We start from the raw sequence: 112964 nt of genomic DNA, 5'->3' as shown, positions 1-112964 counted from the left end.
GCGCGCGGAGCGTGCTCGACGCAGACGGTTGGTTCCCCACCCGCGACCTCGGACGCCTCGACGCCGACGGCTACCTGTTCGTCGAGGGCCGCGCCGACGACACCATCATCCGGGGCGGCGAGAACATCGCGCCCGCCGAGATCGAGGACGTCCTGCTGCGACACCCGGCCGTCGTGGAGGCGGCCGTCATCGGTGTCGCCGACGCCGAGTGGGGCCAGCGCATCGTCGCGGTCCTCGTCGGGGATGCCGATCCCACCGAACTCACGTCGTGGGTCAGGGAACGCCTGCGGTCCTCGAAGACCCCCGACACCATCGTGTTCCGCAACGAGCTCCCGAAGACGGAGACCGGAAAACTTCTGCGCCGCACTCTCATCGCCGAACTGGAGAACACCAATGCCTGACGCCGTCATCGTTTCCGCCCTGCGCACGCCCATCGGCACCGCAGGCAAGGGATCCCTCCGCGACACCAGCGCCTTCGACCTCGCCCATCACATCGTCACCTCGACGGTCGAGAGCCTCGACCGAATCGACCCGGCGCGGATCGACGACCTGATCCTCGCCGAGGGCCTGCACGGCGGTGGAGTGATCGCCCGCCACGCCGCGATCACCGCCGGGCTGCAGAACGTACCCGGCCTTGCGCTCAACCGGCACTGCGCAGCGGGACAGAGCGCGGTCCAGACCGCGGCCGCGAGCATCCGGGCCGGCATGGACACGATCGTCATCGCGGGCGGCGTCAACTCCGCGTCCACGGCGCCGCGCGCCCTCATGCGGGTCGGTGACGAGTTCGTGCCGTGGATGTCGCCGACGCACCCCGACCGCCCCGACGCGCCGAACCGGGACATGTCGATCACCGTCGGCTGGAACGCCGCCGTCGAAGCGGGCGTCACCCGCGAGGAGATGGATGCCTGGGCGCTGCGGTCGCATCGCAACGCCATCGCGGCCATCGACGAGGGCCGGTTCAAGGAGGAGATCGTCCCCGTCGACACCCCGCACGGCCTCTTCTCCGTCGACGAGCACCCCCGCCGGGAGACCACCCTGGAGAAGTTGGCGTCGCTCAAGCCGCTGCACCCGCAGATCGAGGGGTTCAGCATCACCGCGGGCAACGCGTGCGGTGCCAACGACGCCGCCGCCGCGTTGACCGTCGCCAGCTCCGACCTGGGACTGCCGGCCCTGGCCACGGTCAAGTCCTGGGCATCCGTCGCGGTCGACCCGTCCCGCACCGGCCTGGCCCCGGTCGAGGCGATCCCCAAGGCCCTCGCCCGCGTGGGAATGACCTTCTGCGATGTCGACCTGTTCGAGATCAACGAGGCCTTCGCCGCGATGTGTGTGGCCACGGTGAAGCTGCTCGACATCGACCCGGACAAGGTCAACGTCAGTGGCAGCGGCTGCTCGCTCGGACATCCCGTCGCGGCGTCCGGGGCCCGCATGCTGGTGACGCTGATCCACGAACTGCGGCGCCGCGGAGGCGGAATCGGCGTCGCCGCCATGTGCGCGGGCGGCGGCATGGGGACCGCGACGGTCATCGAGGTCCCCGCGCCGTGACGGCAACCGCCGACCTCGCCGCACTCGTCGACGCCGCACGCAGCGGCTCGATGCGTGCGGCGGGTCGGTTGCTCAGCCTGGTCGAGAGTCCCCGACGCGACGAGGTGCTCGGGATGCTCGACCATGCGACTGCCCGGGTCGTCGGACTGACCGGACCACCCGGCGCGGGGAAGTCGACGACCGTCGCGGCACTCGTCGGCGCGTACCGCGAGCAGGGATTGCGCGTCGCTGTGCTGGCCGTCGATCCGTCCTCCCCGTACAGCGGTGGTGCGCTGCTCGGCGACCGGATTCGGATGGCGCAGCACATCGACGATCCGGACGTGCTGATCCGCTCTGTCGCCACCCGCGGTCACCTCGGTGGTCTCGCCGCCGCGGTGCCCGCCGCCATTCGGCTCCTCGCCGCACTGGGGTACGACGTGATCCTCGTGGAGACCGTCGGCGTCGGGCAGTCGGAGATCGAGATCGCAGCGGTGGCCGAGCCGACGGTCGTGGTCCTCAATCCCGGTGCGGGCGACGCGGTTCAGGCCGCGAAGGCGGGCCTGCTCGAGGTCGCGGACCTGGTCGTCGTGAACAAGGCCGACCGGGACGGCGCCGACCAGACCGTCCGCGACCTGCGTGCCGAGGTACGGGTGCCGATCCTGAAGCTCGTCGCGTCCCGAGGCGACGGCCTCGGCGACGTCGTCGCGGCCATCGACGCGCATCAGCAGACCGACACACGGGAACGTCGAATCGCCAAGGCGCAGGCGCAGATTCTCTCCCTGGCCATGTCCCGGCTGCGCGCTGACGCCGACCTCGCCGGCCTCTCAGAGCTCGTCGCTGCAGGAGATATCGACGTCTACACGGCCGCGGCCGACCTGCTCGGCAGGCCCGCGCGCCTCACCTGACGTCGCGGACACCCCTATCCTGTGCACAGGACGTGACCCGCCGACGGGCGTCCAGGGTGGTGGGAGGGGGGAACGACATGGACTACGTCCACTATCTGGAAGCCTTCGACAAGGAATCCGGCTATCTGGTCCGTGAGCACCGTTTGGACATCGATCTCGACGATCTGAAGCGCATGCTCGACATCGATCCGGATTTCGAGGTGTTCGGGTACCCGGTTCCGAACTCGCTCGTTCCCGAGGTGGCCAAGTACGCCGAGGAGTCGGTGATCGTGGACGAATCCTGCGACTACTTTGTCGGGTTCTTCCGCTGATGACCTTCGCTCGCCTGCGGAACCCAGCCAAATCTTCTGTACCAGGACGGAACCCGTGCCTGTACCAGGTCGCGTTCTTCGAAGCGTGACGCGCGGTCGCGTTCAGAGTGCGGCGAGCACCTGCGGCAGGTCCACGGTGGTCCGGATGCCGGGCTCCGCCGCGCACACCGATGCGACCGCGTTGACGGCTCGGTTCGCGGTGTAGCCGGGCGACACGGACGCCATCCGTTCCAGTGGCACGGGGAAGCGGATGTCGATGTCGAGGGGTGCGTCGCCGTCGACGGTGACATGCCAGCCGGTGTCTCGGACGTCCCAGTCGACCTCGGTGGTGCAGTACCAGGTGGCACGGAAGCGCAGCAGCTCCCGGCCCTCTCGCAGCCCCGACACCGTGACCCGTTGCGCAGCAACCGTTCCCTCGTCGATGACGCCGGCGGCGACGGTGATGGCGCGGCGGGCGACGGCCAGATCGCCGGACGCGACGACGTCGTCGAGCGGCAGACCGAGTCCGTCGGCGACGAGCCGCAGCGACGGGCCGAAGCTCTCTCGCAGGTGGTCGATCCGGTGCTGCGCGACCTTCTCGGGGTCGCTCCCGAAACCCATCACGTCGAACAGCAGACCCGGTGAATCTCGTTGCGACAGGTCGGCGTACTCGTCGATCGCGAGGTGATCCAGTCGGCGCTGAATCGACGTCAGCACCAACGGAAGCGCCTCGGTGATGAATCCGGGACTGCTCCCCGTGCTGTGGATGGAGGCGCCGCCGGTCGTGCAGGCCGTCTCGACGCGAGCACGGACGTCGGGATCCATGCTCGCCGGATGGTGGAACTCGCCGCGGGTGGTGACGATGTTGATTCCGGATGCGAGAAGCCGGCACACGTCGTCGATGTCGCAGGCCCGCGGCATGTAGAGGACGCAGTCGACACCCGCGTCCACGATCTTCTCGATGCTTCGCGTCGCGGTGACGCCGGTCGCGGGGAGCCCACACAGGTCGCCCGCGTCGGTGCCCGCCTTCGCGTCACCATGGACGTAGAGGGCGCCGAGGGTGAGGTCCGGGTGTTCGATCACCGCGCGCAGGGCGCGGGTCCCGATGTTGCCGGTCGCCCACTGCGCGACCCGGAGTGTGCCCGTGGAGGTGTTTGAAGAACTGTTCTCGGACAATGGAACTCGATCCCCTTCGGACGGGAGGTCACGGGAGGCGGAGCAGGGCCTCCTGTGCGAACGAGGCGACGAGGTCGCCGCTCGCGGTGAGCACGTCGCCGCGGCCGAAGCAGCGGCCCTGCGCGGTGAGCGGGCTGTGCTGGCGCAGCAGCAACCAGTCGTCGGTACGGAAGGGCTGGTGGAACCACAGGTTGTGGGATGTGACTGCCGAGGTGAACTCGGTGCCGTTGCCGCGCTGGCACAGCCCGTCGACGGGTAGTAGCGCGGTGCCGATGAGATTGAGGTCGGTCGCGTACGCGAGCAATGCGGGCGCGAGCGCCGGGTCCACGTCGGGTGTCCGCATCCACAGGTCGAGTTCCGGCGCCGCGGTCCCGGTGGTGTCGAGGTCTGTGGTCGACCGGGTTTCCCAGGGAATGAGGTCGAAGTGGGTGCGGTGGCTCTCGTCCAGGAGCGGATCCGGTCCTGGAAGGGACTGGCGGGTCGCGCCGTCCTCGGGGGTGTGCAGCGAGACCACGGCGGTGGCGATGGGTCCGGAGGACTGTCTGGCCGTCACTGTCAGGGACGCGAAGGATCGGCCCTCGTGGTGGCGCGTCACCTCGTAGCGGACGGGTTCGTCGGCGCGGCCCTCCCGGGGGAACAGGACGTGCATCGACTTGAGGTCCTTGCCCGGGCACGCGAGTGCGGACGCCCGGGCGATCTGACCGAGCAGTTGCCCACCGAACAGGCGGTGGTACTCGAGATGCTGGTTGTCGCCTTCGAACACCTCGCCGCCGACCGCAGGGTCGGCGACGAGGCGGAGTTCGAGGCAGGAGAGAAGGTCGTTCCACAACTCGGACATGATCCGAGTGTAATCACTACTCTACCAATATGAGAATGGCCTTCTCGTCAGGCTTTGGCGAACCCGCGTGAGCAGAAGGTCCACACTTCCTCCGCGGTGATCGGCTTGTTCGTCGCGTCGTCCGTGGCGCCACTGGACTGGGCGATGAACATGACGGTCTGCATGGTCATCGCGGCAATTCGTCGTGCGTTGACGCCGTCGCGCAGTTCACCTGCGGCGTCCGCCTTCTCCGTGAGCTCGGTGAACAGGGCGAGCAGCGACGAGTGCGCCACCTTGACCTCGGCGGGATGCGACACCAGCAGCTGGGGCGCGAAGTCGGTGAACAGCGGGCGCTGTGCGGTGGGGTCCGGCCGGCAGAACTCGAACAGCAGCTCGACCGAGACGCGGAGTTGCTCGATGGGGTCGGTCTGACCCGCCGCCGCCGCACGGATCTGGTCGGCGGAACGACTCAGGGCGTCCTCGAAAAGCGCGAGCAGCAACTCGTGCTTGCCGTCGAACTGCAGGTAGAAGCTGCGCAGCGACTGTTTCGAGCGGTCGACGACCTCCTGCACCGTGAAGTCGGTGCTGCCCTTCTCCGTGATGATCGACTGGGCAGCGTCGAGGAAGCGCTGGACGCGCTGCTCGGCCCGCAGCTTCGCGGTCTTGATGGACCGCTCGACCGCGCGCTGCTTCCAGGCCGGCTCTTCGTTCGCGCCGGTCACGGTCGGATCTGCGCTGTCTCGGTGGTGTCGAACATGGGAGCACTGTACCGGAGTGCAAGGCCGATTTGCGCTGCTAGGCCCCGTGTCACGAACCCACAAGAGACTCTTACTATCCTGAAGTGAGAATGATATTCTCACTCGCACGCTGTGCACCGCAGCTCTGGTTCAAGGAGGCACGTCGGAATGCTCTTCGAGTTCGATTCCGATCAGCGGCTCTGGCAGGACACGGTCCGTGACGTCACGGCCAAGGAGTGTTCGCCCACGCTGATTCGCAACATCGTGGACAACGGAACGGATCCCGGTCCGCTGTGGCGTCGGTACGTCGATCTCGGATGGACCGAGTTGACCGAACCCGAGTCGGCGGTCGAACTCGCGATCGTCCTCGAGGAACTCGGCCGGTCGACCGACCCGACCCCCTACCTCGCGACGACGACGCAGTTCGCCCCGCTCGCGGGTGCATCCGTCGACGCGACGCGCACGGGCGCCGCGGTGTACGAGGGAGTCGCCGTGTACCGGGATGGCACCGAGTGGGTGCTCGACGGTGCGGCCCTCCACGTACTCGACGGAGACCGCGCCGACCGGTTGGCGGTCGTCACGGGCGCGGGCGTGTTCGTCGTCCCCGGGGACCAGGTGACCGCCACCCGCACCCCGGTGTTCGACCCCACACTGCACCTCGCCGACGTGCGGTTCTCCGGTGTCCGCGTCACCGACGCCGAGCGCGTCGACGTCGATCCCGTGCGGGCACGTGAGTTCGCGCTCATGGGGATGGCGACGACGACTGTCGGTGCCTGCCAACGGATTCTGGACCTCGTACTCGAGCACGTCCGGCAGCGCCAGCAGTTCGGCGCGCTGATCGGTTCGTTCCAGGCCGTCCACCACAAGGCGACCGACATGCACGTGGCGATCGAACGCGCCCGCGCCCTCGCCTACTACGCGGCCTTGACGATCTCCGCCGACGACCCACGCCGGAGCCTCGCGGCATCGATGGCCAAAGCCGCTGCGGGCGAATGTCAGTCGCTGGTGTTCCGGAACGGCATCCAGCTGTTCGGCGCCATGGGATTCACCTGGGAGAACGACCTCCAGTTCGCGCTCAAGCGCGCCAAGGCCGGTGAGTTGATGCTCGGCGGGGCGGCGGAGCACCGAGCGCGGATCGCCGACGGGTACCGATCGCAGATCGCCAAGGAGTACGCGTGAAACTGACCTTCGACACGGATGTCGAGGAGTTCCGGGCCGAGTTCGTGGCCTTCCTCGACGCGAACCTGCCCACGGAAGCCGAAGCGGGCGAACGCCCCCGGTCCAGCGCGCACGTTCCCGAGTGGGCCCGCCGCTGGCAAAGGCTCCAGTTCGACAACGGATGGCTGCTGCCGGGCAATCCGCCGGAGTTCGGTGGCCGGAACGCGTCCATCCTCCAGCAGTACGTGCACCTGGAGGAACTGGCGAAGCGCCGGATCTACCACAGCTTCAATCCCCAGGGGCTGGGGATCATCGCGGCGTCGCTGCTGTCCTTCGGTACCGAGGACCAGAAGGAGAACTGGGCGACGCGGATTCTCCGCGCAGAGATCACCGCGGCCCTCGGCATGAGCGAGCCGGGCGCCGGCTCCGACCTCGCGGGCCTGCGGACGCGAGCCGTCCTCGACGGCGACCACTTCGTGGTGAACGGACAGAAGGTGTGGACTTCCGGCGCGCACGACGCCGACGTGCTTCTCACCTTCGTCCGCACCGACCCCGACGCGCCGAAGCACCAGGGCATCAGTGTGCTGCTGATCCCCACCGACACGCCGGGCGTCACCCGGCGGCCGTTCGCGTCCGTCTGCGCCGAGGACGACCTCGACTTCAACGAGGTCTTCTTCACCGACGTCAGGGTGCCCGCGGAGAACCTGATCGGTGAGCTGAACAAGGGCTGGCGGGTCGCGACCGGGTCTCTCGGTCACGAGCGAACCCTGTTGTGGCTCAGCTTCTCCGACCGCCTCCAGGATCTTCTCGAGGACTTCCGGCCGGTCACCGAGCTGGACCGGGACCACTACGCCACGCTGGTGATGGATGCGCAGGCGCTGCGTCTGCTCGGATCCCAGGCGCTGGCCCGTGAGGCGCGCGGCGACCAGGACGTCGCCTCGCTCTCGGTGCTCAAGCTGCTCGGATCCGAGGCCGTGCAGAACGCGGCCGAACACGCACTCGACTCCGCCGGATCCGGCGGGCTGATGCACCCGAACACCACCGCCCCGTACACGCCGTGGAACCTCGACAACTTCTCGTCCAGCTGGTTCGAGCGCTACGTGCGGAGCTTCGCGGGAACCATCGCCGGCGGCACGTCCGAGATCCAACGCACCATCGTCGCCGAGCGGGTGCTCGGCCTACCCCGAAGCTGAGGAGCAGAGCGTTGTACATCCTCTACGACGTCGTCGACAAGGTCGCGACGATCACCCTGAACCGGCCCGAGACGGCGAACGCCCAGAACAGCGATCTCCTAGACGAACTCGACGCCGCATGGACGCGGGCCGCCGAGGACCCCGAGGTCGCGGTCATCGTCCTGCGCGCCGAGGGCAAGCACTTCTCGTCGGGGCACGACCTCAACGACGACAAGTGGCCGAAGCCCGACGACATCACCCTCGAGTGGATCATCGCCGCGGAATCCCGCCGCTACCTGGAGTACTCGCTGCGCTGGCGCAACGTCCCCAAGCCGTCGATCGCGGCAGTGCAGGGCAAGTGCATCGCGGGCGGACTGCTCCTGGTCTGGCCGTGCGACCTCATCGTCGCCTCCGACGACGCCTCCTTCTCCGATCCCGTCGTGCTCATGGGCATCGGCGGCGTCGAATACCATGGTCACACCTGGGAACTCGGCGCCCGCAAGGCCAAGGAGATCCTCTTCACCGCGCGGCCGGTCACGGCCGAGGAGGCTGAGAAGGTCGGCATGGTGAACCGGGTCGTTCCGCGCGACCAGCTCGACGCCGAGACGCGTGCGTTGGCGGAACACATCGCGACGATGCCGCCGTTCGGCCTCCGACAGGCCAAGCGCGCCGTGAACCAGACCCTCGACGTGCAGGGCTTCTACGCGGCGATCCAGTCCGTGTTCGACGTCCATCAGACCGGCCACGGGAACGCGCTCAGCGTCAGTGGCTACCCGATCCTCGTGAACCTCGAAGAGATGAAGGCCAAGATCCGCTAGGACACGAGGACGTCGACGGCGGCACCCTGGCAGCGATCATCCCGATCCGCTGTCAGGGTGCCGGTGAATCGGGGCTCTCACGAGCCTCATGCAGTTCCACCACACCAGGGTGGGGGAGAAGTTCCACCACCGGACAAGGAGATTGGTCATGCGAGTATCGAAGGCACTGGCTGCCTGTAGCTTCGTGGCGATCCTCGCCGCGAGCGTCACCGGCTGCAGTAGCGACGACTCCGACGACAGCGCATCGTCGGAGACCACGACCTCGGCGGCCGCGACCACGACCGCCGCCGCCGAGTTGGATGCGGCGGGCAAGCAGGAGATCACCGACGCCTACGTCACCTTCTTCAACGGGACCTCGCCGGTCGACGTGCGGGTGGGCCTGGTCGAGAACGGTGACACCTTCCGGCCTGCACTCGAGGGAATGGCCGCAGATCCGCGCGCGTCCGCCACGACGGTGACGGTCGCGGCGGTCGAGGGAGTCGACGAGACCAATGCCAACGTCACCTACACGCTGCTCATGGGCGGTACCCCGGTGATGCCGGATCAGGGTGGCCAGGCCGTCAATCAGGACGGAACGTGGAAGGTCGCCGCGGCCACCTTCTGTGCGCTGCTCTCCGTTCAGGGTGGTGGCACTCTGCCGCCGGGCTGCTGACGACAAGTCCACCAACGACTGTGGGGCGGTACCGGATCCGGTACCGCCCCACAGTCGCCTGCACAGCGTTCTCGAACGGGCATCCACCGCCGAGTTGTTCTAATGGAACTAGAACAATAGAATGTATTCGTGCTCATCCGAATCGACCCCGCCTCGCCGACGCCGCTCTTCGAACAGGTCGCGGCGAGCGTGCGGCGCGACATCGCCGACGGCAGCGTCGGTTCCGGGGACCGACTGCCCGGCGCCCGAGAGCTTGCCGAATCCCTCGACCTGAACGTGCACACGGTGCTGCGTGGTTATCAGCAGTTGCGTGACGAGGGGCTGATCGAACTGCGGCGTGGGCGCGGTGCGGTGGTCGCGGCCGACGCGGGCGGGCGAGGCCGGCTCCAGGAGGCGGTCCTCGACGTCGTCGCCGAGGCGCGTCGCCTCGGACTGAGTGCGGCGGAACTGGTGACCCTGATCAAGAAGGAGATGACATGACCGAACAGACCGTGGCGCCGCAGGTGTCGTGGGTCCGTGCGCTGGTCGCGGCGCTGGCGGTACCGGTGGTGCTCGCCGCGATCGCGTTGGTGCTGTTCGCCGCCTGGGCCGCCGACCTGCCGGATCCGATGGCGGTGCACTTCACGATCGGGGGCAGTGCCGACGGCTTCGCGTCGCAGGCCGCGGCGCGCACGACCGTGCTCCTCGGTCCCGCGACCGCCGCGGTGCTGGTGACGGTCCTGGTGCTGATCACCCGGCGTGACCTGAGGACCGCCAGGATGGGCGTCACCCTCGCCGCCGGCATCGGCTCGTTCCTGGCGGTGCTCCCGGTCCTGCTGGCAATCCCGCAACGCGGCGTCGCCGACGCCGCGTCCGTCACCGTGCCTGGCTGGTGGATCGTCGCAGGCGCGGCGATCGCGGTTGGTGCGGCGGCGCTCGCCCACCTGAGCATGCCGGCGCCCGGGCCGACCCTGGCGAGCGCCGCGCCCGGCGTCGACGCCGCACGCATCCCGCTCGAGGACGGGGAGCGGGTCGCGTGGTCGGGATCGGCGGCGATGCCGCGGTGGTTCGGCGTTCTTCTGGGCGTGCTCCCGATCGCGGTCGTGGTCGCACTGATGGCGGTCGGGGCGGGCTCGGCGATCCTGCTGCTCGTGGTCGCCGCGATCTCGGGGGCCGTGATGGCGCTGGTCCTCGCCCCGGTCCGTGTCCTCGTCGATCAGCGCGGGCTGTCCGCCCGCGGAGTCGTCCCGGTCAGGCCCGTTCACATCCCTCTCGACGAGGTCGCCGAGGCGCGCACGGTCACCGTCAAGGTGATCAACGGGTTCGGCGGTTATGGCTACCGGGTCGGTCCCCGAGGGGTCGGACTGATCGCCCGGCCGGGCCCCGCGCTGGAGGTCACCCGAGGGGACGGGTCGCGATTCACCGTCACGGTCGACGGGGCCGACCAGGCTGCGGCGGTGCTCAACACTCTCGCCGCCCGCGGCCGCGTCTGAATCCGGCACCGACCGGGCGATCGCCGACATCGCCCGGTCCGAGGGCGCTGCGGCTGCTGCGCTGAATAGTGTTGGTAATGTTGGCTGTTCAGGTTGTGAGCGAAGCGACCCACTCCTCCCGGCGAGCCGCGCCGGGAGGAGTTTCCGCTTCTCGGGTGGTCAGATGCCGCGCTGCGCGTACAGCGCCGCGTACTCCTTGCGCGAGCGGGTCGAGATGTCGACGTCGGTCGCCTTGGCGCGCAGCGCCCCGACCGTCGCCTGCTCCCTGGGGATGTGCGCGAACGGGTCCCAGTGCAGGAACCGGCAGGCGTTCTGCCACGTGATCTTGTCGATGTCGGAATCGCTCGCGCCGACGGCGTCCAGTTCGTTCAGGACGAACTCGGGGGCGTCGGGCCACAGCGAATCGGAGTGCGGGTAGTCGCACTCCCAGGCGATGATGTCGATGCCGATGTCGTGCCGCAGCTTGAGGGACGTCTTGTCGGTGACGTAGCAGGCGATGACGTGCTCGCGGAACACCTCGCTGGGCAGCTTGCCGCCGAAGTCGCGCCGCAGCCACCGCTGATTGGTGTAGTGCCGGTCGGAACGGTCCATGAAGAACGGGATCCAGCCGATGCCGCCCTCGGACAGCGCGACCTTCAGCTTCGGGTAGGCGCGCATCGCCGGCCCCCACAGGAGGTCCTGAACGGCGAGCTGGGACACGCTGGGCGCCAGCACCATCAGGTTGTCGATGGGGGAGTCCGGCGCCAGCCTCAGTGCGCCGAAGCCCTGGCCGATGTGCAGGTTCATCACCATGTCGTGGTCGGAGAGCGCCGCGAAGACCGGGCCCCAGTACTCGATGTCGTGGTAGCTGGGCAGGCCGTCGATGTGCGGCAGTTCCGGCATGGTCACCGAATGGAAGCCGAGGGCCGCGACGCGTTCGATCTCCGCGACCGCGAGTGCGGGCTCCCACAGCGGCAGGATCGCGATCGGGATGAAGCGGCCCGGGTAGGCGCCTGCCCAGTCCTCGACGTGCCAGTTGTTGTACGCCTGGATCATCCCGACGGTGACCTCGTCCTTGGCGTGACTGATGTGCCCGGCGCTGAACCCGGTGAAGGTCGGGAAGCACATCGACGCGAGGATCCCGTTGGCGTTCATGTCGTCGATCCGGTCGTGCACGTCGTAGACGGCGGGCCGCATCTCCGCGTAGCTGGCGGGGTCGCGCCCCCACTCCTCCGGCGGCCAGGACACGACGGCGTTCAGGCCGGCGACGCCGGTCGGCCGGTCGCGGTAGATCCACCGCTCGACGCCCTTGTCGTCGAGGATGACCTTGGGCGCCAAGTCCTTCCACTTGCTCGGAACGTGCTTTTCGAACATGTCGAGCGGTTCGACGACGTGGTCGTCGATGCTCACCAGGATCATGTCGTCGATGTGCATGCGAATCCTCCGTTTCGGTTCTACAACTGCGCCAGGCGGGGCGCGGAGCCCTGGCTGCGGATGAGGGAGCCCGCCTCGCGGGTCAGTTCTCGGCTGCTGCCGAGCAGGCCGTCCAGCACCAGCACCCGTCGTACGTGGCGGTGCAGGTCGTGTTCGGCGGTGAACCCGATGCCGCCGAGCACCTGCTGGCAGTGCCGGGCCGCGGTCAGGGCCGCCTGTCCGGCAGCGGCTTTGGCGAGGAGTGCCCCGAGGTCTCCGTCGGAGAACGTGAGGGTCGCTTCGGCGCCCTCGATCGCGACGAGGGTCTCGGCCAGCTTGTGCCGGACGGCCTGGAAGCCCGCGACGGGCTTGCCGAACTGGGTGCGGTCCAGTGCGTGCGTGCGAGCCAGCGCCAGCATGGCGCGGGACGTCCCGACCAGCCACCAGGCGAGCGCACGACGTCCTGCGGCGAGAGGGACGGCACGTCCGCCGTCGACCGGGCGCACCGAGATGCCGGGGTCGACGGACGCACCGGACTCCGCGCCGCGCTCCCACACCACCCAGGTGCCCCCGGCGAACGGCAGCGGCACCGCGCCGCCGAGCGGCAGTCCCGCGTCGGCGAGAACGACGTCGTTGAGAATCGCCGCGTGCGAGCCGGTCTCGCCCAGGAGCCGAAACACCAGCGGCACCGTCACGTCGGGCATCTCGGTGAGCATCTCCGCCCACCCGAGCTCGGACAGGGCGGCATCGACATCGCCGGCGTGCGTCATCGTCTTGCGCAGTGTGTCCTCGAGCAGGTCGAGTTCGACGTCGTGGACGGTCATGACTCTGCCCCCAGGTCGAGCAGTCGGCGCGCGATGATGTTGCGCTGGATCTCGGCGGTGCCGCCGTAGATCGTCGCGGCGCGCGAGTACAGGAATTCGGTCCTCCACTCGGAGTCGACGAGTTCGATCGCGCCCGGCAGGAGGTCGCGTGCGGTGTCGAAGAGTCGTTGCTCGGCGGTGGCGAGCAGCACCTTGTCGATCGAGGTCTCCGCTCCGAGGCGGGCACCGTCCGCGAGGCGGCGCTGGGTCGCATGGGATCGGCAGCGCGCGGTGTGCAGGGCCAGATAGGCGGCGCCCAGATCGGCGTCGTCGTCGGAACCGGCTTGGGCGGCAATTCGATCCAGCCTGGTGAACAGATAGGTGATGCGGTGCCAGAAACAGCTGGACCGCTCGTGGGGGAGTAGATCCATCGCCACGCGCCAGCCGTCGCCGGGATTGCCGAGCATCCGATCGGCGGGCACGACGACGTCGTCGAAGTACACCTCCGCGAACTCGTCGACTCCGTGCATGGTGCGCAGCGGCCTGACGGTGATCCCGGGCGTGTCCATGTCGACGAAGAACGCGGTGATCCCGTGGTGGCCCAGACCCGTTCGGGTGAGCAGGACACAGCGGGACGCGTACTGGGCGAGGCTCGTCCAGACCTTCTGGCCGGTGACGACCCAGTGGCCGTCGTCGCGGTCGACGGCACGGGTGCTCAGGGATGCGAGATCACTGCCCGATCCCGGTTCCGAGAAGCCCTGGCACCACTGCTCCTCGCCGCTCAACAGTCGCGGCACCATCTCGGCGGCGAGGTCGGGCCGCGCGTACGAGATCATCGTCGGCGCCAGCACCTCGATCATCGAGTAGATGCCTGGTTCGGCGAGGTCGCGGGTCGCGACCTCCTCGCCCAGCACCGCACGCAGGACGGCCGGACCGCCGAGGCCACTCACCTCGGCGGGCCAGCCGTGTCGCATCCATCCGGCGTCGAACAGTGCCCGGCGGACGCGGGCCAGTTGGGCGACCTGTCCGTCGAGGGAGTGGTCGGGTCCGGGAGTGAGATCGTTCTCGTCGAGCCACGCGCGCAGGCTCGAACGGAACTCGCTGACGGTCGCGGACATTCAGACGCTCGGACGCTCGAAGGCGTGCGGGATGCCGGAGTCGTGCGCGCCGCTGCGGCGGATGAACGTCATGGCCCGCGTCCGCAGCCGCCAGCCGTCAGCGGTGCGGACGTAGTTGTCGTTGTAGTACCCGATCCGCATGTCGTGCGTGGCGTTGTCGACGAAGCACAGGGGCTGGGTACCGGTGGCGGTGTCCCCGTCGAGGGCGATCAGCGCGGTGCCGGTCATGAAGAGGCCCTGCGGGGCGGCGGCGACCAACTCCGGGAACTGGTCGAGCGGAAACGCGTCTCCGAAGGCACTGTAGGTTCCGTCGGGTGTGAACACTTCGACCACGCCTGCGACGTCACCCCTGGTCATGTTGACCGCGTAGCGGGCCAGCAACTGGTTGATCTCCACCAGGTCGTCAGTCGTTGACATGGATCTTGCCGCCTTTCATCACGAAGCGAACGTTCTGGACAACGGTGATGTCCTGCAGCGGATCACCGGGCACGGCGATGACGTCGGCGAGCAGGCCCTCGGCGAGCCGGCCACGATCGGCGGAGTCGATGAGCTCGGCGGCGTTGATCGTGGCGGCCTGGAGCACCGCGAGGTTGGGCATCCCACGCTCGACGAGCGCGACCAGTTCGTCGGCGTTCTTGCCGTGAGGGATGGCCGGAGCGTCGGTGCCGACGGCGATCTTGACGCCCGCCTTGTACGCGGCGAGCACCGAGGTGCGGGCCTTGGGGAACATCTCGGCGGCCTTGGCCTGCAGCTCCGGCGGGGCATGCGAGGTGTCCATGGCGTCGGCGAGCCGCGTCGTCGGCACCAGGTAGGTGCCGCGCGCGACCATCAGGTCGATCGCGTCGTCGTCGATGAGGAAACCGTGCTCGATGCAGTCGATTCCGGCCTCGACGGCGTGCCGGACCGCCTCGGCGCCGTGTGTGTGGGAGGCCACCTTGAGTCCACGCCGGTGCGCCTCGTCGACGATGGCCCGTAGCTCGTCGTCCGAATAGTGCTGGGCGCCAGGAGCTCCGGTGAGTGACATGACGCCACCGGAGACGCACACCTTGATCAGCTGCGCGCCGTGCTTGATCTGGTAGCGAACGGCCTTGCGGACCTCGTCGACACCGTTGGCGATGCCTTCCTCGATGGTCAGGTCGAGCACGCCGGGAGCGAATGCCGCGAACATCGTCGGGTCGAGGTGGCCGCCGGTCGGAGTGATCGCGTGTCCGGCAGGCACGATGCGCGGGCCCTCGACCCAGCCGGCATCGATCGCCTTCCCGAGTGCCACGTCGAGAAGGTAGCCACCGGTCTTCACGAACAGGCCCAGGTTTCGGACCGTCGTGAAGCCGGCACGCAGCGTGCGGCGGGCGTTGCCCACCGCACGCAGCATGCGCAGCGGCGGATCGTCCTGCACGGTGGAGTAGACCGGCTTCTCGCCGCGTCCACCCATCAGCAGGTTGACCTCCATGTCCATCAGGCCGGGGAGGAGGATCTGATCGCCCAGATCCACCACCTCGCCCTCGGGGGTGCCACCGACACCGACGATCCGGTCTCCGTCGATCTTCAGAATTCCGGGTCGGACGATCTCGCCGGAGTCGATGTCGAGCAGTCCGGCCGCCTTGAGTGTCAGCATCGCGTCAGACCACCGGCTCTCGGGTGATCTCCACCCAGGCCGCGCCGCTGTCGAGGACGCGCGGCTGCTTCCACACCTCGACCGGGAACGACACCATGACCACCGACTGCATCAGGTGCATGAGCCGCTTGGCGTCGTCGGGCATGTCGTGCAGCGGGAAGCGGGCGTCGAGGTAGACCATGACGTCCTCGAGTCGGGTCATGCCGACGTCGTAGAGGTCCTGCATCTCCTCCATCGAGGAGGCGAGCCGCTTGGCGTAGCGCTCTGGCTCGGTGGGGAGGATCCAGTCGCCGAACCGTTCCAGGTCGGCGAACTCCGCGGGGAGCTGCGGAGTCGTCGTCTCAGACATGTGCGACCTTTCCGTTGGTCTTGGCGGCGGTCTCGGCTCCGTTGGGCTTGGCTGCCTGGTCCGCCTTGTACTTGTTCACGTAGTCGCCCGCCGTCTTGTGCAGGTGGCGGAGCAGCACTTCCTGGTCGCACAGCGGGAAGTCGGTGACCGTCCGGGTGCCGATCTGGGTCTGCGTCGCCTCGAGGGTGTTCGCGTCCTGCAGCGCGTACTCCTTGAAGGTGACCGCGGCCAGCTCCTGCGACAGCCGCTCGCGGGTGTTCTTCGGCGGCACGAAGTACAGGTTGGCCTCGAAGATGTGGCTGTCGACGCCCGTCGGCCAGTAGTGGTAGGTCAGGTACCAGCCGGGAACCCAGAACAGCAGGGTGAAGTTCGGGAAGAACTCGAACGAGTCGGTGCCCCAGGTCTTCTGGCGCGACGGGTTGATGGCGGGGGGAAGTTCCTCGGGGAGGATGCCCTTGATGTCGGGACGGTCCCACGGACCGAAGAGGCCACTGTGCAGCACCCGTTCGATCGGCTTGACCATGTTCAGGTCCTTCGGCGGGGACATGCCGCCCCACGACGAGACCATCGCGTGGTCGTCCTTGATGTCGTAGCTCAGTGCCTCGAAGCCGACCTTCGCCAGCTTGTCGGCCTCCTCCTTCGTCGCCTGCTTCATGTGCAGGATCGGCGCGTGGTAGAACTCGGTGAATGCGTCGATGAAGAGCTTCCAGTTGGCCTTGATCTCCGAGCGGTAGCTGTAGACCTCGGTCATCTCGTGGTACGGGTAGCCCTCGAGCCCCTTCGCGAAGTCGCCGAGGTAGTCGGTCAGCGGGCCGGCGTCGTCGTCGAAGTTGACGAAGATGAACCCTTCCCACACCTCGCATCGCACCGGCTTGAGGCCGTACGCCGCCTTGTCCAGGTCGAAGAACTCGTCTTCCTGCTGGACGAAGGTGAGGTCACCCTTGAGGCCGTACCGCCACGCGTGGTACTTGCAGGTGAACTGGCGGCAGCTGCCCGACACCTCCTCGTTGGGGTAGTCGTTCCACACCAACTTGTTTCCGCGGTGCCGGCAGAGGTTGTAGTAGGACCGAACGGTGCCCTCGTTGTCCTTGACGATGATGATCGAGACACCGGTGCCGACCGACGGCATCTCGCGCGTGAAGTAGCTTCCCGTCTTCGGGAGCCGCTCGACACGCCCGACGTTGAGCCACAGCTTCTTGAAGATCGCCTGCTGCTCGAGCTTGTAGTGCTCCGGGTCGACGGAATCGGTGTAGTCGACGGGCGCGGTCCCGAGTTCGGGCCAGTTCTCTGTCCAGCTACCCGCGGCTGGTTTTGCGAAGTGGGGCAAGGGTCTACCTTTCGTGTGCTTTAAGGCTCGATGCCGAATGTGTTGAAGGCCATGGCCATCGAGGAATAGCCGCCGACGGTGAAGACGAGGTCGATCCGCTGCTTGTCGTCGAGGAACTCGCCGAGGACGGACCAGGTCCGGTCCGACAGTCGGGAGGTGTCGACGAGCTCGTCGACCGCGGACAGGACCAGCTGCTCGGACCGCTCGTCCGACTTTCCGAGCCGTGCCGCCTCGATCTCCGAGTCGGTGAAACCGGCTTCCCTGGCGATCTCCGTGTGGTGGTGCGATTCGTACTCGCACTCGTGACGGTGCGCGACGCGCAGGATCGTCACCTCGCGCAGTCGCTCGGGCAGCGTCGACCGGTACAGCAGGTGAACGCTGAAGCCGAGGAATGCCTTCGTCAGGTCGGGATGGCGGACCAGCGTCGACAGTGCGGTTCCGGCGCCCTCCGGATTCTGTCGCTCCCTGGGGAGCATGCCGGCGAAGGCGCGACGAGTGTCGTCGTCCCATTCGTCGGCCGGTAGCGGCGTCAGTCCCATGCGTAACCTCCTTCCCTCGATGAGAATAACATTCTCATTTCTGATCACAAGGTTTCCACGGGATCGCCCGATAGTCAACGCCGGGCAGTCCGAGCGGGCGAAGTGCCAGCTTTCGGGCCTGTAGGCACGCACCCGGTCGCCGGGTGCCCGTTCGGCCCGGTGGGCGCCGGTTGCCGGAGGGTCGGTCACGGCATCCCGCAATGCCGCCCATTGATTCTCTCTGAATGAGAAGCTAGTTTCCACCAGTGAGAGCAGGCATCCCGAATGCAGCCTTGGCTCGACACCTCGAGCCCCAGTGGAGGAGGACCAGGTGAAACCAACGAAGACAGTCATCGCCCTTGCGGCGGTGGCGTTGCTCGCCGCCGGATGTAGCGGGCGAGAAGGTGGATCGAGCACAGAGGAGAGCAGCGGAGGCGGCACCTCGTCGACCGCATCCGGTTCCTTCGGTGACCTCGACGACGTGTGCGGGCCGGGCGACGCGTCGAGTGCCACCGCGCAGGGTGTGACTGCCGACGAGATCCAGGTCGGCGTGTTCACCGACATGGGATTCACCAAACAATCGGAATTCGCCGACGCGGCAAAGGTGTTCACCTCCTGGTGCAACGAGGCAGGCGGCATCGGCGGCCGGACCATCACCGCCAACATTCGCGACGCGAAGCTGATGGAGGTGCGGCAGCGGATGCTGGAGAGCTGCCGCGAGGACTTCGCCCTCGTCGGCGGCGGTGCCGCCCTCGACGGCCTCGGCGTCAAGGAACGACTGAACTGCCTGCTGCCGAGCTTCCCCGCGCAGATCGCGCAGGCGGCATCCGTCGGCGCCGACCTCGAGGTGAGCGCTGCGCCCACCCAGGTTCCCGGCTACGACCCCTACTTCGGCTACCGCACCTGGCTCATGAAGGACGCCTACCCGGCCTCGGCCGCCGCCGTCGGCATCATCAACGGTGACTCGCCGGTGACGAAGAACCTCGGTGACCAGGCCGTCGAGTCCATCACGGCGGGCGGCGGAACCTTCGTCTACAACGACCTGTACCCGGCGTCGGGAGTCTCGGACTGGACGCCGTACGCGCAGTCGATCAAGGCGAAGGGCGTCAAGGGGCTGGTGTTCTACGGCCAGTTCGCGCAGCTCGCCAAGCTGGAGGACGTCCTGACCTCCATGGACTACAAGCTCGACTGGATCGACGCGAACAGCAATTCCTACAACGCGTCGTTCCTCGAACTGGCGGCCAACTCGCTCGATGCGCAGAACAACTATGCCGATCTCGGTGGCATCGCGCCCCTGGAGAGTGACAACCCGGCAACGAAGGAACTCGTCGAACTGTTCGACAAGTACGCACCCGGCTCCGAGATCACGCTGCCCGCGATTCGTGCCTTCTCCGCCTGGCTGCTCTTCGCGAAGTCGGCGGGAGCCTGTGGTGACGACCTGACCCGGGCATGCCTGCTCGAACAGGCAAAGGCCCAGACCGAGTGGACGGGCGGCGGACTCCAGGCACCCGTCGACATCTCGACTCCGACCGTGCCGCAGCCCTGCTTCAACGTCGAGGAGGCGACCCCGGACGGCTGGACCGCGGCCGATTTCGGCCCTGACAACGGTCTCTACCGCTGCGACGTCGCACCGTACAAGTACACCGGTGACTACGGAAAGCCGTTGACCCTCGCCGATGTCGGCAAGAGCATGAGCGACGTCGGGTAACAGACCATGGAGCAGTTCATCGCATTCGGGATCGTCGGCCTCAGCGCCGCGGCGATCTACGCGATCATCGGCAGCGGGTTGGTGGTCACCTACACGACCACCGGTGTGTTCAACTTCGCGCACGGCGCCGCCGGAATGATGGCGGCCTTCTCGTACTGGCAGCTCAGCGTGGGTTGGGGGTGGCCGGTGCCGCTGGCGCTGGCCACCGTGCTGCTGGTGCTCGCTCCGGCGTTCGCCCTGCTGGTCGAACGCGCGTTGCGTCCGGTGCAGCAGCTCGGCGAGGCGGAACGCATGGTGATGACCATCGCGCTCCTCAGCGCCCTGATCGCTCTCGCGCGCTGGATCTGGGATCCGAACAAGGCGCGCTCGCTGCCGAAGTTCTTCGCGGACCAGACGCCGATCAGGTTCGGTGATGTCACCATCACCTGGCATCAGGCGCTGACGATGATCGTCGCCGTCGCTGTCGCTCTCGGACTGCGAGTGTTGCTGTTGCGCAGCAGAACCGGCGCCGAGATGCGGGCCACCGTCGACGATCGCGGGCTGGTGGCGCTGACGGGTGCCGATCCCGTCCGCGCCAACCGGGTGGCGTGGATCCTCGGCACCGAACTGGCGGCGATCGGCGGCATCCTGATCGCGCCGACGATCGCCCTGGATTCCACGCAGCTCTCGCTGTTGATCGTCAGTGCCTACGCCGCTGCCATCTTCGGTCGGCTGCGGAGCCTGCCGATGACGTTCGTCGGCGCCGTCGCCGTCGGCTGCCTCGAGAGCTACCTGACGGGCTACCTGCCGCAGAACGAGTTCCTGCCCGGACTGCGGCTCGCGGCGCCGGCACTGCTCCTGCTCGTGGCGCTGTTGCTGTTCCCGCACGGCCAATTGAGAGGACGTGACAGGCAACTCAGCCAGGTTCCACTGCCGAGCGTGCGGGGAACCCTCGCGTTCGGAGGTGTGATCGTGGCCTTCGGTGTGGTCCTGGCGACGGTGCTCGGCGAAGCCGACCTCGTCACCTACGGTCAGATCTTCGCCTTCGGTGTCATCGCCCTGTCGTTCGTTCCCCTCGCCGGGTACGCCGGCCAGATCTCGTTGTGCCAGTTGAGCATGGCGGGCATCGGCGCGATCGTGTGTGCCCGGTTCGGGGCGGAGGGACAGTGGTGGGCGCTGCTCGCGACGATCGTGATCACCGCGCTCGTCGGGGCGGTGATCGCCCTACCCGCACTGCGGCTGTCGGGCATCTATCTGGCGCTCGGCACCGCGGCATTCGCCGTGATCCTCGACCGCTGGATCTTCACCCTGCCGTCCTTCCACATCGGCGACACCGAGATCGCGCTGTTCGATCAGGGTTCGGTCGAGTTGACGGGGCCCAGCCTGTTCGGGTTCCACATCGACACCCCGGCCGAGACGACGGTGTTCGCCGCCGTGTGCCTCGCGCTCGCGACGTTGGCGGTCGCGGCACTGCGGCGGGGGCTTCTCGGCCGCAGGCTCGTCGCCCTGCGGGACAGTGAAGCGGCGTTCGCGACCCTCGGCGGCAGCCTCCTGGTGACCAAGGTGATCGTCTTCGCGATTTCCGCGGGCATCGCGGGACTCGGCGGTGCGCTGTACGGAATGCAGTTGCAGTCCGTCACGGCCGATCAGTTCAATTTCATCGCGGGACTGTCGATCTTCCTGATCGCGGTGCTCGGTGGACTCGGCGCCGTCGGCAGCGGCCTGTGGACCGGAACCCTGCTCGCGGGCCCGTTCAACGCGATCGTCGCGTTGTGGCCGAAGACGCAGAACCTCATCCACGTCATTCCAGGACTCGCGGGCTTCGCGTTCGGTGCCAAGGCCGTCCAGCACGGCGGCATCTCGATGATGCGGGCGAGTTGGGATGCCGCGCTGCGGGACCGGCTCGTGATGTCGGTGCTCGGCGGATGGTCGGTGTTGCTGTGGATCCTGCGGCTCCTGGACGTGGTCAACGGCTACGTGTTCTTCGCCGGGCTGCTCGCAGGCGCACTCGGCGCGATGTGGTGGGGGCAGGCCCGGCACCGCACCACGGCAGACGAGCCGACCGAGCCGGAGATCCCCGTCGAATGGTGGGGCGTGCAACGGCCGTGGCGGCCAGAGGATCAGGAGGTGCTGGATCGTGCCATCGCTACTCGAGGTTGACGACATCGCCGTGGTGTTCGGCGGCCACCGTGCCCTGGACGGGGTCAGTCTGACCGCGGAGCAGGGCAAGGTGACGGGTCTGATCGGGCCGAACGGTGCGGGCAAGAGCACGCTGTTCGACGTGGTCTCCGGATTGCGCCGTCCGGTGGCCGGACGCGTGGTGCTCGGCGGGCGGGACGTCACCCGCGCCGGCCCTGCCCGCCGGGCCAGGCATGGACTGGCCCGCACCTTCCAACGGCTCGAACTCTTCGGCAGGCTCACCGTCCGCGACAACCTCCTCGTCGCGGCGGAACTCGGACCGCAGCGCCGGCACGCCGCCAGGGTGGCCGACGAAATCATCGGCAGGCTCGGCCTGGATGCCGTCGCGGACACCTGCGCCGATTCGCTCACCACCGGCACCGCCCGCCTCGTCGAGGTGGCACGCGCGATGGCGGTGCGGCCGACTCTGCTGCTGCTCGACGAACCCGCGGCAGGGCAGGACGCCGCGGAGACCGAACGATTCGCGGCGCTGCTGCGCGCCCTCGCCGACGACGGCACCGCGGTGCTGCTCGTCGAACACGACATGGAGTTGGTCATGAACGTGTGCGACACCGTCCACGTGCTCGATCTCGGACGGCTCATCTCGGTCGGCACTCCCGCCGAGGTCCGCCGCGACGAGGCCGTGCTCGCGGCCTACCTGGGGCAGTCGTGAACGCCATCCTGGAACTGTGCGGGGTGCGCGCCGCCTACGACGAGATCACCGTCCTGCACGGCATCGACCTCGCGGTGCAGCCGGGACAGATCGTGGCGCTGCTCGGGCCGAACGGTGCGGGCAAGACGACCGCGCTCAAGGTCGCGGCGGGCGTCCACCCCGTCGCGTCGGGGCAACTGCTGCTCGGCGGCCGGGACGTCACGGGCGCCGAGACCCGGGACCTGGCGCGGGCGGGTGTCTGCCTGATCCCGGAGGGGCGAGGGGTGTTCCCGAACCTGACGGTGCGGGACAACCTGCTGATGATGACGTTCACCGGGCGCCCCAAGGAGGAGATCGAGGAGATCGCGTTCACGCGTTTCCCGATTCTCGGGAAACGCGCCTCGCAGACCGCGGGGACGATGTCCGGTGGCGAACAGCAGATGCTCGCACTGTGTCGCGGACTCGCAACGGATCCCGCGGTCCTCATGCTCGACGAGCTCTCCATGGGCCTCGCACCGCTCATCGTCGACCAGCTGTACGAGCAGGTCGCCGAAATCGCCAAGCAGGGGGTCGCGGTCCTCGTCGTCGAACAGTTCGCGCAGACCGTTCTCGACATCGCCGACCATGCCGCCGTTCTCGTCCGTGGGCGGGTTCAGCACCAGGGCGTTCCCGACGCCGACTTCCGAACCGAACTCGCCGCCCTCTACCTAGGGAGCTGAAAAGCAATGACATCCACCGAAACCCGCGCAGCCCGGTTCACCCGCGAGCTGTCGGAGCTGAAGATCCCGGACCCGTCCGCGGGCCGTTCCACCCTGTGGCTGCGCCTCGGCGTCGCGCTGCTGGTCCTCGGGCCGGTCCTCGCGGTCGTGGCCTACCTGATGTCCCACAACACCTCCGACCCGCTGGTGCAGCGTGACGCCATCATCATCGCCCTCGGCGGTGTCTCGGTCGCGATCGTCGGTGCTGCGCTGTACCTGCGGTACTCGCTCACCGGATTCCTGCGTTTCTGGATGGCCCGCCAGTCGTACGACCTCGGTCTGCTCGCGGACCGGGCAGCCGAGAGAGAGGCCTGAGTCATGTCCACACCCCTTCGCGCCGGCGAACAGCTGGCCTCCACCGTCTGCACGACCCGCGTCGTGGTGGTTCGTGCGCCGTCCGACGGCGCGGTGACGCTCGAATGCGGCGGCGGCCCGATGATCGCCGCCACGGGAAGTCGCCCGACGGGCGGTCCCGTCAAGGACGCGGTGACGATGCTCGGGAAGCGCTACGTGAACGCGGACCAGACCGTCGAGGTCCTGTGCACCGTGCCGGGCATCGGCGAGCTGAGCTGCGACGGAGTCGTCATGACGATCAAGGCGGCCAAGGCCCTTCCCGCATCCGACTGATCGCGCCACCAGCAAGACAAGGAATCACCTGTGAGCGGAATGAGTTTCGAGCTGACCGAGGATCAGGAACTGATCCGGAAATCGGTCGCCGAGTTGATGACGAAGTTCGACGACCAGTACTGGATGGAGAAGGATCTCGATTACGAGTTCCCCACCGAGTACTACCGGGCACTCGCCGACGGCGGGTGGCTCGGGATCACGATGCCGGAGCAGTACGGCGGGCACGGTCTCGGCATCACCGAGGCGACCCTGCTGCTGGAGGAGGTGGCGCGCTCCGGCGGCGGGATGAACGCCGCGAGCGCGATCCACCTCTCCATCTTCGGCATGCACCCGGTGGTGGTGCACGGGTCCGACGAACTCAAGGCTCGTACACTCCCGAGGATCGCCAACGGCGACCTGCACGTGTGCTTCGGGGTGACGGAACCCGGTGCGGGACTGGACACCTCGCGAATCACCACGTTCGCGAAGCGGGACGGCGACCACTACGTCGTCAACGGTCGCAAGGTGTGGATCTCGAAGGCGATGGAGTCGGAGAAGATCCTGCTGCTGACCCGCACCCAGCGCTACGACGAGGTGACCAAGAAGACGGACGGCATGACGCTGTTCCTGACCGATCTCGATCGCGCGCACGTCGACATCCGGCCGATCCGCAAGATGGGACGCAACGCCGTCACGTCGAACGAGCTGTTCATCGACGACCTGAGGGTGCCGGTCGAGGACCGGGTCGGTGAGGAGGGCAAGGGCTTTCAGTACCTGCTCGACGGTCTGAACCCCGAGCGGATGCTGATCGCAGCCGAGGCACTCGGCATCGGGCGGGTCGCGCTGGACAAGGCTGTCCGGTACGGCAACGAGCGGGAGGTCTTCGGACGACCGATCGGCATGAACCAGGGACTGCAGTTCCCACTCGCCGACTCGCTGGCGCACCTCGACGCGGCAGAACTGGTGCTGCGCAAGGCGACCTGGCTCTACGACAACGGGAAGCCGTGCGGCCGGGAGGCGAACACCGCGAAGTACCTGTGCGCGGACGCCGGGTTCACCGCCGCGGACCGCGCCCTGCAAACCCACGGCGGCATGGGGTACTCGGAGGAGTACAACGTCGCCCGCTACTTCCGTGAGGCCCGTGTCATGCGGATCGCACCGATCAGCCAGGAAATGGTCTTGAACTACCTGGGTTCACACACTCTGGGACTGCCGAGGAGCTACTGATGGCCGACAAAAACGGACTGTTCGATCTGACGGGGCGCTCGGCCCTGGTGACCGGTGCGGCGGGTGGCATCGGTGCGGCGGTTGCCGAGGCGCTCGCCGCTCAGGGCGCCGCGGTGCTCGTCACCGACATCGACCCGGACGCGGCGGCAGCCGTCGCCGAACGCATCTCCGCCAACGGGGGCAAGGCCGACTCCGCCGGCCTTGACGTGCGCGCTCGCGCCGCGGCGGATGCGGCGGTGGCGCGGGCAGCCGGATTCACCGAAGGGAAGCTGCACATCCTGGTCAACAACGCGGGTGCCACGGCGCCCGCGATGTTCGCGGACCTGACCACGGAGGCGTTCCAGTGGATGCTCGACATCCACCTGCTCGGTGCCTTCCACTGCGCGCAGGCCGCGCTGCCGTTCATGCCGACCGACGGCACCGGACGCATCATCAACGTCACCTCGTCCGCAGGCATCACCGGCACCCTCGGCCAGGTGAACTACTCGGGTGCCAAGGCGGGCATCATCGGCCTGACGAAGTCCCTCGCTCGTGAACTCGCACGCAAGCAGATCCTCGTCAACGCACTCGCTCCGCTCGCGGCGACGCCGATGACCAAGACGATCCGCACCAACGAGAAGTTCTCGGAGCAGATGCTCGCCCGGATCCCGCTGCGGCGCTGGGCCGAACCCTCGGAGGTCGCCGGCGCGTTCGTCTTCCTCGCTTCCGATGCGTCGTCGTTCGTCACCGGGCAGGTGCTGCCGGTGGACGGTGGAATGGTGATGTGATGCGGTCGAACTCGGCCGGTCCGCTCGCTGGCGTCACGGTCGTTGCGCTCGAACAGGCCGTCTCCGCACCCATGTGTACCCGCACTCTCGCCGACTTCGGAGCCAGGGTGATCAAGGTGGAGAACCCGAAGGGAGGCGACTTCGCCCGCGACTACGACGACGTGGTCAATGGCATGGCCGCGCATTTCGTGTGGGTCAACAGGGGAAAGGAATCGGTCACGCTCGACCTGAAGTCGGATGCCGGGATCGACGTGCTGCACAGGTTGCTCGACCGGGCGGACGTGCTGGTGTCGAATCTGGCGCCGGGCGCCACCGCGCGCCTCGGGCTTGCGCCGGAGGATCTCGCGCAGCGTCATCCCGACCTGATCGCCACGTCGATCGACGGCTTCGGCGCGGGCGGTCCGCTGTCCCACAAGCGGGCCTACGACCTTCTCGTGCAAGCGGAATCGGGAGTATGTTCGGTCACCGGCAGGCCGGGCGAACCGGCAAAGCCGGGGCCTCCCGTCGCGGATGTCACGTCCGGTCTGTACGCCGCGTTGTCGATCATGGCATTGCTCTACGGCCGGAAGACGGGGACCGGGCGAGCGCCTACCGTCACGGTCAGTCTCTTCGACACGATGGCCGAGCTGATGGGCTACCACCTGACCTACGCCCGGCACTCCGGAGGCGACCAGCAGCCGCTCGGCATGAGCTCGCCCGCCGTCGCGCCGTACGGCGCCTACGGCACCGGCGACGGGCAGACCGTGGTGCTCGGCACGACGAACGACCGGGAATGGCAGCGCCTCGCCCGCGAGATCCTGCAGCGCGACGACCTCGCGGACGACCCACGGTTCCGCACCAACTCCGATCGCGTGCACCACCGCGATGCCCTGGACGCGGAGATCGGCGCCTGGTGTGCGCGCCACGATCTCGCGTTCATTCAGAAGACCGCCGATGCGGCCGCGATCGGCAATTCGCGCTACAACCTCGCCAGCGAGGTCCTCGAACATCCGCAGCTCTCCGCCCGCGATCGCTGGCGGGAGATCGGCACACCCAACGGTCCGATTCCGGCGCTGCTGCCGCCGCCGGTGATCGAGGGCTTCGACCCCCCGATGGGTTCGGTCCCCGGGCTCGGGGAACACACCGACCGGGTTCTCTCCGACGCGGGTCTCGACGCGGACGACATCGCTGCGCTGCGTGCGCGGGGCGTCATCGGGCCGGTCGATCCGGGAGTCGCGGGATGAGTGCGGCGGTCGGTCTCGACGTCGGCGATCGGAACGGGGTCCGCACGCTGACCCTCAACCGGCCGCATCGCCGCAACGCGATCAACCCGGAACTGTGGGTGGCGCTGCGTGATTCGCTGGAGGAGATCAGGGACGATCCGTCCGTGAGGACGGTGGTCGTCACCGGAGCGGGCGGAGCGTTCTGCTCGGGAGCCGACCTCGCGGAGATCTCCGACGCGCACCCGACCGCGAAGATGCGGCTGCTCACCGATGTTGCGCTGCTCCTGCACGAACTGTCGGTGCCTACGATCGCGAAGGTCGACGGCGTCGCCGTCGGCGCCGGGTGGAACCTCGCCCTCGGGTGCGACTTCGTCGTCGCGACGCCGGAGTCGACGTTCTCGCAGATCTTCGCGCGCCGCGGCCTGTCCCTGGACCTCGGTGGGTCGTGGCTGCTGCCCAAGCACGTCGGCCTCCAGCAGGCCAAGCGGTTGGCGCTGCTCGCCGAGACCATCGACGCTGTACAGGCACGGGACCTGAACCTGGTGACCTGGGTGGTCGACGGAGTCGAGATCGGCGAATTCGTCGACGATCTCGCCGACCGCCTGGTTGCCGGGCCGCCGGTCGCATTGGCCCAGACCAAGGCGCTGCTCAACGAGGGCGCCGATCTCGGACTGCGCAGTGCCCTGGCGAACGAGGCCCGCGCACAGGCAGTCAACTTCGGGACCGCCGACGCCCCCGAGGCGTACGCGGCGTTCGCCGAGAAGCGTCATCCCCGGTTCACCGGACGGTGGGCCGTACCGAGAGTGGAGAAGCATGCGTGAAGTGGTGATCGTCGAAGCGGTCCGGACCGCCGTCGGGAAGCGAAACGGAGGACTGTCCGGGGTACACCCCGTCGACCTGTCGGCCGAAGTCCTCGGTGCGCTCGTCGACCGCACGGGTATCGATCCCGCTGTCGTCGACGACGTGGTGTGGGGCTGTGTCTCGCAGATCGGCGACCAGTCCAGCAACGTCGCACGGTACGCCGTCCTGGCCGCCGGATGGCCCGAGAGCATCCCCGGAACCACTGTCAACCGGGCATGCGGATCGAGTCAGCAGGCGCTCGATTTCGCTGTGCAGGCCGTCATGTCGGGGCAGCAGGACGTCGTCGTCGCGGGCGGTGTCGAGGTGATGAGCCGGGTGCCGCTCGGTTCGGCCCGCGCCTCGGGAATGCCGTACGGCCCGAAGGCCTTGGCCCGCTACGACGATGCCGGGTTCAATCAGGGCGTCGGCGCCGAGTTGATCGCCGACAAGTGGGGATTCACCCGCGCCCGGGTCGACGAGTTCGCGGCCCTGTCCCATGAGCGGGCCGCCGCCGCGCAGGACTCGGGTGCCTTCGAGTCCGAGATCGTCTCGGTGCCAACGGAGAACGGAGTCATCTCCGTCGACGAGGGCATCCGGCGCGGCACCACCATGGAGAAGCTCGCAGGTCTCACGCCGGCGTTCCGTGACGACGGTGTCATCCACGCGGGTAACTCGTCGCAGATCTCGGACGGCGCCGCGGCACTGCTCGTCACCACCCCCGAACGCGCGCGTGAGCTGGGTCTGACGCCGATCGTGCGGTACGTCGCCGGTACCGTCGTCGGCTCGGACCCGGTGCTGATGCTGACCGGTCCGATCCCTGCCACCGACCGCGTCCTACGCAAGGCAGGCGTCGACCTGTCCGACGTCGGGGTGTTCGAGGTCAACGAGGCCTTCGCTCCGGTTCCGATGGCATGGCTCGCGGAAACGGGCGCCAACCCCGAGCTGCTCAACCCGCTCGGCGGCGCGATCGCGCTCGGTCATCCGCTCGGCGGCTCCGGCGCGGTCCTGATGACCCGGATGATCAATCACATGCGGCGCAGCGGAATTCACCGCGGCCTGCTGACGATGTGCGAGGGCGGCGGCACCGCCAACGCGACCCTCGTCGAACTCGCCTGAGAGGGACAACGATGCGCAGAGACGTCTTCACGGACGACCACGAGGCCTTCCGCAAGCTCACCCGCGACGTCATCGAGAAATACGTCGTTCCCGGGTATTCCGAATGGGAGAAGGCGGGACGGATGCCGCGCGAGATATTCCGGGAGCTCGGATCGCTCGGAATGCTCGGCATGGCGATCCCGGAAGAATACGGGGGAGCGGGGATTCCCGACTTCCGGTACAACGTGATCCTCCAGGAGGAGGCGGCGCGCGCACTCGTCACGCTCAGTACGGTGCGAACCCAGCTCGACGTGATCCTGCCGTACTTCCTCGAGTACACGAACGACGAGCAGCGGTCGCGATGGTTCCCCGGCATGGCCGCCGGCGAACTGCTGACCGCCATTGCGATGACGGAGCCCGGCACCGGCTCGGATCTCGCGGGCATCCGGACGACGGCGCGCCGGGAGGGCGACGAGTACGTCGTCAACGGCGCGAAGACGTTCATCACCGGCGGCATCCTTGCCGACCTGGTGATCGTCGTGGCCAGGACGTCGACCGACCCCGACAATCGCCGCGCCGGCCTGACCCTGCTCGTCGTCGAGGACGGCATGCCGGGCTTCGTGCGAGGGCGTCAGCTCGACAAGATGGGCTGCAAGGTGCAGGACACCGCGGAGCTCTCGTTCGAGGACGTGAGGGTGCCCCTCGCCAACCGCCTCGGCGAGGAGGGGGAGGCGTTCCGGTACCTCGGACGGAACCTGCCGCAGGAGCGGATGACGGTCGCGGTGGGCTCGGTCGCGCAGGCGCGGGCCGCGGTGGCAGCGACGATCGACTACGTGAAGGAGCGCAAGGCATTCGGGACTCCGGTGGCGTCGTTCCAGAACACGAAGTTCGAGCTGGCGGCGATGTCGGCGGAGATCGAGGCCGCGCAGACGATGATCGACCGTGCGGTGCTGGATCTGGTCGACGGAGAGTTGTCCGGTGCCGACGCCGCCCGGGTCAAACTGTTCTGCACCGAGGTGCAGGGACGCGTCGTCGATCGGTGCCTGCAACTTTTCGGTGGGTACGGCTACATGACCGAATATCCGATCGCCCGGCTGTACACGGATGCGCGGGTGGCGCGGATCTATGCCGGAACGAGCGAGGTCATGAAGGTCATCATCGCGAAGTCACTGGGCCTGTAGTCCCCGTTAGGTGAGACACACCGACACAGAAATATGACCCTTGTCACACCGTGAAATCCAACCTACTGTGTGCTTAGTAGGTTGGTTCGTATGAAGGAGAAACCGTCCGTGGAACGGCCATACGCAACGCTCCTCGCGAAAGGTGAGGATCGAAAGCAGCGGATCCTTTCCGTTGCGCAGCGGCTGTTGGTCCGAAACGGATGGCGCAACACCTCCCTCGCGCAGATTGCGAGGGAAGCCGGAGTCACGACAGCGGGACTCCTGCACCATTTCGAGTCGAAGGATCACCTGTTGGAGGCGGTCGCCGATTCCCGAGACGCGGACGACCTGAACCGCGTCGACCGGAGCGGCGACCTCGTCGAGCAGCTGTCGAAGGTGCCGCGTCGATTCGACGAGGCACCGGACATGGTCGGCATGTTCACCGTGCTGCTGATCGAGAACCTCGAACCGGACGCTCCTCTTCACGACCGCCTACTCCACAGATCCCGGGCTTCGGTCGCAACCGTTGAAACAGGCATCCGGCGCGGGCAACGTGCCGGTCGGTATCGAACCGACCTGGACCCGGCCGTCAAGGCGGTGGAGATCATCGCCTTCATTCACGGAATGGAGACACTATGGCTGCTCGATCGTTCGATACCGCTGAACGAGGTCTTCACGGAGTACATACAGTCGCTCAGACAGCAGCTCATGCTCGACGGCACACCCTGAGACACCGCGTGGTCGTGGTCGGTCCCAGCGTCGTCGACGTGGTCCGACTGCTCGGTGGCTGGGTGTTCGATCGAGTGACGTCCGGCTGGGACGCGACCGTTGCGGTCGCCGATCACCCGGATGTGCGTCCCCTCCAGATCCTCGGCGCCCGCACCCTCGACCTCGAGACCGCGCTCGACAACCAGACCGGCCCCCACCCCCAGGTCATCGCCGTGTCCGTGGACCTCTTCCAGGCCGACGAGCGCATCCGTGACGGCGTCATGGCCACCCTCGACCGCGGCGACATGGACATCACCCTGTGGGGCGAGAACTGGCCCGCCAACCTCGACGAGCGGTTCTGTACGGGACAGCACCATCTCAGCGGTGCCGCGCGGGTGTTCAAGGCGCAGGCGATGGCGGCGGCCAACGCTCCCACGGACGCCGTCGTCGGCACCGAAGTACTTCGTACCGCAGAAATGCTCAGCCCCCGCGGTGGCCTTCGCCTCGTCTCCGCCAGTTAGACAAAGACGTTCAGCCCGCCGGCCCCCAGCCTCACTGCGCCCCGGTTCCGAGTTCGATGGGACCGGGGCGAGGTGCCTGGGTCAAGGATCGGCGCGGATACCCGGCATTCGGGGCACTACTCGAGCATGTTTCCGGCTTCGACGGTCAGGGGAAGCCCGGTGACGTACCGGGATTCGTCCGAAGCGAGGAACTCGTGCCGCCCGCACCCGGGGCGATGTCGAGCAGTACCTTCCCGACGGCGCGTCCGTCCGCGACGTGTCGCAGTGCGTCGGCCGCCTTGTCGAGCGGGAAGGACGCGCCGATGTGCGGGGTGACGCGTCCCGCCACGAGCAGTTCCGTGAGTTCGCGTTCGTTGCGCAGATACTCGTCGGCCGGGATGTCCTGGAACTGGAATCCGAGGATGTGAATACCCTTGACCAGCACCAGGTTCAACGGGATCTTCGGGATGACGCCCGAGGCGTAGCCGACGGTGACGAAGCGGCCACCCCGGCGCAGGGTGCGCAGGGCGGGTTCGGCCAGGTCACCCCCGACGGGATCGATCACCGCGTGTGCCCCGTCGGGCAGGGCGCGGCGCAGCGCGTCCCGGAGGTCCCCGTCGCGATGATTGACGAGGTGGGTCGCGCCGTACGACGCGGCGACGTCGAGCTTGTCGGCGGACGAGGCGACCGCGGTGACCGACGCGCCGAGCGCGACACCGAGCTGTACCGCGGCCAGCCCGACACCGCCGCCCGCACCCAGCACGATCAGGTCGTCGCCCGCGCCGATGCGGGCCACCGACCGCAGCGTGTGAAATGCGGTGCGGTGCGCGACGCCGAACGCCGCCGCCACCCGCGGGTCGACGCCCGCCGGGACGGGTGTCAGCTTCGCGGCATCCGCGACCACCTCCTCGGCGAACGCGCCGATCAGCCCGGTCGACGTGACGAGGTCGCCCACCGCGAGGGCGTCGACACCGTCGCCGACGGCCTCGACCACGCCGGCGTACTCGCTGCCGGGCACGAACGGTGGGGGCACGCTGATCTGGTAGCTCCCCGCGGTGAGCAGGACGTCGGGGAAGTTCACGGACGCGGCGCGGACCCGCACCCGCACCTGGCCGGGGCCGGGCAGGGGTGACGGGCGCTCCTCGATGCGCACCACCTCGGGTGGCCCGTACTCGGGGCAGACGACGGCGCGCATCAGCTCACCGACCGGTCCACAGGGGTGGCCGCTTCTCGATGAAGGCGGCCGCGCCCTCCTTGGCGTCCTCACTGGTGAAGACGACGGACTGCCATTCGCCGAGGCGCTCGTCCGCGGCGGCAGGCTGCACGACCGCGAGTCGGGCGAGCTCCTTGCACGCGGCGAGACCGAGCGGTGCGTTCGCGGCGATCCGCTCCGCGTAGCCGATCGCGGTGTCCAGGACGGCATCCGGTTCGACGACCGCGTTGACCAGGCCGAGCGCGTAGCCGCGTTCGGCGGTGATCGTGTCGCCGGTCAGCGTCATCTCCAATGCCGCGCCGAGGGGAATGCGGGTGCCGATGAACGTTCCTCCGCCGCCGGGGAACAGGCCCCGCCTGACCTCCGGAAACCCGAACACCGCGGCGGATGACGCGACGATGATGTCGCAGCCGAGCAGCAGTTCGAGTCCGCCGCCGATGGCGGTCCCGTTGGCGGCGCCGATGATCGGGACGGGGATCTCGCCGCGGCCGAGGCGGTGGTAGGCATCGGTGGCGTCGTCGGATCCGTAGCCGATGTCCTCGCCGTCCGCGAAGGCTCGCAGGTCCATGCCCGAGCAGAAAGCGCGGTCCCCGGTGCCGGTGAGGACGATCGCGCGGATCTGCGGATCGCTCTCGGCTTCGAGCGCGGCCGTGCCGATGCCTCGGATCATCGGTCCGGTCAGCGCATTTCGCGAACTCGGCCGGTCGAGTCGGACGATCAGGACCGGTCCGCGCCGTTCGACGGCGAGACCTTCGATGCTGTTCAGAACTTCTACGCTCACCCTCGGTACCCACTCGACTCGGCGAGCTCGGCGGCGGACCGCATCAGCTCGGGAACGATCGCGCCGAACGACTGCAACTTGATGTCGTCGCCTGCGCGCTGGAAGCCCTGCTCGAGCACGATCGCGAGTTTCCACTTCGCGAGCACCAGGTAGTAGTCGAGGTCGTCGACCTGGCGACCCGACACCTCGGCGTAGTGCGCGACGAGCTGCGACCGCGACGGCATCCCGCGCAGGTCGACATAGCTGGCGGTCGCGGCCTCGGGCGTATTCGTGTCCTCGGGCCAACTCTGCACCATCCAGGCGAGGTCGAGCTTCGGGTCGCCGACCGTACCCATCTCCCAGTCGACGATCGCCGCGAGCCTGGCCGGTGCGCCGTCCCTGAACATCACATTGGCGAACTGGTAGTCGCCGTGCATGATTCCCGGGACGAAGTCGAGCGGCTTGTGTTCGCGGAGCCAACGGGTGGCGACGTCCATGCCGTCGAGTTCCCGGCCCTTGATGCGCTCGAAGAACCCGGTCCACCGGGACACCTGACGTTCGTGGAAGCCGTCGGGGCGCCCGAGGTCGTGCAGTCCCTGCGCCTTCCAGTCGACCTGGGAGAGCAGTGCGATGCCCTCGGCCAACTGGTAGGCGAGGCCGGCCCGCTGGGAGTGGTCCGACGTGAACGGTTCGACCCACTGCTTGTTGCCCATCGGCGACCAGCCGTCGACGAACCCCATCAGGTAGAAGGGACGCCCGAGGACGGACGTGTCCTCGCACGCGGCGATCGCCTTCGTGTGCGGGACGTCGGTTCCGTCCAACGCCTGGATGATGCGCCACTCGCGCAGGATGCCCTCGTCACGATTCGCCGGTGCGTGCGCGGGTGGGAGCCGGATGACGCAGCGGTCGTCCCGGCGGACGATCTCGTAGATCTCGTTCTGCGTTCCGCCGGAGAGGAATCTGGCTTCGAGCGGGGCACCCTTGCCGGGCAGTCCCATACCGTCCATCCAGGTGGCGAGGCGTTCGGTGTCGATCACAGGTTACCTACTTCGAGTTCGAGGAATTCGGCGAACTTCTCCCGCGCAGCGGCCTGCTTTCGGGGGATCCATTCGGTCGGCCAGAGGTCGTCGCTGGGACGGTGGTCGCGCAGGACCTGCTTGGCGACGGTCACCTTGTGCACCTCGGTGGGGCCGTCGGCGAGGCCCATGACCGCCGCACCATTGATCATGCGGAAGAACGGCATCTCGTTGGTGACTCCGAGTGCACCGTGGACCTGCATTGCGCGCCAAGCGATGTCGTGCAGCACGGTCGGCATGATGATCTTCGCGGTGGCGATGTCCTTGCGGACCCTCTTGTAGTCGTTGTACTTGTCGATCTTCCACGCCGTGTTCAGGACGAACAGCCGGAACTGTGTCAGCTGGGCGTACGACTCGGCGATGTAGCCCTGGACGAACTGCTTGTCGGACAGTCTGCTTCCGGCGGTGGTCCGGCTCAGTGCGCGCTCGCACATCATGTCCAGTGCCTTCTGCGCGAGTCCGATCGTCCGCATCGCGTGGTGGATACGCCCGCCCCCCAGCCGGGTCTGTGCGATGGCGAACGCCTGCCCCTCACCGCCGAGAAGGGCCTCGGCAGGAACGCGGACATCCTGGTAGTGGATGAGGGCGTGCGATCCGCCGTTCATCGGTTCGCCTGCCAGGCCGACGTTCCGGACGATCTCGATTCCCGGGGCGTCCGTCGGGACGAGGAACATCGACATCCGGTGGTAGGTGTCGAGATCCGGGTCGGTGACCGCCATGACGATCAGGAACGATGCCGTACTCGCATTGGAGGAGAAGTACTTCCATCCGTTGATGACGTAGTGGTCGCCGTCGCGCACCGCTCGCGTCGTGAACTCGGACGGGTCGGCACCCGCCTGCGGTTCGGTCATCGAGTACGTGGAGAACAGCTCACCGTCGAGCAGCGGCTGCAGGTAGCGGCGCTTCTGCTCCTCGGTGCCGTAGTGGGCGATGATCTCCGCGTTGCCCGTGTCCGGCGCCTGGCAGCCGAAGACGATCGGCGCCCACGACGACCGCCCGAGGATCTCGTTGAGCAGGGCGAGCTTGAGTTGGCCGTAGCCCTGGCCGCCCAGTTCGGGGCCGAGATGCGTCGCCCACAGGCCCTGGTCCCTGACCTGTTGCTTGAGGGGGTCGACGGCCTTGCGGCGACCGCCGTCGAGCGGCACGAACTGCTCGTGTTCCCACACCAGGTCGAGTGGTTCCACCTCCTCCCGAACGAAGGTGTCGGCCCAGTCCAGCTTCGCCTGGAACTCGGGGTCGGTCTCGAAATCCCATGCCATTGCGCCTCCTTCTGGATCGTGAGAATATGCTTCTCGTGATCCAGAATGCAATTCTTTCGAGGATTTGGGAAGGGCTTCGATGAAGGCGGACAACCTTTTCCACATCGGAATCGTCACGGACGACCTCGACGCGACGCGGGCGGGCCTCACCGGCCTCCTCGGGTACGAGTGGGGGCCGCAGATCGGCGGACCGGTCACCGTCACACTGCCGGGCGGTGTCGTCGTGGACGTCGAGATGGCGTGCGCGTACTCGATCACCACCCCGCGGCTGGAGATCGTGCGCAGCATCCCCGGTACGTTCTGGGAACCGGTCGCCGGCGCGGGAGTCCACCACCTGGGGTACTGGTCGGACGACGTCGCCGCGGATGCCGCCGAACTGGCCGCCGCGGGCTACGAGACCGAGGCGACACGAGGTGGACCGGACGGTCCGTCCTTCGCCTTCCTGCGCAGCGACACCGGGTACCGGGTCGAACTCGTCAGCCGCGCGTCGCAGTCCGGGCTGGAACGGTGCTGGGCATGACCACAGTGGGCGTGGTGACCGGCGCCGGCCGCGGCATGGGCCTCGAATGTGCGCGTCGCATGGCCACGATGGTCGGCACACTGCTCCTCGTCGACCTGGACGGGCAGACCGCGCGCGACGCAGCGGAGGAACTGTCGTCATCTCTCGGTGCCGCGGTCGAACCGTTCGTCCTCGACATCACGGACCGCGAGGGCCTCACCCGTCTCGCCGCCCGGGTCGCCGAACTGGGAACCCTTCGGGCGGTCGCGCACGTCGCCGGCATCTCCCCGACCATGGCCGACTGGCGTCGCATCATCGAGGTCGACCTCGTCGGAACAGCGCTGCTGGCGGAAGCGCTCCGCCCGCTCGCGACCGCGGGCACCGCGTTCGTCTACTTCTCGTCGATGGCGCCGACGATTGCGGGTGTCGTCGCCGATCCGGTGCTCGACGCCGTGCTCGACGAACCGCTGCACCCCGACCTGCTCGATCGGATCCAGGCAGCGCTCGGTGCGCAGGCCGAGCACCCGGGTGCCGCGTACGTCTGGGCGAAGTACGGAGTCCGTAGGTTCGCGCAGCACGAGGCGATCCGGCTCGGACCCGTCGGCGCGCGCGCGTGTTCGGTCTCGCCCGGCATCATCGACACCCCGCAGGGGCGTCAGGAATCGGAGCACAACTCGTCGATGGCGGCGATGGTGGACCGGACCCCGCTCGGCCGGACCGGCCGAGCAGACGAAGTCGCCGCCGCCGTCGCGTTCGCACTGTCCGACGAGGCGTCCTTCCTGAGTGGTGTCGACCTGCTCGTCGACGGCGGAGTCTGTGCGGCAACGCGTCTCGACGCCGGGATGGAGCGGTGAGCGACGTCGCGAGCCGCATCGCCCAGCGTTCACTGGCGAAACGGGAAGCGGGATACGCCGAGGAGGTGCGGCGTCTGCTCGACGCCGCACTGCAGGTGATCGCGGAACGCGGCACCACCTCGCGGCCGAGGGTCGCGGACATCGTGCGCGCGGCGCGCCTGTCGAACGACGCCTTCTACCGGCACTTCAAGTCGAAGGACGCGCTTGTTGCCGCGATTCTGGAGGACGGCACACAGCGTCTCACCACCTATGTCGCGCACCAGATGTCGAAAGAGTCCACACCGGAGGCGAAGGTCCGAGGTTGGGTGGTGGGTGTGCTGTCGCAGGCAGCGGAGGAGTCGGCGGCGACGACGCGGGCGGTGCTGTGGAATGCCGGCACGCTCACCTCGGACACCCTGGACGGACCGCCCTCGGCGAGCGGCCCGCTGGCCGCACTGTTGCGGGAGCCGTTCGCCGAACTCGGCAGTCCCGATCCGGAATTCGATGCCTTGCTCGCGGCGCACGCGATCGTGGGTGCACTCGGTGACCATCTGTGGAAGGGAACCGTCCCCGGCGACGCCGGCGTCGAGCGGATCACCGCTTTCTGTCTGCGGGCCGCGACGTACTCCGTGAGATGACGCGGATCGACGCCGGATCCGTCAGCGCGACTGTGCCTCGATCGCGTCGTCGAGGACGCCGAGGGAGCCGCCGAGATCGGCGACGGTTTTGCGGACGACGTCGATGTCCTTTCGGAGGAAGTCTCCGACGGACTCGGTGAACACCGACACCGATCCACGACTGGAGACCCCTGCCAGCGCCCGGCTCGCACCGCTGGCGTGGGGGAGTGCGGAGAGCAGGCTCGATTCGTCGACTCCGAGTTGCCCTGCGAGACGGACAGCTTCGGCGATCAGGCCGATGTTCGCGGCGAAGAGGGCGTTGTTGACGAGTTTGACGCGCTGCCCGTTCCCGATCGCCCCGACGTGCAGCACCGGGTGGGAGTACGCCGTCAGGACCGGTCGGGCGCGGTCGACCGCGGCGGTGTCGCCGCCCGCGAACACGGTGAGCGTGCCCGCGGCGATGTCGTGCGGTCCGCCGCTGACGGGTGCGTCGACGACGTGGACGTCGTGGAGTCGCGCCCGTGCCGCGATGGCCTCGGCGGTCCGCGGGCTGCCGGTCGTGTGCAGGACGAGGGTCGAGCCGGGGGCCATCTCGGTGAGCAGCGGTCCGTCCAGGCAGACTCGCTGCACCTGGTCGTCGGTGAACACGCACACGACGACGACGTCGGCGTCCGCCGCGACTGCCGCCGTGTCCGACACCGGCGTGGCGCCCAGATCGGCGACCGCGGCACGGTTGCCGTCGGTGCGCGCGAGGACGTTCACCGCGTGGCCCGCATCGACCAGGCGGCGGACCATCGGTGCACCCATTCGTCCCGCACCGATGAACCCGACCCTCACCGCTCGTGTCCCATCAGGCCCAGGGTGGCGTCGGCGGCGGTGAGCACGATTCCTGGTTGCGCCGCAGCACCTTCCGCGAGTTCCGCGACGAGACCGACGTCCTTGCGGAGCAGTGCGCCCGCGTGCGCGGCGATGCGATCGAGGGTGATCCCCGCGTTGACGACGCGGCCGAGCGCGAAACTGTTGGCGGTGCCGTGGGCGATGACCTCGCCGAGCTTCGCCGGGTCAACGCCGAGCGACTCGCCGAGGGTGAAGGTGCTGTACGCGGTCGAGAGGTTGGCCGTGAACAGCAGATTGTTGAGGAGCTTCGTCACCTGACCCGACCCGACCCCGCCCAGGTGGACGAGTGGCCCGGCGAAGGTCTCGAGGACGGGCCTGGCCCGCTCGACGGCGTCGGCGTCGCCGCCCGCCATCACCAGGAGCCGACCCTCGGCCGCGGCGACGGGGCCGCCGCTGACCGGAGCGTCGACGAAGGAGACACCCTGCGCCCCGGCCAGGTCCGCGAGCTCGCGGCAGGTGTCGGGGTGGATCGTGCTGTGCACCACGATCACACCGCCGGGGGCGAGGCCGGACAACACCCCGGCCGCACCCGTCACCACTTGCCGGACGTCGTCGTCGGCGATCACGCAGATGCAGACCACATCGCTCGCCGCGGCCAGCTCGGCCGGGGTGCCCACCGTCTTCGCTGCGGTGTCGGCGAACGGTTCGAGCGACTCGGGGCGACGCGCCCACAGGGTCGTCTCGAATCCCGACTGGACGATGCGCCGGGCGATCGGGGCGCCCTGCAGGCCGAGGCCGATGAAACCGACGCGCAGCGTGCTGCTTTCGGCCTCCATTGCGTTGCCGGTTGTCACGGTGCCTCCACTTCGGTCTTGGTGCAGACGGGTTCGGTGGGTTCCGGACGCCAGAAGGCGACGATCAGGCCCGCCGCGGCCATCACGCCGACCCCCAGCGCGATCGCACCGCCTGCCCAGCCGTCGACGACGATGCCCGCGACGTCGTCCACCGACGCCGCGCCCGGGCCGAGCAGCGCGAGCGCCACCGCGACGACCGCCAGCACCAGGACGTACTCGTATCCCTCACGGAAGACGAAGAATCCGTTCGGCCGGTGCGCCAGGACGCCGGCGACGACCATGACCGAGACGACGGCCGCGCACGCGAGCGGGGTGAGGAGTCCGAGGATCAGCAGCAGGCCCGCTCCGATCTCGGTGACCACGCTCGCCCACGCCTGGAGCGTGCCCTGCCGCAGTCCCAGGCCGCTGAACCAGCGCGCGGTGCCTTCGATGCGTCCGCCGCCGAGCCAGTGGTTGACGCCGTGCGCGATCATCGTCGCGCCGAGTACGAGGCGGATGAGCAGTTGTGCGGTGTCGACAGCAGTCATGTCACGCGCCTCCTTCGGGTTCGGTGCCGTGCCTGCGTCCGGCGATGCATTCTTCGAGAAACGACAGGACGCTCAGGTGGTAGGCCGCGGCCGTGTGGCCGAGGCTGAGGTTGTGCCCACCGTCGGGCTGAGTGACGATTTCGAATCGCGGTGTCGAGGTGAACAGTTCGGCGATGGCGCGCAGCGCCTCGGGGTCGTTGCGCCACACGTGCTCGTGCTCGCCTGCGGTGAAGTGCACGGGGATGGTCACCTGCGCCGCGAGGTCCGGGAAGGTGGTCCGCGGCCAGTCACCGACGACGCGCGTCTCGTACGACGGGGTCGCGGACGCGATGGGGCCGCCGCCGAGCAGTGCACGGGGGTACAGGTGCTCGGGTGTCCACAGCAGTTCGCGGACCCCGGCCGGAGCCGCGTTGCGTTCACTCGAACCGAGGATGTCGTGTGCGCGGTCCTGATGCCGGCGTCCGGTGCCGGACAGTTCGAGCCCGAGCAGTTCGCGTCCGCGCTCGTCCGCCGCCATCCGGGTACCGAGCTCGCACCCCACCGAGTGGGACAGCACGAAGAGGCCCTTGCCTCGATCGCTTCCGTCGAGGAGGCGATCCACCGCGCCGTAGGCGAGATCGACGCGCCGCGGAGCCGGCGCGACGTCGATCGCGTGCGGATGGGAGCTGCCGTAGCCGGGACGGTCGAGGGCGATCACCGTGTAGCCGAGTGCTGCCCCCGTCCGGAGCAGCGAGTACCGAGGGTGACCCGGGCAGTCGAAGTACGCGGAGCTGGTCGCGCCGCCGTGCAGTGCGACGATCACGGCACGGGGTCGGGACACCTGCGCGACCAGCGCGGACATCGGGATGCCGTCGACGTCGACGACCCGGCGGGCCGGGGCGAGGGAATCGGGGTCTGCTGCCGCGATCAGATCGGAATCGGTTGTGGTCACGTGTCACTCCGGAGAAGAAGGACGCCGCCGGGGGAGAGGCCGCCACTGCTGACGACGGCCACCCGGGCGTCGGGGATCTGACGGTCGCCGCCGTCGCCGCGCAGCTGGGTGATCGCCTCGTGGATCAGGCCCATGCCGTGGGTGCGTCCGTGCGAGAGCTGCCCGCCGTGGGTGTTGAGGGGAAGTACGCCGTCGCGGGCGATGTTGTGACCGCCGTCGAGGAAGTCCTTCGCCTCGCCGATTCCGCAGAAGCCGAGGGCTTCGATCCACGACAGGCAGTTGAAGGTGAAGCCGTCGTAGAGCTGCGCGACGTCGACGTCTGCGGGTCGCAGGGACGTACGTGACCACAGGTGGGCGGCGGGGCCGAGCACCTGCGGCTCGTGGGTGAGGGTGCTCTGGTCCCACTCGATGCGCTCGACGATCTGGGTGCCGACCGCCTCCACCAGGACAGCTGGTCGGGGCAGGTCGCGTGCCGCGTCGATCGCGGACACGATCACCGCGACGGAACCGTCGCACGGCACGTCGCAGTCGAAGAGCCCGAACGGGGTGGTGATCGGGCGGGCACCGAGGTAGTCGTCCATCGTCATGGGATCGCGGTAGATCGCGGACGGATTCAGCTGGGCGTTCGCCCGCTGGTTCAACGCGATCCAGCCGAGAGTCTCCCGGGTGGTGCCGTACCGGTGGAAGTGGCGCTGCGCGTTCTGCGCGAGGGTGTGTGCGGCGGAGGTGGCCCCGAACGGCATCAACCAGTTGGGTGTGCGTCCCGGAGCGCCCTGGGCGAGCTGACCACGCTTGACGAGCTCGCCGTGCGTCGACTCCCACAGGGTGCGATAGCACAGGACGTGACGCGCCAACCCGCTCGCGACGGCAAGCATTGCCGCGATAACCGAACCGCTGGGGCCGAAGGTTTCGATACCGCCGTTGTGCCACGTCGGGCGTAGACCCAGTGCGGCCTCGACCCCGACCACACCGCCCTCACCGAAGCCGCCGACCTGCCCGGCCCCGGGATAGCTGGCGACACCGTCGATGTCGGCCATCGTCAGTCCCGCGTCGGCGACCGCGCGCTCGCACGCTTCGACGGTCAGGGCCATCGGGGTGCGCATGAGGCGGCGTCCGATGTCGGAGGTGCCGATGCCGGTCAGGGCGACCCGGTCCTCGAACTTCGTCGTCGTGGCCATGGGACGGATGTGCCGCGCGACGTCCTCGGGCTCGATCTCGTCCGAGGGGAACGGGGCCGGCTCGGATTGGTCCGCGGCGGGGCGGAACAGGGGGAGCCACACGTCGTCGTCGTGGTGGAACACGACCTCCATTCGCATGCCCAGCTCGAGCCGGTCCGGCTCGCACTCGACGGCGTTGGTGGTCAGCCGAACCCGGGGGTCCTCCTCGATCGCGACCTGCGCGACGACGTACGGCGGCGGGAGCCCGGGCAGTCCGAAGCGGTGGTTCACCGTGAAACCGACGAGCGTCGCGGTGCCGGAGACGGCACGCACTCCCATGTCGTGCCCGCGGCAGTACCGGCAGATCGGCTGCGGCGGATGGATCAGGCCGGAGCACGACCGGCATTCCTGGATGCGCAGCACACCGTCGGCGCCGGACGTCCAGTAGAAACGATTCTGGTCGGTGAGCTGCGGCAGAGGACGACCGGACGCGGGAGCCCGGTCGTCCTCGTGCCGAACAGATTCAGCGACAGCCGAATCAGCCACGCTCGGCCGCTTTCCGTGCCAGGGCCAACGGTTCGGCGAGCCGCTCCTCGTCGCACTGCTTCTGGAGTGCGGCCAGCGTCTCGTCGAGACCCGGCCCGAGCCGGGGTCCGGGGGTGAAGGTGGCGGGCAGGTGCCGCATCCCCTGGATGACGCCGATGGTGTCGTAGTGGACGGTGCCCTCCGGATCGCACGTGTAGTCGGGCATCCGGTCGAGCACAGCGAGAAGCATCCGCTTGAAGACCGTTCGGGCGACGTTCGATCCGATGCATCGGTGGATGCCGAGACCGAAGCTGAAGTGCCGGTTACCCGTCCGTTCCAGGTCGATCGAGTTGGGCTCGGGGAACAGGGAACCGTCCCGGTTCGCCATCGCCCAGGAAAGCCAGAGTCGATCGCCCTCCTTGAACTCCGCACCCGCGTACTCGCAGTCCGCGGAGACCGTGCGACCGTCACCGGGGGCGGGCGCGAAGAAGCGGAGGAACTCCTCGGTCGCCGAGTCGAGGATCGCGTCGCGTTCGGCGCTGAGCATCGCTCGCTGGTCGGGATTCTGTGACAGCCACTCGAGTGAGTGCGCGGTCAGTGCTGTCGTGGTGTCGAATCCGCCACCGATGAGCAGGCTGAGGATGCCGAGCAACTCCATCTCGTCCGGCTTCTCGCCGAGCACCTCGACGTCGGCAATGGCGTTGATGAGCCCGGGACGGGGGTTCTCGCGGATCTCGAACAGGTTGGTGAGCAGATCGAGACCCATCGCGCGATGCAGCTCCGCGATGCGCGGGATGTCCGGGGAATCCGGCGGTGTGTACACCGCGGCGTGCACCGGCTCGTTGTATATCGTCCACTTCGCCAACGGAATTCCGAGCATCCCGAGGGTGAGGACCGCGGGAACGATGTTGGCGAGTTCGTCCACGAAATCGATGTGGCCGGACTCGATCTTCTCGTCGATGCTGGCGCGGACCACCTCGTCGATGAAGGGGATCCAGCGGTTGACCGCGGCGGGCGACAGATAGGGATTGAGCAGGGACCGGAACTCGCGGTGCTCCGGTTCGTCCATCTCGAGGATGCCGCCCCGGACGCCCGACGCGCGTTGCGCCGTCGGGATGTTGATGCCCTTGTAGCCGCGACGCTTGCCGTGGATGTCGTGATCGTTCGAGACTTCCGGGCACCGGGCGAGCTCGAACACCTCGTTGCTCCCCGCAGCCACCCAGTGGCCGCCGTGCGTTTCCGACCAGGCCATCGGGCACTTGCTGTGCATCTCCTGCGTGATCGGCAGGAAGTTGTCGCGGTACTCGGGGGCGTGTCGGTCGAAGTGGAAGGTGGTTTTCTTGCGACTGTCGTCCGCTACGACATCGTCAACGCTCATCGGCGCTGTCCTCTCTGGGAATTCGAGCAACCTGGCGTACCGGATCGCGCGTCAGGAAATCGAGATGGCCTGCTCGGGGCAGGAGCGGACGGCCTCGCGCACGTCCTCCTCCTGCCCCGCGGGGACGTCCTCGCTGACCGGGGTCGAGTGGCCGTCGATGTCGCTGAGCTCGAACGAGTCCGGTGCTGCCATCGCGCACAGCGTGTGCCCCTGGCAGCGGTGTGAATCGACCTGCACCTTCACTGTATTCCTCCTTTTTGCAAGTGATTTCGTCAGTCGGAGGCGGATCGGCTCAGATGTGGTAGTCGTACCACTTGAGGTAGCCACCCGCGTCGACACGCATCTGCATGCCGGTGACGAACTTCGCTTCGTCGGATGCCAGGAAGAGCACGGTGTTGCTGATGTCCTCGGGCTCGACGTACGGCACCGGCATCGCCTGCTGCACGTGGAAGGCCGGCTCCGCGTCCGCCCGGGTGGGATTCTCGAGGTCGGGGCGGAAGGAGCGGTACATCGGCTCGCTCTGCAGCATGTCGGTGTTGCAGTTCGTCGGATGCACGACGTTGGCCCGGATCTTGCGCGGGGCGAGGTGGGTGGCGAGCTCGTGAATGTACTGGGACAGGGCACGCTTCGAGAAGACGTACGCGACCCCGCCGAGATCCTTGCCGGGCTGGTCGACCTTGCTGATGTCCATCATCGCGGCAAGCGAACCGGTCGCGATGATGGAGGCGCCCTCGCTCAGGTGCGGCAGCGCGGCCTGGACGGCGTTCATGGTGCCGACGAGGTTGGTGTTCACCACGTCGCACCACGCCTGTACCGCAGGTTCGCCCTTCATGCCCGCGACACCGGCCTGCGCGACGACGATGTCGAGCCGGCCGAACTCCTCGATGCCCTGCTCGACGGCCGCCCGCATCTGCTCCGCCTCACGGACGTCGGCCTTGACGGCGACGATGCGGCGTCCGTGCTTTTCGACGAGCCGGCTGGTCTCGTCGAGGTCCTCCTGGGTCGCCATCGGGTAGCCGATGGACGACATGTCGGTACAGAGGTCGACCGCGATGATGTCGGCGCCCTCCTCGGCCAGGCGGACCGCGTGACTGCGGCCCTGACCACGTGCGGCGCCGGTGACGAATGCGACCTTGCCTTCTACACGACCCATGGTGGGAGTTCCTTTCGCTGTGGTGATTCGGCAGTGCCGCTAGGTGTTTCGGCCGCCGTTGACGCCGAGGATCTGGCCGTTGACATATCCGGCCTCCTCGGAGACGAGGAAGGCGCAGGCTGCGGCGATGTCCTCCGGGCGGCCGACGCGGCGGACCGGGGTGCGTTGGATGTGGTCGTCGATGGTGCCGCCGAGCCGGTTCTCCGCCTCGGCCTTGCGCAGCATCGGGGTGTCGATGAACCCGGGGGGTACGGCGTTGACGGTGATCCCGGACGGGCCGAGTTCGAGGGCCAGTGATTTGGTGAGGCCGTTCACCGCGGACTTGGCGGCGACGTAGTGGGACATGAAGGGCTGGCCGGAGTGGGCGCTGGAGGAGGAGATGTTGACGATGCGCCCCCACCCCGCGTCGAGCATGTCCGGGACGGTTGCCTGGATGCAGTGGAAGACGCCGTGCAGATTGACGCCGATCACCCGGTTCCACTCCTCGAAGGGGAGCTTCTTGAATCGTGCGTAGCCCTCGAGACCCGCGGCGTTGACGAGGATGGACACCGGTCCGAGTTGCGTCCGGATCTTCGTCAGGGCGTCTTCGACCTGCTCGCGGTTCGTGACGTCCGCGGCGTGCGAGAAGTCGTCGTCTGCGGGGTTGAGGTCGAGCACTGCGACGTGGCATCCGTCCGCGCGGAGGCGATCCGCGATGGCGCGCCCGATCCCGGACGCGCCACCGGTGACTACCGCTGTTTTCATGCCCAGGCCTCGTCGCCGGCGATGGTCGTGCGGTGCATGGTCCGCTCGGAGGAGGGGTCGTACTTCAGTGCGCGGTGCAGCATTCCGGTGTTGTCCCAGATGACGACGTCGCCCTCCTGCCAGTCGTGGGTGTAGGAGAACTGTTCCTGGGTGGACCACTCGAGCAGTTCGTCGAGCAGTGCGCGGCTCTCGTCCGGATCCATGCCGACGATGTGGTCGGCGGTGGCGCCGATGACGAACGACTTGCGACCGTCCCGGCGCGTCCACACGAGATCCGATTCGTGGGTGGGGAGCTGGCGGTACGCGGCCAGCTGCTCAGGGCTGGGGTCGGGATGCACGAGGCGCTGCGCGGCCTCGAAGCTGTGCACGACGCGCAGGCCCTCGTAGCGTTTGCGCTCCTGTTCGGACATGGTGTCGTACGCCGCGTAGGTGCTGGAGAACTGCGTGCCGCCGCCGACCATCGCCGCGTGCCTGCACGTCAGCATCGTCGCCTTGGCGGGGATGTCGTGCGTGGTGTCGTCGATGTGCCAGTGGAACGTGCCCTTGAGGTACTCGGCCGACTGGCTCTTCGTCGGGTCGAGGGAGACGACGAAGATCTCCTTGCCGGGGGCAGGCGTGCGGACGGTGCCGAGCCGGCGGCTGAAGGCCAGTTGGGCGTCGTCGTCCAGGTTCAGTCCGCGGATCAGCAGGACGCCTCGCCACTTCAACGCCTCCATGCACTGGGCGATGACCCGCTCGTCTGCGAGGTCTTCCACACCGGTGACTTCCACGCCCAACGAGGGGCGGAGCGCCTTGGTCTCGATCACAAGAATCTCCCTTCCGATTGCGAGAACCATACTCTCGCCTGAGATGCGCCCGCAAGGTTCGAATGTCCCCAGGATGACGACGGTGCGGGCTGACGCCGACTTCCGATTCGGGGTAGGCAGGAACGCTTTCGATTGTTACTGTTCTCACAGAACGTATCTCAAATTCTCTCAGAAGAGAATGGGATTTTCACGACATGCGAGGAGACGGGATGTCATCTCAGGACACGGTGCAGACGGTGGGCGGGTCGGACGCCATCGGTGTACGCAAGAGCCTGCTCATCGACGGCGAGCTGGTGTCGACGGAGCGCACGATCACCTCGATCAACCCGGCGACCGGGGACGTCGTCGGATACGCGCCCGACGCGGACATCTCGCACGCCGAGGCCGCCGTCGCCGCCGCACGCCGCGCGTTCGACACCACCGACTGGTCGACGAACGTCGAACTGCGTGTCCGCTGCCTCGACCAACTCCACCAGGCGCTGCTCGACAACATCGAGGAGATGCGCGAACTGACGATCGCCGAAGTCGGTGCCACCAGGCAGCTCACCTACGCGAACCAGCTCGCGGCGCCCATCGAGATCGTCCGCTACTACGCGGACCTGCTGCGCAGCTATCCGCTGACCGAGGACATCGGCGAGGTCGAGATCCGCGGCCAGAAGCACCGCCGATGGATCGAGAAGGAATCCGCGGGCGTCGTCGCCGCGATCACCGCCTACAACTACCCGAATCAGCTCGCGCTCGCGAAGCTCGCCCCGGCGCTCGCTGCCGGCTGCACGGTGGTGCTCAAGGGATCTCCCGATACGCCGCTCATCACGCAGCTCCTCGGTGAGATCATCGCGAACCACACCGACATCCCTGCGGGCGTCGTGAACATCCTGTCCTCGTCCGAGGTCGCCGTCGGTGAAGTGATGACCACGCATCCCGACGTCGACGTCGTCACCTTCACCGGCTCCACCGTCGTCGGCAAGAAGATCATGGCCGCGGCAAGCGACACCCTCAAGCGGGTCTTCCTCGAACTCGGCGGCAAGTCCGCGCTCATCGTCCTCGACGATGCCGACCTGAAGATGGCCGCGCAGTTCGCCGCGTTCAGCATCTGCGCGCACGCCGGGCAGGGTTGTGCACTCACCACCCGGATGCTGGTGCCCCGCGAAAAGCACGACGAAACAGCGCAATTGGTGTCCGCATTCTTGCAGCGCGTCCCCTTCGGCGATCCCAGTGACCCGAAGACGTACATGGGCCCGCTCATCACCGAGAAGCAGCGTGACAAGGTCGACGGCATGGTGCAGCGGGCCGTGGCCGCGGGCGCGACGCTCGTCACCGGCGGTGAGAAGGTGAGCCCCGGCTTCTTCTATACGCCCACCCTGCTCGCGGGCGTCGACCCCGACAGCGAGATCGCCCAGGACGAGGTCTTCGGCCCGGTGCTGGCGCTCATCCCCCACGACGGCGACGACGACGCCGTCCGCATCGCCAACAATTCGGCATTCGGCCTCTCCGGCGGTGTCATCAGTAGCGACGAGGAGCGCGCCATCGCGGTCGGCAGGCGCATTCGCACCGGCACGTTCAGCATCAACGGCGGCAACTATTTCACCCCCGACGTGCCGTTCGGCGGCTACAAGGAGTCGGGCATCGGCCGCGAGATGGGCACCGCCGGGCTCGAAGAGTTCTTGGAGCTCAAGACTTTTGCAGTGGCGGCATCATGAGTCCGCTTGCGGGAATCCGTGTCCTCGAAGTCGCGATGTACGGGTTCGTTCCGTCGGCGGGCGCCGTGCTCGCCGACTGGGGGGCGGACGTCATCAAGGTCGAGCATGCCGTCACCGGTGATCCGCAGCGTGGACTCCGGCAGATCGGCAGGCAGCGCGTCGACGGCGACCCCAACCCGAACGTCGAGCACGCGAACCGCGGCAAGCGCAGCATCGGCATCGACATCTCCGTCCCGGAAGGAAGGCAGGTCATTCTCGACCTCGCCCGCGAATCCGACGTCTTCCTCACCAGCTACCTGCCGCAGGTGCGCGCGAAGCTCGGTATCGACGTGGACGACATCCGTGCGGTGAACCCGTCGATCATCTACGCCCGCGGCAGCGCACTCGGACCGCGCGGCGCGGAATCCGATCGTGGCGGCTACGACATGACGGCGTTCTGGGCGCGAGCCGGGATCGCCGCCACCCTCACCCCTCCCGGGGTCGAGGGCATGATCACCCCGCCCGGGCCTGCGTTCGGAGACACCATCTCCGGCACCAACCTGGCGGGCGGCATCGCCGCGGCACTGCTCAAGCGGGAACGCACCGGTGAGCCGTCCGTCGTCGACGTGTCGCTGCTCGGCAGCGGCCTGTGGTCGATGGGCCATGGCGTGGCTCTGTCCGTTCACCTGAACGACCCGATGGTGGCACCGGCGCCCGGTGCGCACGGCGCGCCGACGAATCCGCTGTCGGGCATCTACGGGACCTCGGACGGGCGGTACCTGTCCTTCGTCATGCTGCAGGCGGCGCGGTTCTGGCCCGACGTGTGCAGGCACATCGATCGCCCCGACCTTGTCGACGATCCCCGCTTCGCCGATGCGCAGTCCATCGCGGCGAACACCGAGCAGGCCGTCGCGATCCTGCGGGAGGTGATCGGCACCCGGACCCTCGCCGAGTGGACCGAGACGTTTGCGACCCTGGCAGGCCCGTGGGCCCCGATCCAGGACTCGCTGCAGGTCGCCGACGACGCGCAGATCCGGGCGAACGAGTACCTGGTCAAGGCGGGCGAGATCGAACTCGTCGCCAACCCGGTGCAGTTCGACGTGACGGCGCCGGAACTACGCCCCGGCCCCGAATTCGCGGCGCAGACAGAAGAAATCCTGATCGAGGCCGGTCTCGACTGGGATCGCATCATCGCACTGAAGACCGCAGGCGCGGTCACCTAGCAAGCGGATCGGAGGCAGCCATGCCCTACATCGCCTCGATAGGCACCTACCTGCCGTGCTGGGGGACACCGGAGGTCCGGGTCCCCGGTGACGACGAGGACGCGATCACCCTCGCGGTCGAAGCCGGACGCGCAGCCCTGCGCGGCGGCGCCCCGGTGTCCTTCGTCGTCCTGGTCAGCCGGGACCTGCCGCTGCTCGAGAGCAGCAACGCCGCCGTTCTGCTGGCCGGACTCGGACTGGACCCGGAACTGGAGGTCACCGAGCGGCTCGGCGGTGCTCCGGCGACCCTCGACACGCTCAGTTCCGCACGACCGCGGACACTCGTCATCGGGGTCGACACGGCCCCGGCGGGCGCCGCCGCCGTGGTGACGGCGGATCGGGGAATGCAGGTGCGGGCGGCCGGCCGGGTCTCGCGCAGTCTTCCGGTCCGCACCCGCGGCATCGCGGGCGACGTGCGGGACTACGGCGATCCCCGGCTACTCCAGGAACGCGGATTCCTGGCCTCGCTCAAGGCATCCTGGATGGACACACCCGTCGCCGTGGCGGGTGTGAGCCATGAGCAGGCGTCCGCGCTCTGCGCCGGTTCGCCCGAACCGCTTCCGACCACCGGTGCGAGTGCGGGCCTCTTCGCGCTCGCCGCGCTGGCGGAGGCAGGCGTCACCGGGCCGCTCGTCGGTATCGAACAGGCCAGCCTGTCCGGCATCACGGTCGCCGAAGGCGAGGTCGTGATCCACCGCCGGGAGCCCGCGGCACGGCCGAGTGCGCCGTACGCGTGCGTCCCGGGCGCGGACATTCCGATCTCGCTGGCAGCGTACGAGCGGGCCTTCGAGGCGAAGGTGCGATGGGAAGCCGGACGACACCAGGGCACCGACACGCTCGACTTCCCGCCGCGCTACCGGGTCGGTGACGACGGAACGCTGCGCAGCGACTACGAACTGGTACCGCTCCCGCGGGTCGGAACCGTGTACACCGCTGTGACGGTTCACTTTCCGGTCCCCGGGCTCAAGACGCCGTACTCGCTCGTCATCGTCGAGCTCGACGGTGTCGACGTGCGAGCCCTGGTGAAGGTGACGGGTACCGACCCCGACTCCGTTGCCATCGGCGACCGAGGCCGGCTCGTCCTGCGGCGGGTCGCCCTCCGCTCGGGTGTCCCGGACTACGGGTACTCGTTCGAACCCGGCGAGATCGACGCACTCGAGGAGGCAGCATGAGGAAGGTCGCGATCGTCGGCGCGGGCATGACGCCCTTCGCCGAGCACTTCGCCCACGGCATCAAGGACCTGCTGCCGATGGCGTTCGCCGACTGCGCCGGAACGGTCGACAAGGGCTTCGGCAAGCACGACGTCCAGGCGGCGTGGTTCGGTGCGATGGGCACCCCGGACGGATTCCCGTCGGGGATCCTCGCGGACAGTCTCGGACTACCCGAGCTTCCCGTCACCAGGGTCGAGAACTCCTGTGCCACAGGACACGATGCCATCCGTAATGCCCTGTTCGGGATCGCGTCCGGGGCATGCGACGTCGCCCTCGTCATCGGTGCCGACAAGGTCCGCGAGTCAGCGTCGAAGGACATGCTGTGGGAATGGGAGGCGATGACCCGGGACATGGCCTGGGACTACCCGCTCGGCCTCGTCGCCCCGGCCGGATTCGCCCTGCACGTCGAACGGTACCTGCACGAATCACCGGCAACCCGTGAACATCTCGCGATGATCGCGGTGAAGAACCACCGCAACGGCTTCGCCAATCCGAAGGCGCGGCTGCGGGTCGACCTGACGATGGAGGAGGCACTCGCCGCGCCGACGGTGGTGAGCCCGTTCAGCATCTACGACTGCGCGCCGCAGAGCGACGGCGCGGCCGCGGTGATCCTCGCGGCGGACGACGTCGTGGCACGCTACACCGACCGACCCGTCTGGGTTCGGGGCGTCGGACTTGGCCTGGATTCGGTTATGCACCAGCACAAGCGGGACATGACGACGTTCCCGGCGACGAAGCGGGCCGCGAAGCAGGCGTTCGGCATGGCCGGACTGACGCCGGCGGACATCCACGTCGCCGAAGTGCACGATTTCTTCACCGGTATCGAGCTGATGAGCTACGAGGACCTCGGGTTCGCGGAACGTTTCGAGGCCTTCAAACTCGCGGAGACCGGTGCCACCCAGGTCGGGGGGTCGCTGCCCGTCAACCCGAGCGGTGGTCTGATCTCCAAAGGGCACCCGCCGGGAGCGACCGGCGTCGCGCAGTGCGTCGAACTGTTCGAGCAGCTGCGTGGCACCGCGGTGAATCAGGTTGACGGCGCACGAATCGGACTGGCGCACAATCTGGGTGGACCGACGGCCGTGGCAGGCGTGACGATTCTGGAGGGCCCCGCGGCATGACCGACGGACACGCCGCGGCAGTGGATGCCGCCCATCGCGCTCTGTTCGATGCCGGGGTCGCCGTGCGTCGCGAGGTGCTCGGCGACGCCTATGTCGACGCGGCGCTGAGCCGCAACGTGGGCACGGACGGGGAAGCGTTGCAGCACTTCGTCAGCGAGGTCGCGTGGGGATCGGTGTGGACCCGGCCCGGGCTCGACCGCCGCAGTCGCAGCCTGACCACCCTCGGCATGCTCGTCGGCCTGAATCAGCACCGCGAACTGGCCACACATGTGCGTGCTGCGCTGGGCAACGGACTGAGCCGCGACGAGATCGTCGAGGTGGTCGTGCACGCCACCGCGTACGCAGGCGTGCCCGCGGGCGTCGCGGCGATGCGGGTCGTGCAGGAGGAGTTGACGGCGGTGCTCGGCCCCCGCGACTCGCCGGACGGTTCCGATGGTGCGGGACCACTGCCGGGCAAACGTGTCGGCTTCGTCGGCCTCGGTGCGATGGGTACGCCGATCGCCGCGAACTTCCTCGCCGCAGGACAGTCGTTGCTGGTGTACGACGCCGATGCGGCGAGTCAGGAGCTCTTCACGTCGGCGCATCCGGATGCCGTCGGGGCGGCGGGCCTGTCGGCCTTCGCGGATTGCGACGTCGTCGTCCTTGTTCTCCCGAACAGTGACATCGTCGACCGCGTCACCGTCGGCGACGAGGGACTGCTCGCGCGCCTACGCCCCGGCGCGGTCATCGTCGACATGGGTTCCAGTGTCCCTGCGCGCACGCGCGCGCTGGCCGATCTCGCTGGTACCGCGGGTGTCTCGGTGGTCGATGCCCCGGTCAGTGGGGGAGTGGCACGGGCACGGCAGGCCGATCTCGCCGTCATGGCGGGTGGCGACGAGGCGATCCTCGCCTCGGTCCGGCCGCTCATCGACGCGACGGCCCGAGAGGTGATCCACGTGGGGCCGGTCGGCGCGGGCCACGCGGCGAAGGCCCTCAACAATCTCCTCGCGGCGGGCGGCTTCGTCGCGGCGGCCGAGGCACTGCTGGTCGGCCGGCGGTTCGGAATCGACCCCGCGACCCTGCTGGCGGTGTTCAACGCGGGAAGTGGACGCAACCAGGCCACCGAGACGAAGTACGAGAAATTCGTGCTGTCACGGACATTCGACTCCGGTTTCACGGCTTCGCTGATGCGCAAGGACATTGGTATCGCGCTGGACCTCGCGCGGAGTGAGGGTGTGCCGACACTCGTCGGTGACACGGTCGGGGCGCTGTGGAACGGCGCCGTCGACTGCCTCGGCGAGGGTGCCGACCAGACCGAGGTGATGCGTCATCTGGAACGGCTCAGTGGGGTCGCGCTTGCGCCGTGACCGGACGTGAGGAACCCACGATCGATCGGACGGCCTGGTAGTCGAGGTCGGGGACGTCGCCGTTCCGGACCTCGACATGAACGTGACCGGTGGCGTCGAACTCGACGCGCCGCACCCGATCTCCCACCTCGACGACGATCGTCGCCGACGTGTTCCGCCCCGCGGGCAGAGCCCGTGCGGTGACGGTGCCGCCCGCCGTCGCGTCGAGTTCGTCGATCAGGGCGATGCGGACCTGCGCGGCGAGCGTCTCGTCGCTCAACCCGCCTTCGTCGAGAAGGATCACACTGGTGCCGCGCCTGCGTGCCGCGACGGTTGCCTGGTGCAGGGCCTCGTCGGTGGCGAACACCGGGGCGCGCAGCGTGTCCCGCAGGCGTTCCTCCAGCAGGGCGGCGCGTTCGCGGTCGGCGTCGGTGAAGTCGGAATTGCGCGCGGCTGCTTCGAGAATCGGACGCGCCGACACATCCAGTGCCTCGAGTTGAGCTTCCCGTTCGGAGGTGACGGCCGCCGTCATCGCCTCGTCCGCCGCACGTTCGCTCTCCCGCTCACGCAGCGTGAACACCAGATGCGCCTTCGGTCTCAGGGTCGCCGCGACCAGCCCCGAGATCACGACAGGCGCCAGAATGACGACACTCGTCCTGATCCCTCCGGTCCAGCCCTGGTCGGTCACCCCGGTCCATACGGTGAAAGCCAGGATCGTCAGTGCCGCACCCACTCCGGCGAACCAGGGTCGACCTCGCACCGACAGGAAACACAGGACCACGGTGACGACTCGCATGTGCCAGATGTCGCTCGTTATCCATCCGACCGTGGGTATCTGTGGAAGAACGAGCAGGCAGTCCACCGGACCGAGCGCGGCGAGGAAGAGAGCGGTGCGCAGGGGCAACGGGTCGCCGGGTACCGCGACGATCGCGAGTATGCCCGCCGTCGTCAGCGCCAGTGCCAGCAGAATCGGCCAGAAATGTTCGGAGTCACCGAGGTACGTGGCGGCACGAAGGGCTGAACTCACACAGAAGACGACGGCGACGACCTTCGCGACGGGCCGGTCGAGCCAGAGCAGGCTGCGAATGTCCCGGGTTCCGGAGTCGATGCCCCGCTGTCCGGCCCTCACTCGGAATCACCGTCACCCGTGTGCAGCGTCCACGCCAGCACCACCTGCGTGCCGCGGCCCGGCTCGGCGTGCACGGCGTACGCGCACCCGTCAGCGGCTGCCATGCGCTGTCGTAGACCGAACGCGGCCTCCACGTCGAGCGCGGACTTCGGGGCGTGCTCGAGCGCGCCTCCGTTGTCCGCGAGGACCACCCGGAGTCCCCTCGGGCATGCATCGATGACGATGATGCGGTCGGCATCGTCGCCGGCCTGCCGGAAACTGTGTCGCAGCGCCTCCGCGGCGGCGGAGGCGATGGAACGGGCCGCGGCACGCGGGATGTCGGGCGCAGCGGGATCGATGTCCACCTCGACCGGGACGTCGCCGTCGACCTGCACCAACGCGGCGCGGATCAACCCGACCGCCGTTCGGACGTCCAGATCCTCTTCCGCGACATTGCTGTTGCGCAGCCGGTCGAGTTCGAAGACCGTGGTCGCCGCCTGGTCGCGCAGGTCCGGTGTGTTGCCGAGTCTCGACAAGGCCAGCAACGTCGACATCACGCGATCGTGCATGAGTGCATGGAAACGTGCCCGCTCGACATCGCGCGCGGCGCTGGCGGCCGACGTCGCGGAGTGCTGCACGGACGTGACCATGGCACGATCCAGAGCTCGTGCCGTCGACACGGCCGCAATGGTGGCCACGACGAAAAGGCCGCAGTACACGACTACCGACACGATCTCCACGGGAAGCACGACGTGCTGCTGGTTCTCGCGCGTCACGTACCGAACGACCTCGGCGGTGCCCGCACTGAGCGTCAGGTATGTCAGGGTCGCGGCCGGACGCCAACTGAGTGCCGCTGCCATCGTGATGAGGCCGGGGAACGTTGCGAGCCAGACGTCCCGATTCGCCGGGATGTGACCGTCGACCAGGGCGAGCCAGGACAACAGCGATCCGAGATAGGCCGCGGCAGCCGCGGTGCCGCAACGCTTGATCCACCGGGAGTCTGCCGCCCGCGAGGCGGGCCAGAGTCCGAGCATCGGCACCAGCACGAGAGTCGCGGCGGTCACCGACCACCAGTGCGGGATGATCTCGGGCGTCGCGATCGCTCCCGGCGCGAGCAGGACGGCGAACAGCAGGGCAGCGGCACTGATGAAAGCGGCGAACACGCGGATGATGCCGTCTTCCGCGGATCGGACAACGACTGTCGACTCGATCTCGCCCGCAGCCACAGTCGTGGCGGTCACCGCGGTCGACCCGACTGTGACGCGGTCACAGCTCGTGAAGCTCGATCAGTCCATCCTGGACCGCACGAGCCACCAGCGCCGCCTTCGTCGGCGCCGACCGGCCGACGTCGCGGTACTTCGTGCGAATCCGGGCGAGATGCGTGTTGACCGTGCCGATCGACAGGAAGAGGCCCGCGGCGACCTCGTTCTTGGAATCGCAACGGAGCCACTGCAGGAGCACCTCGATCTCCCGCGGTGAGAGATGCGGACGCCGCAGTGCACGAGCCGTCGGATGGGCCTGGCCGGGTGCCGCATGGATCTGCGGGTGGCGAGGATGATCGAGCGAAGCAGTGGTCATGTCGGCTCCCAGGAAGCTCGCGTGGAGAGATGGACTCCGGTGGGTGCGCCGGACTCTCATCGGAGCGTATTCGGCGGCATCGACCTCCGCGAGACACGAATTCCGTGCCCGTAGAAATAGGGGCACGTCACGGCATTGTGGCTGCCCGTTCCTCGTCCGTCCGGTCGGATCGCGTGACCGCGTTGCCGTCCGGCCCGAACTCGGTGCGACGCACACCCTGCGGCGTGCTGGACAGGACGGTCGCCATCGCGGCCCGTCCCGGTGGAAGCACCCGAACGGTGACTGCGCCCCGGTCGGTTCCGCTGAGGACGTCGGCGACGCTGCCCAGGAATCGCCGCCTCGCGTCGGGCGCAGCCGCGTCCATCGCGCCGTCGTCGAGGAGGATCACCTCGACGCCGCGAGCCCGCGCGCCGCGGGCCGCCGCCACGACTCCGGGATCCGACAGCGCGGGCGCTCGGACACTGTCCCGCAGATGGGCTTCGAGGAGGCCACACGCGATGCGCTGGTCCTCGTCGAGCGGTTCACCTGCGGCGATGTGTTCGAGGATCGGTCGCGCCAACTCGTCGAGTCGGCGGAGCTGACGATCCCGCTCCTCGAGGATCGCCGAGTCCGCTGCCTCGGCGGCCGCCCGCCGAGTGGTCTGAGCACGCAGCGCGAAGATCTTGCGTGCGGCGGGACGCAGGGTGAGGGCGAAGAACGTCGACATCAGCAGCGGCGCCACGTTGATGACGGACATCGCCAGGCCGTACGCCGCGCCCTGCCCGGTCGAGGTGGACCACACGACACAGGTGGCGATCGTCGCGAGCATTCCCAGCCACGCGAATCCGGCCCTCCCGCGGACCCCCATGAAGGCGTAGATCGCGGTCACCGCACCCAAAGGCCAGAGCTGCAGTGGGCTCGCGATGGGGACCGGAAGCACCCCGAGGACGAGCGTGCACGCCGCCGGTCCGGTTGCGGCGAGCGCGACCGAGTCGCCGAGCGGTATGGGATCGCCGGGTACCCGGATCAGCGCGACCGCGCCGAGGACGACCACCAGAAGGGCAACGGCGATCGGCCAGAACGCCGTCACTCCCTCCCGTGACATGACGGCCATCAGTGCGCTCGCCGCGGCGTAGAGCGTCACCATCGCTCTGGCCGCGGGGCTCGTCATCCCGATCAGCGCGCGCACGTCGCGGGCGCCGCGCAACCGTTCGGGGCTCATTCGCCGCTCCACCCGAGTCGGACCCGGGTGCCGTCGTCCGGGCGGGAATCGATGTGCGCGCTACCGCCGGACAGTTGCGCCATCCGACCCGTGATGCTCACGGCGAGACCCAGCCGGTGGGCGGGAACCGCTTTCGGGTCGAACCCTCGTCCGGTGTCCGCGACCTCGATGTCGAGGCGGTCGGCGGCAAGTGTCACCGTCACCGACCGGTCGGCGTCGGGACCGGCGTGTCCGAGACTGTTGCGCAGCGCTTCCGCGAGCGCAGCGCCGATCGCCCGGGTGGCGTCGGCGGGTATGGACAACTTCTCGGAGCCCGGCGTGCGGCGGATGTCGAGGACAAGGCCCTCGTCGACATCGCCTGCCGCGGTACGCAGATGCGTGACGATCTCCGTGGCGTCGAAGCGTTCGTCCGAACCCGGTCCGGCCCGCAAACCGTCGAATTGGCGCAGCGTGTGCGCTGCCTGGGCGCTCAGGCTGGTGGTGGTGCCCTGGCGTGAGGCGACCAGAAGTGTCGACATGACCCCGTCGTGGATCATCGCGTCGAACCGCGCGCGTTCGACGGTCCGCGCCCGACTGGCCGCGGCGGCAGCCGCAGCGGCGTGGGTGGCGTCCAGAGTCGAGTCGAGGATTCTGCCGGTACGCAGCGCCATCACCGCGGCGCCGACGAACAGCGAACAGAACATGATCGTGAAGGCGATGTCCGGGATCAATGGGCTGGTCATCGCGGGATCGCGTGCCACGGAATTGAAGTATTGGACGCCGGCGCACGCGACGACCATGTATCCGAACGCAGCGGCCGGACGCCACGAGGCGGCCGCGGCGAGGCTCGCGACACCGGGAAACGCGGACAGCCACACCCCCTGCCCGTCGGTGAGGGGGGGACCGTGCCAGGCCGACAACCCGGTCGCGACGGAGACCAGGAACGTGACGGCGGCGAGTCCGCCGGTGGCCCGCAGAAGGGTCCCGTTCCGGGTGAGCGCGGACAACCCGAACAGCATGCCGGTCCCGAACACCGCGACTGCTGCGACCGGCGTCCACGGCGACGCCGCCCGGTCGGCCTGGCTGACGATCGACGGGAGAAGGAGCACGAGGTAGAAGAGGTATCCCGAGCCGGTGAACACGGCGAACATCCGCGTGATGCGGTCGGTGGCGTCCCGGCGTGGGACGACCGCGACGGTCACTTCAGTTGATCGCGCGTGGGGATCGGGAGCCAGCCGTCCTCCACTGCCCGCTTGTACAGGTCGGTTTTGGTGCGGGCAGGCCTGCCCGCTTCCGCGTATTTGGCGCGGATACGTCCCAGGTAGTCGTTCACGGTGTGGGGTGCCAGGCCGGTGAGGCTGGCGACGCGGGCGGCCTTCTCGCCGGAGGCGTACAGCGCCAGCACGTCGCGTTGGCGCGGGCTCAGGCCGACATCCTGCAGTCCGGGGTCGCCGTCGATCGCGGCCGCCCACTCGGTGGTCACGACCTGTTCCCCGTTCGCGGCCGCGGTGATCGCGGCGATCACGGTCGCGGTCGGCTCGGACTTGCGAAGCACTCCGAGCACGCCCGCCTTCGCGGCGAGGCGAACGAGGTACGGGTCCTCGGCGCTGGTGAAGACGAGAGCTTCGACGCCGATGGATCGCAGTTGCTCCACATTCGATTTGGGCGACGATCCGTCCGCGAGCCGGAGATCGAGAATCACCAGGTCGAATTCCGCGCCTACGGCGAGCAGATCGGGGACGGTCGGTGCCGACGCCACGATCGTCAGGTCCGGCTGATCGGCGAGCATCGCCTCGAGTCCCATCACCACGGATTCGTGGTCCTCCACGATGCCGATGCGGCGGGGGAGCACTCCGGGTGCGTCCGGTGACCCGGAGGCCGAGGACATCTCGGTCAACTGTGCTCCTCGCAGGTGATGGTCGCGGGGGTCGGTGCAGGGTGTCGCCGCCTCGCGCGTGCTGAACTCGGCGTTGACGGTAGCAGCCCGTGCGGACCGGGAAGCGAGCTTCGGCAGTCCTGTTGCGATGGGATAGCTCGTCGGTCGTTTCGGTAGGCGTTCCGGAGTTCGGGCGGAACGGTGCGCCGGCAAGTCCAGCGCCCGATTGATATCGAATGATAGGCACGAATTTGGTTGCAGCGGCGGATATATGTGCAGGTCGGTAACGTAATTGCATTCTGTACGTTCGATCGCAACGCCAACTTGGACGTTCGACCAGAATCATCCGGATGAATGACAGAATTCCGCCGCGAGCCAATTCGCTGGCGTGGTAAACACTTCGCATCGCGATTCCGGCGTCGGCCACAGGGGCCGCTCCTGGACGCCACTGTCACCGTCGCGATCCCAGAACGAGCACGGACACGCACGAGCACCCGCACAACCATTACGTGTGCGCACGTAACTGATCCGAAACTCGATCCACAGACCCCAACGGGGTCCGACGAAAGCCGAGTTCAGATGAACAAGCAGACCAAGGGCGCCATCGCCGCCGGCGCAGCAGCCCTCCTCCTCGCCGGTGGCGCTGGGACCATGGCGGCGTGGAACGCCTCGTCGAACGTCGCAGGCGGCGCGATCAATTCCGGCAAGCTGTCGCTGGCGCAGGAAGGCGCCACGGGCTGGACCGTCAACGGAACCGCCGTGAGTGACATCGCGACCTACCTCGCGGTGCCGGGAGACGTGATCGTCTACAACGCAGCCTTCAAGATCGGTGCGGCGGGCGACAACCTCGAGGCAACCCTGGACGTCGACGAGGGTTCCATCTCCGGCGATCTGGCAGCCGCACTCGATCCCGAGGTCGCCGTCACGCTGAACGGTGCGCCGCTCGCCGGTGGCGTGATCACCGACGCGAACGACGGGCAGGTGGTCCAGGCTCAGGTCACCTTCAACTTCGATGCCACGGGCACGGCCTACCAGAACGTCGACGCCGACCTGTCCGACTTCACCGTCACCCTGACCCAGCAGTAGGGCGTTCGAAACCCACTCGCCTCTCCTCGGGCGAGTCAGTGAACACGCCGGCCGGCCGGTCCCAACCCCGACTGGGATCGTCCGGCCGGCGTCACACGAACAACGTTCCACCACAACGGCTTCCGCTTCGGCGCGCCACGCCCGGCACGACCCACGCACGAAAGGCACCCGCATGTCGCGTCACGAGAATCCCAGTACCCCGTCAGGATTCGGTGCCCGGGCACGCTCGCTCAGGGCGGGCGGCAAGGTGAGGGCCATCGCCTCGCTCGGCATCGTGCTCGGACTCGGCGCGATCGGAACCCTCGCCGCGTGGAGCGACTCCGCCACGGCCACCTCCGGAGTTTTCTCGACCGGCTCGATCGACCTGCAGCTCAACGGGAACCAGGGCAACCCCGGTGCCTACGCCTTCGCGACGTTGACCAAGACCGGAATGATGCCCGGTGACTCCGTGGCCGCGACGCTACCCGTGCAGAACACCGGTACGACTCCGTTCAACTACACCATGGTTGCCAACGCGACCTCGTCCGCGCTTGCGCCGCAACTGAAAGTGCTCGTCTCGACCGGAACGTCGAACGGTACAACGTGTACCGGCGGCACCGTGATCGCCAACAACCTGCCGCTGGTGTCCGGCGGTGCGGCGAACCTGATTCCCACGGCCCGGCCGCTGGCAGTCGGCGGCAGCGAAACCCTGTGCTTCAAGGTGACCCTCGATCCGAACGCGCCGGTGTCCGTCCAGAACCAGACGGTGAACACCTCCTTCAACTTCAACGCGACGACGGCCTGAGCGCACCATGACCAATCACGAGAACGCCCCAGCGTCCGGCCGTTCACGCGGCCGTGAGATCGCGCTCAACGTCGGTGCGATCGCCGGCCTGATCTGCGTGCTCGCCGCCGCAGCCTCCTTCCTGTTCGGCATCAAACCGCTCGTCTTCCGGTCCGGCTCGATGTCACCGGACATCCCGACCGGTGCCCTCGCCCTCGCGAAGGCAACACCCGCGTCCGACCTCGCGGTGGGTGATGTCGTCAGCGTCGAGAACGACCAGGGCGTCCGTATCACGCACCGCATTCAGGAGGTCGTCTCCACCGACGGCACCAATTCGGTGCTCATCCTCAAGGGCGACGCCAACAGGGACGCCGACATCTCCCCGTACACGGTGAGTGAGGCAGACCTGGTGTTCTTCAGCGTGCCCGGACTCGGCTACGCGGTGTCATGGCTGTCGTCACCCGCCGCGATCTTCCTCGGCGGTGCATTGGTCGGTGGCGTGATGGTGCTTGCGTTCGGACCGGCGTCGAAGCGCAAGGATGACAACGACTCCGACTCGGACGTGGATCCCGGCAGGGGCGGTCCCGGTGCGCACGAGGCAGTCGAGCATCCGGCTGCGCACGCACACAGCGGGTTCGACGCCCCGACCGAGCAGTTCCGGGCACCGCACCTGGCGCTGCGCCGCAGAATTCCAGCCCGCACCATGATGGCCGCGGGTGCACTCGGCCTGACCGCCATGGTCGGAATGACCGCAGGCACCAGTGCCGCGTTCACCGACTCGGCGGATGCCGCAACCTCATTCGCGTCGAGAAGCTCCCTGGTTCCGGCACCCAAGTACCTCGGCTGCACCACAGCGTCGGGCAACAGCGGACAGACACTGAGGTGGGAGCACCTCGGTCCCGGATACACCTACCAGGTTCAGCTGATCAACGCGTACAGCAGCACCGTGGCACCGTCGATCCCGGCGAACAAGGGCGATACCGTCACCCTCAACATCAGCACCTACAACAACATCTACAAGACCGCGGCGACGTCGTACGTCGAGGTTCGGACCATCCGCAACGGCGTGACCGGCACGTCGTGGATCGGCGAAAAGATCTACTCCAGCACTATTTGGACCGCCTGGTGCAATGGCGTCCATCAGGGCGGATCCGACCAGAGTTCGCTCGCCGCCCCGAGTGGCGGTGGCACAGATACCCTGGCGGCTCGGATGGCGGCTCCCGCCCCGACCACGACGGCGGCGCCGACCACGACGGTGGACCCGACCACGACAGCGGGTGCCTCCACCACCACGGCGGAGCCGACCACCACGTCCGCGACGACCACCACGACGGCACCGACGACGACGGTCGCACCGACCACGACCACTGATGCCGCGCCGACCACCTCGGCCGAGAAGTCCGTGGCAGCAACGGAAGCCACCACCACCGAGACCACGACGACCGAGGAGGCCGCGGCGGCCGCCGCACCGTCCGGCGACCTGGCGATCGCGAACACCTCCACGTCGGGTAAGTACACGGCAACGGTGAGCGGTACGACCGCGGCGATCACCGACGAGTCGGGTGCGCAGGTGTTCAGCAGCGCCGTGGGCAAGAAGGCGATCGTGCAGTGGGCGTCCGGCGCGGATGAACTGTGGATCATCGACGGCGACACGCTGTCGATGGTCGATGCGGCCACGGGTTCCGTGACGAACGTCGATCCGTCGTCCGATCAGGTGCCCGCCGAGATCGCTGTGCTCGTCACCAACTAGGGGGTTGCGCGAATGTTGTCGTATGCCGCTACCCCGCATGGGGTTCGACGAAAGCTGACCAACAGATGAACTCGAAGATGAAGGGCGCGATCGCGGCGGGAGCCGCCACGGTGCTGCTCGCGGGCGGGGCAGGCACGATGGCCGCGTTCAACGCCGGAACCGGCGGTGTCGGTGGCAGCGTCGGCGCCGGCAGCCTGGCGTTGGCGGCCGCGGGCAGCCCGGCCTGGACCGACGAGCACGGCGCCATCGACGTCGCCACCTATAGGGCGGTGCCCGGCGACGTGGTCACCTACACGGCCAGCTTCGTCGTCACGGCCAAGGGGACCAACCTGAAGGCGAACCTCGGCGCCGACAGTGGTGCCATCACCGGCGACCCCGCGCTGAAGGCGGCGATGGCCACCGCGGTCACCGCGACGGCCAACGGCGTGTCCCTGCCGTCGAATTCCGGTGGCGCGGTCGTCACCCCGGCGCACAACGGCAAGACCGTCAACGTCAAGGTGGTGTTCACGTTCGACCCGACCACGGCCGGTGCGGTGGCGCAGACCGCCCAACTGGACCTGTCCAACTTCACCATCACCCTGAAGCAGGTGTAGTCACCATGTCGAACAAGACTCGCTGGCTGGTCATCGGCGGCGCGGCCGTTGTCGGTGTGGGATTGCTGTCCGCACAGCAGACCGGGGCCCTGTGGACGCAGAGCCAGACCGTCGACGCAGGCACCATCCACTCCGGTGTCCTGGACCTGTCCGTCGGTGGCGACGGGCTCAGCTCCTATCCGTTCACCGCGCTCGCCGGCGCGAACCTGATGCCGGGCGGTTACGCGCAGGCACCCGTGAAGGTCTACAACTCGGGCAATGTGCTGATGAAATACCGGCTCCTGAACGGGGCGCAGTCGAATCCGGCTGTGCCGCTCGACCTCACGGCCTCGATCGTGCCCAACGAGGGGGCCTGCCCGGCGACCGGGAACCCGCCCGGCGCGACACAGTTGTACAACGGTCCGCTCATCGGCGCGCAGTTCGCCGAGCGGTCCGTGGAGCCCGGTGCCACGGAGGTGCTGTGCCTGCGAGGCACCATCGGCGGGGCTGCAGCGCACAGTCAGAGCACCACCGCGACATTCACCTTCTCGGCGCAGTCGCGCTGAGTGAGATTCCATGAGTGACGCGGTGCAGGACGAGGACCAGGACCTCGGCGTGTGGGGATGGGTCAAGAGCGTCGTCTCGTGGCTCGTCCTCCTGCTGCTGCTGGCGATCCTGATGCTGACCATCGTCATACCCAGGCTGACGGGCTCGACGCCGTACACCGTGCTCACCGGCTCGATGCGGCCGACCTATCCGCCCGGCACCCTCATCGTGGTGAAGCCGCACGACCCCGCGACACTCGGAGTCGGAGATGCGATCACCTTCCAGAAGGAGTCCGGGGATCCCGAGGTGGTCACGCACCGGATCATCGAGTCACGGCGCAACTCGAAGGGCGAGACCACCTTCGTCACCCAGGGCGACGCGAACCCGTCGCGCGACAAGAACCCGGTTGTGGCGGAACAGATCCGAGGCAAGGTCTGGTACAGCGTCCCCTACCTCGGCTACGTCAACACCGTGATCACCGGCAAGCAGCGGGCGGTAGTGATCGCGGTCGTCGCGGGCGGCCTCGTCGTCTACGCCGTCAGCATGTTCGTCGGCGCACTGCGGGACCGCACCCGTCGGAAGACGTCACCAACGGTCACCGCGGAGGTTCCGGTCGACGAGGCACCCACCTCGCCACTCGCGCGCGTGCGAAACCCGGACCGGCACCAGGTGTACGACGCCGACACGACCGTGATTCCCCGGATCGAGGGCGGCGGGCGACCTTACTGATCGCTACCCGCACTCGAACCCCTGCGCTCGAACCCCTTCGCGCAGACCGCCCCTGCGCTCAACGAGGTTGCGGAACCCGAGTGCGATGCCTCGTAGGTGTTCGAGGCGGCCGTTGATCGCCTCAACGGTGTCCGTTCGCCGGCCCGCGTGTCCGCGTTGACGTGGGCGGCGATCAGGTCCGGCCGTGGACTTTCGATCGGAGCCGAGTCGGTCGTATCGGTGCACACTGTCATGGTGAGGAAAGCCGTGAGGGGTGCCGGTGCTCTTGTCGCGATCACAGCCGCGTGCGCCTGTTCGCCGGTCGGTGACCACGAATCGCCTGCTCCGACCGTTCTCATCCAATCGACACAGTTCGCTCCGCCACCGCCGCCGATCACCGATCTCGTTCCCACTGCCGAGCAGCTGACCACGCTGTACAACGCCACAACCAACTACGCGATACGCGAGGAGGATCGGGCGCGACTCCTGGACGGCCCCAGCGAACAGGTATTGCAGATCGCGCGGTCCTGGGGTGCACTGCCCATGCCCCAATACATCCAGTTCACCACCGTGGAACCCGACGGCCCAGACCGTGTCCGTGCGCGTGGGCAGGGCCACGTCGACGGCATGGCCCCGTACCCGGTGGGGCCAATTCCTTTCGTGCGCTCCGACAACGAGTGGAAGCTGTCCCACCTCCACGTGTGCGGCGTCTTGGCCACGCTTCCGGGGCCCGACGGGGGTTGCCAGTGAGCCTGACCGTCGTCCGGCGCCGGTAGATCGACGAAGGCCCCCAGTCCGGAAAGGACTGGGGGCCTTCGACGTCAGGGCACGTGGGCTTGCTAGCCGCCGAGTGAACCCGTGTCCAGCGAGCCGGCCGAACCGCTTCCGCCGGGCTCGGGGGCCACGCTCGACACCGTCACGGTGTGATCAGCGGAGGTCGATGCCGCGTAGGTGCTGTCGCCGAGGTACTTCGCGATGATGACCTGCTCGCCGTCGACGCCGAACGACCGATTGATCTTCGCGACACCGTTCACCAGCGTCACGGGGTAACCGAGGTTGACGCCGTTGGCCGTGAACTGGACCGCGCCGGTCGCGGCGTTCGGGATCACCGTGGCGGTGAACTCGATGTTGGTACCGCGGTTGACGGCGGTGGCGCCGGAGATGGTGATGCTCGTGGACAGCTTCGTCGGATCCGACACCGTCACCGTGTGCGCGGCCGAGGTGGACGTGGCGAATCCGGTGTCGCCGGAGTAGACGGCGGTGATGGCGTGTGCACCGGCCACGGTGAACGTGTGCGTGTACGCCGCCACGCCCGCGGTCACCGCGACGGGCCCGCCGATGTCGGTCGCTCCGTCCTTGAACTGCACGGTGCCGGTTGCGTCCGCCGGGGCGATCGTCGCGGTCAGTTCGACCGAGGTGCCGACGACGGCAGTCTGGGTTGCGGTGACGGTGGTGCTGGTGGCCACGGCAGCCGGATCGAGCTCGAAGTCGAGGGTGAAGCCGGGGTCGACGGAGCCGTTCTGCGACTCGTTGCCTGCGTCGGCGGGCATCCCGACCACGAGCAGGACCTTCGCGGTCTCGCCCGGGTTCAGGTGGATGCTCTTGAGTTCGGTGCCGGGCAGTGCGACATCGTTGACCAGATTGACGATGTCGCCGGTCTCGTCGTTGATCTCGGCACGCACGTACGCCTGCATGTTCTCGGAGGCGGTCCAGTTGCCGAGGTACACCTGCAAGCGTCCGCCGTCGGCCGTGGTGTTCTTCGCCCAGAACGTGCTGGTGGATTCGCCACCCGGGATCAGTTCGCCGGACAGGGCGGGGATCTGTTCCATGCCGCCCCAGGTGGAGTTGTCGGCGGAGTACTGGATCACGCCGGGATCCGCCTGGGCGGTCGCCGGAACCAGCACGGCGCAGAGCGCCAGGAACAGAGCCGCGACCGCGCCGCCAATGACAGTGGCACTGCGCGCAACGCTGCCCTGTGTGTTGATGGTGGAAGTCATTGCGGCAGCGTAGAGGCAATATGTAGGTCGAGCGTCCAGAATGGTGGAGATTCTGGCGGCGTCACCTCGGCCGATCGTCCGGTGTTCGATCGCGGCTGTCGGTCGTTCGACGCGACGCCCGGCGAGTCGCCGCGACTCGCGGGCCACCATCGAGGGCTGCGTGCACCGCGATCGAGGGTGGGGAGGTCCCGGATGCTGGGACTGTCGGTGTCATTTGTCTGATTGGTGGCACGTGTGGCGTCGCGGTAGGGTACGCGGGGATTCAGGAGCGCCGAATGCGACTGTCGCAGGCGGAGCGTGACACGAGGAGGTGAGGCTTGCCGTGACAAGTCAACCTCCGAGTATCTGCCGAAGTCGTCGCTGAACCGTAGAGTTCCGCGCCTCGCGCAGCGGCGATTTCGCGTCAATCACATGTGCCCGCCGATTGTGGGCCGTCCGTGTTACCGACCTCCGCGAAAGCCGTCATCACCATGCGTGACATGCGTACCTTCCGTCCCCTCCTGCCGCGCCGCGCCGCCGACCCGACACGGGATTCGCTCGTGCCCGAACACTCGATGGCGCCGCACCCGACTCCGCCGACGCCGCGGCCCGTAACCGCTCCGATCGAGGCCAGCGTCGTCAACAGCGCCGTCTACCGGGACGGTGTGCGGATCGGATCGCCGTCGAACCTGGCGGAAGCGCTTCGCAGCCTGCCCGACGCGGCGTCGATGGCATGGATCGGCATGTACCGGCCGTCCGAGGAACAACTGCTCGCCGCCGCCGAGCAGTTCGGACTGCACGAACTCGCCATCGAGGACGCCATCGTCGCGCACCAGAGGCCCAAGCTCGAGCGCTACGGCGACACCCTGTTCGTGGTGTTGCGCGCGGCCCGCTACGTCGACGAAACGGAACGCGTCGACTTCGGTGAACTGCACGTCTTCTGCGGTCCGACGTTCGTGCTGACCGTGCGGCACAGCGAGTCTCCCGACCTCTCCGCGGTGCGCAGCCGCATGGAGCACGACCCGGAACTGCTACGGCTGGGTCCGGAGGCAGTGCTGTACGCGATCCTCGACGCCGTCGTCGACGGGTATGCCCCCGTCGTCGCGGGGCTGCAGAACGACATCGACGAGATCGAGACCGAAGTGTTCAGCGGCGACCCGAAGGTGTCGCGGCGCATCTACGAACTCACCCGCGAGGTCATCGAGTTCCAGCGCGCCACCAAGCCGCTGCTCGGCATGCTGTCCGGACTGTCGGCGGGATTCGAGAAGTACAAGACCGACGAGGAGCTGCAGCGCTACCTCCGTGACGTCACCGACCACGCGACGACGGTCGTCGAGCGGGCCGACGGATTCCGGCAGTTGCTGGGCAACATCCTCACCGTCAACGCGACCCTGGTCTCGCAGACGCAGAACGAGGAGATGTCGGCGCTGACGCAGGCCAGCTACGCGCAGAACGAGGAAATCAAGAAGGTGTCGGCGTGGGCCGCGATCCTGTTCGCGCCCACCCTCATCGGCACCGTGTACGGCATGAACTTCGACAACATGCCGGAACTGCACTGGGCGGGTGGCTATCCGTTCGCCCTCGGGCTGATGGCGCTGATCTGCGCCGGGCTGTACACCATCTTCAAACGCCGCGGCTGGCTCTAGCGCCCGTGAGTCCTTCTGGTCCGTAGCCGGACCGAAAGGACTCACCGGCGCCGCCGGCGCGTCAGCTCTGCTGCTGGCCCTTGCCGGTGATCTTCTTCCACTGGGTGCTGACCAGGTACTTGACCAGCAGTCCGTAGTTCTTGAGCTTCTCCATGGGTGTCCCCCTATGTCGGTTAAACGGAAACGTCGGCCGAAACTTGACCACAGTTACCGGCCGATCGGCAAGTGGCTGCGCCTACGCTGGACGGGTCTGGCATCACCGAAGAGTGAGGAAGACCCATGAGCGATCACGTGTACTCCGTCACCGAGGTCGTCGGGTCGTCGACGAAAGGCATCGACGACGCCATCGCCCAAGCCGTCGCTCGCGCGAGTGACACGGTCCGCAACCTGGAGTGGTTCGAGGTGGTCGGCACCCGCGGGCACATCGTCGACGGGAAGGTCGCGCACGTGCAGGTGACGATCAAGTTGGGCTTCCGCCTGGATGCGGACTGACCGCGCGTCCCCTCGCCAACCCGTGCCCGCTGGGTCAGGATGGGGGAGTGGACCTCCCCCTGAGCCCGCCCCTGCAGCCCATGCTCGCGAAATCCGCCCCCAGCGTGCCCGAGCAGCCTCCAGGCGAGGACCCCGTGTGGTCCTATGAGCCGAAGTGGGACGGATTCCGTGCCATCGTGTTTCGTGACGGCGACGATGTGGTCCTGGGGTCGCGGTCCGGCAAGGACCTCGGCCGGTACTTCCCGGAGATGCTCGACGCGATCCGCGAGGAACTGCCCGCGCGATGTGTGGTCGACGGCGAACTCGTCGTACCGCGGGAAGTCGGGGGTCGGACACGGCTGGACTGGGAAGCGCTGTCCGAACGTATTCATCCGGCGGCGAGCCGGATCGCGCTGCTCGCCGAGCAGACGCCGTCCCAGTTCATCGGATTCGACATGCTCGCCCTCGGCGACGACGACCTCACGGGTCTGCCGTTCGCGGACCGCCGTGCGGCACTGCTCGAATCGCTCGGCGGTGCCGAATCAGCCGGCGGCGACCGGTCCTGTCACGTCACCACGGCCACGACCGACGCCGCTGTCGCAGCCGAGTGGTTCCACACCTTCGAGGGCGCCGGACTCGACGGAGTGATCGCGAAAAAGCTTGCCGGTCACTATGTCCCGAACAAGCGTGAGATGGTCAAGGTCAAGCACTCGCGGACCGCGGACTGCGTGGTGATCGGGTACCGGCCCCACAAGAGCCAGCCCGGGATCGGGTCGATGCTGCTGGGTCTGTACGACGGCGACGACATGCACTTCATCGGTGGTGCGTCGGCGTTCACCGCGGCCAGGCGCGTCGAACTGCAGGAGATCCTCGACCCGCTGCGTGTCGGGGAGGACGTCGTCCACGACGGCGAGGCCAGCCGGTGGTCCGCGGGGAAGGACCGGCAGTGGGTGCCGCTCAACCCGGAACTCGTGGTCGAGGTGGCGTACGACCAGATGGAGGGCGATCGCCTGCGGCACGCCGCTCGATTCCTGCGCTGGCGACCCGACCGAGAACCCCGCAGCTGCACGTACGAACAATTGGAGGTGCCGGTGCGCTACGACCTCGCCGACGTCCTCGCGGGAGGTAAGTGATGGCGACTGATGAAACGAAAAGGCCGTCGCAGGCTCGGAGTAGGACCCCCGCGATCGAACTGGATGTCGACGGCATCGCCGTGCGGCTGTCGAGCCCTGACAAGGTGATGTTCCCGGAACTGGGAGCTGACGGCGGTACGAAGCGTCACCTCGCCGAGTACTACCGGACCGTCGCGTTGTTCCGCGAAGGCGGGATCATGACGGCGCTCGGACAGCGGCCGACGCACCTGCAGCGCTTCCCGGACGGGATCGACGGAGAAGAGGTGTACCAGAAGCGGATTCCCGCGAAGCATCCCGAGTACATCGAAACCTGTACCGTCACCAACCCGAACGGTCGCACCGCGGACGCCCTGTTGGTCCGCCAACCCGCCGACATCGTGTGGGCGGCGCAGATGGGCAACGTGACGTTCCATCCGTGGACGGTGCGGTGTGCGGACGTGGATCGGCCCGACGAACTGCGTATCGACCTCGACCCGCAGCCCGGCACCGGATTCGCGGAGGCCCGGGCAGTCGCACTCGACCTGCTCGCACCCGTCCTCGACGAGCTCGGACTGATCGGGTACCCGAAGACCTCCGGAGGTCGGGGTGTGCACGTGTACGTCCGGATCGAACCGCTCTGGGATTTCATCGACGTCCGGCACGCGGCGATCGCACTCGCGCGGGAAGTCGAGAGGCGCGCCCCCGACCGAGTCACCACCGCGTGGTGGAAGGAGGAGCGGGGCGCGCGAATCTTCGTCGACTACAACCAGACCGCCCGGGACAAGACGGTCGCCTCCGCGTACTCGGTACGCCGGACGCCACGCGCCACCGTCTCCACCCCGGTCACGTGGGCCGAACTCGTCGACGCCGAGCCCGACGACTTCACCATCGCGACGGTCCCCGACCTGCTGGCACGGCGGGGTGATCCGGCTGCGGACATCGACGCTGCCGCGCACTCCCTCGACGGGCTGCTCGAGATGGCAGAGCGGGACTTCGCCGACGGACTCCGGGATCTGCCGTACCCGCCGCAGTTCCCGAAGATGCCGGGCGAGCCGAAACGGGTGCAGCCCAGCCGGGATCGTGACCGGAAGTAGGCGTTTTCTGCGCGCGTTCCGGCCGACCCGCCAGTAGGCTCGCGAACGAGCGGGTGCTGGTGGACGCGCACCCCCTGGCGCGGAGGCTGCGATGACTGAAAGTCCGATCGTCGGAACGAACGAGGCGATTCTGCGGATCGCCAAGGACGTGTGGTGGCTGCTCCTGATCCGCGGCATCATCGCGGTGATCTTCGGAATCGTGGCGCTGGTGTGGCCGGACGTCACCGTCAAGGCGCTCATCGTCGTCGTCGGCATCTTCTGGATCATCGACGGCATCGTGTCCGCCGTCCGCGCGATCCAGGCCCGCAAGGTCGTGATGAGCTGGGTGTGGTGGTTGGCGGGTGCGCTGGTATCCGTGATCGCCGGCGTCGTGCTGTTCGTGTGGCCGGACCTGACCGCTCTCGCCTTCGCCTACCTGATGGGCTTCTGGGCGATCCTCGTCGGCATCCTCGAGGTCATCGGCTCGTTCCAGGTGATGGCGAACGGTGGGCAGTGGATCGGGTCCATGGTCGCAGGCGCCCTCGCGCTGATCTTCGGCCTGATCCTGGTGATCTGGCCCGGTTCGGGAATCACCGGGCTGATGTGGCTGGTCGGGATCTTCGCCATCGCATTCGGTGTGCTGTTCATCGTCGGCGCCTTCCAGGTCCGCAGTGCCGCCCGGCGGGCAGGCGTCGTCTGACGCCCGTCGTCGACGTCGACCCACAACGGCGAGGTGATCAAGACGATGCCGACCCTGCTCGGCAGACCCCCGTAGCGTCCAGTCCCTACGTCCGGGTACCGGTGAGCCGGGCGACGGTCTCGTCGATCGCCTCGAGCGCTTCGGTTCGGGAGTACTGCTCGTGGTTGAACGCTTCCCAGCCGGTGAGCAGACTCCACCACAGCATTCGCCTGATCCATCGGACCTGGAGATTGCTGGTGAAGGTGTTCTCGGCGAATCCTCGTTCCAGCAGATCGATCAGCGGCGCGTCAGTGCTGTCGAGGCGCATCCAGAACGCCGTGTTGGACAGGACCTGAGGATCGCCGTACACGAGGGCAAGTGTTGGGCCGATCTCGAAACACTCGTGGCTCATTCTCCGCAGTGCCGCGTCGGCCGGGCCCTCGGCGGGGCGCGCTCGCACCAGCGCGGCATCGAGCTTGTCCAGGGCGTGGTCGCCGAGTGCGGCGACGAGGTCGCTTCGCTCCGGGTAGTAGCGGTGCAGGGTGCTGCGTCCGACATCGGCGGCGGTGGCGATCTCACTCAGGGGGGCGGCATGGTTCTGACTGAGTATCTCGACGGCGGCGTCGAGGATGGCCCGTCGGGTTCGGGCTTTGGTGCCCGATTCGGGTGCTTCCGCGGTCGTCATGAAGTCAGATTAGCAGTGTGAAGTTTCCAAACGGAACATCCGTTGACATAAATGGGACATGCATGTACCACTATGGGTATGTCTGACTCCCCTGCGAAGCAGTCCTGGCCGAATGTACGGCTGCTGTGGTCGTTCGTCCGACCGAACCGCTGGTCGCTCTATACCGGAATGGTGCTCGGACTCCTGTTTGCTGCCGCAGGCATCGCCATGCCGATGATGATCAAGGTGATCCTCGATGCACTCGCGCGCGGCGAGAGCATCGCGGTCCCGGCCGCAGTGCTCGGCGGGCTGTTGGTCTTCGCAGGCATGCTCGGGTTCGTCTACTACAACCTGATGGGAGTGCTCGCCGCCCAGGTCGTGTTCGAGGCGAGGGAATCGATGGTTCGGCGCTACTTCCGTGCCACCATCGCAAGCATCGCCAAACGGCCGTCGGGCGAACTGGTCACCCGCGTCACCTCCGACACCGTGCTGCTGCGCGACGCCACGTCGACGGCCCTCGCCCAGGTCGTCCTGTCCGGGGTGTCGATCATCGGGACCCTCGTCATGATGACCGTGCTGGATCCCATGCTGTTCCTCGTGGCCTTCGGCGGTCTGGTCCTGGTCGGAGCAGCAGCCGCGGTCCTGATGCCTGCAATGGGCAGGTCGCAGCGACTGTCCCAGGAATCGGTCGGGAAGTTGGGAGGCAGGCTCGAAGGAGCGCTCCACGCGATCCGCACGGTCAAGGCGTCCCGCGCCGAGTCCCGTGAACACGAGCGGATCATGGTCGACGCCCGTGAGTCCCGACGCCACAGTGTCAGCGCCGCACGCCGAGCCGCCGTGGTGTGGGCCGTGGTCAGCGGCGGCATGCAGCTTGCCATCGCGGGCAGCCTCGCGTTCGGCGCGTGGCGGGTCGGCGCCGGTGCACTGGAGGTGTCGGGCCTGGTCGCGTTCCTGCTGTACGCCTTCCAACTCGCGCCGCCGGTCACGCAGCTCGCGGCGGATCTCTCGACAATCCAGTCCGGATTCGCGGCGGCGTCGCGAATTCGCGAGGTGGAGGAAATGGAAGTCGAGGAGATCGACGGTGACGACACCGACGGCTCCGACTCCCGCGACAACGTCGTCGTCGGGCTGCCGAGCCGGACAGTCGCACCAGTGGCGCCCGTCCTCGAACTCGTCAACGTCACGGCCCGCTACGCGCCGGGATCCGAACCGGCCCTGCGCGACGTCGACCTGGCCATCCCCTCCCGAGGTCACACCGCCATCGTGGGTCCGTCCGGGGCGGGAAAGACGACCCTGTTCTCCCTGCTGCTGCGCTTCCTGCACGCCGAGGACGGCGAGATCCTCCTCGACGGCTCGCCGTACAGCCAGCTGCCGTTCGATCAGGTGCGGTCGAGGCTCGCCTATGTCGAGCAGGAGACGCCCGTCATCCCCGGCACCGTCCGGTCCAACGTGCAGTTCACCTACCCGGAGGCGACCGAGGACGAGATCTGGGACGCGCTCCGTGCCGTGCACCTCGATGACACGGTCCGTGCGATGGAGAACGGACTCGACACCGACCTCACGTCGACGAACGTCTCCGGCGGACAGCGTCAGCGCATCGCCGTCGCGCGGGCGATCGTGCGGCGTCCCGAGGTGTTGCTGCTCGACGAGGCGACCGCGCAGATCGACGGCCGTACCGAGGCCGCGATCCAAGAGGTCATCACCGAACTCGCGGAGACCGGCGCCGTCGTCACCATCGCGCACCGGCTGTCGACGGTCATCGACGCCGACACCATCCTCGTCATGGAGAAGGGTCGGATTCGGGCACGGGGCACCCACGCCGAGCTGATGCAGTCCGACGACCTGTACCGGGAACTGGTGACCGCCCTGAGGATCTCGACGGACGTGGCACTGGCCGGCTGATGCGGCGACGCGCCGTCGCTCACCGGGTGACGACGGCGCGTCAGCGGTATCCTCGGGCGATGGTGGGCCCGGCGTACGCGAATCCGATTCCCGTCGACGAACGCCGCAGGGCGGGTAAAACCCTGCGGACGAGCGTCCCTCGAACATCCCACGCCCAGTGGGAGCCTGCCAGTGGGCGCCCCGATCCTGTTGTCGTGCTCGAGCAGCAGAACGCACTGCGGGTGCGCGACCTCGTCCCGCTGCGCTACGAACGCATGCTCGTATCGCCGTTCACCTTCTTCCGGGGATCAGCGGGGATCATGGCCTGGGACCTCGCGCACGGCCCGCGCACCGACCTGCTCGTCGAGGCATGCGGGGACGCGCACCTCGCCAACTTCGGGCTTTTCGCCGCCCCCGACCGTCGACTCGTGTTCGACCTCAACGACTTCGACGAGGTGCATCGCGGGCCGTTCGAGTGGGACGTCAAACGCCTCGCCGCGTCCCTCGTCGTCGCCGCACTGGACAACGGCCACAGCGTCGCCGACGCCCGATCCGCGGCGCAGTCCGCGGTTCAGTCGTACTGCGAGCTGATGCGACGGGCAGCGGGAATGACCGCACTCGACATCTGGTACGCGCGTATCGAGGTCGAGGCCGCACTCGAAACGGTGCGCGGCGACTTCAAGAAGTCCCAGATCGGCGTGGCGGAAGCCGCGCTCGCCAAGGCCGAGCGGCGCACCCAGCTCGGCGCGCTGAAGCGGTTCGCGCAGCAGACCGAGGTCGGGTGGCGGATAAAGGAGGAGCCGCCACTGATCGTGCGTCTGCCCTACGAACGGCATGTCGAGGCCACCCGGATGCTGATGGACGCCTTCGCCGACTACCGGGAGACGCTTGCCCCTGATCGTCGGCAACTGTTGCAGCGGTACAGGTTCCAGGACATCGCGCGCAAGGTCGTCGGGGTCGGATCCGTCGGAACGATGTGCCTCATGGCGCTGTTCGTCGGCGACACCGCGAACGATCCGCTGTTCCTTCAGATCAAGGAGGCGCAGAGGTCCGTGCTCGCCCCCTACGTGGAGGGTCAGCACTATCCGGATCAGGGCCAGCGGGTGGTCGAAGGGCAGCGGATGATCCAGAGCGCGTCCGATCCGTTCCTCGGCTGGTTCACCGGCTCCGGTCCGCTCGGCCGCAACTTCTACGTCCGGCAGTTGCGGGACAAGAAGGGTGGCTTCGACGTCGCCACCATGCGCCCCAACGGGATGCGCCTGTACGCGCGCATGTGCGCGATCGCCTTGGTCAAGGCCCACGCCCGCACCGGGGATCCCGTCGCCATCGCCGGCTACCTGGGGTCCGGGACGGCGTTCGAGGAAGCGATCGTCGAGTACGCCCTCGGATACGAGAAGCAGAACCGTGAGGACTACGAGCGGGTGTTGGCCAGCCGCAAGGGTGCACCGCCGGACGCCTGAGCGTCCGGCGGTGCACCACACCGGTCACCAGATCTTGACGCGCTTCTCCGGCTCCAGGTACAGGGCGTCGCCGGGTTCGACGTCGAATGCCTCGTGGAAGCTGTCGAGGTTGCGGACGACGCCGTTGCAGCGGAACTCCGGCGGAGAGTGCGGGTCGACGGCGAGGCGTCGCAGTGCCTCCTCGTTGCGGGCCTTCGTGCGCCACACCTGCGCCCACCCGTAGAACACGCGCTGCAGGCCCGTCAGCCCGTCGAGTTCCGGAGCGTCCTGCCCTTCGAGTGCAATCTTGTAGGCCTCCAACGCGATCGACAGTCCGCCCAGATCGCCGATGTTCTCGCCGATCGTGAACTCGCCGTTGACGGTGTGACCGGGGAGGGCCTTCGGCTCGAACTGGTTGTACTGCGCGATCAGTGCGGTGGTGCGCTTGCCGAACTCGGTGCGGTCCTCGTCCGTCCACCAGTCGACCATGTTGCCGTCGCCGTCGTACTTGGCGCCCTGGTCGTCGAAGCCGTGTCCGATCTCGTGGCCGATCACCGCGCCGATGCCGCCGTAGTTGGCGGCGTCGTCGGCGTCGGCGTCGAAGAACGGCGGCTGCAGAATCGCTGCGGGAAAGACGATTTCGTTCATGCCGGGGTTGTAGTAGGCGTTGACGGTCTGCGGCGTCATGAACCACTCGTCACGGTCGACGGGTCCGCCGAGCTTGGCGAGGTCGCGGTCATGGTCGTGGGCGTATCCGCGACGGTAGTTGCCGACGAGGTCGGTGCCCGAGATCGACAGCCCGGCGTAGTCCCGCCACTTGTCCGGGTAGCCGATCTTCGGGGTGAACTTCTCCAGCTTCGCCAGCGCGGCCTTGCGGGTGTCGGGGCCCATCCACTCGAGATCGGAGATGTTGCGGCGGTACGCCTCCTGCAGGTTCGCCACCAGTTCCTGCATGCGGGCCTTCGCGGCCGGCGGGAAATGCCGCTCGACGTACAGCTGTCCGACGGCCTCGCCGAGCAGATCCTGGACCAGGGTGACGCCGCGCTTCCAGCGCTCCCGGTTCTCCTCCGTCCCCGACAGTGCCTTGCCGTAGAACGCGAAGTTCTCGGCGACCAGTGCCTCCGTCAGATACGGTGCGCGCGAGTGGATCACCTTCCATGCCGTCCACTCCTGCCATTCGGCGAGGGGGCGTCCGGTCCACAGTGCGGTCAGGTTGGTGAGGAAACTCGGCTGCCGGACCACCAGCTCCGCGAACGCCTCGGGTGTGCCTCCGAGCTCGGAAATCCAGGTGTTCCAGTCGAATCCGGGGTTCTCGGCGGCGAGGTCGGCGAGGGTGACGAGGTTGTAGCTCAGCTCGGCGTCGCGTCGCTTCACGACGTCCCAGTGGCCGGCGGCGATCGCCGTCTCCAGATCGAGGATGCGCTCCGCGGCGCCGGCCGGATCGGGACGTCCCGCCAGGGTGAGCATCGCCTCGACGTGCGCGACGAAGGCGTCCCGGATCGGGGCGTGCGCGTCCTCGCGGTAGTAGGACTCGTCGGGGAGGCTGATACCGGACTGCGTCAGGTGCACCAGGTAGCGGGTGGAGTCCTTGGCATCGGTGTCGACGTAGTTACCGATCACTCCGCCGACACCGGTGCGCTGCAGGCGGCCGAGCAGCGCGGCCAGTTCGGTGGTTGTCGTGACGGCGTCGACCGCGGCGAGTTCGTCGGCGATCGGGTCCAGGCCCGCGTTCTCGACCGCGTCGGCGTCCATGAACGACGTGTACAGGTCGCCGATCTGTTGGCCGGCCGTGCCGTCCGCACCTCCGGTGTCGGCGGCCTCGGTGATGATCGCCCGCACGTCGACCTCGGCCTGGTCGTACAGGGTGCGGAAGGCGCCGTCCACGGCCCGGTCGGCGGGAATCACGTAGTTGTCGAGCCACTGGCCGTTGACGTGGGCGAACAGGTCGTCCTGGGCGCGGACGCCCGTGTCGAGGTGGGTGAGGTCGATTCCGGAACGCGTCATGCCCTCCATCATGGCCGCTTCGCGGCTCGTGCGCGGTTTGCGGGTCCAGGACCTCCACGCCGCGCGCGAGCTGGGGGCACCTCCCGCTTGCGGGGGAGAAGTGTCTATACCCCGATGTTGATGGCGCCGCGGTAGCCGTCGTCGGTCTTCACGACGGTCACCATGCCGGACTCGTCGAAGATGTTGTCCGTCGCATTGGTCACGTTGCTCTCCCACCCGGCGTGCTCGTCGTACGGGCTGGTCGCGTAGACCTCGCCGACCAGGTCCTCCTCGAAGAACAGTTGCGTGGTCAGCACCGTTTCCTTGTTGACGTGCACCTTGAGGTGGATGTGCGTCGTCCGGCCCGTGTACCAGCCGGGGAAGATCGTCGTGAACGTCGCGACGCCGTTCGAGTCCGTGGTCTGCGCGCCGCGCAGGTACGTGCCGTCGTCGGTCGGCGTCGACTCGGTGTCGCCGACGCTGTACGAGCCGTTCGACATCTCACCCGACCCCGGGGTGTCGGATCCCCCGGCGCCCGGTCCGCCGTCCCCGCCGGGGCCGCCCTGCGGCGGTGCACCCATCGGCATGTCCCCCGTCGGCGGCTCACCCATCGGCATCTCACCGTTCGGGGGCATGCCACCCGGGGCGCCGCCCGACGGAGGACCGCCGTTCGCGCCCATGGACCCGGACTCGAATCCGGAGTACACGCCGCCCGCGTCGCAGTGCCAGATCTCGACGACCGCGTTCGCGATCCCGCCGCCGCCCTCCGGTGTGCAGGTCGCCGAATCCTGGACTCGCAGAACAAGTTCGAAATTCGCTCCGGGACGGTCCTCGCGGATGTCGTTGCGGATAGAGTCGACGTCGAACCAGTACGGTCCCTGCGTCTCCTCCTTGGTCGCGACGCACTGGGGTGCGCGGGCCAGGAGGGCCAGAGCATCGTCGCCCGAAGTCACTGCCCCGGTCGTCGACGCACCCGCCGTCGTCGACGATGTCGCGGTGTCGGACCCGTTGCCCGAGCACGCGGCGATCAGTCCACTGAGACCGACCGTGCCACCGAGGGCCAGCGCCCTGCGGCGGCTGACTCGTGCGCGACTGCGCTCGACATCCTTGTTCACGTTTCACTCCGATCGCTGTCCGTTGACAGGTTGATCCTGTCGACCGACGCTGTGACCTCGCTCGGACCTACCCGAGAGGTTGCTGTGAGCGTCAGCGCGGGACCGGAACGGGGGTGAGGGTGATCGAGAGCTGGTCCTCGACGCTCTGGCGGAATTCGTCCTCGCAACGTTGGACGGCGGCGCTGTCGTTGCCTGCATCGCGTACACAGTCGACGAAGTCGCGGCCGCCGATCATGGTGAACAGGCCGACGCCGAGCACCGCCAACCCGATCGCCCCGATCACTGCGAGGACGCCGAGGACGATCCCCGCCACCGACATCCCACCGTTGGTGGCCCGCTGCTTCTTGAAGTGCGATCGGCCGACGACGCCGAGGATGATCGCGAGGATGCCGAAGACGACTCCGCCGATGATCGTCCACACGGTGAGTAGAGCCAGAATGCCGAGGATCAGCGCCGCGATACCGGCCCCGTTCCTCGGTGAACTCGGCGGCTGCGGCGGATAACCACCCTGTGCATAGCCACCCTGCGGGTAGCCGGGGGGCGGATAGCCGCCCGGGTACTGCTGGCCGTACTGCTGTGCCCCCGGATACTGCTGGGCGCCGGGATACTGTTGGCCGGGTTGGCCGGGTTGGCCGGGTTGGCCGGGTTGGCCGGGGCCGGATCCGGGCGGGCCGTACTGCGGCGGCTGCCCCTCGGGTGTTCCGTCGGGATTCGGTGGCTGACTCGTCATCGCGCGCTCCTCCGGAAGGCCGGCGCCGGGCGACGCCCGCTCATCGCAGAGTAGACCCGGATGCGTCAGAAAAGCTGGACGCTGGTCTGTGCGCGGGCGAGCAGAATGCCCGAGGTGTCGACCAGTTCGGTGTCGATCAGCGCGAGCCGCCTGCCTGCGCGCACGACCTCGGAGCGCACGCGGACCGGGCCGCCGTCGAGGGCTGGGGACCGCACGAAGTCGATACGCAGATCGAGTACCCGGTAGTCCTGCCCGGCGGCGGTGAGGGTCTGCGACGCCAGACCGGCAGTCACGTCCGACACGGAGATCAGGTTGCCGCCCTGCACTGTTCCCAGGTAGTTCGCCATCCACGACTGTGGGACGAATTCCGCGACGACCCGGCCGCGTTCGACCTCGGTCACCTCGACGCCGAACAGTCCGGCCAGCGGCCCTCGGGCCACCTTGCCCGCCGCGATCGCGGACACGATGTCCAGCCCGGTCAGCTCGGCGAACTCAGCAGGATCCGTGCCCGGCTCGGCCTCCGGGACGGGCAGCGCCTCGCCTCCGAACACGGTGTCGGCGTGGGTCGCGTCGCGCGTGACCGCGACGGATCGTGAGGTCAGTACCGCGAGGGCCTGTCCGTCGGGGCCGGTCAGCTCGCCCGCGGAGAGCCCGATTCCGGTGTCGAGGTCGAGGTGCACGACGTGCCCGCGCGCGAGCACGTCGCCGGTGTCGGGGAGGGGAGCGGCAAGCGTCGCGGTGATCTGCGACAGCACCGTCTGGGTGCCCCGCGGCACGGCCCGCCCGGCGGCGCCGCCCGGGACGCTGTCGACGAGGACGCCGATGGAACCGAGGACGGTGCGGCCGCGATGGTCGTGGAATCGAGAGCCGACCTCCTGCGTGAACTCGATTCGGCCGGGTTCGACGGCACCCTGGCGAGCGCCCATCATCGCCATCAGCCGGTCGACTCGCGGGGTATCGGTAGAGGTCATGACCACTTTTCTATCATTGCCCTTTCAACCTGCCGTTGCCCGGTCAGCTGAGCGGTCGCAGTCGTCCGCGCGAGGAGGACGCCTCCCGGGCCGCTCAGGGCCGACTCGATCAGGACGATCCGGCGCCCCGCTCGCACGACGCGGGCCAGCGCGGTGATGGGCGGGCCGTCGACGGCGGGGGACCGCACGTAGTCGACGGTCTGGTCCTGCAGGGCGTAGTCCTGGCCAGGCGCGGTGAGGGTCTGGGCGAGGAGTCCGTTCGTCAGGGCCGCGGCGGCGAACAGGATGCCGCCCTGCACGGAGCCGACCTGATTGCTCATCCACGGCTCGGGACGCAGCGTCGCCGTCACGGTGTCCCTGCTGATGTCGGTGACGGTGAGTCCGACAAGCCCTGCCAGCGGACCACCGGACACGCTGCCGCCCGCGATGCCCTCGACGACGGCACGGCCGGCCGCGCCGTCGATCGGTGTGACCGGGTCCGGGGCGGGGAAGTCGGTGGTCGGTCCCGGCGCGAGATGGATGTCGTCGCGGGCGGCGCGGCTGACGACGACGCTGCGGGCGAGGAGGTGGACTCGGGTGGCGCCGTCGGCGGTGATCGTGCCGACGGACAGGCCGGTCCCCGATTCGAGATCGAGGTGATCGGTGGCCGCCGTCGCCGTCAGGACACCGGCGTCGGGCAGTGGCGCCGTCGCGACCGCCGTCAACTGCGAGACGACCGTGCGGTTCCCCGCCGGGACCGACGCGAAGAACGCCCCGGCCACCGCCGAGTCGGCGAGGACTCCCACCGAGGCGAGCGTCGTGCGGCCGCGATGGTCGTGGAATCGGACGCCCGCGGCGGCCGTGAGGTCCGTTCCTGCGGGCGACATCGCGAGGACGCGCACACCCATCATGGTGTTCAGGGGATCGACGCCGCGGGGTCGAGCCGGGGTGGTGGTCATGCAGTCATGGTTAGCAGGGGTGCGCCGATCACCGTCCCGGATTCCCGATCGACGGGACGGTGATGCGCCGCGTCAGCCGCCGAGTCGCCCGTGCATCTCCCAGATCAGGACTTCGGTGTCGCGGTCGGTCGCGGTGAGCCGCTGTCCGCCCGTCGCGGTGAACCGCACCGCGTCGCCTTCGGACAGGCGACCGGCGCCCTCGAGCTCCGCCTCCCCTTCGGCGACGAAAAGGTGCAGGTAGGGCGCCTCCGGCAGGGTGACGGTGTCGCCTGCCTGCATCCGCGCGACGTACAGGGCGGCACCCGAATTGTTGATGCTGATCGCCGATCCGCCGCGGTGCTTGCGCATCCCCGACGCCACCGGCACGAGACCGCCGCGCATCAACTCGTCCTCGACTTCGAGTTGCTCGTAGCCGGGGGCGACACCCGCCTCGTCGGGTAGCACCCACATCTGGATGAACCGGACCGGTTCGGAGTGTTCGGGGCTCGCGGAGCCGGCGAGCCGCCACGAGTCGTTCTTCTCGGAGTGCAGGATGCCTGTGCCCGCGCTCATCCGCTGCGCGAGCCCCGGATAGATCACGCCCGCATGACCCATCGAATCCTGGTGCACGAGCGATCCGCGCAGCACCCACGTCACGATCTCCATGTCGCGATGCGGGTGGGTGTCGAACCCCTGACCTGGTGAAACGATGTCGTCGTTGTGGACGAGCAGCATGCCGTGATGGGTGTTGTCGGGATCGTAGTGCTGGCCGAAGGAGAAGGAGTGCTTCGAGTCGAGCCAGGCGATCTGCGTGGAGAGCCGATCCTGGGCACGCCGGATGTCGACGCGAGGCGTCGTCGCTGCCGTCATATGTACCTCCTTCGAGAACCTCGCCCTCCAACATAACCAGGCGATTCGCCGTTGCCTTCTCTCGTGATCGCTCCGATGCCTGAACGTTGCGGTAACCAGGTGTTCACACAGCTGTGTCATCGGTGGTGATGCGGCCCGGTGTCTGCTGCGGTGACGATCACCGCACTCCGGCGTGCATCTCCCAGATCAGCACCTCTGCCGCCTCGATCGCGGTGACGCGCTGGCCGCCGGAGTCGGTGAGCCGCAACGAGTCTCCGTGGTCGAGCCGGCCCGCGCCTTCGACGTCGACCGCGCCGCGTGCGACGAACAGGTGCCCGTAGGGGGCGTCGGGGATGGTCACCGACCGGCCGGGTTGCAGCCGTGCGGCGTGTAGCCCGGCGTTGCGGTTGCGGAGTCCGATCGCCGCGTCCCCACGGTGTCGCGGTAGCCCGGAGGCGACGACGATGAGTCCGCCCGCGTCGAGTTCGTCACCGATCGGCAGCTCCTGATAGCTGGGCTCGATGCCGAACTCGTCCGGCGGAACCCACATCTGCACGACGTGGACGGGTTCGGAGACGCGGGTCCCGTCGGTGCGCACCCAGTCGTTGCGTTCCGAGTGGAAGATGCCCCGGCCCGCGCTCATCCGTTGCGCGAGACCGGGATACACCACCCCGGAGTGCCCTTCCGAATCCTGGTGGACCAGCGAACCGCTGAGCACCCAGGTGACGATCTCGGCGTCCCGGTGCTGGTGGCTGTCGAAGCCCTCGCCTGCGTCGACGATGTCCTCGTTGTTCACCACCAGCAGTCCGTGTGCGTGCTCGGCGGGGTCGAAGTTCCCCGCGACGGGCATGCTGTGCCGAGAGTCGAGCCAGCCGTACCGCAGGTGTCGGCGTTCGCCCGCGCGCTGGATCACCAGTTCGGCCACCGCGTCAGCTCAGGGTTTCGTGTGCGGCTGGGATCGACCCGAGGCGTCCGGCCTGGAAGTCCTCGAACGCCTGGATGACCTCGGCCTTGGTGTTCATGACGAACGGTCCGGCCATCGCGACGGGTTCACGGATCGGCCTGCCGCCCAGGATGAACACCTCGAGCGACTCGGTGCGCGAGTCCTGCGTGTCGGCCGCCCCGATGGTGATGGTGTCGCCACGCCCGAAAACGGTGGTCTGGCCCATGTGCACAGGCCGCCGCTCGGTACCGACGGTCCCGTCGCCCGCGAGGACGTAGGCGAGAGCGTTGAACTCGGGATTCCAGGGCAGCGTGACGCTCGCTCCGGGCGCGATGGTCGCGTGCAGCAGTGTGATCGGGGTGTAGGTGGAGCCGGGGCCCTGGTGGCCGTCGAGTTCGCCCGCGATGACGCGGATCAGGCCACCGCCGTCGGGGGACGACAGCAGGGCCACCTTGGATCCGGTGATGTCCTGGTAGCGCGGGGCCGCCATCTTGTTGTCCTTCGGCAGGTTCACCCACAACTGGACTCCGTGGAAGAGGCCGCCGCTCATGACGAGCTTCTCCGGCGGGGCTTCGATGTGCAGGATGCCGCCACCCGCTGTCATCCATTGAGTGTCGCCGCCGCTGATGACGCCTCCGCCACCGTTGGAGTCCTGGTGTTCCATCGTCCCGTCGATCATGTAGGTGACGGTCTCGAAGCCGCGATGCGGATGCCACGGTGTGCCCTTCGGCTCACCGGGGGCGTAGTTCACCTCGCCCATCTGGTCCATGTGGATGAACGGGTCGAGATGACGCATCTCGACTCCCGCGAAGGCGCGCCGGACGGGGAAACCCTCGCCCTCGTAGCCGGTCGGGGCGGTGGTGACCGCCAGGACGGGCCGCGGCGTCGCGTCGGGAGTGGTCTCGCTCAGGCGCGGCAGGGCGAGGATGTTGTCGACGGTCACGGCGGGCATGGTGTGCTCCTCGGGTCGATGTCAGGCGTGTAGTTGAGAGATAAACTACTTTCATCCGGGGTCAACGCGTGGAGGCGGGAGGTATTCCCGGCCGTGTCAGCCCGTCATCGCGGCGAGGTGTCGAAGCACATTGGGGTACCGCTGCGTGTGTGCGCCGCCGTTGAGGTCGAGCGAGGCGCCCGTCATCCAGCTCGCCTGATCGGACAGCAGGAACGAGATCGCGTTCGCGACGTCGTCGGGATCGCCCGCTCGGCCGAGGGGGATGTTCTCCACGAAGTCCTCGACCAGGCCCGGGACCAGTGACGCTCCCGCGGTCAGCGGGGTCGGGACGAAGCCCGGTGACACCGCGTTCACCCGAATCCGACGCGGGCCGAGTTCGAGCGCGGCGACCTCGGTGAGCATGAGGACCCCGGCCTTGGCCGCGCAGTAGGCGCCCATCGCGACGCCCGGCTGGCGACCGTTCAGTGATGCGATCAACGCGATCGCGCCCCCCTCGCCCATCACCTTCGCGGCCTCGCGCAGAACCAGGAACGACCCGGTCAGGCAGACGTCGACGGTGTCCTGCCAGTCGTCGACGGAGAGGTCTACGAGCGCTCCCGGGCGGGAGATCCCCGCGCAGTTCACGACGGCGTCCACCGAGCCGTGCTCGTCGCGAACACCCTCGAACAGCGCGCGAACGCTCTTCTCGTCGCTGACCTGGACGTGCCGTGCCACGGCCGAGCCGCCCAGCTCGGCGGCTCGCAGCGCCGCCGCCTCGGTCTCGACGTCGGCGATCACGACGACATCACCCTGAAAGTGGAGTAGTTGCGCGGTCGCCCACCCGAGGCCGGAGGCGCCGCCCACGATCACCGACACCCGCTGAGTTCCCGTCGCGTACGCGCTCAATGCCCACTCCCCTCGATGAGACCTGGATCACTTGCTGGACAAGTATTCATGCAAGTGTCTAGTTGTCAACAGAGGTGGTGGCTAGCATCACGGGGCATGACGACCCCGTTGAAAGGGCGCGCAGTACGGGTTGGTGATCTCGTCTTCGACGTCTCCGTCGCAGGTGAGGCGGAGGGGGCGCCGGTGGCTCTGTTGCTGCACGGGTTCCCGCAGAGTTCGGCCTCCTGGGACCTCGTTGTCCCGCAGTTGGCGGACGCCGGTGTCGCGACGCTCGCCCCCGATCAGCGGGGCTACTCGCCGGGAGCCCGGCCCGGCGACGTCGACGACTACCGACTCGACGCGCTGGTCGGCGACGTCCTCGGCCTGTGTGATGCGCTGGAGTTGGATCGGGTGCATCTCGTCGGGCACGACTGGGGAGCGATCGTGGCCTGGACCGTCGCAGCTCGCCATCCCGACCGCGTCGCTGCGCTGACCGCGCTGTCCGTGCCCCATCCTGCGGCCTTCGCGTGGGCGATTCGGCAGGACCCCGAGCAGCGAGAGAAGTCGGGCTACATGGAGTTCTTCCAGCAGACCGGTCCCGCCGAGGACCTTCTGCTGGCAGACGACGCGGCTGGTCTGCGGATCGGATTCGGCGATGCTGTTCCCGCCGGCCTGGCCGACCGGCACATCCGGCTGCTCGGCGAGCCGGGGGCGATGACCGCCGCCCTCAACTGGTACCGGGCGAAGGGCGACGACTGGGCCGCGGTGCCGCCCGTCGCGGTGCCCACCACGTTCTTGTGGGGCAGCGACGACATCGCCGTCATGCGTTCGGGAGTCGATCGCTGCGGTGAATTCGTCACCGGTGAGTACGAATTCGTCGAACTCGACGGAGTCGGTCATTGGCTTCCGGAGGAGGTGCCCGGGGAGGTGGCGACAGCGGTGCTGGCCCGGGTCCACGGCGGCGCGCGACTGGACTAATCGGACCGAGAATAAATTTGGACCGAGTTCAGGAATCGGCGTACGCTCGGAGGGTGACCCAGACTCCCGGCCTGCGTGCGGCCAAGAAGCTCGACACGTGGCGATCGCTCCGCGCCGCCGCGATCGACCTGGTGACCGCACGCGGATTCGACGACGTCAGCGTCGAGGAGATCGCGGCCGCCGCCCGAGTCTCGAAGAGCACCCTCTTCAACTACTTCCCGTCCAAGGAAGCGCTGCTCCTCGACCCCGACCCCGAAGACCCGGACCGCTGGCGGGCCCTCGCCGCCGCCCGGCCCGACGACGAACCGGTCTGGGTGTCGGTGCGCGAGATCATCGTCGGCGCGGTGTGCGGCGACGAGGCGAAGCTCCTCACCCGCAAGACGATGATCGAGCAGTGCCAGGCGCCGCTCGAACCCGCGCTCGCCGCGAGCGAACCGTTCCGCCGATTCCTTCGTGACTGGGTCGCGGGCAGGCTTCCCGACGACCCGATCCTGACCGCGCTCGTCGTGAACTCCACGTTCGCGGTCGCGCACACCGCGTACCGCGCGTGGCGACCCGAGGACGGTCACGCCCGTTTCGAGGACCAGCTGCGCTACGGATTCGACACCCTCGGTGCCGGACTGCTCGCCATGGGGGTGGCGACGTGACCACCCTGCTCGAGAAGCTGCACGGCGTCGAACCCTTCATCGCCTACCTGGTCGTGAGCGGTTTCGTGTTCTTCGAGGACGCGTTGCTGATCGGGTTCGTCGTCCCTGGCGAGACCGCGGCGATCGCGGGCGGCGTGATCGCCAGCCAGTCGCACGCGCACCTGTGGGTGATGATCGCCGCCGTCGTGGTCGCGGCCGTGCTCGGCGACACCGTCGGGTTCGGTATCGGCAGGCGATTCGGTCCGCAAGTGCATCGGCTTCCGCTGATCTCCGGTCAGCGCTTGGACCACGCCGCGGATCTCCTGCGGAGACGCGGTGGCCCCGCGGTGTTCCTGGGCCGATTCGTGGCTTTCGTTCGCACGGCGATGCCCGCGCTCGCAGGCATGAGCGGCATGCCGTACCGCAGGTTCCTCGGCTTCAACGTCGTCGCCGCGACCCTCTTCGGTTCGGTGAGTGTCCTGGTCGGCTATGCGGTGGGAAACTCGTACGCCACAGTCGAATCCGTTCTCGGCGGAGGTGTCTGGGTGATTCTGGGGGTACTCGCCACCGCCGCGGTGGTGTGGGGGATACGGCGCCGGATCCGTGTTCGGCGTGAGGCGTCCCACGACCAGGAGTCCACCGCCTTGCTCATGGGGAACTGTCCCAGCGGCAGCTGAGATTTCCGCATCCTCAGAGATCTCTCACCGATCACCACCCGTCGACCACACGAATCGGCGGTACCTTCGGGCGTCATGCCTCTCTCCTCCGCGCCGTATGTCCGCCGACTGTGGGCCGCGACAGTCGTTGTCGCCGTTGCCGTTGTCGCAGTGTCGGGTGTCCTGCTCGCCCTGCGGTCGCCGGAGCCCCCACACATCGTCGCGGTGGTGAACGAGGACACCGGTCCGGTGGGCGCGAAGGTCGCGTCCGCGCTCACGGCTTCGGACGACTTCGAGTGGGAGGTTGTCGACGCGGCCCCCGACGTCACCGCGGAACACGTTGCCGTGGTGTCCATTCCATCCGACTTCACCGACCGGATCTCGGCGCTGGGCGGCGCGAACCCGCAGCAGGCCCAGGTGGCGATCGAACGGGGGCCCGAGGCCGACGATGCGCAGGTGTCGGAGCTGACGGCGTCGGTCTCCGCGACGACCTCGGCGGCCGGTATCCGTGACCTCCTGTCGGGCGTCGCGTCGGCCCGCTCCCAACTGCAGCAGGCGACGCTGCCCGCGCAGATCCTGACCAGCGCGACCGCGGCGGCCGAGAAGCAGGCGCAGGAAATGCTCGGCGGTGTCGACGACATCCTTCCGCTGTTGCAGACCGCCAACGACGGTGCGAACCAGCTCGCCGACGTCGCGGGGCAGGTCTCGGGAATGGTGGACGGCGCACGGGGACCCGCGGCCGAGGCGTCCGCGCGACTGTCCGAACTCGGGATGACCATCGGGGACGTGAACGCCGGCGCCGCGGAACTCGAGACCGGGCTCACCGCAGCCGCAGGCGTCCTCCGGTCAACGGGAGTCGACGCCGCCGCGGCGGACACGCTCGACCGCACGGCAGCCGACCTGACGGCGCTGACCGCGCAACTGTCCGAGATCACCGCACTGCTCGGCACCGACGTGGGGGACGGCACCGATCTCGGTGCGGCTCTGGACAGCGGCTTCCGTCAGGTCGAGGGCATGTCCGCGCAGCTGTCGAGCGCGGGAGCCCAGTTGCAGTCCGGGATCGGACCGATCGCCGCGCAGGCACCGGACCTGGTGGCGGGCGCGACCGATCAGGTCCTCGCGGGCGTCACCCAGCTCAAGACGGTGTCGGCCACGTTGAGCGCCCAACTCGGCGAGGGCATCGGAGCGATCCCGCTCCAGGGCGGTGTCGCGGCGGTGTCGTCGAGTCTCGCGTCCCCGGTGGCGGTGACCCTCGCAGGCGAACCGTCCTCGGGGCCGCTGCTGACCGCGAACACGCTGATGGTCGCGTTCGCCGCGACGACGATCGTCCTCGCCGCGGCGCTCGGTTGGCAGTATTCGGGCCGGTCGATGCGTCATAGTGAGGCATGAAAATTCTGCGGCCACTGACGGTGGCGACGACGGCGGCGGTCGGCCTCGTGCTCGTCGCCGGATGTTCCAGCGGTTCGACCTCCGGGGACTCCGGGTCCGTGCCGCCGGGTATCAGCACCCAGGCGGTCGGGACGGTCACCGCGGCGCCCGACACCGCGACCGTCGTGCTCGGGGTGCAGACGCAGGCCGCGACCGCGGACGCCGCTCTCGCCGCGAACGCCGAACGCGCCACCGCGTTGATCGACAGTCTCAAGGCGAAGGGCGTCGCGGAGGGCGACATCGCCACCAGCGGACTGTCGGTGCAGCCGACGTTCGGTAACTCGTCGTCGGACATCACTGGTTACCAGGTGACCAACCAGGTCACCGCGACCGTCCACGACATCACGGGGGCCGGTGAGCTGATCGACGCCGCAGCCGCCGCGGCGGGTGACGCAGTGCGCGTGCAGTCGCTGTCGTTCTCCGTCGACGACGACAGCGACCTGCGGGCCAAGGCGCGCGCGAAGGCCGTCCAGCAGGCTCAGACGCAGGCCGGCCAGATCGCCGACGCCGCGGGGGTCTCGCTCGGCGCCGTCCGGTCGATCACGGAGGTCTCGGCGGAGGCGCCGGCGCCGATGCAGGGACGGATCATGAGCGACCAGATGGCCTCGACGCCAGTCCAACCGGGAACCCAGGACCTCACCGTCACCGTCTCGGTGGTCTACGACATCGACTGACGGCCGGGCTCGACCTCCCAGCGGCGTGGATCGCACTCGAGGTTGCGGCGATCCCACTGCGCGAGGTCCGCTGCCGCGGCGTAGGTGCTCTGCAGGAACTCTGCGACCGCGGCATCGGGATCCGTTGCCGTGCGGGCCTTTTCGTACGGGAAGAGGAACTGCCGGAAGTCGGAGTTGTAGAAGGCGCCGTCCGGCCCGACCGCAGCGTCGGCGAATCCGTCCGGTTCGGGATACGCGTACGCGTAGAACGCGCCCTCCTCGCCGCCGCCCGGCCAGAAGCCGCAACTGCTCAGTTCACGCGAATACCCCTCGACCATCACCCAGTCGGCGCAGTTCGGCGCGCCCCCGGGATGAGGGGGAGCGCTCCGACCCGAGAATCGGGTGCACGCGAGATCGAATGAACCCCAGAAGAAGTGGACCGGGGACACCTTGCCGATGAAATGCGCGCGGAATGCGCGCATCACCCGGTCAGCCTGCACGAGCTGGCGCCAGAACAGTGTCGCGGCGTCGGGGTCGTACGACGAGTGGACCCGGTCGTCGGCGAAGGGGATTGCCGGATCGACCTCGTTCGGCGTCGCGTTGATCGGCGCGTCGACACCCAGGACGGTGAGTGCCTCCAGCACCTCGCCGTAGAACCGCGCCACCGGTTTCGGCTCGAGTGCGACGGTCGCGATTCCCCCGTCGCTCGTGCGCAGCACGAGTGCGTGATCGACGAAGTCGAACTCGATGTCGAGCATGCGTGTGCCGGCGGGGATCGCGCCCGTCGCCAACCCGCGCGCCGAGACGTAGAACGTCACCTGCCACCAGTGATTGATCAGCGGGGACAGCGTCATGCGGACCTTCCCCACGATCTGCGTCCACATGTGCAGGGTGTCGCGGGTCGGCGTCCAGTCGTCCACACGCAGTGACGGCCACGAACCGTCGGAGTCGTTCCGGTCGGTCATCGCGTCTCCCTCGATTGCTCGGGGCGAAGAGAACGAAGAGGTGTTCTCGAGTCTAGGCCAGGCCTATCGTGGGGGCGTGGCGCACACACAGGACTCCTTCACCGGTAATCACGGCACCCGGATCGACTACGACGTCTGGACGCCCGACGGCGACCCCGTCGCCCTGCTCGTCCTCGCGCACGGGCTCGGAGAGCACGCGAGGCGCTACGACCATGTCGTCGCGCGACTGCTCGACATCGGGATCGTCGTGTACGCGCCCGACCACCGCGGCCACGGCCGCTCCGGCGGCAAGCGGGTCGAACTCAAGGAGTGGCGGGACTTCACCGACGACCTGCACCGAGTCTTCGACATCGCTCGCGCGGCGCACCCCGGGCTGCCCGTCTATCTGCTCGGGCACAGCATGGGCGGCGCGATGGCGCTCGACTACGCCCTCGACCACCAGGACGACCTCGCCGGCCTGATCCTGTCCGGGCCTGCCGTCGACGTCACGTCCGGCACGCCCGCGATCGTCGTCACGCTCGGAAAGTTGCTCGGCAAGTACCTGCCCGGCCTGCCGGTCGAGAACCTCGATTCCAACCTCGTCTCCCGCGACCCGAAGGTCGTCGCCGCATACAACGCCGACCCGCTCGTCCATCACGGCAAGGTCCCGGCCGGAATCGCCCGCGGCATGATTGTCAACGCCGAGTCGCTCCCCGCGCGCCTGCCGTCGCTGAAGCTGCCGCTGCTCCTGCTGCACGGTGAGCAGGACGGCCTCGCCAAGGTCGACGGCAGCCGGATGATCGCGTCCACCGCCGGTACGTCGGACCTCACCTACAAGGAGTATCCGGGTCTCTACCACGAGATTCTCAACGAACCCGAGCAGGACGAGGTGATAGCCGACATCACCGGGTGGCTCACGGCGCACCTGAGCTGACGCCGTGTCCCAGTTGACGCATCGCATCATCGCGGTGAACGGAATCGACCTGCACATCGCCGAACAGGGCATCGGGCAACCGGTCGTGCTGTGCCACGGCTTCCCCGGACTCTGGTTCACGTGGCGACACCAGATCGACGCGCTGTCGCGGGCCGGCTATCGCGTGATCGCCCCCGACATGCGCGGGTACGGACGCAGCAGCGCGCCCGCCGAGTCGAGTGCATACGACCGCGTCCACACCGTCGGTGACATGGTCGGCCTGCTCGACGCCCTCGACCTCGACCAGGCCGTGTTCGCCGGCCACGACTTCGGCGCGCACCTCGTGTGGGACCTGCCCGCGTGGGCACCCGGACGGGTACGGGCGCTGATGCAGCTCAGCGTCCCGCGCACGCCGCGGCTGCCGGTGCAGCCCAGTGTCGGCTTCGCGTACCTGGCCGCGCGGCATTTCGCGCACGTCCACTACTTTCAGGAGGTCGGCGTCGCCGACGCCGAACTGAACGGGCATCCGCGCGAGTTCCTCGCGAAGATCCTGCACGCCCTGTCCGGCGCCAACCGGTACCTCGACTGCTGGGACTTCCCGTCCGAGGGCAACGGCTACCTCGACGTCCTGCCCGAGCCGCCCGCGCTGCCATGGAACTGGCTCAGCGAGGACGAATTCGACTACTACGTCAGCGAATTCACGCGAACCGGCTTCACCGGCGGACTCAACTGGTATCGCGCCGAGGACGCCGTGTGGGAGCAGAACGCGGCGCTGCACGACAAGCCGATCGACGTGCCGACCGTCTTCGTCGCGGGCGCGAAGGACCCCGTGCTGGAGATGATGGGGCGCGACCCCTTCGCCGCGATGCGGGCCCTGGTGCCGGGACTGGTCGGCACCCACGTCGTCGACGGCGCGGGCCACTTCGTGCAGATGGAGAAGCCCGCCGAGGTCACTGCCATCTGGCTCGACTTCCTCGCGAGCCTCGACGCCTGACGCCCGCTCCGTCTGGATCCTGCTTGTTCCTGAATGGCCCATCCATTCGGTCAGACCGAATGGATGGGCCATTCAGGAAGAAGTGGTGGGGCTACTTGATGGTGGCCAGCGACGCGAGGGTGGCCGAGCAGGCGTCGGCGAGTTCGGCGCCCTTCTTGTCGAAGTGCGCGGTGAAGAAGTCGGCGTGGTCGGCGTGGTCGTGGAAGTGGTGCGGGGTGAGCACGGCGGAGAACACGGGCACGTCGGTGTCGAGCTGGACGCGCATGAGGCCGTCGATGACGGCGGTGGCGACGAAGTCGTGGCGGTAGATGCCGCCGTCGACGACAAGTCCGGCGGTGACGACGGCGTCGATGCGTCCGGTGCGGGCGAGCCGCTGCGCGTGGAGGGGGATCTCGAAGGCGCCGGGCGTCTCGTAGAACTCGATGTCGGCGGGGTCGTGTCCGAGTTCACGCCAGCGGGCGACGAAGGCGTCGCGGGCGTGGTCGACGATGGACCTGTGCCAGGTGGCCTGAACGAACGCAATGGTCATGGGCAAATGCTAGTCCCGGACCGCCCGATCGGTGGCCTCGCCTTCCGGTGCGCTGGACCGTGTGCGAAAGGTTCTGGTGGACGGTCGTTCTCGGCAACCGCCCCTAACCTACGGTACCGTAGGTAGCGTGACCAAGCCCGACGTGACCCTCGAGAACTCCGACGCCGTCTACGACTACTACCTCGGGCACCGTCAGAACCGGCTGCTCGCGAAGGCCGCCTACGCGACGCTGGCCGCGAAGTTCCGGCCGCGGGTGCGGTACGCGGATGGTGCGCGTGACGCGATCCGGGCGCTCGTGCGCTCGAACACCAGCCTGGTGCTGTCGGTCAACCACCTGTCCGAGTCCGATCCGTACACGGTCGCGGCGGCGGCGTGGCGTAGTCCGCTGCGCACGGTGATCGGGCGTACCCGCGTGCTGGCGAAGGACGAACTGTTCGAGGAGCGGAAACTGCGGGACCGGATCGACCTGATGGGCTCGATACCGGTGTTCCGTGGCAAGAACCACGGCATGCGGGCCGTCAACGCCGCAGGTCAGCAGATGATGGACGTGTGCGCGACGCGGATGAGCCGCGGTGACAGCGTCGCGATCTTCCCGGAGGGCACGTGCAACGAGGGCGACCCGACTCGGCTGCAGTCCGTAGGCAGCGGCGTCGGGCACATCACGAGCCGGGCGATCAAGCTCGGTGTGACGCCCGCGCTCCTGCACATGGGCATCAGCTACGCCGACGACGTCAGGAACGCGAGCGTCTACTTCTCCGAGCCGGTCACCGACCTGCCGGACAAGCCCGCCGCCATCGCTCGGCTCGTTCACGACCGACTGCAGGAGGCCGTCGACGGGGCCGTCGCGTACGGCCGTCGGTAAGCTGGCGCCGACCCGTCTGGAGGACGACCATGCAGCAAGTGGATGTGGCAGCACTGGAGCAGGCACTCGCCGCCGGTGCCGCGTTGATCGATGTGCGTGAGGCCGACGAGTACGCGCAGGCCCGCGTCCCCGGTGCGGTGCTGGTTCCGCTCAGCGAGTTCACGGCCCGCCTGGGCGACATTCCGTCCGTCGACACCCTGTACGTGATCTGCGCGAAGGGTGGGCGTTCCGCGCAGGTCGTCGACTACCTCGGTCGGACCGGCGTCACTGCGGTGAACGTCGCGGGTGGCACCGACGCCTGGATCGCGTCGGGCCGCGCAGTCGACTCCGGCAACTAGCGCCAGGCGCGCGAGTACGCGTCGATCTCCGATTCGCGGGCGGCGCGTCGCTTGTCGTTGTCCAGGTCCATCGGCAGGCCGTTCTTCTGCAGGCGACGCGCCCGGTTCTGGTGGATGTAGACGATCGAGTAGAAGACGGCGAGGCTGACGCCGAGCAGCACCATCGACGCACGCAGCCACACCGGGCCGGGGAACAGCATGAACAGCACGTACAGCGGGACGAACGGGACCTGCGCGCGCAGCATGTGCCGGACGAAGTAATGGTCGCCCGTGATGTCGTTGAGCACCCAGTCGTTCATCGACTCGGGCAGCTTCGCACCGAACGTGTACGCGATCCACTGCAGCGGGTTGGGGCGGGTGACGCCCATCTTTCCGGTCATGCGAGTGCTCCTGCCTTGAGTGCTGCCTGGTTGATGTCGGTGAGTACGCGGTGCAGTTCTTCGAGCTGCGGGAGCCCGACGCCGAGTGCCGCGACGACGGCCGGGGGGATCTTCTCGGCCTCGGTACGCAGTGCGCGGCCGGCGTCGGTCAGGTCGACGACGAGTGCGCGCTCGTCCTCGGCGCTGCGGGTGCGGGTGATCAACCCGGATGCCTCGAGGCGCTTGAGTAGTGGCGACAGCGTCGGTGAATCCAGTTGCAGCGCAGCACCGATCGCCTTGACGGACATCGGCGCCTCGCCCCAGAGCGCGAGCATCACCAGATACTGCGGATGGGTGAGGCCCATCGGCTCGAGCAGTGGTCGGTAGACGGAGAGCACGGCCCGATTCGCGACGGCCAGCGCGAAGCAGACCTGGCGGTCGAGTGCGAGTGGGTCGGCGGCGGTCGCGGTCATGGATTGGAGTGTACACGAATAGTTAGGGCACTAACTATATCCGGACTCGAACTTTCTTCGAGATCGGCGGGCGGGCGCACGGTTTGGGGGTAAAGTGAGTGGTACTTACGGTGACACACACTTTTCGGAAGGGTGGCTCGTGGACGGAACGACGCAGTTCGACGCGGTGATCGTCGGCGCCGGGTTCGGCGGCATGGGTGCGGCGATCGCGCTCAACCGCCTCGGCATGACCAACCTGGCCATCCTCGAAAGGGAAGACGACCTCGGCGGCACCTGGCACGTCAACCGCTACCCGGGCCTCGCCGTCGACATCGCATCGGTCACCTACTCGTACTCGTTCGAACCCAACCCGCACTGGTCGCGGCTGTTCGCGCCGGGCTCCGAGCTGAAGGCGTACGCCGACCACGTCGCCGACAAGTACGACCTGCGCCGCTACATGCGGTTCGGTGCGGTCGTCTCGGGCGCCCACTGGGACGACGACGCCCGGCACTGGGTGGTGTCGATCGACGGGCAGGAACCGGTCACGGGACGCTACCTGCTGACCGCCACCGGCTTCCTGTCGCAGCCGCACCTGCCCGACATCGAGGGCATCGACAACTTCGCGGGCCGCGTCGTGCACACCACCGCGTGGGACGACACGATCGACCTCACCGGCACCCGGGCCGCCATCATCGGGACCGGCGCGACCGCCGTGCAGCTGATCCCCGAGGTCGCGCGCAAGGCCGCCGCGCTCACCGTCTACCAGCGCACCCCGATCTGGGTGGTACCCAAGCTCGATGCCCCGATTCCCGCTGCCGTGCGCCGACTGTTCGCGAAGGTGCCCGCCACTCAACGCGCCGCCCGCGCCGTCAGTGACGGACTGCTCGAGGGCCTGATGGTCACCGCGGTCCTGCACTACAAGCAAGCGAAGATCCTCAACAAGATCGCCGCCGCGGCGTCCCGGCTGTTCCTGCGTACCCAGGTCGGTGACGCGAAGCTGCGCCGCGCGCTGACCCCGGACTACGACTTCGGCTGCAAGCGACCCACGTTCTCCAACAGCTACTTCCGCACCTTCACCCGGCGGCACGTGAACCTGGAGACGACATCTATCGACCATGTCGAAGCGGACGGTATCGTCACCGTCGACGGGCGCAAGACCGAGATCGACACGCTCGTCCTCGCGACCGGCTTCAACCTGTGGGACGTGAACTTCCCCGCCATCGAGGTCGTCGGACGTGACGAGCGCAACCTCGGAAAGTGGTGGCGTGACAACCGGTTCCAGGCCTACGAGGGTGTCGCCGTGCCAAAGTTCCCGAACTTCCTCACGCTGGCCAGCCCGTACTCGTACAGCGGCCTGTCCTACTTCACGACCATCGAATCGCAGATGGCGCACATGACGCGGTTGTTCGGGGAGATGAAGCGTCGCGGCGCCGACGTGTTCGAGGTGACCGACCAGGCCAACGCCCACTTCCTCGACCGGATGACGGCGAACCTCGACGACTCCGTCTTCTACGCGGGCAGTTGCTCCACGTCGCGCAGTTACTACTTCAACCCGCAGGGTGAAGCGGCGCTGCTACGGCCGACGTCGACGGCCAACGCGTTCAAGGAGGCCAACTCTTTTCCGCTCGACGACTACACGCTGAGCTCACCGGCCGTCGTGGGCTGAGCTCGGGAGGACAGGCGGTCGTCGTGACCGGACACCCCTGTGGTCACCGTGACCTGCAGTCACCCGTGGCCGTCAGTCAGCGGGGCGCAGAGGTGGCGCGGGCGATGACGGACTTCGTGGCGTCGATGACCGAGTCGGGGCGCTGGGTCTGGACGTAGTGGGTGGTGCCGGGAACGGTGACCACTTCGGCACCGGGAATGCCCGCGGCGAACGCGGCCTGCGACTGCGGCCAGATGTCGTTGACCTTCTGCAGCGACTCGGCGGTCACGTTCGGTGGCAGCTGATCGGGTATCGGGTTGGGTTCGCCCCGCACCACGACGGCGACCGGGATGTCCGGCAGCGGCGGCGCCGCCTCGATCCGATCGAACAACTCGTCCACGCTGTAGGCCTCGGCCTGGTAGCCGGAGGGGTAGGAGTCCGGCGGCATCCGGAGGTCGGCGAACAGCGCCCACTCCGTCGGTGCGAGCATCGACCGCAGTTCCGGCTGCGCGGCGTCGACGGTCACCAGGCCCTGCGCCTCGTCCGGGTAGGTGCGGGCGTAGAGCAGGCTCAGGGCGCCACCGAGCGAGTGTCCGACCAAAACGAGCGGGCCCTGTTCGCCGGCGATGGCGAGTAGTTCGTGCAGTTCGGCGACCACGTCCGCGGTGTTCCGGGGCATCGGTACCTGGTCGCTGCGAGCCGGACTGTCGGTGGGTGAGGGGACGAGCGTGCCGCCGGAGTCGGTGGTGGTGGTGAGCAGGGCCCCTGGGCGGTCGTAGGCACACACCCGGGTGGACGTGGCCAACCCGGGCAGCACCGCGGGCGGGTACGCCTCCGCGAGACTCCAGATATCGGCGGCGTTGCCGTAACCGGACTGCAGGACGACGGTGGGGCTGCCGGTGCCGCGGCACTCCAGGTACAGCCCGCGGCCGTCGCTGATGCGGACCGTCTCCGCGATGTCGTGCCCGGCCGACTCCGGCGTCGTGACATCGGCACCACAGGACGTCAGGGCGAAGGCCAGGAGGACCGCCACGGACGTGGCCGCAAGGCAACCACTGCGATCGGACGTAGGCACCTCCGGTGTGGGGAGGAGGACACGTGGTCTGGGTCGGCCGTCGAGGGCCACCATCCTGGAATCGTATAGCGGTCGCGGGTGCGGTGCAGCCCGCACGGCGGGCAGGCCCAGGTGCTCGGCAGGGAGGCGGGGACCACGGCCCGTGCTGCCACGCGCTAACGGCGGGGGACGGCGTTCGGGATCTCGAGCACCGATCCGGCGTGCGTGGTCACGTACACGCTGTCGCGGCTGTACCCGGCTCCCTCGGCGCCGACCGAAATGCCCGCGGGGAGAACGAGTCCCGACGCGATCGCGCAGTGCGTACCGTCCGGATCGATACGCCACACCTGGCCGCCGAAATAGGTTGCGGCGTAGAGGCGTCCGGCCGAGTCGATGTCCAGGTCGTCGAAGAACACCCACTCGAGCCCTGCCGGGGGCCGGAAGTGGACGCGCGACTCGGCGGTCTCGGTGTCGATGGCCACGATGCTCGTGTCGCCTGTCGACACGTTCGCGTACAGGGTGCGTCCGTCTGCCGACAACGCCAGACCGTTGCCCGTCGACGCCCGGTACCAGCCGCGTTCCACCCGACCGTCCGGGGAGATCCGGTCGATCGCGGGTTCCACATCGCTCGATGCGTACACCGTCCCGTCGGACGCGCGCACGACACCGTTCGCCATCGACAGCCCGCGTGCCACGACCGCCTGCTCGCCGGTCGCCGGGTTCAGTTGCCGCAGTTCGGCCGTCGGTGCCAGGAACGCCGTCAGCGCGTTGCCGGAGCCCGCGAGCACGGTGCCGTCCGGAACCGGCGCGAGGCCGCCCGGCGAGGGCACGGTGGCGATCGGCCGCGGTGGCGCACCCGGACCGTCGACGACGTCGACGGAGTTGCCGAACGCGTTGCTCAGGAGCATCCGGCCGTCGCGGTCGAACGCCACGGCTTCGAAGGCGCTCGGTTGGGCGACGAGGGTCCTCGGTGTGCCCACGCCCGCGCACATCGGCGTCGTGGTGGGGGAGGTCGGGAACGCCGACGCCGACCCGGTGCCGAGGGCCAGGGCGGTCACCGTCGCAGCGACCAGTCGTCCCAATGCTGGAGCTGCCACCATCGTGATCCCCTTGGGTCGGGTGCGCGTGGATGCGATTTTCGCACGGCTTTCGGTGAATTCGGTGCCGCGGCGCCGACGTGTTCGAGGACACCGGTCCGGCCTCGGCCGCGTCGACCGCGGCAACGGGTACGCCGGCCGCGAGCGGTTGCGCCTTCCGGTTGCACGCGTACGCTCGACTCCGAAGGGCTGCCCGCCTCCGTGGCGGCGGTACGTACCGACACCTGATGGTGACCAATAGTCCTGTGGCGCAACGAAATACGTCGATCGATTGATGATTCGAACACGTGTGAGGAGCGAGGGTGTACTACAGCAGCGGAAACTACGAGGCGTTCGGCCGGCCGCGCAAACCGAAAGGGGTGGAGGACAAGACCGCCTGGTTCGTCGGCGCTGGGCTCGCATCCCTGGCAGGCGCGGCCTTCCTCATCCGGGACGGCCGGATGCCCGGTTCGAAGATCACGATCCTCGAACGGTTGACGCTTCCCGGCGGCGCACTCGACGGCATCAAGGAACCGAAGAAGGGCTTCGTGGTTCGTGGTGGCCGCGAGATGGAGAACCACTTCGAGTGCCTGTGGGACCTGTTCCGCTCGATCCCGTCGCTGGAGGTCGAGGGCGCGAGTGTGCTCGACGAGTTCTACTGGCTGAACAAGGACGATCCGAACTATTCGTTGCAACGAGCCACGGTCAACCGCGGCGACGACGCGCACACGGACGGCCTGTTCACCCTCAACGAGAAGGCGCAGCGCGACGTCGTCAAGATCTTCATCTCCAACCGGGAGGAGATGGAAGGCAAACGGATCAACGAGGTCTTCGGCGAGGACTTCCTCGCCAGCAACTTCTGGCTGTACTGGCGGACGATGTTCGCCTTCGAGGAGTGGCACAGCGCACTGGAGATGAAGCTGTACCTGCACCGCTTCATCCACCACATCGGCGGCCTGCCCGACTTCTCGGCGCTCAAGTTCACCAAGTACAACCAGTACGAGTCGCTGGTGCTGCCGCTGTACACGTGGCTTCTCGACCAGGGCGTCACCGTCCACTTCGACACCGAGGTGACGGACGTCCAGTTCGACATCACACCGGAACGCAAGCGCGCGAACAGGATCGACTGGGTTCGGGAGGGCGCGGCAGGTGGAGTGGACCTCGGGCCGGACGACCTGCTGTTCATGACGATCGGGTCGTTGACCGAGAACTCGAACAACGGCGACCACCACACGCCGGCGAAACTCGACGAGAGTCCCGCGCCCGCGTGGGACCTGTGGCGCCGGATCGCCGCTAAGGACCCGTCGTTCGGTCGCCCCGACGTCTTCGGTTCGCACATACCCGAGACGAAGTGGGAGTCGGCGACGGTGACCACGCTCGACGAGCGCATCCCCCGGTACATCCAGAAGATCTGCAAGCGAGACCCGTTCAGTGGCAAGGTGGTCACCGGTGGCATCGTCACGGTGAAGGACTCGAGCTGGTTGATGAGCTGGACCGTCAACCGGCAGCCACACTTCAAGCAGCAGCCGAAGGACCAGATCGTCGCGTGGGTGTACGCGCTGTTCTCGGACCGTCCCGGCGACTACGTGAAGAAGACGATCCAGGGGTGCACGGGTGAGGAGATCACCCAGGAATGGCTGTACCACATGGGTGTTCCGGTCGAGGAGATCCCGGAGCTCGCCGCGACCGGTGCGAAGACGGTTCCGGTGATGATGCCCTACGTGACGGCGTTCTTCATGCCGCGGCATGCCGGGGATCGGCCCGACGTGGTCCCGAAGGGGGCGGAGAACTTCGCATTCATCGGACAGTTCGCCGAGAGCAGCACCCGGGACTGCATCTTCACCACCGAGTACTCGGTCCGCACCCCGATGGAGGCTGTCTACACCTTGCTGGACATCGAGCGTGGTGTACCGGAGGTGTTCAACTCGACCTACGACGTGCGGTCCCTGCTTGCGGCGACGACCCGGTTGCGCGACGGCAAGGAACTCGACATTCCCGGTCCGGCGATCCTGCGGAAGTGGCTGCTCGGGAAGGTCGAGGCCACCGAGGTCGGGGAACTGCTCAAGGAGTTCGGACTGGTCGAGTAACTGTCGCGGGGTGGCTCACCCGGACAGGAGGGCTCGGCGGCGACGGGCCTGCCAGCGCGTCGCGACGAGCCCGTGTCGGGGGCCGAAGAGGTAGACCAGGGTGAACAGCACGCCCTGCGTGAGGACGACCATGCCGCCCGGCGAGGTGTCCTGGTAGTACGAGACGTACAGGCCGACGACCCCGCACGCCGCGGAGGTCGCGGGGGCGATCAGCAGCATCCGGCCGAACCGGTCGGTCAGCAGGTATGCGGTGGCGCCCGGAATGATCAGCATCGCCACCACCAGCACCACGCCGACGACCTGCAACGCCACCACGCAGGTCAACGCGAGCAGACCCAGGAGCGTCGCGCCGAGCATCCGTGGGTTCAGCCCGATCGCGTGCGCATGGATGGGGTCGAACGCATACAGGGTGAAGTCGCGGCGCTTGAGGACGAGAACCAGTAGGACGAGCGCGCCGAGGATCGCGATCTGCACCAGGTCGGAGGTGGACACCCCGAGCAGATTGCCGAAAATGATGTGGTTCAAGTCGGTTTGGCTCGGCGTCACCGAAATCAGCACCAGACCGAGTGCGAACAGGGTGGTGAAGACGATGCCGATGGCGGCGTCCTCCTTCACCCGGCTCGTGCCGCGGACCGCTCCGATGAGCGCAACAGCGAGGAACCCGAAGATCACCGCGCCGATCGCGAACGGTGCCCCGACGACGTACGCGAGCACGACACCGGGCAGTACGGCGTGCGAGACGGCGTCGCCCATCAGCGACCAGCCGATCAGCACCAGCCAGCACGACAGCACCGCGCACACCACCGATGCGATCACCGTCGCGGCGAGTGCCCGCGTCATGAACGAGTACGCGAACGGATCGAGAAGCAGGTCAACGAGATTCACCGCACCGGTCCTTCCAGCGGGTCGATACCGAATGCCCGGACCAGGTTCTCGGGCCGCAGGACGTCGAGGATGTCCCCGTCCGCGAGGATGCGCTGCATCAGCAGCACCGCCCGGTCGGCCAGGCGCGGCAGCGCCTGCAGGTCGTGGGTGGAGACCAGGATGGCGGTGCCGTCCCCGGCCAGTTCACGCAGCAACGTCGTGATGGTCTGTTCGCTGCGCTTGTCGACGCCCGCGAACGGTTCGTCCAGCAGCAGCACCGACGCCTCCTGCGCGATCGCGCGGGCCACGAAGGCACGTTTGCGCTGGCCGCCGGACAGTTGCCCGATCTGCCGGTCCTGCAGGTCCGTCAGGTGCACGCGGTCGAGCGCGACGTCGACGGCGTCGTGGTCGCGGCGGCGGGGCCTGCGCGTGAAGCCGAGGTGGCCGTAGCGTCCCGTCATCACCACGTCCCGCACGGACAGCGGGAACGCCCAGTCGATCTCCTCGGACTGCGGCACGTATCCGACGGCGGCGCGTTTACGGGCCGCCGCGGGCGATCCGCCGCCGATCTCCACCGAACCGGTGTCGGGGCGGACGATGCCCATCACCGACTTGAACAGCGTCGACTTCCCCGACCCGTTCATGCCGATCAGGCCGCAGATCGACGCTGGTTCGAGGTCGAGCGAGACGTGGTCGAGGGCGAGGACCGGACCGTAGTGGACGGTGACGTCCCTGATCCGGACGGCTGCGGCGGCGGTCATGACGCACCCGTCAGTGCCGTGACGACCGTGTCGGCGTCGTGTCGGATCAGGTCCAGGTACGTCGGCACCGGACCGTCCGCCTCGGAGAGCGAGTCGACGAACAGGGTGCCGCCGAACCGCGCGCCCGTCGCGGAAACCACCTGCCGCATCGGCGCGTCCGAGACCGTCGACTCGCAGAACACGGCCGGAACGTCATTGGCCTTGACGAATTCGATCGCCGCGGTCAGTTGCTGGGGAGTGGCCTGCTGTTCCGCGTTGACGGGCCAGATGTAGCGCTCGGTGAGGCCGGTGTCGCGGGCGAGGTAGGAGAAGGCGCCCTCGCAGGTGACGAGGGCGCGCTGCCGCTCGGGCAGGGTCGCGAGCCGGGCGGTCATCTCGTCCTGCACCTGCTGCAGCTGCTGCTTGTAGGCGTCGCCGTTGGCCGCGAACACCACCGCTCCGTCGGGGTCGAGGTCGGTGAACGCCACGACCAGGTTGTCGACGTAGGTCTGCACGTTCAGCGGGCTCATCCATGCGTGCGGGTTGGGCTTGCCCGCGTAGGCGTCGGCGGCGATGTCGATCGGTTCGATGCCGTCGGTCGCGACGACCCGCGGGCGGTGGAGTTCGTGCACGAACTGCTCGAACCAGGCTTCGAGGTTCAGGCCGTTGTCGACTATGAGATCGGCCGACGCGGCGCGGCGCATGTCGCCCGGGGTCGGTTCGTAGCCGTGGATCTCCGCGCCCGGTTTCGTGACGGACTCGACCCTCAGCCTGTCGCCCGCGACGTTGCTCGCGATGTCCGCGAGCACCGTGAAGGTCGTCAGCACGACCGGGCGGTCGTCGTCGCTGGTCAACACCTGTCCACATCCGGTGAGCGTGACGGTGAGTATCGCGGCGGCGGCTGCCGCCGCCACCCACGGGCGCGACGCGCGGCGATCGCTGGCACGGCGAAACATTGGCATGGCGAGATTCTAAGTTCGGGTGACCGAACAATTCAATTGGGGTCCCTGTGGCGTTGATCTGTCGGTGGACACGCCGCGTGTCCGGAGAGGCGCGGGATCGGCGGGGGCGGCGACGACAATACGACGCGGACCGTCTCGACCGATCGAGGGCAACATGGCGACAGGAAACCCGATACGCAGTAGTTCGATGCGCGGTGGCGTGGTACCGCACAGCGTCCACGACGCCGTCGACGCGAACGGCTGGACCGTGCGCGCCGCGTCACGCCAGGGCGACACCCGCCAGAAAACCCGCAGGCAGGACGCCTACGCGGTGCGTCATGGCGGCGGCCGGATCGCCGTCGTCGTCTGTGACGGAGTCGGGGCCGCCGAACACTCGCACCTGGCGGCCGCCGCCGCGAGCGCCGCGCTCGCCGAGCACCTGCTCACTGCCGAACTCGAAGTGTCGGGGGACTGGACCGCGCACCTCAAGGTCGCCTCGCTGGCCGTGACCCGAGCGGCAGGCGACCTGCTCGGCAACCGCGCCCCCAGCCTCGGCGCCGTGTACTCCGTCATGGCCACCACGGCGACCGCACTCGTCGTGGAACCGACCGACATCGGCCAGGGACCGTGGCTCGCGCACACCGCCACCGTCGGGGACAGCAGCGCCTGGTGGCGGCGCACCCGCGGCGGAGCGCTCGGATTCGAGCCGTGGCTCCTCATGTCGGGTGGGCGGCTCACCAGGCACCAGATCGCCACCTCCGGCGCGCTCGTCCTGCCTCTTCCCGACGATGCCGTCGTCACCGGCGCCAGCTTCGAGATCGGCCCCGAAGAGTTGCTGCTCGTGTGCAGTGACGGGGTCGCCGACGCCTTCGACGACGGCAGCAGCGCCGTCGCCGCGTCCTTCGCGTCCGGGTGGAGCAACCCGCCCCGCATCAGCGACCTCGCCGACCGGATCGCCTTCGACGCCGACCGGCAGGTCGACGACCGGACCGTCGTCGGGGTGTGGACGCCGCGTTGACGTCCGGTGCAGGCAGGTGGCCCGGCTGTAGCCTGACCGGATGACCACCATCGACCCGGCCGCCAGCGACGCCAATTTCGAGGAACTGCAGCGCGACCCGTTCTTCGAGGTCGTGACCGACCTGATCGGCGACTGCCTGGGCGACGCATTCGACGACCCGGCCGGCGGTGAAGTGGACCGGTGGACGCTCAGCGCCCTGCCCGCGACGAACCACGCGGCGGACCGGCACCGGCTGTTCACCCTCGCCGTCGGTCCCGCGGAGGTGCTGCACGTCGAGCGGTTCCTCGAGGACGGCGACATCGTCGACTACCGCGTGGTCCTGCACCTCTCGGCGTCCGCGATGACCGAAGCGTCGGGATACGCCCTCGACCGGTTCACGATGCGCTACCCACTGCTGCGGTTCACGCCGTCCACCCTCGACACCGACGTCGTGGTGGTCGACTGGTTCGTCTCCGACGACGGAGCGGACGACCAGTTCTTCGACCTGCCGTTGGCGGCGGCGATCCGGTCACTCGCCGACGGACTCGCCGCGGCGGGCCGCGGACCCTATGCGCAGCAGCACAACCGGGCCTTCGCCGCGCACGTCCTGAACCGGGCGTCCGACGATGCCTGACGCCCCCGCGCTCCGGCTGCCCCGGGTCCTGCGCGACGGGGACGACGCCGCAGCCGTCGACGTGCTGCACGAGTACTTCACCCGCAAACTCGTCAAGACCGGGTACCTGCGCACCGGCGCGCTCTGGGACGGCTGGGATCCCAGTGGTCGACGCGACGCCGACCGTGACGTGTTCACCGCCGACGACCTCGTAGCCGTCACGCTGCTGTCCGTGAAGGTACCCGCACAGGGGGCGCTGATCCTGTTGCAGGACAAGCGCTCCGAGCTGACGGCGCTGCTGCGGGAGGTAAGGGAGGACCGTGATCTCGCCGACGAATCCGAGGCCGTCACAGCCGACTCGCCGGTGTCGCGGCTGGAGTTGGCGCTCACCGAGGTGCACGGCATCGGACGCACGACGGCCACCAAACTCGTTGCCCGCAAACGCCCCCGGCTGCACCCGATCTACGACCGGGTCATCGGACTACAGCTCGGCACCACCGTCGACCACACCGAACCGATCCGCGTCGCGCTGCGCGAGGACGACCGCGACCTGTACCGGCGGCTGATCGCCCTGCGCGAGCAGGCCGGACTCGACGAGCGCGTCCCCGCGCTGCGCATCCTCGACGTCCTCGCCTGGATGCAGGGGAAGAAATACGTGCCGAACGTCGGCGGGTGATAGTCGTGAATCGGTGACCTACGCGCTGGCGGGAACCTCTTCGCTGGGATCTGGTTCGATTCCGGTGACGACCTTGTACCGGCGTGACAGTCGGGCAAGGCGGCTATTCGCTTTCACTGCGGGTGTTCGAGCCTGCGTCCCAGACAATCGAAGATGCCGCCTCTGCAACGCAGCGTAGAGCTGTGGGCGCGCCGTTCGGCCGGGGAGACACTTGTGGCCTTCCAGACGGAGGCCGGCAGCGACGAGAGCAGCTGGAACGAAGACGATGAACACAGCTGTGACGGTGCGTACGGACTTCACGGTCAGCGACGCATCCGATATCCACCAGATAGCAATGGCCAGACCCCATGACAGCACCCAGAACATTGCGGGCAGTACGCACATGAGGAAATTGAAGTGGCTTCTCGTGACGAACGACAGTACGGCGCCGTACACCGTTCCCGTCATCAACGCCGCTATGAACGCGCCGTAGAGCAGCGCCATACCCATGTCGGCGAGCAGAGCGATCGTCCGAGAGTCGGCCTGAACGATGACGAGGACCAGCAATGGGACTGCGGTGATCAAGGACAGCTTGGCGAGATCCCACACGGTGTCCACAACCGTCGCCATCCGCGGGGTTGCCCAGCGGTTGGCCACTTTCTCCGCAGCTGCCGCGTCACGGTCTCGGCTGACGTCATCGACCCTTCTGTGAAGGTCGCGGTCGGCCCGGAGCGCCGACTGGATGTCGATGGCAAGCGCAGCGACGACGACGGCGCAGATTCCAACCGCAAGCTGCCCGATACCAATCTTGTCAGGGGCGCCGTGAAGCATCGTCGCCGCTCCCGTGATAATCGCTGCGATTCCGAGCGGCCCCGCGATCTGAACGAGCAGTCGCCTGCGCGCGTGCACGAGACTGGCGAGTGGTCCGGCCGGCTTGATCTGCCACGCAACGACGTGGAGTGCGATCATCACGGCCGTCAGAACCCCGAGGACTGCGGCTCCATCGCTCAGACCGAGGGTGAAGGTGAACTGGGTTTTCACCGTGTCGTCAGATCCTGTGATGCTGAACCACCACGAGCTGAGAGACGTCATTCCGACCATAAGCGCGTACGCTGCAAGGCCCGCGATGGTGTACCAGACGATGTTCCGCACGGATTGTTCGTAGCTGTCGACGACGTCGTTCACGTCGGCGTTCTGGGTGTTGCTGCTGTTCTCTGACATGTCGGCCCCCTCCTTTGCTGCCCTCCCCGGCAGCTGCACGAGAGGTTGTCACGACCCCCCGACAGGTTCACGGCGCCGGACTGACGGTGCAGTTCGTCGCAGGCTGGATTGTGTCGGTGGCTGGGTCTATACAGTTCTGTTGGACTCAATCGAGCAGAACAGGCAGGTAGTGGTACCCGTGATCACAGGTGACATCAAGAACAAGGTCGACGCCGTCTGGGACGCATTCTGGACGGGCGGGATCTCGAACCCGCTCGAAGTGATGGAACAGATCACGTACCTGTTGTTCATTCGCCGGCTCGACGACGAGCAGACGCTGGCGTTGGAGAAGGCGAACCTGCTGCGCCTGCCGATCAGTGGCAACCCGTTCCCAGAAGGGAACGACTCCGACGGGCGCCCGTTCGACGACCTGCGGTGGTCGAAGTTCAAGGACAAGCATCCCGACGAGATGTTCGCGATCGTCGATCAGCGGGTGTTCCCGTTCATCAAGAACATGCGCGGTGAGGAGTCGACCTACGCGCACTTCATGAAGGACGCGCGGCTGACGATCCCGAGCGCGGGCATGCTGCAACGGGTCGTGGACCGGCTCGACAAGGTGCCGATGGACAACCGCGACACCAAGGGCGACATCTACGAGTACCTGCTTGCGAAGATCGCCGCCGCCGGCCAGAACGGCCAGTTCCGCACACCTCGGCACATCATCGAGCTGATGGTGCACATGACGGCCCCCAAGCCGGGCGACACCATCGTGGACCCGGCGTCCGGTACGTGTGGCTTCCTGGTGGGCGCGTCAGAGTACATGCGCGCCAACCACGCCGACGCGATCAACGCGGGCGCCGGTAAGCAGCAGTACCACCACGAGATGTTCCACGGCTTCGACTTCGACAACACGATGCTCCGCATCGGCTCGATGAACATGCTGCTGCACGGTATCGAACAGCCCGACATCCGCTACCGTGATTCCCTCGCCGAAGCGAACACCGGTGACGCCGAAGCGTATTCGCTGATCCTCGCGAACCCGCCGTTCGCCGGGAGCCTCGACTACGAGAACACCGCGAAGGATCTGCAGCAGATCGCGACGACCAAGAAGACGGAGCTGCTGTTCGTCGCGCTGTTCATGCGCTTGCTCAAGCCGGGTGGCCGCGCGGCTGTGATCGTGCCGGACGGTGTGCTGTTCGGATCCTCCAAGGCGCACAAGGAACTTCGTCGCATCCTCGTCGAGGAGCAGAAGCTCGACGCCGTCGTGAAGTTGCCGTCGGGCGTGTTCAAGCCGTACGCCGGTGTGTCAACGGCGATCCTGTTCTTCACCAAGACCAACTCCGGTGGAACCGACAATGTGTGGTTCTACGACGTGCAGTCCGACGGTTGGTCGTTGGACGATAAGCGCAATCCGCTGCTTGACGGGGACAAGCTCGGTGCCCTCGCCGAGCTCTCGGACGACGAGCACGTCAAGAACAACCTGCCGGACGTGTTGCGGCGCTGGGCCGAACGCGACGGGTCGGAGGCGGAACGGGCGCGAACCGAGCAGAGCTTCTGCGTGCCGCGTGAGGACATCGCCGCGCAGGGATACGACCTGTCGCTCAATCGGTACAAGGAGATCGTGCACGAGGAGGTAGAGCACCGGTCGCCGACCGAGATTCTTGACGAGCTGGATCGGCTCGAGAAGGAAATCACCGACGGCATGGCGAAGCTGCGGGAGATGCTTTCCGGCGGTGCAGCGTGAGTGGGTGGCAGACGATTCCACTCGGTGAGGTCGCCGATTTCATCCGTGGGGTGACATTCAAACCCACTGACGTCGTCGAGGCTGGGACCAATGGAACGGTCTCCTGCTTGCGGACGAAGAATGTGCAGCTCGATCTCGATCTATCGGATGTCTGGTCGATCGACCGGAGCCACGTGAAGCGTGATGAGCAGTACCTGCACGAGGGCGACCTGCTTATCTCATCTGCAAACAGCTGGAACTTGGTTGGAAAGTGCTCGTGGGTTCCAGAGTTGGAGTCGCCGTCCACATTCGGCGGTTTCGTGACCGCGCTTCGTCCCAACCGGGAGAAGGTCGATCCGCGCTATCTCTACAGGTTCTTTTCGTCAGCGCGTATCCAGGCGACAGTTCGGAGTTTCGCGCGGCAAACTACAAATATCTCCAACCTAGACTTGAGGCGTTGCGCCGCACTGCCCTTGCCGCTGCCGCCGATCGGGGAGCAGCGGCGGATCGCGGCGATCCTCGACCAAGCCGATGCACTCCGCGCCAGACGTCGCGAAGCCCTCACCGGCCTCGACGAGCTGACCCAGTCGATCTTTGTCGACATGTTCGGCGACCCCGTGGCGAACCCGAAGGGCTGGCGCTCTCTCACGCTGAAAGCGGCCGGCATTGCCATATCAAGTGGGTTTAGTGTCGTTGCGGCTGGTGGGGAAGAACACCCTGAGAATCGCGTGATCAAGGTAAGTGCGGTCTCCGGTGGGTTCTTCGATGCCAGTGAATCCAAGCCGTTGCCGTCGAATTACGAACCGCCTGCTACGCATCAGATTCGGGAGGGCGACCTCCTGATGACCCGCGCCAGCGGCAGTGTGGACCTGATTTGCATTACTGCAATGGTCGACCATGCCCCACGCCACTTGTACCTCCCAGATAAGGTATGGCGAGTTTCGGTGGGTGATGCTGCGCACGTAAACGAAGCGTATTTGACGCAGTTGTTCAAACACCAGGCGTTTCGGGCATATGTGCGGAACGCGGCTAGTGGAGCGAGTGGTGTCCGGAACATTTCTCAGGCCAAGGTGCTTGGATTTGGCGCCGCGACTCCACCGATTGAGATTCAGGATCGATTCGCGTCAGCCACGAGTCGCATCACACGGACGATGGCGGATCACCGCGTCGCCCTTGCCGAACTCGACGCCCTCTTCGCGTCTCTCCAATCTCGCGCCTTCCGAGGTGAGCTGTGACGGAGGGCGGGCGGGTCTCGGACATCCCGACCTGGACGGGTTTCCTGGTTCCACTGCTAGCGGTGCTCAGCGACGGCAACGTGTGGCGCAGACGTGACCTCTATGCGGCTGTTGCCGATCACATGGAGCTCACCGAAGAGCAGCGCGCCGAGTCGGTCTCGTCTGGTCAGAGTCGAGTGGTAAGTCGAATCGGTTGGGCACTTAGTGATCTGAATCGGGCCGAACTCGTCGCCAAGCCGGCGCGGGCCACATACGTCATCGCAGATTCCGGGCGAGCGATGCTCGCCATGTATCCGGGTGGTATCGACGAGAGGGTCCTCAAAACCATCCCTGCGTACCGGGACTACGTCCCGGTGGGACATGCCGGCGCAGTCAGTGCGTCGAAGCATGAGGCTCCAGAGACGAGTGAGGCCGCGAACCCACTTGAGCAGATCGACATCGGAGTGACTCGCTTGCACGCCGAGGTTGCCGCCGATCTCCTCGCGCGGCTCCGCGGGCAGCATCCCGACTTTCTCGAACACTCCGTTCTCGACGTGCTCGTTGCCATGGGTTACGGCGGCGCCGAAGGCCGAGCGGCTCGCATCGGCGGCTCGGGGGACGGCGGAGTGGACGGCATCATCGACCAGGACCCGCTCGGCCTCGACCGAATCTATGTGCAGGCCAAGCGGTACGCCGCAGGCAACACCGTCGGCAGGCCTGAGATCCAGGCATTCGTCGGTGCCCTGCATGGTGTGGGCGCGGCCCGTGGCGTGTTCATCACTACGAGTGCCTTCACGTCGGGCGCTCGCGAGTACGCGCAGAACATCGGTACGCGAATCATCCTCATCGACGGACAACGCCTCGCGGAGTTGATGATCCGCTACGGAGTCGCAGTCCAGACTTGGCAGACCTTCACCGTCGTCGAGGTCGACGAGGACTACTTCGAATGAGCGTGAGATGACCTATCGGACATGGCGGCTCGGCGAGCTGCGGTCGCCGGTGATCGACGAGTTCGTCGGCGAGTGGGAGTTCCTGTCGAACTTCTTCCCAGCGCCGACACCATATGGTGGCCGAGTGTTCCCCACCAGTGAGCATGCCTTCGCTGCGGCCAAGACAACGGACGTCGATGCGATCGTTCGGATCGCCGGTGTGCGTGACCCGGCCGAGGCCAAGGCGATCGGCCGCGCGGCGCCACTGCGTCCGGACTGGGATCGCGACAAGTTCGCGGTTATGGAGGCTGTCGTCACTGCCAAGTTCGAGCACAATCCCGGACTCGGAGGCAAGCTCCTCGCCACCCGAGGCTCGCTGATCGTGGAGGGCAATATCTGGCACGACCAGACCTGGGGATCATGCTCGTGTGAGCGTCACCGCACCCACCCCGGCGACAACGCACTCGGCATCATCCTCATGGCTGTGCGGATGCGTTTGTCTGCGAACGGCTGAACGGGTGCAATCAGGTGCACTCTGCACATTGGTCGTTGTCACCATTGATGCTGAGCTCGTCACTATATGGAGTGACGGCCTCCCTGTAGTCGGGTGACCTACTGCCGGACATGCCCGACACCGCGGCCGGCGAATGACGATCGACGGCACCTGCCATCAGCCGGAGGCGCGCGTACCGAACTGCCGGCTCGTAGCCGGCCAGCGAATCTTGTCGGTACCCCGCGCTAGTATTCGAACATGTTTTCGAAGTCTGGTATCGGTGGGGGCGGCCAGGTGGAACACCACCTGGCCGCCCTCGATGCCGCCGTCGAGGGCTTGCTCGCTGAACCGCTGACGGGTCTGCCCGAGGCCGAGATCGTCGAAGCGCTACAGCGGATGGAGATTTCGCTACGGAAGGCCTCCGCGGTCGGGCATCGGCTTGTAGTCGAAGCCGTGGAACGCTCGATCCCCGGCAATCTGGCCTGCCGGTCCGTCAACGACTTCCTCGTCTCGACCCTCCGCATCTCGGCGGCCGACGCCGCGAAACGGGTGAAGGGTGCCACCAAGACCGGAACCTGGCACACGGTCAGCGGTGAGGCGATGGAGGCCACGCTGCCCACCACCGCGTCGGCCGTCCAGGAGGGCGCGATCGGACCCGACCATGTCGCCGCGATCGCCCGGACGCTGCGGCAAATCCCGCACGGCACGACCGCCGATGAGGTCGACGTCGCCGAGCGAATCCTCTCCGACGCCGCACGCTCCACCACGCCCGAGGACGTAACCAAGGTCGGCATCCATCTGCTCGCCCACCTCAACCCGGACGGCAGTGTCCCCGACGAGCGTGAACGCAAGCGTCGTCGCGGGCTGAGGCTGGGCAAGCAGGGTGCCGATCTCATGACTCCTGTCTCCGGGCTGTTGGACCCGGAGACGCGGGCCCTACTCGAGCCCGTCCTCGCCAAGCTTGCGAGGCCTGGAATGAACAATCCCGACGACCCTGACTCCCCATCCGGGGACGTCGATTCCCCGGACCTGGATCGAACAGCGCTGGCGAAGGCCGCTGCCCGCGACACACGCACCGCCGTGCAACGCAACCACGACGCTCTGAAAGTCGCGCTGCAGCAGATGCTTTCGTCCGGAATCCTCGGCAGTCATCGCGGCCTACCGGTGACCGCGATCATCACCATGACGATCGGGCAGCTCGAAAAGGCGGCCGGCGTGGCGACCACAGCGACCGGTGGGATCGTTCCCATCAGTGACGCGCTGCGGATGGCCCAGCGCGCCCACCCCGTGCTCGCGCTGTTCGATCACAACGGCCGGCCCCTGCATCTCGGCCGCAGTCGCCGCCTCGCCTCCGCGGATCAGCGACTCGCGCTCATCGCCGCCTCCCGCGGCTGCACCCGACCTGGCTGCGATGCGCCCGCCTCCCTCACCGCCGTCCACCACATCACCGAATGGAAGGACGGCGGCGCCACCGACATCACCAACGAGGACCTCGCCTGCGACAGCTGCCACGCTCTCGTCCATGACGGCCCCGGCGGTTGGAAAACCCGCGTCGCACCAACCGAGTCGGCGCATCCGGGTCGAACCGAGTGGACTGCGCCGCCACACATCGATCCAGACCGGAAGCCGCGGGTCAACCACCGGCAACACCTGGACCACCTTGTCGCCGGCGCACTCGACCGCCAGCGGATCCGACGGGAGCGGCCGAACCGGAGAAGCGCCGATGATGTGACCGGCACTGGCGATGACGCGCCGTGATGTCGTGTTCTCTCTGCGGGTGAGGCCGTCACACCCCTCGGTGACGGCCTCACACGCAAGTTGGAGCTGCGCGCGCTACCAACCGCCGAGCGAAGACATGCTCGGGCGGTGGTGCGGTGTGCGGTGTGCGCGTGCCGCCGACGAAAGGTGCTGTCAGTAGACGGTATTGGCCCCGTACTCGGCCTGCGCGTACGTGTAGCCCTCGTACACCAGCTGATCGATCAGTCCGGACTTCGAGAACGAAGTGAAGTCGAGGTACTGCTCTGCGCTCCGTGCTGCCTGCTCGTTCCAGTCCGCATCCAGGCTGTCCACCGCGTACGTCGCATCCTCGGTGGAGAAGTCCTCGTACTCGAGCTGGTCGATCAGCCCGCTGCGGGAGAAGGCAGAGAATTCGAGGTACTGCTGCGCGGACCGGGCGGCGTTCCGCTGGCTGGAGCTGATCTGCGGCTTGGCCGGTGCCGGTGCCGGCGCGACCGCAGGTGCAGGCGCAGGCGCTGCGGTGGTCACCGGCGGGACGATGGCCGCTGCCGGCGCGCTGTTCCTCACAGGCTCCGCAGGTGCGGCAGGTGCCGCAGGGGCCGCAGACGCGGCAGGGGCGGAAATGCTCGGAACGGTGGTATGGCTGCTGAGCCGCGACGCGGTCGGCGAGGCCGCCGCCTGGCTGCTCGGTGACGCTGCGGTCGCGGCGCCGCTCTTCTCCTTGTCTGCTTCGCCAAAGGTGCCGACAAGCGCGAGGAACAGAACGATGGCGCCGACCACCCACGGCCACTTCTTCCGCTTCTTCTTCGGTGCGGTTGCGGCGGGCTGGTAGCCGGGCTGGGTGGGGT

General features: G+C 67.9%; 118 protein-coding genes and 1 pseudogene (1 of these 119 running past the window's edge). 66 read left to right on the top strand and 53 right to left on the bottom strand.

Going from position 1 to position 112964, the window contains the following annotated elements:
* The 4 genes from FFS72_RS00610 to FFS72_RS00595 all read left to right on the top strand — a co-directional run.
* On the top strand, window positions 1-401 hold the end of the coding sequence (locus FFS72_RS00610) for a class I adenylate-forming enzyme family protein (RefSeq protein WP_137872116.1). The gene continues 1033 nt to the left of window position 1, outside the view; the window shows 401 of its 1434 coding nt (coding positions 1034-1434); the start codon falls outside the window, past its left edge; the stop codon is at window positions 399-401.
* Complete coding sequence (locus tag FFS72_RS00605) at window positions 394-1542, top strand: thiolase family protein (RefSeq protein WP_137872115.1); 1149 nt, start codon at window positions 394-396, stop codon at window positions 1540-1542. Before FFS72_RS00610 ends, FFS72_RS00605 begins: the two co-directional genes overlap by 8 nt.
* A gap of 50 nt (window positions 1543-1592) precedes the next feature.
* On the top strand, window positions 1593-2426 hold the full coding sequence (gene meaB / locus FFS72_RS00600; RefSeq protein WP_137872425.1) for a methylmalonyl Co-A mutase-associated GTPase MeaB: 834 nt from the start codon (window positions 1593-1595) through the stop codon (window positions 2424-2426).
* A gap of 77 nt (window positions 2427-2503) precedes the next feature.
* The gene (locus FFS72_RS00595; RefSeq protein ID WP_137872114.1) at window positions 2504-2737 is read left to right on the top strand and encodes a DUF7683 domain-containing protein; all 234 of its coding nucleotides are present in this window, start codon (window positions 2504-2506) and stop codon (window positions 2735-2737) included.
* Between the two features lie 102 nt (window positions 2738-2839).
* Here the strand turns inward: FFS72_RS00595 and FFS72_RS00590 are convergent, their stop codons facing one another.
* Genes FFS72_RS00590 through FFS72_RS00580 form a run of 3 tightly spaced genes read right to left on the bottom strand, consistent with a single transcriptional unit; the run spans window position 2840 to window position 5431 of the window.
* Complete coding sequence (locus FFS72_RS00590; protein ID WP_137872113.1) at window positions 2840-3892, bottom strand: NAD(P)H-dependent amine dehydrogenase family protein; 1053 nt, start codon at window positions 3890-3892, stop codon at window positions 2840-2842.
* A 28-nt stretch (window positions 3893-3920) separates the two neighbouring features.
* Window positions 3921-4730, bottom strand: a complete 810-nt coding sequence (locus FFS72_RS00585) for an acyl-CoA thioesterase (RefSeq protein ID WP_137872112.1) — start codon at window positions 4728-4730, stop codon at window positions 3921-3923.
* Between the two features lie 47 nt (window positions 4731-4777).
* The gene (locus FFS72_RS00580; RefSeq protein ID WP_137872111.1) at window positions 4778-5431 is read right to left on the bottom strand and encodes a TetR/AcrR family transcriptional regulator; all 654 of its coding nucleotides are present in this window, start codon (window positions 5429-5431) and stop codon (window positions 4778-4780) included.
* A gap of 183 nt (window positions 5432-5614) precedes the next feature.
* Here FFS72_RS00580 and FFS72_RS00575 point away from each other — a divergent pair, with 183 nt between their 5' ends.
* The 6 genes from FFS72_RS00575 to FFS72_RS00550 all read left to right on the top strand — a co-directional run bounded on the left by FFS72_RS00575 (window position 5615) and on the right by FFS72_RS00550 (window position 10718).
* Window positions 5615-6625 (top strand): acyl-CoA dehydrogenase family protein, encoded by a 1011-nt coding sequence (locus FFS72_RS00575; protein ID WP_137872110.1) that lies wholly within the window; start codon window positions 5615-5617, stop codon window positions 6623-6625.
* Window positions 6622-7797 (top strand): acyl-CoA dehydrogenase family protein, encoded by a 1176-nt coding sequence (locus tag FFS72_RS00570; protein ID WP_137872109.1) that lies wholly within the window; start codon window positions 6622-6624, stop codon window positions 7795-7797. Before FFS72_RS00575 ends, FFS72_RS00570 begins: the two co-directional genes overlap by 4 nt.
* Window positions 7798-7808: 11 nt before the next feature.
* A complete protein-coding gene (locus FFS72_RS00565; protein ID WP_137872108.1) occupies window positions 7809-8594 on the top strand; it encodes an enoyl-CoA hydratase in 786 nt (261 codons plus the stop codon).
* Window positions 8595-8742: 148 nt separating this feature from the next.
* Window positions 8743-9246: an MTB12 C-terminal domain-containing protein gene (locus FFS72_RS00560; protein WP_137872107.1), complete on the top strand. Its 504-nt coding sequence runs from the start codon at window positions 8743-8745 to the stop codon at window positions 9244-9246.
* Between the two features lie 129 nt (window positions 9247-9375).
* Window positions 9376-9726, top strand: a complete 351-nt coding sequence (locus FFS72_RS00555) for a GntR family transcriptional regulator (protein WP_137872106.1) — start codon at window positions 9376-9378, stop codon at window positions 9724-9726.
* Entirely contained in the window at window positions 9723-10718 is a 996-nt protein-coding gene (locus tag FFS72_RS00550) for a DUF1648 domain-containing protein (RefSeq protein WP_137872105.1), read from the top strand. Before FFS72_RS00555 ends, FFS72_RS00550 begins: the two co-directional genes overlap by 4 nt.
* Before the next feature lie 159 nt (window positions 10719-10877).
* On the opposite strand, the gene FFS72_RS00545 is transcribed toward FFS72_RS00550, so the two are convergent.
* From FFS72_RS00545 to FFS72_RS00510, 8 genes are read right to left on the bottom strand one after another with little or no spacing between them, the layout of a single operon-like run.
* The gene (locus FFS72_RS00545; RefSeq protein ID WP_137872104.1) at window positions 10878-12131 is read right to left on the bottom strand and encodes an amidohydrolase family protein; all 1254 of its coding nucleotides are present in this window, start codon (window positions 12129-12131) and stop codon (window positions 10878-10880) included.
* A 20-nt stretch (window positions 12132-12151) separates the two neighbouring features.
* Window positions 12152-12934, bottom strand: a complete 783-nt coding sequence (locus FFS72_RS00540; protein WP_137872103.1) for an acyl-CoA dehydrogenase family protein — start codon at window positions 12932-12934, stop codon at window positions 12152-12154.
* Window positions 12931-14031, bottom strand: a complete 1101-nt coding sequence (locus FFS72_RS00535) for an acyl-CoA dehydrogenase family protein (protein WP_137872102.1) — start codon at window positions 14029-14031, stop codon at window positions 12931-12933. Before FFS72_RS00535 ends, FFS72_RS00540 begins: the two co-directional genes overlap by 4 nt.
* Window positions 14032-14448 carry a nuclear transport factor 2 family protein gene (locus tag FFS72_RS00530; RefSeq protein WP_137872101.1) on the bottom strand — a complete coding sequence of 139 codons (417 nt, stop codon included), beginning with the start codon at window positions 14446-14448 and terminating at the stop codon, window positions 14032-14034.
* Window positions 14435-15646, bottom strand: coding sequence for a metal-dependent hydrolase family protein (locus FFS72_RS00525; RefSeq protein WP_137872100.1), 1212 nt, complete (start codon window positions 15644-15646; stop codon window positions 14435-14437). The genes FFS72_RS00530 and FFS72_RS00525 overlap by 14 nt, the downstream gene beginning before the upstream one ends.
* Before the next feature lie 4 nt (window positions 15647-15650).
* Window positions 15651-15995 carry a hypothetical protein gene (locus FFS72_RS00520; protein WP_137872099.1) on the bottom strand — a complete coding sequence of 115 codons (345 nt, stop codon included), beginning with the start codon at window positions 15993-15995 and terminating at the stop codon, window positions 15651-15653.
* A complete protein-coding gene (locus FFS72_RS00515) occupies window positions 15988-17322 on the bottom strand; it encodes an aromatic ring-hydroxylating oxygenase subunit alpha (RefSeq protein ID WP_137872098.1) in 1335 nt (444 codons plus the stop codon). The genes FFS72_RS00520 and FFS72_RS00515 overlap by 8 nt, the downstream gene beginning before the upstream one ends.
* A 20-nt stretch (window positions 17323-17342) precedes the next feature.
* On the bottom strand, window positions 17343-17861 hold the full coding sequence (locus tag FFS72_RS00510) for a carboxymuconolactone decarboxylase family protein (protein ID WP_137872097.1): 519 nt from the start codon (window positions 17859-17861) through the stop codon (window positions 17343-17345).
* Between the two features lie 310 nt (window positions 17862-18171).
* Here FFS72_RS00510 and FFS72_RS00505 point away from each other — a divergent pair, with 310 nt between their 5' ends.
* The 14 genes from FFS72_RS00505 (at window position 18172) to FFS72_RS00440 (ending at window position 31241) form a co-directional block, all read left to right on the top strand.
* Entirely contained in the window at window positions 18172-19548 is a 1377-nt protein-coding gene (locus FFS72_RS00505; protein ID WP_249353062.1) for an ABC transporter substrate-binding protein, read from the top strand.
* A 6-nt stretch (window positions 19549-19554) separates the two neighbouring features.
* The gene (locus FFS72_RS00500; RefSeq protein ID WP_137872095.1) at window positions 19555-21687 is read left to right on the top strand and encodes a branched-chain amino acid ABC transporter permease; all 2133 of its coding nucleotides are present in this window, start codon (window positions 19555-19557) and stop codon (window positions 21685-21687) included.
* Window positions 21665-22378: an ABC transporter ATP-binding protein gene (locus FFS72_RS00495; RefSeq protein WP_137872094.1), complete on the top strand. Its 714-nt coding sequence runs from the start codon at window positions 21665-21667 to the stop codon at window positions 22376-22378. The genes FFS72_RS00500 and FFS72_RS00495 overlap by 23 nt, the downstream gene beginning before the upstream one ends.
* The gene (locus tag FFS72_RS00490; protein ID WP_137872093.1) at window positions 22375-23076 is read left to right on the top strand and encodes an ABC transporter ATP-binding protein; all 702 of its coding nucleotides are present in this window, start codon (window positions 22375-22377) and stop codon (window positions 23074-23076) included. The genes FFS72_RS00495 and FFS72_RS00490 overlap by 4 nt, the downstream gene beginning before the upstream one ends.
* 6 nt (window positions 23077-23082) lie before the next feature.
* A complete protein-coding gene (locus FFS72_RS00485; protein ID WP_137872092.1) occupies window positions 23083-23430 on the top strand; it encodes a hypothetical protein in 348 nt (115 codons plus the stop codon).
* Window positions 23431-23433: 3 nt separating this feature from the next.
* The gene (locus FFS72_RS00480; protein ID WP_137872091.1) at window positions 23434-23742 is read left to right on the top strand and encodes a hypothetical protein; all 309 of its coding nucleotides are present in this window, start codon (window positions 23434-23436) and stop codon (window positions 23740-23742) included.
* A 39-nt stretch (window positions 23743-23781) separates the two neighbouring features.
* Window positions 23782-24948 (top strand): acyl-CoA dehydrogenase family protein, encoded by a 1167-nt coding sequence (locus tag FFS72_RS00475; protein ID WP_137872424.1) that lies wholly within the window; start codon window positions 23782-23784, stop codon window positions 24946-24948.
* On the top strand, window positions 24948-25715 hold the full coding sequence (locus FFS72_RS00470; RefSeq protein WP_137872090.1) for an SDR family NAD(P)-dependent oxidoreductase: 768 nt from the start codon (window positions 24948-24950) through the stop codon (window positions 25713-25715). Before FFS72_RS00475 ends, FFS72_RS00470 begins: the two co-directional genes overlap by 1 nt.
* Window positions 25715-26938: a CaiB/BaiF CoA transferase family protein gene (locus tag FFS72_RS00465; RefSeq protein ID WP_137872089.1), complete on the top strand. Its 1224-nt coding sequence runs from the start codon at window positions 25715-25717 to the stop codon at window positions 26936-26938. The genes FFS72_RS00470 and FFS72_RS00465 overlap by 1 nt, the downstream gene beginning before the upstream one ends.
* Window positions 26935-27738, top strand: coding sequence for an enoyl-CoA hydratase/isomerase family protein (locus tag FFS72_RS00460; protein WP_137872088.1), 804 nt, complete (start codon window positions 26935-26937; stop codon window positions 27736-27738). Before FFS72_RS00465 ends, FFS72_RS00460 begins: the two co-directional genes overlap by 4 nt.
* Entirely contained in the window at window positions 27731-28873 is a 1143-nt protein-coding gene (locus tag FFS72_RS00455; RefSeq protein WP_137872087.1) for a thiolase family protein, read from the top strand. Before FFS72_RS00460 ends, FFS72_RS00455 begins: the two co-directional genes overlap by 8 nt.
* A gap of 11 nt (window positions 28874-28884) precedes the next feature.
* Window positions 28885-30033 carry an acyl-CoA dehydrogenase family protein gene (locus FFS72_RS00450; protein WP_137872086.1) on the top strand — a complete coding sequence of 383 codons (1149 nt, stop codon included), beginning with the start codon at window positions 28885-28887 and terminating at the stop codon, window positions 30031-30033.
* Between the two features lie 108 nt (window positions 30034-30141).
* Window positions 30142-30741, top strand: a complete 600-nt coding sequence (locus FFS72_RS00445; protein ID WP_502704056.1) for a TetR/AcrR family transcriptional regulator — start codon at window positions 30142-30144, stop codon at window positions 30739-30741.
* The gene (locus FFS72_RS00440; RefSeq protein WP_171018524.1) at window positions 30738-31241 is read left to right on the top strand and encodes a hypothetical protein; all 504 of its coding nucleotides are present in this window, start codon (window positions 30738-30740) and stop codon (window positions 31239-31241) included. Before FFS72_RS00445 ends, FFS72_RS00440 begins: the two co-directional genes overlap by 4 nt.
* 145 nt (window positions 31242-31386) lie before the next feature.
* Here the strand turns inward: FFS72_RS00440 and FFS72_RS00435 are convergent, their stop codons facing one another.
* Genes FFS72_RS00435 through FFS72_RS00420 form a run of 4 tightly spaced genes read right to left on the bottom strand, consistent with a single transcriptional unit; the run spans window position 31387 to window position 35528 of the window.
* Window positions 31387-32415 carry an NADPH:quinone oxidoreductase family protein gene (locus FFS72_RS00435; RefSeq protein WP_137872083.1) on the bottom strand — a complete coding sequence of 343 codons (1029 nt, stop codon included), beginning with the start codon at window positions 32413-32415 and terminating at the stop codon, window positions 31387-31389.
* A 4-nt stretch (window positions 32416-32419) separates the two neighbouring features.
* Window positions 32420-33214, bottom strand: coding sequence for an enoyl-CoA hydratase/isomerase family protein (locus FFS72_RS00430; protein ID WP_137872082.1), 795 nt, complete (start codon window positions 33212-33214; stop codon window positions 32420-32422).
* Window positions 33211-34230 (bottom strand): phosphotransferase family protein, encoded by a 1020-nt coding sequence (locus tag FFS72_RS00425; RefSeq protein WP_249353061.1) that lies wholly within the window; start codon window positions 34228-34230, stop codon window positions 33211-33213. The genes FFS72_RS00430 and FFS72_RS00425 overlap by 4 nt, the downstream gene beginning before the upstream one ends.
* On the bottom strand, window positions 34227-35528 hold the full coding sequence (locus tag FFS72_RS00420) for an acyl-CoA dehydrogenase family protein (RefSeq protein WP_137872081.1): 1302 nt from the start codon (window positions 35526-35528) through the stop codon (window positions 34227-34229). The genes FFS72_RS00425 and FFS72_RS00420 overlap by 4 nt, the downstream gene beginning before the upstream one ends.
* Window positions 35529-35607: 79 nt before the next feature.
* On the opposite strand from FFS72_RS00420, the gene FFS72_RS00415 reads away from it, so the two are divergent.
* Genes FFS72_RS00415 through FFS72_RS00405 form a run of 3 tightly spaced genes read left to right on the top strand, consistent with a single transcriptional unit; the run spans window position 35608 to window position 37498 of the window.
* Window positions 35608-36048, top strand: a complete 441-nt coding sequence (locus FFS72_RS00415) for a VOC family protein (RefSeq protein ID WP_137872080.1) — start codon at window positions 35608-35610, stop codon at window positions 36046-36048.
* Complete coding sequence (locus FFS72_RS00410; protein ID WP_137872079.1) at window positions 36045-36881, top strand: SDR family oxidoreductase; 837 nt, start codon at window positions 36045-36047, stop codon at window positions 36879-36881. Before FFS72_RS00415 ends, FFS72_RS00410 begins: the two co-directional genes overlap by 4 nt.
* Window positions 36878-37498 (top strand): TetR/AcrR family transcriptional regulator, encoded by a 621-nt coding sequence (locus FFS72_RS00405; protein ID WP_137872078.1) that lies wholly within the window; start codon window positions 36878-36880, stop codon window positions 37496-37498. Before FFS72_RS00410 ends, FFS72_RS00405 begins: the two co-directional genes overlap by 4 nt.
* Before the next feature lie 21 nt (window positions 37499-37519).
* Here the strand turns inward: FFS72_RS00405 and FFS72_RS00400 are convergent, their stop codons facing one another.
* The 10 genes from FFS72_RS00400 to FFS72_RS00355 are packed head-to-tail and all read right to left on the bottom strand — an operon-like array spanning window position 37520 to window position 46389.
* Entirely contained in the window at window positions 37520-38314 is a 795-nt protein-coding gene (locus FFS72_RS00400) for an NAD(P)-dependent oxidoreductase (RefSeq protein WP_137872077.1), read from the bottom strand.
* Window positions 38311-39129, bottom strand: a complete 819-nt coding sequence (locus tag FFS72_RS00395; RefSeq protein WP_349303977.1) for an NAD(P)-dependent oxidoreductase — start codon at window positions 39127-39129, stop codon at window positions 38311-38313. Before FFS72_RS00395 ends, FFS72_RS00400 begins: the two co-directional genes overlap by 4 nt.
* Window positions 39130-39164: 35 nt before the next feature.
* The gene (locus FFS72_RS00390) at window positions 39165-39695 is read right to left on the bottom strand and encodes a DoxX family protein (protein ID WP_137872076.1); all 531 of its coding nucleotides are present in this window, start codon (window positions 39693-39695) and stop codon (window positions 39165-39167) included.
* 1 nt (window position 39696) lies between these two features.
* A complete protein-coding gene (locus FFS72_RS00385; RefSeq protein WP_137872075.1) occupies window positions 39697-40626 on the bottom strand; it encodes an alpha/beta fold hydrolase in 930 nt (309 codons plus the stop codon).
* Complete coding sequence (locus FFS72_RS00380) at window positions 40623-42329, bottom strand: thiolase C-terminal domain-containing protein (RefSeq protein WP_137872074.1); 1707 nt, start codon at window positions 42327-42329, stop codon at window positions 40623-40625. The genes FFS72_RS00385 and FFS72_RS00380 overlap by 4 nt, the downstream gene beginning before the upstream one ends.
* Complete coding sequence (locus FFS72_RS00375) at window positions 42322-43686, bottom strand: cytochrome P450 (protein WP_137872073.1); 1365 nt, start codon at window positions 43684-43686, stop codon at window positions 42322-42324. Before FFS72_RS00375 ends, FFS72_RS00380 begins: the two co-directional genes overlap by 8 nt.
* 51 nt (window positions 43687-43737) lie before the next feature.
* Window positions 43738-43929, bottom strand: coding sequence for a ferredoxin (locus FFS72_RS00370; RefSeq protein WP_137872072.1), 192 nt, complete (start codon window positions 43927-43929; stop codon window positions 43738-43740).
* 49 nt (window positions 43930-43978) lie between these two features.
* The gene (locus FFS72_RS00365) at window positions 43979-44839 is read right to left on the bottom strand and encodes a mycofactocin-coupled SDR family oxidoreductase (protein WP_137872071.1); all 861 of its coding nucleotides are present in this window, start codon (window positions 44837-44839) and stop codon (window positions 43979-43981) included.
* Between the two features lie 39 nt (window positions 44840-44878).
* Window positions 44879-45583 (bottom strand): SDR family NAD(P)-dependent oxidoreductase, encoded by a 705-nt coding sequence (locus FFS72_RS00360; RefSeq protein WP_137872070.1) that lies wholly within the window; start codon window positions 45581-45583, stop codon window positions 44879-44881.
* Window positions 45580-46389: a TauD/TfdA dioxygenase family protein gene (locus FFS72_RS00355; protein WP_137872069.1), complete on the bottom strand. Its 810-nt coding sequence runs from the start codon at window positions 46387-46389 to the stop codon at window positions 45580-45582. Before FFS72_RS00355 ends, FFS72_RS00360 begins: the two co-directional genes overlap by 4 nt.
* Window positions 46390-46598: 209 nt before the next feature.
* On the opposite strand from FFS72_RS00355, the gene FFS72_RS00350 reads away from it, so the two are divergent.
* The 6 genes and pseudogenes from FFS72_RS00350 (at window position 46599) to FFS72_RS26710 (ending at window position 53005) form a co-directional block, all read left to right on the top strand.
* Complete coding sequence (locus FFS72_RS00350) at window positions 46599-48089, top strand: aldehyde dehydrogenase family protein (protein WP_137872068.1); 1491 nt, start codon at window positions 46599-46601, stop codon at window positions 48087-48089.
* Window positions 48086-49291 carry a CaiB/BaiF CoA transferase family protein gene (locus tag FFS72_RS00345; protein WP_137872067.1) on the top strand — a complete coding sequence of 402 codons (1206 nt, stop codon included), beginning with the start codon at window positions 48086-48088 and terminating at the stop codon, window positions 49289-49291. Before FFS72_RS00350 ends, FFS72_RS00345 begins: the two co-directional genes overlap by 4 nt.
* Before the next feature lie 20 nt (window positions 49292-49311).
* Window positions 49312-50502 carry a Zn-ribbon domain-containing OB-fold protein gene (locus tag FFS72_RS00340; RefSeq protein ID WP_137872066.1) on the top strand — a complete coding sequence of 397 codons (1191 nt, stop codon included), beginning with the start codon at window positions 49312-49314 and terminating at the stop codon, window positions 50500-50502.
* Window positions 50499-51659, top strand: coding sequence for a thiolase C-terminal domain-containing protein (locus FFS72_RS00335; protein ID WP_137872065.1), 1161 nt, complete (start codon window positions 50499-50501; stop codon window positions 51657-51659). The genes FFS72_RS00340 and FFS72_RS00335 overlap by 4 nt, the downstream gene beginning before the upstream one ends.
* A pseudogene (locus FFS72_RS26715) lies at window positions 51656-52084 on the top strand (carboxymuconolactone decarboxylase family protein); the annotation flags it as partial. The gene FFS72_RS00335 and the pseudogene FFS72_RS26715, both read left to right, overlap by 4 nt.
* Complete coding sequence (locus tag FFS72_RS26710) at window positions 52058-53005, top strand: NAD(P)-dependent oxidoreductase (protein ID WP_283235395.1); 948 nt, start codon at window positions 52058-52060, stop codon at window positions 53003-53005. The pseudogene FFS72_RS26715 and the gene FFS72_RS26710, both read left to right, overlap by 27 nt.
* Here FFS72_RS26710 and FFS72_RS00325 read toward each other — a convergent pair.
* From FFS72_RS00325 to FFS72_RS00300, 6 genes are all read right to left on the bottom strand, one after another.
* Window positions 52980-54113: a DUF8320 family protein gene (locus FFS72_RS00325; RefSeq protein ID WP_137872063.1), complete on the bottom strand. Its 1134-nt coding sequence runs from the start codon at window positions 54111-54113 to the stop codon at window positions 52980-52982. The genes FFS72_RS26710 and FFS72_RS00325 overlap by 26 nt on opposite strands.
* Window positions 54110-55333, bottom strand: coding sequence for a sensor histidine kinase (locus tag FFS72_RS00320; protein WP_137872062.1), 1224 nt, complete (start codon window positions 55331-55333; stop codon window positions 54110-54112). Before FFS72_RS00320 ends, FFS72_RS00325 begins: the two co-directional genes overlap by 4 nt.
* A 25-nt stretch (window positions 55334-55358) precedes the next feature.
* Window positions 55359-55670: a response regulator transcription factor gene (locus FFS72_RS00315; protein ID WP_249353060.1), complete on the bottom strand. Its 312-nt coding sequence runs from the start codon at window positions 55668-55670 to the stop codon at window positions 55359-55361.
* A 127-nt stretch (window positions 55671-55797) separates the two neighbouring features.
* A complete protein-coding gene (locus FFS72_RS00310; protein ID WP_137872061.1) occupies window positions 55798-56871 on the bottom strand; it encodes a DUF8320 family protein in 1074 nt (357 codons plus the stop codon).
* Entirely contained in the window at window positions 56868-58052 is a 1185-nt protein-coding gene (locus FFS72_RS00305) for a sensor histidine kinase (protein ID WP_249353059.1), read from the bottom strand. Before FFS72_RS00305 ends, FFS72_RS00310 begins: the two co-directional genes overlap by 4 nt.
* The gene (locus tag FFS72_RS00300) at window positions 58049-58738 is read right to left on the bottom strand and encodes a response regulator transcription factor (RefSeq protein WP_137872419.1); all 690 of its coding nucleotides are present in this window, start codon (window positions 58736-58738) and stop codon (window positions 58049-58051) included. The genes FFS72_RS00305 and FFS72_RS00300 overlap by 4 nt, the downstream gene beginning before the upstream one ends.
* A gap of 567 nt (window positions 58739-59305) precedes the next feature.
* On the opposite strand from FFS72_RS00300, the gene FFS72_RS00295 reads away from it, so the two are divergent.
* The 7 genes from FFS72_RS00295 to FFS72_RS00260 all read left to right on the top strand — a co-directional run bounded on the left by FFS72_RS00295 (window position 59306) and on the right by FFS72_RS00260 (window position 64901).
* A complete protein-coding gene (locus FFS72_RS00295; protein ID WP_171018499.1) occupies window positions 59306-59812 on the top strand; it encodes an alternate-type signal peptide domain-containing protein in 507 nt (168 codons plus the stop codon).
* 172 nt (window positions 59813-59984) lie between these two features.
* The gene (locus tag FFS72_RS00290; protein WP_137872059.1) at window positions 59985-60596 is read left to right on the top strand and encodes a SipW-dependent-type signal peptide-containing protein; all 612 of its coding nucleotides are present in this window, start codon (window positions 59985-59987) and stop codon (window positions 60594-60596) included.
* Window positions 60597-60603: 7 nt separating this feature from the next.
* The gene (locus tag FFS72_RS26640) at window positions 60604-62325 is read left to right on the top strand and encodes a signal peptidase I (RefSeq protein WP_212744302.1); all 1722 of its coding nucleotides are present in this window, start codon (window positions 60604-60606) and stop codon (window positions 62323-62325) included.
* A gap of 65 nt (window positions 62326-62390) precedes the next feature.
* Window positions 62391-62918, top strand: coding sequence for an alternate-type signal peptide domain-containing protein (locus tag FFS72_RS00280; protein WP_137872058.1), 528 nt, complete (start codon window positions 62391-62393; stop codon window positions 62916-62918).
* A gap of 5 nt (window positions 62919-62923) precedes the next feature.
* On the top strand, window positions 62924-63463 hold the full coding sequence (locus FFS72_RS00275; RefSeq protein WP_137872057.1) for a hypothetical protein: 540 nt from the start codon (window positions 62924-62926) through the stop codon (window positions 63461-63463).
* A gap of 10 nt (window positions 63464-63473) precedes the next feature.
* Window positions 63474-64172: a signal peptidase I gene (locus FFS72_RS00270; RefSeq protein ID WP_137872056.1), complete on the top strand. Its 699-nt coding sequence runs from the start codon at window positions 63474-63476 to the stop codon at window positions 64170-64172.
* A 246-nt stretch (window positions 64173-64418) separates the two neighbouring features.
* The gene (locus FFS72_RS00260; RefSeq protein ID WP_249353058.1) at window positions 64419-64901 is read left to right on the top strand and encodes an MTB12 C-terminal domain-containing protein; all 483 of its coding nucleotides are present in this window, start codon (window positions 64419-64421) and stop codon (window positions 64899-64901) included.
* Between the two features lie 89 nt (window positions 64902-64990).
* On the opposite strand, the gene FFS72_RS00255 is transcribed toward FFS72_RS00260, so the two are convergent.
* Window positions 64991-66148 (bottom strand): Ig-like domain-containing protein, encoded by a 1158-nt coding sequence (locus tag FFS72_RS00255; protein ID WP_171018498.1) that lies wholly within the window; start codon window positions 66146-66148, stop codon window positions 64991-64993.
* Window positions 66149-66702: 554 nt separating this feature from the next.
* On the opposite strand from FFS72_RS00255, the gene FFS72_RS00250 reads away from it, so the two are divergent.
* The 5 genes from FFS72_RS00250 (at window position 66703) to FFS72_RS00230 (ending at window position 71129) form a co-directional block, all read left to right on the top strand.
* On the top strand, window positions 66703-67773 hold the full coding sequence (locus FFS72_RS00250; protein ID WP_502704065.1) for a magnesium and cobalt transport protein CorA: 1071 nt from the start codon (window positions 66703-66705) through the stop codon (window positions 67771-67773).
* A gap of 279 nt (window positions 67774-68052) precedes the next feature.
* The gene (locus tag FFS72_RS00245; protein WP_137872052.1) at window positions 68053-68265 is read left to right on the top strand and encodes a dodecin; all 213 of its coding nucleotides are present in this window, start codon (window positions 68053-68055) and stop codon (window positions 68263-68265) included.
* 47 nt (window positions 68266-68312) lie between these two features.
* A complete protein-coding gene (locus FFS72_RS00240) occupies window positions 68313-69377 on the top strand; it encodes an ATP-dependent DNA ligase (RefSeq protein ID WP_137872051.1) in 1065 nt (354 codons plus the stop codon).
* Entirely contained in the window at window positions 69377-70450 is a 1074-nt protein-coding gene (ligD, locus tag FFS72_RS00235) for a non-homologous end-joining DNA ligase (protein WP_137872050.1), read from the top strand. The genes FFS72_RS00240 and ligD overlap by 1 nt, the downstream gene beginning before the upstream one ends.
* Window positions 70451-70541: 91 nt before the next feature.
* Window positions 70542-71129, top strand: a complete 588-nt coding sequence (locus FFS72_RS00230) for an HdeD family acid-resistance protein (protein WP_137872049.1) — start codon at window positions 70542-70544, stop codon at window positions 71127-71129.
* An 85-nt stretch (window positions 71130-71214) separates the two neighbouring features.
* Here FFS72_RS00230 and FFS72_RS00225 read toward each other — a convergent pair whose 3' ends face one another.
* Window positions 71215-71793 (bottom strand): TetR/AcrR family transcriptional regulator, encoded by a 579-nt coding sequence (locus FFS72_RS00225; protein WP_137872048.1) that lies wholly within the window; start codon window positions 71791-71793, stop codon window positions 71215-71217.
* A gap of 78 nt (window positions 71794-71871) precedes the next feature.
* Between FFS72_RS00225 and FFS72_RS00220 the strand changes: the two genes are divergently transcribed.
* Window positions 71872-73674 (top strand): ABC transporter ATP-binding protein, encoded by a 1803-nt coding sequence (locus FFS72_RS00220; protein ID WP_249353057.1) that lies wholly within the window; start codon window positions 71872-71874, stop codon window positions 73672-73674.
* Between the two features lie 194 nt (window positions 73675-73868).
* Entirely contained in the window at window positions 73869-75113 is a 1245-nt protein-coding gene (locus tag FFS72_RS00215; protein ID WP_212744301.1) for a DUF2252 domain-containing protein, read from the top strand.
* Window positions 75114-75137: 24 nt separating this feature from the next.
* Here FFS72_RS00215 and FFS72_RS00210 read toward each other — a convergent pair whose 3' ends face one another.
* The 9 genes from FFS72_RS00210 to FFS72_RS00165 form a co-directional block, all read right to left on the bottom strand.
* A complete protein-coding gene (locus FFS72_RS00210) occupies window positions 75138-77105 on the bottom strand; it encodes a M13 family metallopeptidase (protein ID WP_137872418.1) in 1968 nt (655 codons plus the stop codon).
* 95 nt (window positions 77106-77200) lie between these two features.
* Entirely contained in the window at window positions 77201-78190 is a 990-nt protein-coding gene (locus FFS72_RS00205) for a peptidase associated/transthyretin-like domain-containing protein (protein WP_137872045.1), read from the bottom strand.
* A gap of 91 nt (window positions 78191-78281) precedes the next feature.
* The gene (locus tag FFS72_RS00200) at window positions 78282-78920 is read right to left on the bottom strand and encodes a DUF4190 domain-containing protein (RefSeq protein WP_212744300.1); all 639 of its coding nucleotides are present in this window, start codon (window positions 78918-78920) and stop codon (window positions 78282-78284) included.
* Between the two features lie 65 nt (window positions 78921-78985).
* Window positions 78986-79891, bottom strand: coding sequence for a PaaI family thioesterase (locus FFS72_RS00190; RefSeq protein WP_249353056.1), 906 nt, complete (start codon window positions 79889-79891; stop codon window positions 78986-78988).
* Window positions 79888-80829: a PaaI family thioesterase gene (locus FFS72_RS00185; RefSeq protein ID WP_137872044.1), complete on the bottom strand. Its 942-nt coding sequence runs from the start codon at window positions 80827-80829 to the stop codon at window positions 79888-79890. The genes FFS72_RS00190 and FFS72_RS00185 overlap by 4 nt, the downstream gene beginning before the upstream one ends.
* Before the next feature lie 72 nt (window positions 80830-80901).
* The gene (locus tag FFS72_RS00180; RefSeq protein WP_137872043.1) at window positions 80902-81678 is read right to left on the bottom strand and encodes a pirin family protein; all 777 of its coding nucleotides are present in this window, start codon (window positions 81676-81678) and stop codon (window positions 80902-80904) included.
* Window positions 81679-81835: 157 nt separating this feature from the next.
* Window positions 81836-82582 (bottom strand): pirin family protein, encoded by a 747-nt coding sequence (locus FFS72_RS00175; protein WP_137872042.1) that lies wholly within the window; start codon window positions 82580-82582, stop codon window positions 81836-81838.
* A gap of 4 nt (window positions 82583-82586) precedes the next feature.
* Window positions 82587-83552: a pirin family protein gene (locus FFS72_RS00170; RefSeq protein ID WP_137872041.1), complete on the bottom strand. Its 966-nt coding sequence runs from the start codon at window positions 83550-83552 to the stop codon at window positions 82587-82589.
* Between the two features lie 96 nt (window positions 83553-83648).
* Window positions 83649-84437: an SDR family NAD(P)-dependent oxidoreductase gene (locus FFS72_RS00165; RefSeq protein WP_249353055.1), complete on the bottom strand. Its 789-nt coding sequence runs from the start codon at window positions 84435-84437 to the stop codon at window positions 83649-83651.
* A 96-nt stretch (window positions 84438-84533) separates the two neighbouring features.
* Here FFS72_RS00165 and FFS72_RS00160 point away from each other — a divergent pair, with 96 nt between their 5' ends.
* The 5 genes from FFS72_RS00160 to FFS72_RS00140 all read left to right on the top strand — a co-directional run bounded on the left by FFS72_RS00160 (window position 84534) and on the right by FFS72_RS00140 (window position 88778).
* Window positions 84534-85394, top strand: a complete 861-nt coding sequence (locus tag FFS72_RS00160; RefSeq protein WP_137872040.1) for an alpha/beta fold hydrolase — start codon at window positions 84534-84536, stop codon at window positions 85392-85394.
* Between the two features lie 53 nt (window positions 85395-85447).
* Window positions 85448-86041 (top strand): TetR family transcriptional regulator, encoded by a 594-nt coding sequence (locus tag FFS72_RS00155; protein WP_212744299.1) that lies wholly within the window; start codon window positions 85448-85450, stop codon window positions 86039-86041.
* Window positions 86038-86697 (top strand): DedA family protein, encoded by a 660-nt coding sequence (locus tag FFS72_RS00150; RefSeq protein ID WP_212744298.1) that lies wholly within the window; start codon window positions 86038-86040, stop codon window positions 86695-86697. The genes FFS72_RS00155 and FFS72_RS00150 overlap by 4 nt, the downstream gene beginning before the upstream one ends.
* A gap of 75 nt (window positions 86698-86772) precedes the next feature.
* The gene (locus FFS72_RS00145; protein WP_137872039.1) at window positions 86773-88065 is read left to right on the top strand and encodes a YhgE/Pip domain-containing protein; all 1293 of its coding nucleotides are present in this window, start codon (window positions 86773-86775) and stop codon (window positions 88063-88065) included.
* Entirely contained in the window at window positions 88062-88778 is a 717-nt protein-coding gene (locus tag FFS72_RS00140) for an SIMPL domain-containing protein (protein WP_137872038.1), read from the top strand. The genes FFS72_RS00145 and FFS72_RS00140 overlap by 4 nt, the downstream gene beginning before the upstream one ends.
* Here the strand turns inward: FFS72_RS00140 and FFS72_RS00135 are convergent.
* Window positions 88763-89722, bottom strand: a complete 960-nt coding sequence (locus FFS72_RS00135) for a DUF5996 family protein (RefSeq protein ID WP_137872037.1) — start codon at window positions 89720-89722, stop codon at window positions 88763-88765. The two genes, FFS72_RS00140 and FFS72_RS00135, sit on opposite strands and share 16 nt — an antisense overlap.
* Before the next feature lie 76 nt (window positions 89723-89798).
* Here FFS72_RS00135 and FFS72_RS00130 point away from each other — a divergent pair, with 76 nt between their 5' ends.
* Both FFS72_RS00130 and FFS72_RS00125 read left to right on the top strand, forming a co-directional pair.
* Window positions 89799-90635, top strand: coding sequence for an alpha/beta hydrolase (locus FFS72_RS00130; RefSeq protein WP_137872036.1), 837 nt, complete (start codon window positions 89799-89801; stop codon window positions 90633-90635).
* Window positions 90636-90639: 4 nt separating this feature from the next.
* The gene (locus tag FFS72_RS00125; protein ID WP_137872035.1) at window positions 90640-91608 is read left to right on the top strand and encodes an alpha/beta fold hydrolase; all 969 of its coding nucleotides are present in this window, start codon (window positions 90640-90642) and stop codon (window positions 91606-91608) included.
* A gap of 91 nt (window positions 91609-91699) precedes the next feature.
* On the opposite strand, the gene FFS72_RS00120 is transcribed toward FFS72_RS00125, so the two are convergent.
* Window positions 91700-92137 (bottom strand): 6,7-dimethyl-8-ribityllumazine synthase, encoded by a 438-nt coding sequence (locus FFS72_RS00120; RefSeq protein WP_050064008.1) that lies wholly within the window; start codon window positions 92135-92137, stop codon window positions 91700-91702.
* A 127-nt stretch (window positions 92138-92264) separates the two neighbouring features.
* Between FFS72_RS00120 and FFS72_RS00115 the strand changes: the two genes are divergently transcribed.
* Together FFS72_RS00115 and FFS72_RS00110 are read left to right on the top strand one after the other, a co-directional pair.
* Window positions 92265-92999, top strand: a complete 735-nt coding sequence (locus FFS72_RS00115; protein WP_137872034.1) for a lysophospholipid acyltransferase family protein — start codon at window positions 92265-92267, stop codon at window positions 92997-92999.
* A gap of 29 nt (window positions 93000-93028) precedes the next feature.
* Window positions 93029-93337, top strand: coding sequence for a rhodanese-like domain-containing protein (locus FFS72_RS00110; RefSeq protein WP_137872033.1), 309 nt, complete (start codon window positions 93029-93031; stop codon window positions 93335-93337).
* Here FFS72_RS00110 and FFS72_RS00105 read toward each other — a convergent pair.
* Window positions 93334-93717 carry a DUF5313 family protein gene (locus FFS72_RS00105; protein ID WP_137872032.1) on the bottom strand — a complete coding sequence of 128 codons (384 nt, stop codon included), beginning with the start codon at window positions 93715-93717 and terminating at the stop codon, window positions 93334-93336. The two genes, FFS72_RS00110 and FFS72_RS00105, sit on opposite strands and share 4 nt — an antisense overlap.
* Complete coding sequence (locus FFS72_RS00100; RefSeq protein WP_137872031.1) at window positions 93714-94169, bottom strand: MarR family winged helix-turn-helix transcriptional regulator; 456 nt, start codon at window positions 94167-94169, stop codon at window positions 93714-93716. Before FFS72_RS00100 ends, FFS72_RS00105 begins: the two co-directional genes overlap by 4 nt.
* Before the next feature lie 139 nt (window positions 94170-94308).
* Here FFS72_RS00100 and FFS72_RS00095 point away from each other — a divergent pair, with 139 nt between their 5' ends.
* On the top strand, window positions 94309-95814 hold the full coding sequence (locus FFS72_RS00095; RefSeq protein ID WP_137872030.1) for a flavin-containing monooxygenase: 1506 nt from the start codon (window positions 94309-94311) through the stop codon (window positions 95812-95814).
* Window positions 95815-95890: 76 nt separating this feature from the next.
* On the opposite strand, the gene FFS72_RS00090 is transcribed toward FFS72_RS00095, so the two are convergent.
* A complete protein-coding gene (locus FFS72_RS00090) occupies window positions 95891-96826 on the bottom strand; it encodes an alpha/beta fold hydrolase (RefSeq protein ID WP_249353054.1) in 936 nt (311 codons plus the stop codon).
* A 197-nt stretch (window positions 96827-97023) separates the two neighbouring features.
* Complete coding sequence (locus FFS72_RS00085; RefSeq protein WP_249353053.1) at window positions 97024-97947, bottom strand: SMP-30/gluconolactonase/LRE family protein; 924 nt, start codon at window positions 97945-97947, stop codon at window positions 97024-97026.
* Between the two features lie 299 nt (window positions 97948-98246).
* Between FFS72_RS00085 and FFS72_RS00080 the strand changes: the two genes are divergently transcribed.
* Complete coding sequence (locus FFS72_RS00080; RefSeq protein ID WP_137872028.1) at window positions 98247-100010, top strand: oleate hydratase; 1764 nt, start codon at window positions 98247-98249, stop codon at window positions 100008-100010.
* A gap of 15 nt (window positions 100011-100025) precedes the next feature.
* Here FFS72_RS00080 and FFS72_RS00075 read toward each other — a convergent pair whose 3' ends face one another.
* From FFS72_RS00075 to FFS72_RS00065, 3 genes are read right to left on the bottom strand one after another with little or no spacing between them, the layout of a single operon-like run.
* Complete coding sequence (locus tag FFS72_RS00075; RefSeq protein ID WP_137872027.1) at window positions 100026-100895, bottom strand: metal ABC transporter permease; 870 nt, start codon at window positions 100893-100895, stop codon at window positions 100026-100028.
* Window positions 100892-101635 carry a metal ABC transporter ATP-binding protein gene (locus FFS72_RS00070; RefSeq protein WP_137872026.1) on the bottom strand — a complete coding sequence of 248 codons (744 nt, stop codon included), beginning with the start codon at window positions 101633-101635 and terminating at the stop codon, window positions 100892-100894. Before FFS72_RS00070 ends, FFS72_RS00075 begins: the two co-directional genes overlap by 4 nt.
* Window positions 101632-102570: a metal ABC transporter substrate-binding protein gene (locus tag FFS72_RS00065; protein WP_137872412.1), complete on the bottom strand. Its 939-nt coding sequence runs from the start codon at window positions 102568-102570 to the stop codon at window positions 101632-101634. Before FFS72_RS00065 ends, FFS72_RS00070 begins: the two co-directional genes overlap by 4 nt.
* Window positions 102571-102730: 160 nt before the next feature.
* Here FFS72_RS00065 and FFS72_RS00060 point away from each other — a divergent pair, with 160 nt between their 5' ends.
* The 3 genes from FFS72_RS00060 to FFS72_RS00050 are packed head-to-tail and all read left to right on the top strand — an operon-like array spanning window position 102731 to window position 104841.
* Window positions 102731-103573 carry a protein phosphatase 2C domain-containing protein gene (locus tag FFS72_RS00060; RefSeq protein WP_137872025.1) on the top strand — a complete coding sequence of 281 codons (843 nt, stop codon included), beginning with the start codon at window positions 102731-102733 and terminating at the stop codon, window positions 103571-103573.
* A 40-nt stretch (window positions 103574-103613) separates the two neighbouring features.
* Window positions 103614-104186, top strand: a complete 573-nt coding sequence (locus FFS72_RS00055; protein WP_137872024.1) for a hypothetical protein — start codon at window positions 103614-103616, stop codon at window positions 104184-104186.
* Window positions 104179-104841, top strand: a complete 663-nt coding sequence (locus FFS72_RS00050; RefSeq protein ID WP_137872023.1) for a DUF6308 family protein — start codon at window positions 104179-104181, stop codon at window positions 104839-104841. The genes FFS72_RS00055 and FFS72_RS00050 overlap by 8 nt, the downstream gene beginning before the upstream one ends.
* An 18-nt stretch (window positions 104842-104859) precedes the next feature.
* Here the strand turns inward: FFS72_RS00050 and FFS72_RS00045 are convergent, their stop codons facing one another.
* Window positions 104860-106041, bottom strand: a complete 1182-nt coding sequence (locus tag FFS72_RS00045; RefSeq protein ID WP_137872022.1) for a hypothetical protein — start codon at window positions 106039-106041, stop codon at window positions 104860-104862.
* A 178-nt stretch (window positions 106042-106219) separates the two neighbouring features.
* On the opposite strand from FFS72_RS00045, the gene FFS72_RS00040 reads away from it, so the two are divergent.
* The 5 genes from FFS72_RS00040 to FFS72_RS00020 all read left to right on the top strand — a co-directional run bounded on the left by FFS72_RS00040 (window position 106220) and on the right by FFS72_RS00020 (window position 112137).
* Window positions 106220-107764 carry a type I restriction-modification system subunit M gene (locus FFS72_RS00040; RefSeq protein ID WP_137872021.1) on the top strand — a complete coding sequence of 515 codons (1545 nt, stop codon included), beginning with the start codon at window positions 106220-106222 and terminating at the stop codon, window positions 107762-107764.
* Between the two features lie 50 nt (window positions 107765-107814).
* Window positions 107815-108978 carry a restriction endonuclease subunit S gene (locus tag FFS72_RS00035; protein ID WP_249353051.1) on the top strand — a complete coding sequence of 388 codons (1164 nt, stop codon included), beginning with the start codon at window positions 107815-107817 and terminating at the stop codon, window positions 108976-108978.
* Window positions 108975-109907 (top strand): restriction endonuclease, encoded by a 933-nt coding sequence (locus tag FFS72_RS00030; protein WP_249353050.1) that lies wholly within the window; start codon window positions 108975-108977, stop codon window positions 109905-109907. The genes FFS72_RS00035 and FFS72_RS00030 overlap by 4 nt, the downstream gene beginning before the upstream one ends.
* Before the next feature lie 7 nt (window positions 109908-109914).
* Window positions 109915-110400, top strand: coding sequence for a riboflavin biosynthesis intermediates N-glycosidase (gene ybiA / locus FFS72_RS00025; RefSeq protein WP_137872019.1), 486 nt, complete (start codon window positions 109915-109917; stop codon window positions 110398-110400).
* Between the two features lie 237 nt (window positions 110401-110637).
* Window positions 110638-112137 carry an HNH endonuclease signature motif containing protein gene (locus tag FFS72_RS00020; protein WP_137872018.1) on the top strand — a complete coding sequence of 500 codons (1500 nt, stop codon included), beginning with the start codon at window positions 110638-110640 and terminating at the stop codon, window positions 112135-112137.
* Between the two features lie 153 nt (window positions 112138-112290).
* Here FFS72_RS00020 and FFS72_RS26705 read toward each other — a convergent pair.
* Window positions 112291-112964 (bottom strand): Ltp family lipoprotein (locus FFS72_RS26705; RefSeq protein ID WP_249353049.1); only part of this gene is annotated, 674 nt, incomplete at its 5' end.

The organism is Rhodococcus sp. Q (genome assembly GCF_005503035.1).
Classification (GTDB): Bacteria; Actinomycetota; Actinomycetes; order Mycobacteriales; family Mycobacteriaceae; genus Rhodococcus_G.
This window is presented reverse-complemented; position numbering and strand designations above follow the sequence as displayed.

Coding starts and splice junctions, on each gene's coding strand:
- FFS72_RS00275 (WP_137872057.1), top strand. CDS start 62,924: ATGTCGAACAAGACTCGCTGGCTGGTCATCGGCGGCGCGGCCGTTGTC.
- FFS72_RS00510 (WP_137872097.1), bottom strand. CDS start 17,861: ATGGGACTGACGCCGCTACCGGCCGACGAATGGGACGACGACACTCGT.
- FFS72_RS00415 (WP_137872080.1), top strand. CDS start 35,608: ATGAAGGCGGACAACCTTTTCCACATCGGAATCGTCACGGACGACCTC.
- FFS72_RS00350 (WP_137872068.1), top strand. CDS start 46,599: ATGTCATCTCAGGACACGGTGCAGACGGTGGGCGGGTCGGACGCCATC.
- FFS72_RS00085 (WP_249353053.1), bottom strand. CDS start 97,947: ATGGTGGCAGCTCCAGCATTGGGACGACTGGTCGCTGCGACGGTGACC.
- FFS72_RS00420 (WP_137872081.1), bottom strand. CDS start 35,528: ATGGCATGGGATTTCGAGACCGACCCCGAGTTCCAGGCGAAGCTGGAC.
- FFS72_RS00280 (WP_137872058.1), top strand. CDS start 62,391: ATGAACTCGAAGATGAAGGGCGCGATCGCGGCGGGAGCCGCCACGGTG.
- FFS72_RS00045 (WP_137872022.1), bottom strand. CDS start 106,041: ATGTCAGAGAACAGCAGCAACACCCAGAACGCCGACGTGAACGACGTC.
- FFS72_RS00520 (WP_137872099.1), bottom strand. CDS start 15,995: ATGTCTGAGACGACGACTCCGCAGCTCCCCGCGGAGTTCGCCGACCTG.
- FFS72_RS00605 (WP_137872115.1), top strand. CDS start 394: ATGCCTGACGCCGTCATCGTTTCCGCCCTGCGCACGCCCATCGGCACC.
- FFS72_RS00100 (WP_137872031.1), bottom strand. CDS start 94,169: ATGACCGCGACCGCCGCCGACCCACTCGCACTCGACCGCCAGGTCTGC.
- ligD (WP_137872050.1), top strand. CDS start 69,377: ATGGCGACTGATGAAACGAAAAGGCCGTCGCAGGCTCGGAGTAGGACC.
- FFS72_RS00450 (WP_137872086.1), top strand. CDS start 28,885: ATGCGCAGAGACGTCTTCACGGACGACCACGAGGCCTTCCGCAAGCTC.
- FFS72_RS00535 (WP_137872102.1), bottom strand. CDS start 14,031: ATGTCCGCGACCGTCAGCGAGTTCCGTTCGAGCCTGCGCGCGTGGCTC.
- ybiA (WP_137872019.1), top strand. CDS start 109,915: ATGACCTATCGGACATGGCGGCTCGGCGAGCTGCGGTCGCCGGTGATC.
- FFS72_RS00410 (WP_137872079.1), top strand. CDS start 36,045: ATGACCACAGTGGGCGTGGTGACCGGCGCCGGCCGCGGCATGGGCCTC.
- FFS72_RS00110 (WP_137872033.1), top strand. CDS start 93,029: ATGCAGCAAGTGGATGTGGCAGCACTGGAGCAGGCACTCGCCGCCGGT.
- meaB (WP_137872425.1), top strand. CDS start 1,593: ATGCGTGCGGCGGGTCGGTTGCTCAGCCTGGTCGAGAGTCCCCGACGC.
- FFS72_RS00340 (WP_137872066.1), top strand. CDS start 49,312: ATGCCCTACATCGCCTCGATAGGCACCTACCTGCCGTGCTGGGGGACA.
- FFS72_RS00365 (WP_137872071.1), bottom strand. CDS start 44,839: ATGGGTCGTGTAGAAGGCAAGGTCGCATTCGTCACCGGCGCCGCACGT.
- FFS72_RS00550 (WP_137872105.1), top strand. CDS start 9,723: ATGACCGAACAGACCGTGGCGCCGCAGGTGTCGTGGGTCCGTGCGCTG.
- FFS72_RS00140 (WP_137872038.1), top strand. CDS start 88,062: ATGAAAATTCTGCGGCCACTGACGGTGGCGACGACGGCGGCGGTCGGC.
- FFS72_RS00310 (WP_137872061.1), bottom strand. CDS start 56,871: ATGAGCCCCGAACGGTTGCGCGGCGCCCGCGACGTGCGCGCGCTGATC.
- FFS72_RS00290 (WP_137872059.1), top strand. CDS start 59,985: ATGTCGCGTCACGAGAATCCCAGTACCCCGTCAGGATTCGGTGCCCGG.
- FFS72_RS00020 (WP_137872018.1), top strand. CDS start 110,638: ATGTTTTCGAAGTCTGGTATCGGTGGGGGCGGCCAGGTGGAACACCAC.
- FFS72_RS00200 (WP_212744300.1), bottom strand. CDS start 78,920: ATGACGAGTCAGCCACCGAATCCCGACGGAACACCCGAGGGGCAGCCG.
- FFS72_RS00470 (WP_137872090.1), top strand. CDS start 24,948: ATGGCCGACAAAAACGGACTGTTCGATCTGACGGGGCGCTCGGCCCTG.
- FFS72_RS00105 (WP_137872032.1), bottom strand. CDS start 93,717: ATGACCGGAAAGATGGGCGTCACCCGCCCCAACCCGCTGCAGTGGATC.
- FFS72_RS00255 (WP_171018498.1), bottom strand. CDS start 66,148: ATGACTTCCACCATCAACACACAGGGCAGCGTTGCGCGCAGTGCCACT.
- FFS72_RS00530 (WP_137872101.1), bottom strand. CDS start 14,448: ATGTCAACGACTGACGACCTGGTGGAGATCAACCAGTTGCTGGCCCGC.
- FFS72_RS00300 (WP_137872419.1), bottom strand. CDS start 58,738: ATGTCCTCGGCCTCCGGGTCACCGGACGCACCCGGAGTGCTCCCCCGC.
- FFS72_RS00435 (WP_137872083.1), bottom strand. CDS start 32,415: ATGCGCGCCGTCGTCTGCCCCGAGTACGGGCCACCCGAGGTGGTGCGC.
- FFS72_RS00160 (WP_137872040.1), top strand. CDS start 84,534: ATGACGACCCCGTTGAAAGGGCGCGCAGTACGGGTTGGTGATCTCGTC.
- FFS72_RS00050 (WP_137872023.1), top strand. CDS start 104,179: ATGCCTGACGCCCCCGCGCTCCGGCTGCCCCGGGTCCTGCGCGACGGG.
- FFS72_RS00180 (WP_137872043.1), bottom strand. CDS start 81,678: ATGACGGCAGCGACGACGCCTCGCGTCGACATCCGGCGTGCCCAGGAT.
- FFS72_RS00475 (WP_137872424.1), top strand. CDS start 23,782: ATGAGTTTCGAGCTGACCGAGGATCAGGAACTGATCCGGAAATCGGTC.
- FFS72_RS00360 (WP_137872070.1), bottom strand. CDS start 45,583: ATGAAAACAGCGGTAGTCACCGGTGGCGCGTCCGGGATCGGGCGCGCC.
- FFS72_RS00135 (WP_137872037.1), bottom strand. CDS start 89,722: ATGACCGACCGGAACGACTCCGACGGTTCGTGGCCGTCACTGCGTGTG.
- FFS72_RS00315 (WP_249353060.1), bottom strand. CDS start 55,670: ATGACCACTGCTTCGCTCGATCATCCTCGCCACCCGCAGATCCATGCG.
- FFS72_RS00560 (WP_137872107.1), top strand. CDS start 8,743: ATGCGAGTATCGAAGGCACTGGCTGCCTGTAGCTTCGTGGCGATCCTC.
- FFS72_RS00220 (WP_249353057.1), top strand. CDS start 71,872: ATGTCTGACTCCCCTGCGAAGCAGTCCTGGCCGAATGTACGGCTGCTG.
- FFS72_RS00270 (WP_137872056.1), top strand. CDS start 63,474: ATGAGTGACGCGGTGCAGGACGAGGACCAGGACCTCGGCGTGTGGGGA.
- FFS72_RS00500 (WP_137872095.1), top strand. CDS start 19,555: ATGGAGCAGTTCATCGCATTCGGGATCGTCGGCCTCAGCGCCGCGGCG.
- FFS72_RS00245 (WP_137872052.1), top strand. CDS start 68,053: ATGAGCGATCACGTGTACTCCGTCACCGAGGTCGTCGGGTCGTCGACG.
- FFS72_RS26640 (WP_212744302.1), top strand. CDS start 60,604: ATGACCAATCACGAGAACGCCCCAGCGTCCGGCCGTTCACGCGGCCGT.
- FFS72_RS00335 (WP_137872065.1), top strand. CDS start 50,499: ATGAGGAAGGTCGCGATCGTCGGCGCGGGCATGACGCCCTTCGCCGAG.
- FFS72_RS00230 (WP_137872049.1), top strand. CDS start 70,542: ATGACTGAAAGTCCGATCGTCGGAACGAACGAGGCGATTCTGCGGATC.
- FFS72_RS00480 (WP_137872091.1), top strand. CDS start 23,434: ATGTCCACACCCCTTCGCGCCGGCGAACAGCTGGCCTCCACCGTCTGC.
- FFS72_RS00185 (WP_137872044.1), bottom strand. CDS start 80,829: ATGACCACCACCCCGGCTCGACCCCGCGGCGTCGATCCCCTGAACACC.
- FFS72_RS00145 (WP_137872039.1), top strand. CDS start 86,773: ATGCCTCTCTCCTCCGCGCCGTATGTCCGCCGACTGTGGGCCGCGACA.
- FFS72_RS00455 (WP_137872087.1), top strand. CDS start 27,731: ATGCGTGAAGTGGTGATCGTCGAAGCGGTCCGGACCGCCGTCGGGAAG.
- FFS72_RS00575 (WP_137872110.1), top strand. CDS start 5,615: ATGCTCTTCGAGTTCGATTCCGATCAGCGGCTCTGGCAGGACACGGTC.
- FFS72_RS00460 (WP_137872088.1), top strand. CDS start 26,935: ATGAGTGCGGCGGTCGGTCTCGACGTCGGCGATCGGAACGGGGTCCGC.
- FFS72_RS00525 (WP_137872100.1), bottom strand. CDS start 15,646: ATGCTGACACTCAAGGCGGCCGGACTGCTCGACATCGACTCCGGCGAG.
- FFS72_RS00585 (WP_137872112.1), bottom strand. CDS start 4,730: ATGTCCGAGTTGTGGAACGACCTTCTCTCCTGCCTCGAACTCCGCCTC.
- FFS72_RS00485 (WP_137872092.1), top strand. CDS start 23,083: ATGACATCCACCGAAACCCGCGCAGCCCGGTTCACCCGCGAGCTGTCG.
- FFS72_RS00055 (WP_137872024.1), top strand. CDS start 103,614: ATGACCACCATCGACCCGGCCGCCAGCGACGCCAATTTCGAGGAACTG.
- FFS72_RS00170 (WP_137872041.1), bottom strand. CDS start 83,552: ATGCCCGCCGTGACCGTCGACAACATCCTCGCCCTGCCGCGCCTGAGC.
- FFS72_RS00375 (WP_137872073.1), bottom strand. CDS start 43,686: ATGAGCGTTGACGATGTCGTAGCGGACGACAGTCGCAAGAAAACCACC.
- FFS72_RS00120 (WP_050064008.1), bottom strand. CDS start 92,137: ATGACCATTGCGTTCGTTCAGGCCACCTGGCACAGGTCCATCGTCGAC.
- FFS72_RS00250 (WP_502704065.1), top strand. CDS start 66,703: ATGGCGCCGCACCCGACTCCGCCGACGCCGCGGCCCGTAACCGCTCCG.
- FFS72_RS00545 (WP_137872104.1), bottom strand. CDS start 12,131: ATGCACATCGACGACATGATCCTGGTGAGCATCGACGACCACGTCGTC.
- FFS72_RS00065 (WP_137872412.1), bottom strand. CDS start 102,570: ATGTTTCGCCGTGCCAGCGATCGCCGCGCGTCGCGCCCGTGGGTGGCG.
- FFS72_RS00295 (WP_171018499.1), top strand. CDS start 59,306: ATGAACAAGCAGACCAAGGGCGCCATCGCCGCCGGCGCAGCAGCCCTC.
- FFS72_RS00345 (WP_137872067.1), top strand. CDS start 48,086: ATGAGTCCGCTTGCGGGAATCCGTGTCCTCGAAGTCGCGATGTACGGG.
- FFS72_RS00070 (WP_137872026.1), bottom strand. CDS start 101,635: ATGACCGCCGCCGCAGCCGTCCGGATCAGGGACGTCACCGTCCACTAC.
- FFS72_RS00210 (WP_137872418.1), bottom strand. CDS start 77,105: ATGGAGGGCATGACGCGTTCCGGAATCGACCTCACCCACCTCGACACG.
- FFS72_RS00540 (WP_137872103.1), bottom strand. CDS start 12,934: ATGACCGTCCACGACGTCGAACTCGACCTGCTCGAGGACACACTGCGC.
- FFS72_RS00225 (WP_137872048.1), bottom strand. CDS start 71,793: ATGACGACCGCGGAAGCACCCGAATCGGGCACCAAAGCCCGAACCCGA.
- FFS72_RS00465 (WP_137872089.1), top strand. CDS start 25,715: ATGCGGTCGAACTCGGCCGGTCCGCTCGCTGGCGTCACGGTCGTTGCG.
- FFS72_RS00060 (WP_137872025.1), top strand. CDS start 102,731: ATGGCGACAGGAAACCCGATACGCAGTAGTTCGATGCGCGGTGGCGTG.
- FFS72_RS00595 (WP_137872114.1), top strand. CDS start 2,504: ATGGACTACGTCCACTATCTGGAAGCCTTCGACAAGGAATCCGGCTAT.
- FFS72_RS00190 (WP_249353056.1), bottom strand. CDS start 79,891: ATGACCTCTACCGATACCCCGCGAGTCGACCGGCTGATGGCGATGATG.
- FFS72_RS00390 (WP_137872076.1), bottom strand. CDS start 39,695: ATGACTGCTGTCGACACCGCACAACTGCTCATCCGCCTCGTACTCGGC.